This is a genomic window from Winogradskyella sp. SYSU M77433 (genome assembly GCF_029911945.1).
Lineage (GTDB): Bacteria > Bacteroidota > Bacteroidia > Flavobacteriales > Flavobacteriaceae > Winogradskyella.
Genome location: NZ_JARYTG010000010.1, coordinates 1 through 115,343, shown reverse-complemented (window position 1 = coordinate 115,343; position 115,343 = coordinate 1). Strand labels below are relative to the sequence as shown.

Here is a 115,343-nt window from a genome sequence, read left to right as displayed (position 1 = left end):
GAAAAAGAAGCCCCTTCTAACTTCCCCAAAGGGGAAGAACTGAGCAAGTTTGCGGATATATCTTCGCCAGTAATTGAATTGGTTAATATGAGTTGTGCAAATCCAGACAATTCCTTTTCAGTAAGATTAGCAATTTTAGTACTTACAGTTATGACGTCACCTTCTCGTAAAAAGCGTGGTACATTTGGTATCACCATCAACTCTTTTTGAGTTACAGTTTCTAGTTGCTTTACCGAACTTTCTAAAGTTTTGGTATGTGCTAGTAATTGTAATTTCCATTTGGTTAAGGCTTCTGGTGCTTTAAAGTTGAAACTTACATTACCGTCTTCATCAGTTTGTAATTGTGGAAAGAAAAAAGCGGTTTCGTTGAGGTTTTTGCGGATTTGTATATCTTCCTTTTTAGGAACATCATAAATATACATCTGAGACATTCCAGTAATTATTTTTTTATCAGAAGTTATTTTCTTTTTTTTACCTAGAATAGTACCTCCGCTTTGCTCTGTAATACTATTATAAATGAGAGCTTTTTTGTTTGTTGAATCCATTACTACAAATGATTCTAATTCGTCATCATTTTCAAAAGCACTGTTGGTAAGTTCATTTAATTCTATTCCAGATACTCTACCTCTTAAAAGATATTTCGTTCTTCCAAACCCAAAATAAAACCCAAACCAATTCAACTGATCAAAATTCTGATGTGGGTAACTCAGTGTATTATTAAAGCGATTAAACAATCTAAAGTTGCTTGTACCAAAACTTTCAGAAGCATTTTTATTTGTATTACTGTAATAGGTTGGATTTGAGATTGGGTTGAAATTCCAATTATGTGCTCTAAACTCATCTAAAGAGGCATCGTACATACTTGCTAAAAGTTCAGCAGAAACTTTATCTCCTTTTGGACCTTTGATTTTAAAACTCCAGGTTTCATTTTGTCCTGGTTGTAGCTTATCTCTAAAAGTTGTAGTTTCAATTTCTAAATCGGTCTTCGGATATGGTACGTTAATTTTAAGACTTTGAGAAACAAAAGCATTAAAAGCCGCAAAGCTAATATGCACTTCAAAACCACCTAAATCACCATCTAAAACAGGAATAGGAATTACCGTTTTTGAGTTGCTTAGCCTCACCAATTGGGTAGAAATAATTTTATGGTTTTTCTCAATATCAACTGTTATTGTAATGTCTGTTGCAGCCGAGCCTAAGGTTAACTTAGCAATATCTCCAGTTTTATAATTGTTTTTATCTAATGAAGTTTCAAATAATTGGTTATCGGCTACGGTTTTATCGTCGTTACTATATAATGTAGTGTAAACTTCATCTTTAACCTCTTGCCCGAATTTATCCTTGCTTTCAGCAACAATAATATATTTTCCTGAATCCCATTTTTTCAATTTCTTTAATGTGATGATTTTACTGGTTTCGGTATTGAAATCTGTACTAAAAACTTCTTCTCCCTTTTTCCAATTTTGCACAAGTTGCTCATTGGAGTAAGCATCATGAGGAAATAAACTTTTAAATTCTTCTTCAGAAATCACTTGATAATCTGGAGCTTTCCATGGTCTCGCTCTAAGAACATAATCAGGTGCTTCAAGCTTGTAAATTTTTAATGTTCCTTTTGCAGGTACTTCTTCACCGTTCAAATTTTTTGAGTTCAGAGAGATTTCAATCTCTTTTTTAGATTTGTCAATAGTTGAAGGTGAGGCAATTTGCAAAGTCATGGCATGATGACCTACATTAACCACTGTTGTGGCTGTACGTGTTTCTCCATTAATATCTGTAATATCTGCGGTAACTTCATAATTAAAAACAGGAAGGTTGTCTTTTGAAACACTCTCGTCTGGTAGGGCTTTAAAGGTGATTTCAAATTCTCCCTTATCGTTAGTTATACCTTCGCCAAAAGTGATTTCCTGTGCTTCTGAATTGTAATAATTTGGGCGTCTCCAATACCACCAATCAGGATATCGTACTTGACGTTTTACGCGATATACTACTTTGGCATCTGTGATATTGCTACCAGCAAAAGCAATGGCTTTTCCTTTTACGGTAATACTGTCGTTAACTTTATACGTTTCCGTAATGGGTTGAAATTCAGGCTTAAACTTTGGACGTTTATATTCTTCAACAGAAAAATAGGTAGCTGTTACTTTTCCTCTTCCAAATTCAATATAGTATTGTCCTGTAAGTCCATCATTCGGTAAAATAAACTCACCTGCTGCAGAACCAAAATCATTGGTTTGGAGTTGTAATTCTTTTATTAGCTGTCTGTTGTTATTGTATAAGCGAACATCTACTTCTTTATTTGGTGTTACAGTAGTTTTGTTATTTTCTGTTTTTATGGTAATACCTTTAAAGTATACGGTTTGGCCAGGTCTATAAATACTACGGTCTGTAAATAAAAACACGTTGTGTTCGGTGTCGTTATCTTCTGTTCTATCATAATAGCGATAGATGTAATAGTCGCCAAAATAGCCTTCTTCGTTATTGAAATTTGCAATTATTGATACATTTCTTAGTGTGTTATCATCCTTTTGAAAACTAAATTTACCATAGCGATTTGTAGTAAACGTTTTGGTTACAGATTTATCTCTATTGGTAACATAAGTTAGTTTTATATTGGCATCAACAATTGGTTTGCCATTATTTCTATCAATCAATTGAAAGCTTTGAGTATTGTTAGCGCTACTTTCAATCAAAGCGAAATCAGTAATCTGTATTTGAGATACAGCAAAAGCATTCTGCTTTGAGTCGGTTTCTGCTTTTATAAGGTAAAGTCCGTTTTCTAATTTTGGTATGATGATTTCTGTACTGTGATATTGGTAATCACTTTCGTTTTTTAGTGGACTTTCAAAAGTTTTAAAGACTTTGAGTTTATTTAGAATATTTTCTTTTTTGTCAGTATCGTATGTAGTATTGAAATCTCTGAGTTGTTTTTGGGAAACCTTATAAATCTTAAAATTTAGGTTGTTGAGGTTTTTGTAATTCACTTTTAAAAGTGAAGACGAATTGATTGCAATAAAGCGTTCAGCAACCAAATTAATGCTCGGTTTTAAAATCTCTTCTTTTAAAACCTTACACTTTTCAGCACCTTCGCTTTTTGGGAAATCTTGGATAACTTTGTTGCATAATTCTAGAGCATGTTTTAGCTTCCATCGGAAATCTTCTTCTTTTTCATTAGCGTTGGCGTTATACGTGTCACCTTGATTTTTATAAAGAGAAGCAATTTCAAAATTATAAAGTGCAGAAACTGGTGAAGCTTTCAATTCTTCTACTTTCTTTTCTAAAGTTTGAAGAAGCAATGCTTCCTTATTCTGGATTGTAGCATTTTGAAAAACAAAATTTAAACGTTCAATATCAACAGTAGCAAAAGCTTTTGAAGATTTATCTTTCTCATGAAATTTTAATAGATTTTGGTAAACCTTCAAGGCGTTTAGTTGAAGTGAAGTAGAGTCTTTAGAGTTGATCTTAGAGTCGATAAACTTTTCGCTATCTGATAAATATTCAGGTTGGTCTATTTTGAATTGATATGCAGGTTTTGTAATACTGTTTTCATCCGTTTTATAAAATTCAAGAGCATTGTGGCTCAACAGATCAAACAAAGTCGGTCTATAGGTTTTAGACTCCTTAGCTTCATTTAATAGTAAGCTATAATTTTCAAGTGATTCTTGTTGTAATAAAGACCTGTTCTCTAAAGATTTTTGATAATAGATATGGATTTCATTAAACAGTGTTTCTAAGTCCCAAGATCTAAAATCATCACTAAGTTTACTTTCAGTTTTTGTTCTGTTGTAAAATTTATAACGGTTTTGTTGAAAATATTGCCAGTACATTGTAGCTAACATATTTTCTAAAAGACTTTTGGTTATAATAGCTTCAGAGGTTTCAATTTCTTTTTTGAAAAGCGAAACAATATTAAGTTGTGCATCTTCTTCAAGAATAAGCATATACTTGCTTTTATGCAAAAGCGCCTTAATTTGTTGTTGCTTGTTTTTTGCTTTAAGTGCATTTTGGTATATGGTTTCAACCAATTCAGAAGCACTTTTTGTTAAACCTTCTTTCTCAAGTTTTATAACATTCTCCCACTGATTTTCAAAATCATTTTGGGCATTAGAAAAAGAAGCGAAGCATATAAGCATGAATATAGATATGTAGTTTTTCATCAGTTTTATTTTTTCTACAAAGTACCTTCAAAAGGTATTCCAAAAGTAGTGGGAACTCGTTAAGTATCAATTTGAATGAGTGAAGTTAAACAATTTGTTAGGGAACAGGAACGTTATTATGTTGTATTTTTGCTAAATATACAGACCGTTTTTTATGAGGCATTTTTTCTTGTTTTTTTTTATTTCTTCACTTGGATTTTCACAATCATCTATAGAAAAAGCTAAAACCTACATTGACGAAAAAGACTACAGTAAAGCACAACAAGAAATGGTGGTTTATTTGGAGGCCAATAAAAAAGATGATGAAGGTATTGAGCTATTGGGAGATATTTACGGACATCAAAAAAAATGGGATAAGGCTATAGAGCAATATGAAAAATTAAAGAACAGTTACCCTAACAATGCCAATTACCAATACAAATACGGAGGAGCGTTAGGTATGAAAGCTTTAAGTGTAAGTAAATTTAGAGCTTTAGGCTTAATCGGAGATGTAAAAGATGCATTTCATAAAGCTGCGGATTTAGACCCTAATCATATAGATACACGTTGGGCTTTGGTAGAATTATATGTCTCTTTGCCAGGTATCGTTGGTGGCAGTTTTTCTAAGGCTTTAAAATATGCAGAGGAACTAGAAAATTTGTCGAAAGTAGATGGCTATTTAGCTAAAGGTTATGTTTATAAAGCTGATGATGAGTCAGAGCTTGCTGAAAAATATTATAAGCTAGCAGTAAAAATAGGAGGTTCAGTAACTTGTTATGAAAAGTTAATCAACTTTTATGAATCTCAAGAACTACCTGAAAAAGCTATACATACCATAGAGGAGGCTCAAAAAAAACATCAAAACAATGTGTTTTATTATCAATTGGGTAAGGTCTGTGCAGACTACAATATACAATTAGATAAAGGTGAAAAGCATATAAAAACCTTTATTTCAAACTACTCTGTTAAAGACGGAGTACAAAAAAAATGGGCCTATTATAAACTGGCTCAAATCTACAAGCACCGTAAAAACAAAAATGAGGCTTTACAATGGATTAATAAGGCCATCGCTACTTCGTCTGAAGAAGTATTTCAAGAAGAGAAAGCAAAAATTGAGGCACTTTAATTAAAAGGTTATTTTAATGTTAAGTCTTATGCTGTCAAGCTTTTTGATGGCATAATTTTTTGTTAAAAATTTTACCCTGATAGTAATACTATTAAATTTGCAATCAAATGTTTTAAAAATGATAAATCTGCTATCAAATTTAAAAATTTCGGTACCTGAAAAACTGTTTTTAAAAGACCCAGAATCTTCTGACTTGGGGAAAAGAATTATTGAAAACAGTATTCTTTTAATCGATGAAATTGGTTTTGATCATTTTACCTTTAAAAAATTAGGTGCCAAAATCGGATCTAACGAAAGTTCTATATATCGCTATTTTGAAAGTAAGCATAAACTGTTGTTATATCTAACTTCTTGGTATTGGGCTTGGGTAGAGTACCAATTGGTTTTTGCAACTCATAGTATATCTGATGACGAAGAAAAATTACTTAGGGCTATTGAAATAGTTACACAAACTATAGAAGAGGATATGACCTATTCGCACGTTAACGAAGTAGTTTTAAATAGAATTGTAATTAATGAGTATTCAAAATCGTACCTAACAAAGGAGGTGGATAATGAAAATAAAGATGGCTATTTTGTAGTGTACAAAAGTTTGGTGACTAGAATTAAGGAAATGATTTTAAATATCAATCCAGATTATGAATATCCTTCAAGTTTAGCTAGTACTATAGTAGGTGGATCGTTACACCAGCATTTTTTGAAAGCACATTTTGAATCTATTACAGATTGCCATACGGACAATTGTCCTACCCAATTTTTCAAAGATTTAGTTATTAAAACTATTAATAAAAGTATATGACCGAACAAAAATCAGGAATGTCTCCATGGGAGAGACTTATTGGACTATTAAAACTTGAAAAGAGAGACATTTTTCAAGTTGTATATTATGCCATTTTTTCGGGACTATTGGGCTTAACTCTCCCTTTAGGAGTACAGGCAATAATAAACTTAATTCAAGGAGCTCAAGTTAGTACCTCATGGATTGTCCTTGTTGTTTTGGTTACAACAGGTGTAGCGTTTGTAGGTGTTTTACAGGTTATGCAGTTGAGAATGATTGAAACCATTCAGCAGCGAATTTTTACCAGAGCATCTTTTGAATTCACATACCGTTTTCCAAAGATTAAGATGAACGAGTTGCGTAATTACTATCCACCAGAATTAGCTAACCGTTTTTTCGATACATTAACAATTCAAAAAGGTTTGGCTAAGTTGTTAATCGATATTCCTGCAGCTGTGCTTCAAATTATATTTGCATTAATTCTATTATCGTTTTATCATCCATTTTTTATAGCCTTTGGAATTCTTCTACTACTTCTAATTTATATAGTTTTCAAGTTCACAGCAAGGAAAGGATTAGAAACAAGTATAAAAGAGTCTAAGCACAAATACAGAGTAGCACACTGGATAGAGGAGATTGCTAGAACAGTAGTGAGTTTTAAACTATCGGGTAAAACCAACTTAGGTATGAAAAAAAGTGACGATATCGTAAATAGTTATCTAGAAGCTAGAGAAGGGCACTTTAAAATACTAGTGCTGCAGTTTATTCAAATGATTGGCTTTAAAGTTATCGTAACGGCCAGTTTACTATTGATAGGTGGTTTACTTGTATTGAATCAAGAAATGAATATTGGTCAGTTTGTCGCAGCAGAAATTATCATTTTATTAGTCATAGCTTCGGTTGAAAAATTAATCCTTGGTCTAGAGTCTTTTTATGATGTACTAACATCTCTAGAGAAAATGGGAGAGGTGGTAGATAAAGAATTAGAATCTCAGGAAGGTGATAAACCAGAGTTTAAAGATGATTTTGTATTGGAGCTAGATAAGGCAAGTTATAGTGTGCCGAATAGACAACAACCAATTCTAAAAAACATCTCTTTAAAAATAAAGCCAAAGAGTAGAATGCTTATTAAAGGAGAGAGTGGTTCCGGAAAATCTACTTTACTTATGCTATTGGGTGGAGTTGTTGAGCCTACAAAAGGAAATATTTATTTGGACAAATTTATGTTAAGTAACATAAATCTTAATCATTACAGATCACATCTTGGATTGGCACTTTCAGAAGAAACGACTTTTGAAGCTACAATTAGAGAAAATATCACATTTGCAAATTCTGAGGTGTCTGACGAAGAATTAATGTGGGCTGTAGAGAAAGTAGGACTATATCAATTTGTAAAAGAAAGTCCAAAAGGTTTAAACACGATTCTTCATCCAGCGGGAAATCAGATTCCATATACCATCACTAGAAAAATTGTTTTAGCGAGAGCAATTGTAGGGAAACCAAAGATTTTAATTCTTGAAGATCCGCTAGAGCAGTTAGAAAAGTCAGAAGCAGATAGAATCATTAAATTTTTATTAGACAAATCTAATCCTTGGGCTTTAGTTGTTGTTAGTAAAAGTAATGACTGGTCTTCAGGTTGTTCAGAGATTATCACGTTAAAAGATGGTGAAATAATTTAAAGAAAGTAAAGGATGCTAAATATATCACAAAACCAACTTAATAAAACTGTTGACATAAAGTCCTCAAAATCGGGTCAACGTGTTTTTCATGGGAGGTATTATAAATACTTTAACCGCTTTTTGGGAGCCTTCGCCATTGTCGGGATTATTATACTTTTTCTTCCTTGGACTCAAAATATAACAGGAAGAGGTAATGTTACCACATTAACACCAGATGAACGACCACAAACCATTCAATCACCAATTCCAGGTAGAATAGAAAAATGGTTCGTTAGGGAAGGAGATTTTGTATCTAAAGGAGATACTATTCTTCAAATTTCTGAGGTGAAAAGTGAATATTTTGACCCTAATCTTGTTGAAAGAACAGAACAACAACGAAATGCAAAAGCGCAATCTGTAGGGTCTTATGCGGAAAAAGTAAAAGCGCTAGATCGTCAAATAAGTGCTTTAATAAATGAACGTTCTTTAAAATTAGAGCAAGCCCAAAATAAATTAACTCAAGCTAGACTAAAAGTAAAGAGTGATAGTATTGATTTAGAGGCAGCAAAAACTAATATTAGCATTGCTCAAAGACAGTACGATCGTACTGTAACCTTACAGCAGGAAGGATTTAAGGCTGTAAAAGATGTAGAGGAAAAACGTTTAAAACTTCAAGAAACACAAGCGAAATTAATTTCTCAGGAAAACAAACTGCTTGCAAGTAAAAATGAAGTGATAAATGCACAGGTAGAATTATCACGATTGGGCGCAGAGTATGCAGATAAAATTTCAAAAGCGCAAAGTGAAAAGTTTACGGCACAATCTACTCAGTTTGATACGGAAGCTCAGGTATCTAAATTGGATAATCAATATTCCAATTATCAAATCAGGAATGATTTACGTTTTGTCAGAGCACCTTACGATGGTTATATTAATAAAGCATTGAGAGTTGGTATAGGGCAAACCTTTAAGGAAGGTGAAGCATTGGTAGGTATTATGCCTGCAAGAGCGAGCTTAGCTGTAGAAACTTATGTGGAACCAATAGATTTACCACTAATTCATATAGGTGAAAAAGTAAGAGTTCAGTTTGATGGTTGGCCAGTAATTGTTTTTAGCGGTTGGCCTAATGTATCTTATGGAACTTATGGTGCCAAGGTTGTTGCCGTTGAGAATTTTATTAGTCCAAATGGAAAGTTTAGAGTGCTTTTAGCACCTGATGAAGAAGATCATAAATGGCCAGAAGAGATTAGAGCAGGTTCTGGTGCTTATACGATGGCATTGTTAGAAGATGTTCCGATTTGGTTCGAATTATGGAGGCAGCTCAACGGATTCCCGCCAAATTATTATCAGCCAGATACAGCCAATACAGCTAAAACAACTACAGAAAAGAAATGATAAGACCTTTAGCCATAATTATATTTTTTGGTAATTTCTTAATTGGGTTTTCTCAGAATAGTCCATTAGATGATAATGTGCTTCGGTTTGATGAATACTTAGGTTATGTCAAAAAATTTCATCCAGTAGTGAAACAAGCGCAATTGGTGATAGATGAAAGCCAAGCAAAACTCATGAAATCTCGTGGAGCATTCGATCCAAAGGTTGAAGTCGATTATAGCCGAAAGAAGTTTGGGAATACTGAGTACTATGATAAGCTAAACGGAATGTTCAAAATACCCACTTGGTTTGGTGTAGAACTTAAAGCAAAATTTGAAGACAATTCGGGTTATTATTTAAATCCAGAATCTACAGTTCCAGAAGATGGTTTGTTTAGTGCTGGCTTTTCAGTACCTATAGGTCAAGGTTTATTTATTAATAACCGAATGGCCTCGTTAAAGCAAGCCAAATTATATAGAGAGCAGGCCAAAGCCGATAGAGATATCTATGTCAATAACATATTATATGAAGCTTCTCTTGTTTATTTTAAATGGCTTCAAGCGTATAATGAACTGCTGTTGTTTCAAAATTTCTTAGCTAATGCCGAATTGCGTTATGAAGGTATTGCTAAAGGTGTTGAAGTTGGTGAAAATGCTGAAATTGAAGCCACAGAAGCGCGAATAGCCGTTAGCAATAGAAAGCTTGGATTAGAGCAATCTAGAGTGAAATTGATGAAGGCCGCTTTAGAATTATCTAACTTTTTATGGTTAGAAAATAACATTCCTGTAGAGTTGCAACCAGAAGTTATTCCAGATATCAATGCAGAAGCAACTATTGATGCTACTTTTGATATTAATACATTACAGACAGAAGAGCAAGAATTGGCTGCACATCCAAAAATGCAATCTTTAGATTATAAACTTCAGGGTTTGGAAGTTGATAGAAGGCTTAAAGCAAATAAATTATTGCCAAAAATAAGTTTAGAATACAATTTCCTAACAGAAACTCCAGATGAGGTTAATACCTTAAATACTGAAGATTATAAAAGCGGTTTAAACATTAGTTTGCCTTTATTCCTTAGAAAAGAACGTGGAGATTTAAAATTGGCAAAAATAAAACAACAAGATGCAGAGTTTGAAATTGATGCTACACGTGTTACTCTTCGAAATAAAATTAATGCTATAAAACAAGAGTTAGAATCCTACGTTACCCAAACTGAAATAACAACAGAAATGGTATCAGATTACCAAATGATGCTACAAGCAGAGGAGCGTAAGTTTCAATTGGGTGAAAGTTCTCTGTTTTTAGTAAATTCTCGTGAGTCTAAACTTATTGACGGACAGTTAAAGGCTATTGAACTTCAGAACAAATTCTTTAGTACAAAAGCAAAGTTGTTTAATAGTTTGGCGGTAAATCCAGATCTTTAGTCTCCAGTCTCCAGTCTCCAGTCTCCAGTCTCTAGTTCGTCAGTTCGAGTGATTTGTGAAGAATGAGCAAATTGTATCGAGAACTTTTAATCATATTCACGATGTAAATTCTATTCATTTAAATCATAGAATTCACTTGAATTGATGCTTTATGTTAAATTATTTTTTTCAGTTAAAGATTTGACTTTTGTTGAAAATAGTATGTTCTTGATTTTTCTCATCGCTCTACTCTAATATCTCTTTTCTATAATTTATATTTGTTGTATGAACGTACATTTTATAGCTATAGGTGGTGCTGCTATGCACAATTTGGCGTTAGCGCTACACAACAAAGGATATAACGTTACAGGGAGTGACGATGAGATTTTTAATCCTTCAAAATCTAGACTTGAAGCCAAAGGTCTTTTGCCTGAAACTTTTGGTTGGTTTCCAGAAAAAATCACTTCAGATTTAGATGCTGTAGTTTTGGGTATGCATGCTAAAGCAGACAATCCAGAGCTATTAAAAGCGCAAGATTTAAGTTTGAAAATTTATAGCTATCCAGAGTTTTTGTACGAACAATCCAAAGACAAAACCAGAGTAGTTATTGGTGGAAGTCATGGTAAAACCACCATTACGTCTATGATTTTGCACGTTATGCATTATCACGATAGAGATGTGGATTATATGGTTGGGGCTCAGCTTGAAGGTTTTGATGTGATGGTAAAACTTACCGAAGACAATGATTTTATCGTTTTAGAAGGTGATGAGTATTTGAGTTCGCCAATAGACAGACGACCAAAGTTCCATCTTTATAAACCTAATATTGCGTTGTTAAGTGGTATTGCTTGGGATCATATTAATGTTTTTCCGACCTATGAAAACTATGTGGAGCAATTCAAAATCTTTGTAGATTCAATTGTTAGAGGTGGAAGTATTAATTACAATGAAGAAGATGCAGAAGTAAAGCGCGTCGTTGAAGCTTCAGAAAATCAAATCCGTAAAATTCCGTATTACACACCAGAATATACTGTTGAAGATGGAGAAACTTTATTGGAAACTCCTGAAGGTCCTATGCCAATTGAAATTTTCGGTGCTCATAATTTAAATAACCTTGCTGGTGCTAAATGGATTTGTCAGCATATGGGTATTGATGAAGACGATTTTTATGAAGCTATTTCTACATTCAAAGGTGCAAGCAAACGTTTAGAAAAAATTGCAGAAACTTCAAAAAGCGTGGCTTATAAAGATTTTGCACATTCACCAAGTAAAGTAGAAGCCACAACAAAAGCGGTAAAAGCACAATATAGTGACAGAACTTTAGTAGCGTGTTTAGAATTACACACTTATAGCAGTCTCAATGCTGAATTTTTAAAAGAATACAAAGGTGCGTTAGACGCTGCTGATGTAGCCGTAGTTTTCTACTCTCCACATGCCGTAGAAATTAAAAAATTAGATGAAGTCACGCATGATCAAATCGCCAATGCTTTTGAACGTGATGATTTAATTATTTATACCAATCCAGATGACTTTAAGGAGTTTTTGTTTTCTCAAAACTTTGATGACAAATCCTTGCTCTTAATGAGTTCAGGTAATTATGGTGGTTTAGATTTTGATGAAGTAAAGGGATTGTTTTAAAACTAATTTCACACAGCGCATAGCCGAAGTGTTATTTTAGAATCTTGAAATTATTCTTTATTCAGAATCTTTTTTATAAAGCTAGTTACTTGCTGTTTGGTTTCATTGGTTTTAGAAATAAATACTACAAATCCCATACTTGCAAGCAAAGCAATAAAAGCCATAGTTCCCAAAGCTCCACCATAGCCTTCAAAAACTTCATTTTTGTTGATATAGATAATAGTGAACAAAATGCCAGCAAGTGCAATAGTTTTTTGGTTAGCCACTGTTTTTGAAGATACCATACCAATGAATGATGTACCAACAAAAACAATAGGAATATGCTTTGTTAAATATGGATTAAGTAATTCAGGAAAACAATAAAAAAACAAACCAACAATTAATGAAAGTAGAGCAGAGGCTCTAACGGCTCCTTGCTTTTTGTTCTCGCTAATGTAGAAGGTTAAGACGGCTCCTAAAATACCTGTAATTATAAGGATAAAAGTATTCATGCAACGAGCCAATAAATTAAGGATGATAAAATAACACCACCAAAAGCCATTGTGCCGAGTTTACCACCAACACCTAAGTAAAGATTTTTGGAAACCATCAATAACAAACCAGCTAAACATCCAGCTGCAAAAACAAATAGTATAGATGGTGAGGTTTCAACACTAGACATCCCAACAAAAGCACCACAATATATACTTACAGGTATCTGTTTTAGATATAGGGAATCTTTATTTATGACTGGTAAAAATGAAGCGCTAGTACCAACTATACCAGCTGCGAGTATGCTACCTAAACCACAGGTTACATTTAGAATGTAACACAGCACAGCACCAACAGGAACCCAAAGTACATAAGATAACTTCTCGTAAGCAAAATCTTCATGATGAAGATCTAAGTATTTGTAGCCAAATACCATTATTAGAATAATTAAAACAGCTGTGATAACAAATGCTAGGTTGGTCTCTAGATGAGTTCTAATGATCATGGTTAAGAGTGTTATTTTAATAAACAACACTGTGATAATCATAAACAATCGAAGCGCTTTATGTTTTTTCAATAGATTTTTTAATGCTTTAATAATTCATCTGTGTATAATACAAATGAAAGCGCAAAGTTCTGAGAAATAATTTAAGAACCCAAGATATTATTAGTAATAACTAGCTCTGGTCTGATTTTTATTGAGTTATGAGTTAAATAACATGTTTGATATACTGAAGCAATTTTGAAATATTCTTTTGTATAAGTAACAAAGTATTAATTCCAAAGACTTATTTTTAGAGGTATGTCAATAATGAAGTTCAATCATCTTTTTTACGATTCCAATATAAATTTTAGATCAATTTCTATTAAGAAAATTGTATTGTCAATTTTACTTGGTTTAGTTTCAGCGGTGTTGCTTTATAGTTTCTTTTATGGCTTGAGAGAGACAGAACGAATAATGTTTCTAGATTTTGAGGGGAGACCAATGGTTTTATCCGAAAATGATCGTCAACTGTTTAATCTTTTTTTTGCTGCGATTTCAGTCATTTTAGGTAATTCTTTAGCTATTAATTTATTATTCTCTAGACCACAAAGTGTCTTCTCTAGACACAATAATAAGCGCAGTAGAATATTAAATGATAATACATTTTTGGGTTTTAATTTTATCCATTGGTTTGCAAAAGTTTGGTTTTTGTTTGCTACATTTTCTTCTTCATTTATAGGTTCTAAATTCATAACCAATTTTTTGTGGCCATCAATTTTTTTGATCATTGTACTCTATTTAGATGCTTGGAAAACACTTAGCTTAGTCATAAAAAATAATAGACTAAAAATTATAGTCATTCATTTCTGCTCATTTGTTTTATTATCATTTTGTTTGAGTAGACTTAATGTAATTGACTATAAATCTTTAGATAAAGCTGCTTATAGAACACGCCCAAATATCGATGTACCACGCAGTGACTTTAGTGATGAACCATACGAAAGGCGATATTATAATTATCTCGTTTTTAAAATAGACTTTGACTCACATGGTAATATTCAGTTGCTTAATGAGCAATACGAACCAATAGAGTTAAGCGATGCATATAATTATGTAAATAATATGAAAAACGAATTAACAGAAGCGGTGAGTTATAGGGCTGCAACAAGATTGAGAGCAAATAAATCTATTCCGATACGTTATGTAAAGGAGTTTGAGTTTGAGCTATTTAAATATGGGCAAACTAAAATTATTTATGAAGTTCAAAATGATGACGATTTAACAAAGCGATTTTATAACAATCAGATAAAGAATTATATTTCACCATCACTTCATGAGACTTTCCCGAGAAAACCTTACGATCCTTCTAGTGTGCCTTTTTTTGATAGCTATAAAAAGCGTGTATTCTCAGATACTATACGTGTTGATGTCGGAAAGAATATTATGATTAATGGAAATATAGTAGCCTTGAAGGATTTAGTGGATAAATTTAAAGACTTTGTTAATTCATCTACGATTTTTGAGTATGTACACACAGATAAGACATCATATCAAAATTATATTGACGTGTTATCTGCTCATAAAAAAGCAATTAAGCAATTAAAGGTTAGAGATTCAAAATATGATTATGATGAAATGATGTTTCAAATTCATCGTAATCAATTTAGTAGAGATACAATTCTTAATAATGAAAGAGATCGTTTAAGAAAAAAATATCCCATTCTTATTGTAGAAAAGTTTGAGTAAATCTTAAATGTCATCAACAAAATCCAAAAACACAGATTTATGCTTTTCCAAATCTAAATCTGGAGATACTGAAACACGAGCAATATAGTCTTTGTCACCTTCTTTTGTAGTACCCTGGGTTGAGGTCGCAGGAACTGTCCAATAACAACCTTTAAGTTGTCCGTAACTTACGCAGTATTTGCTTTCATTAGGTATTTCAGTTATCATTTGGTTGATAAGCTTAAGATTTAAAGCACGTTTATAAGCTTCACGTTCTTCGCTAGTGTTTCCTTTTGTTGGTAGATCTAATGAGAATACAGAAGGTGTAAATCCTTGATTGGCTAAGTCTTCCGAAACAAAATTTATTTTAGCTTCTGGCAATACCTCATGAATATAGTTTACAAAATCTCTAGTGTTTTTATAAGCTTCAGCAATACGAGTAAGCATAGAAGGCAACTGTTCTGCTAAAATTTGGTACTGTAAGCCTGTCGCTTCATTATCGGAAATTTCTAGATGTGTTGCAATTGGCTGAATTAAATATTCGGCTTTAGCATTAGCTACACAATAGCCAGCGGTACATTTTCCACCACTTGGAAATTTTGAACCACTCACATAAGCAATAGTTTTTACATCAGACAAAATACCGTCGTTAGCTAAAAATTGCACATTAGGACAAAATGTTTGATCTAAAATAAATACTGGTGCTATGGCATCTTGATTGTTTTTGGTCTTCCTCTTTTTTGTTAAAGCAGCTTTAAGCTGTTCTAAATTAGGAACTTCTACTCGTGGATTTGTTGGGATTTCGGCAATAATGTATGGTACGGCATCTTCATTAGCGATTTGGGTTAAAACACGCTCAACGCTATTTACCATATCATTGTCACCATCTACAGGTAAATCTACAATATCAACATTATCTGAACATGCGGCTACACGTCTAGCTTGGTCGTTAGTTCCACCATAACAGTTTGGTGGCACTACAAATTTTATAGCTTTTCCTGGATGTTGTTTTTGGGCATTATCCACTAATCCCATCATAATAGCGTATTGCATAGACAAACCGCTAGATGCTACTAGAGCTTCACCAGATGTAGCATTGATATTATTAATAATTGAAGTCACTTCGGTTTTGTGATTTTTGACTTCATTAGTTGTCATTGAAATAGCTTTTTGCTCAGTGAAAGCTTCTAAGGCTACAAGACAATTGGCAGGTGTCATAGCAATAGTTTCACGACGTCTTACATGTTGTATATCTGAAATAAAGCTATTTTTTGTTTCAGCCGAAACCAAAAGAACACTACCTAAGCCTTCAAAAAGATTTACATAAAAATCGATATGTTTATGTTGGAGGTTAGTTTCAATGCTTTTCTGTTTTGAGATAAGAATTGTAGTGCCTTCAAAAGCTTCAACAGTCTCTAAATTTTCAATTTGTTCAACTTCAAAGTTGTAGTTGTAAACCGATTTTAAAAGATCAGAATTAAATCCTTTTGGTAAAGTATCAGTATATAAAATTTTGGTAGCTCTGTTTTCCAAAAGATTGGTACGTAAAATTGCCAACAAAGGCATAGTTTCTGAAGAGAAGCTAATAACATTTTCGGCATTTAAGTTATTGAGTTTACCAATAGTCCATTCTAGGATTGAAGATAACGGATGACCTAACCTGATATAATCGTAAGCTGTTGGTAATTCACTTAGTGATTTGTTGCTAGAATCGTTGGATTCGTAAAGACTTTCAAACTGTGTTATAAACTGCGTTTTAGCTAATTTTTCATTATAAATATCCAAACGATGAGTAGTTAATTTTAACCAATCGTTAGGCATATTTTGGATAGTATCTTTTATGTAATTCAGCATTTGAAAATCGTGCATGTGTTCAATAATTTTAGGCTTGCAAAGATACATTAGTTGATAGTTCTTTGAAACCTTACAACTTGTTTTATTGGTATTGGTTTGTAATAAAGGGGTTGTGTTTTAGGTAAGAATAATATTAGCTTATTGAATGCTTTCAAAGTTTAAAAAACAATTAAAGAATAAAAAAGTAAGTACTCATGAAATTATAATTCACCACCAACTATTGGGTTTGTATTTGATATAATAAAGATTTTGTCGAAATTTAAGTCAAAATCGATACTATTTCTTAATTGTTTTAATTCCGATTTACTCAATCCATTTCCAATGTTATCAATTAGGGCTAACCACCAAATATCGTAATCAGATCTAAATGGTTGAACTTTTTCTTTCTTTTCTTTAACTATTAGTTTTAAGCTATTATAGATATTATTTAAAACAAAACCACCTTCATTAAAATCAGTAGATGAACCAAAATGATACTGAACATCTAATTTTTTCTCAGATGGAAAAATATCTATTTCTAAATTATCAGTGATTTTATATGCTTTAGGTATTCCCATATTTAATGAGTGAGATTTCAAAATTGAATTTATTTTTTCTTTTATTTCCTTATTATATTTTATTGGTCTCAAGTATGTGATACCTATGAATGCAGAGCTTTTATGAGAACCGTCACCATAAGACTCTATTTGATTAATTATTCTAGGAATCAAATTATATGTTACTTTTTCTAAAGGTATATCATAATGAAATTGATTAAGTCTACGTACTTCTACTGCAATTTGATTATTAATTAAAAAGTCAGGTGTTCGATTGCCGTTAGGTTCAAATTTAATTTTTTCAAAACCTATAGATTTAAAATAAGTTTCAGCATTTTTTTCTTCTCTGTTCAAGCTTTGTTTGATTTTATTTAATAGGCTATATGTGAGTTGATTAAAATGAGCTCTTAATGAATAATAATTATATCAGGCTTAGATCAAAACACCTTATCTAAAAACACTCTAATACTATCTTGGTTGGCTTTAATCAATTCCTCACGAGCCGCTAAAATATCCTTGGGCTTTTTGTCTTGTGAGAGTTTAAACTTTCCTTCCCATTCGCTTATGGTAATTTCAAACATCTCAATGTAGTTAAGATTAGCATCTAGTCTTGGGTTGTCAGGCTCTAATGTGTACTTTGGATTTGGAGCTTCTAGAAACTCTGTCATAGTAATTAGAGATTGCTTTAAGGCTTGCTTGTCTTCAATAGCTTTTACTTTGCCTTTGAGGTGTACTCTAATATAGTTCCAAGTGGGTAATTGCGTAGTGGAGTAGATGCTTGGAGAAATATAACATTGTGGTCCATAGAAGAGGATTGTAATGTTAGTATTGTCTTTTAGCAATTTAGCTTGTGGGTTGTAAATGTCAATATGCCCAATAAGTTTTCCATCTTCAAAAATCAAAGGTAAATGTGTAACCAGAGGTTCGTTATCCTTTACGGAAATAATAGTTGCTAAAGGGTAAGTTTTAATCACGTCTATGATGTGATTTTTATCCGAATCTTGATGATGTGTTGGTGGATATTTCATGTCTTGTCATGCTGAACTTGTTTCAGCATCTCATTTATAAAAGTTTATTAAATTCAGAAACTTCACTTAGATAAACTTAGTGATGATGTTAAGTTTAAACACCAAACTGTCTAAAATGATGATCTAAATGTTTATAGGCACTTTTTCCCCATTGTTCAGCAGTAAACGTACCGAAGTAAGGATGGTCTTTAGTGGGTTCAAAATAATCTTTAGACTGACTCATTTGCTCAATCTTAGTTTTCAATTTTTCTTTTTGCGTATTGAAGTTGAAGCTATCAGTAATAATATATTCTTTTGCAGTTGGTAAGCCTTGTTTCCAAGGTTTATCGTTATAAAGACTTGGTGCAACCAGCTTAAATATACTTCTCTTTAACCAGTTTGGTTTCTCTATTTGAGATTCGCCCAATGATAATTCTATAGGTTTTGTACAGTGCTCTAGCATTTGTTCAACATTCATTTTTCCCCAGTTTGCTTTGGCATTGTCATTAAGGTTTTCTAGGCGTGACATAATTTCGTTACAAGCACTTTCTTCGAAAATAGATTTCATTTTTGATTGATTTTTAATGCATTAAATTAGATGCTTCAATGTACAATTTTTTATCTTTAGTGCATGTCGGAAAATTCAGGTTCATTCTCCATAAAAAATTGGTCACAAGATGATCAGCCAAGAGAAAAGTTAAGAGATAAAGGAAAAGCGGTTTTGAGCGATGCCGAACTCGTAGCAATTCTTATAGGTTCTGGTAGCAGAAATGAGAGTGCTGTAGATTTGTGCAAGCGTATTTTGGCGAGTGTAGATCATAACCTAAATGCACTTGGGAAGCTATCCATAAAGCAATTAATGGAATTCAAGGGTATTGGTGAAGCCAAAGCAATCACTATTGTAGCAGCTATGGAGTTGGGACGTAGACGACGACTCGAAGATGTGGTACAATTAGATAAAATTACATCTAGCCGTTCGGTTTTTGATGTAATGCAACCCATTCTTGGAGAGTTACCTCATGAAGAATTCTGGATTCTTTATCTCAATAATTCCAATAAAGTCATTCAGAAAAATCAATTAAGCAAAGGAGGAATTACCGGAACTTTGGTAGATGTTCGTTTGGTACTAAAAACGGCTTTAGAAGTTGGATCAACAGCATTGATTTTATGTCATAATCATCCTTCAGGAACTTTAAAACCAAGCGAAGCTGATAAGAATTTAACTCATAAATTAAAATTAGCAGCAGAAAGTTTAGATATTAAAGTCCTAGATCATTTAATAATTACAGAGAAAGCGTATTTTAGTTTCGCAGATGAAAATATTCTGTGATATTAAAACTTTCAACCGCTGCCAAACACCGCAAACTTAAAAGATGTTATTAGTTTACACTCATAAGATTACACCTCGTTTAACCTATACGTTTAAGCATATTTGTAAACGGATTTTGGGTATTGAAGTGAGTTTTACATCTAAAGTAGAGGATTTTATTGCGCACAATAGTCTTAAAATGTCATACGCTAAACAACCATTGAGTAATGAGTTGTTTGTAAGAAGTAATGACTTGTTGTTTGAGCAAGGTTTATCCGATTTAGATATTCACGTACAAAAATGGGGTAATACCAAAGGCTTTTTTGCTACAGGAGAGCGTAGCGATTTACCCTTTGATATTTTTGCAGCATCCTTTTATTTATTGAGCCGTTACGAAGAATATTTACCACATGTCAATGATGCTTATGGCAGGTTTATGGCTAAAGATAGTTTGGCATATAACAATAAGTTTTTAAACCAACCTGTAGTAGATATTTGGGCATATAAGCTAAGAGATGTCCTTAAGAAACGATTTCCGGATTTTGTTTTTCCAGAACGAAGCTATCAAGTAAAGCCGGTTATAGATGTGCCATCGGCTTACTATTTTAGAAAAAAAGGGTTATTGAGAACCATAGGTGGAATTTTTGGTGACTTAGGGCGTTTAAAGTTGAAACAGGTTTATCAACGTTTTTCTGTTTTAATGGGTTTTAAGCGCGATCCTTATGATACTTTCAAATGGATTATTACAAAGCAAAAACAATATGATTTTAAGTTTATAGTACTGTTTTTAATTGGAGATTATTCCACTTACGATAAAAATGTAAGTACTAACAAGAAGGAATTTGTATCGCTTATTAAGTCTGTGGCAGACTATTGTGATGTAGGTATTAAAGCATCTTATTTTTCATTAGATGACATTTCTATTTTAAAGAAAGAAAAACAAAAAATGGAATCTATTGTTAATACGGACTTAAAAGCGGTTAGACATTCATTTTCAAAACTCAATTTACCCATTTCATATAGAAATTTAATTGAGCTTGAAATTAATCAGGATTTTACAATGGGTTATGTTAATGTGCTAGGTTTTAGAGCTGGTACATGTACTCCATTTCAGTTTTACGATTTAGATTACGAAGTGCAAACACCGTTACAAATAAATCCTTATCATTGTATGGATTTTGGTTTGTTGAAATACCAATCCAAATTAGATAAAACGGAACATTTACAAAAACTCATCAATCAGGTAAAAGCTGTTGATGGCACCTTTACTCCAATTTTCCATAACTATTCTTTTAGTGATTTAGACCGTTGGAAAGGGTTTAGGTCTTTGTTTAATATGATTTTGCAGTCGGCGGAATGAGTACAAGAATAAAGCATGTTTTTTTTGATTTAGATCACACCCTTTGGGACTTTGATAAAAATTCGGGTTTAACGTTTGAAAAGATTTTTAAGTTGAATGCTATAGATGTAGAGCTCAATAGTTTTTTAAATGTTTATGAGCCAATTAATCTAAATTATTGGAAACTTTATAGGGAAGAGCGTGTTACTAAACCTCAGTTACGTTATGGTAGGTTGAAGGATGCTTTCGATCAGTTAGAGCTTGTCGTTGAAGATGATATGATTCACCATTTATCCGAAGCTTATATAGAACATTTGTCGAGTTTTAATTATTTATTTGAAGGTACTCACGAACTACTTAAATATTTAGAAGGAAAGTATGAGTTACACATCATTACAAATGGTTTTTCAGAAGCTCAAGAAAAAAAAATGATTACATCTAATATTAGAACCTATTTTAAAACCGTTACTAATTCTGAGATGGTAGGTGTAAAAAAGCCTAATCCAAAAATATTTAATTTTGCATTAGAGGTTGCTAAAGCGAAGGCTAACGAAAGTATTATGATTGGTGATAGTCTTGAGGCAGATATTGAAGGTGCTCATAAAGTAGGGATGGATACAATTCATTTCGACTATAATAATGCAAATAGCAATCACAATTACAAAAAAGTATCACATTTAAAAGCTATAGAATATCATCTATAAAAAAGAAGTTATGTTAAAAAAAATAATATTTATTGGTTCGTTTATTTTATGCTCATTATTTGCTCAGGCACAAAAAAGCATTAATGATTATAAATATATCATCGTGCCGAAATCTTTTGAGTTTTCTAAAAGTGAGGATCAATATCAGTTAAACTCTATCTTAAAATTTTTATTTAATAAATATGGTTATCAGGCTTATTTTTTAGATGAAGAATTGCCGGAAGATTTAAAGGAGGATAGGTGCTTAGCGCTAACTTCTGAGGCATCTAATGATAAAGGAGGTATGTTTACTTCTAAAATAGAGATTATTCTAAAAGATTGTTTTGGAAATAAGGTGATGACCTCCAAAGTTGGTGAGTCTCGCTTGAAAAGTTTTGATAGAGCATATAGCGAAGCGATGAGAGATGCTTTTGAGACATTCCAGGAAATAGATTATGCTTATAAACCCAAAGAAGTCAAATCTGAAATTAGTAAAACAACTGTTGTAAAAGTAGAAGAGGAGAAACAACCAGTGAAGGATGTAGAGTCCGAAGTAAAAGAAGTAAAGGTTGAAGTTGTAAAGGAGTCTAAATCTATTGTTGTTGAAAAAGGTATAGAAAATAAAAATGAAGAAATTTTTTATGCTCAGCCTAAAAATAATGGTTATCAACTAGTGGATTCTGAACCAAAAGTAGTTATGTTTTTATTGAGTACTACTGCTGAAAATGTATTTATTGTAAAAGGAAAAAGTGCTATTGTTTATAAAAGAGATGGGTTTTGGTATTATTCAGAAAACAATGGCGAGCTTCAAGAAACAAAGGTTATGAATATTAAATTTTAGTTTCCAAAACACCCAACACCCAACACCAAACACAAATATTAGTATCCATACTTGTTTTTCCAAAGTGCTTTTAGATAACTACGCTGAGCTTGTTCTCTGGAATTATTTCCTGGGTTGTATAATCTTGTGTTTTTAATCTCTTCTGGTAAAAACTCATGTTCTGCAAAGTTGTTTTCATAACTATGCGCATATTTATAATCATCTCCGTAGCCAAGTTCTTTCATTAACTTGGTAGGAGCATTTCTAATAGACATAGGAACAGGTAAATCACCAGTTTCTCTTACAATTTGTAACGCTCTGTCTATTGCTTCATAAGCTGCGTTACTTTTTGGTGAACTAGCTAAATAGGTTGCGCATTGGCTTAATATTATTCTGGACTCTGGATTACCGATGACAGATACCGCCTGAAAAGTATTGTTAGCAATGACCAAGGCGGTAGGGTTTGCGTTACCAATGTCTTCACTGGCTAAAATAAGTAGCCGTCTTGCAATGAATTTTACGTCTTCACCACCATCAATCATACGTGCTAAATAATACACTGCAGCATTTGGATCACTTCCTCTTATTGATTTTATAAAAGCAGAAATAATGTCGTAATGTTGCTCACCTGTTTTATCGTATCTAGCAGCTTTAGTTTGGACTTGTTTAGTAACCAAATCGTTAGTTATGGTAACTTTTGGGCCTTCAAACGACGTAACTAACAGTTCAAAAATATTAAGTAATTTTCTGGCATCACCACCAGAAAGTCTCAGTAAAGCTTGGGTTTCTTTTAATTCGATGTCTAATTTACTCAATACTTCATCTTCAGAAATAGCTCTTTGCAAAAGTGCTTCTAAATCATCCTTGCTAAAAGGATTTAATGTGTAAACTTGACATCTTGAAAGTAATGCCGAAATGACTTCAAAACTAGGGTTTTCCGTAGTGGCACCAATCAATGTTACCCAACCTTTCTCAACAGCTTCCAATAAAGAGTCTTGTTGCGATTTACTAAATCTATGGATCTCATCAATAAACAAAATCGGGTTTTTAGCTGTAAATAACCCTCCGCTTTTTTTTGCTTTATCAATAATGTCCCTAATATCTTTTACTCCAGAATTAATGGCACTCAACTTAAAAAATGGTCGCCCAGATTCGTTGGCAATAATATTAGCTAAAGTTGTTTTCCCTATTCCAGGTGGTCCCCAAAGAATTAATGAAGGAATAACACCACTCTTAATTTGCTGATAAAGCATACCGTTTTTTCCAACCAAATGTTGTTGGCTTAAATAATCATTGAGTGTCTTAGGACGGAGTCTTTCAGCTAGTGGAGTGTTCATAGTAGTTTGCCTTGGCGCAAAATTACGAAATGCGAATATAAAGAGCTCACTTATGACAATATTTCATAAAATTCTATTTTGGTTATAGATTTGAAGTAATGTGAAACAATATGTCGTCAGAGCAATTTAAATATTCAACAAGTGTTATTTTATACCCTGTACTTATACTGTTTACAGTTTGGTTAGTCTTTTGGTATCAAGTACGTATAGATTATGGTATTAAATCTTTCGGAATTAGACCACAAGAATTAGAAGGGTTGCTTGGCATCTTCACGAGTCCTTTTTTGCATGGTGATATTAATCATTTGTACAACAATTCTATTCCACTGTTTATACTATCCATGGCCTTATTTTATTTCTATAATAAGATAGCATGGAAAGTTATAATTTATGGTATCCTATTGTCTGGTTCATTAACATGGCTCATTGCTAACAGAGGAAATCATATAGGTGCAAGTGGATTAATCTATGTTTTGGTAAGTTTTATATTTTTCAAAGGAATTTTCGCAAAACATTATCGATTAATAGCCTTGTCTTTAATGGTGATTTTTTTATATGGAAGCATGATTTGGTATGTGTTTCCTATAAGAGATGGAATGTCTTGGGAAGGTCATTTAGGAGGTTTAATTACAGGACTAATATTTGCGTTAATTTTTAGAAAGCAAATAGCCAAACCACAACGTTATAAATGGGAAGAACCAGATTATAATGAAGAAGAAGATCCGTTTATGAAACATTTTGATGAAAACGGAAATTTTATTGAGATTTTACCTGAAGAAGATAATATAGAGGAAAATGAGTTTGACAATAATCCGCAAACAACAATCAATTATATCTTCAAAAAGTCTGAAGATAAAAGCTGATTTTTATTAGTTATGAGCGTTGTCTCACAGCTTCATAGAGAAAAGCACCGCAAGCAACAGATACATTAAGAGATTCTATTTCTCCTAAAATAGGAAGTTTGGCTTGTTCATCTACGACCTTTAATACAGAAGGATTAATACCTCTACCTTCAGAACCCATGATAATAGCACAAGGTTCTTTAAACGATACATCGTAAATAAAATCATTAGCTTTTTCGGTTGCTGCAATAACTTTAATTCCTGATGATTGCATATGAAAAACGGCATCTTTGATGTGGTCTACTTTACAAATAGGAATTTTAAAAATTGCCCCTGCACTTGTTTTTATAGTATCTCCATTAATAGGAGCTCCTCCTTTTTTCTGAATAATGATTCCTGAGACTCCAGTACATTCTGCTGTTCTAACTATAGCACCAAAATTTCTGACGTCACTTAACTGATCGAGTAATAAAAATAAAGGTGCTTTTTCAGATTCTATAGCTTCTAAAACTAAATCATCTAAGTTATGAAATGCTACAGGAGATATTTGAGCTACTGCACCTTGATGATTCCCTCCTTTGCTAAGACGGTTAAGTTTTTCAACAGGCACATAAGAAGAGTTTATACTTTCTGAACGTAATAGTTGTTCTAGCTCTTGAAATAAATCGCCTTTCAATCCTTTCTGAATAAAAACCTTATCTAGAGTTTCGTCAGATTTAATAGCTTCTATAATAGCTCTTATACCAAAAATTGTAGTTTCGTTTTTCATGAGCACAAAGGTATGTAATCCCAATCAAAAAGTTGCTGTTAAACTTATATGGACTTTAGAATCTGATAATCTAAATTGACGATTTTCAGTTTTTCCGCTAGAATAGTTTAATCGAAATAATCCAGAATTGGTTAAGAGTCCAAATCCAAAGCCAAACCCAAATAATTTTTCTTTAGCATCCGTTAAACTATTTTCAAAATATGCAGCATCTAGTACAGAATGCACATACAGTCCGTTACTGAGTCGGTACCTGTACTCGGTATTTATAACTCCGAATAAATTAGCAACCAAGCTATTTTCTTCAAAACCTCGAATGGAATTAATACCACCAAAGCGAAATAATTCGTTATCTAAATAATTGTCAGAGGAGAGTAGTGAGCCATTAAATCTTGTGTAGATACTATTCTTTGGATTGAGATTAAATATTTTATACGTTTCTAGATTAAGCATTGTTTGTGTTTCCTTCCCAAAGTCGTTACTTCTGTTTCCAAAACCAGATGAAATATCAAACCAAAAATTAACTGGAAACAATCTATCATAGTACTGGGTCTTGGTGAAGTTGTAATTGGCAGTAAAATAGTTTTTAGAATAATCATTGAGTATATCAGTATCGTTGTCTAATAGATTTGTTGAATTAATATTTGTAATACCAAAGCCTACTTTATGTTGTGCATTGATCTGATAATTTAGCTTTGCGGATTGATCTACGGTTATAAAGGTTGAATCTTTTCTAAATATTTTCAAACCAACTTGCAGTCCAACTGGTGAGGCGAATAAATATGGTAAATCGGCATCAACTTTAAATGTTTGTTGATCTATTTCGTCGCTTTTATAATATAGGTTTAGCGATTCTCCAAAATTTAAGTTGTTAATAAGCCTCAAATCTAAGTAGCCATCAAATTCAAGTTTGTTAGTGTTTTCATTTGTGCCAAATCCTAAAAAACCATCAAAGTTATTAGACTTTACTTTTTCAATATATAAATATAAAGTTGTAGAGTCTTTGGTGAATAAGACTTCGGATTCCCGAATTTTATTAGCAAATCTTAAGTTGTCAATTAAATCAACTTTTTGCTTTATTGAACTTAGATTAAACGATTTTCCTTTTCTTATCTTAAGAAACCTTTTTAAAAATGACTTTGGAAATTGTTCATAGCCTTTTACTATGATATGATCTATTTGTCGTTTTTGATTAGTGACAATTTTTAGTTTAGCTGAAATCATTTCTGAATTCATCTTAGAAATTTCTGTAAGCTGAAGTGTTGAGAAAGGATCACCTTCTTCGGCAATTTCAATATTTAGTTGGTTTAAAGTGTTTTCGAGTTCGTTTATATTCAGTTCAAAGAAATTATCGTTTGTTTTATTATTAAGGACACGGAGTAAATTTTCATCAAAATTATTGTCATAATAAATTCTAATACGTTCAATTTTCTTTCCTAAGAAAAACTGAGCGACAAATAGGGTGTCGTTCTCTTTAGAGATATCTTCAATTGTTGTGTCTATATATCCTAACCTTGTCAGGTTCTTTTTAACAAGGTTGATTTCCTTTTCAATATTTTGATAATTTTTAAAAGACTTTGCATAGCCAATAGAATCTATAACAGCAGAGGTTTTTTTATTTTCGCCTTCAATTTTTAACAAAACGGACTGTCCGCTCATCAGGCTTGTAAAAGCTAAAGCGATTATGTTTATTATTAAATGAAAATGTTTGAGCTTATTCAATGCAATTTCTATTCTAAAAATATGAATGAGAAGTAACGATTTGTTTTGTTTAATTACAACGTAAAAATAGACCTTTCTATATATGTGAAAATCAAAACTAAAGATTCTTTGTAAATTTAATCTGCTACTATTTGAATTATTCATTTTAATTTCTACCTTTGCAGCCCTCAAAAGTGAGGGTTAACAAATTTTTATATAGAAATATATGCCAACAATTTCACAATTAGTACGAAAAGGAAGAGCCAAAATAACCAAGAAGAGTAAATCGGCTGCTTTAGATTCGTGTCCTCAGAGACGTGGTGTATGTACTCGTGTTTATACAACGACACCTAAAAAACCAAACTCAGCAATGCGTAAGGTAGCAAGGGTTCGTTTAACAAACGGAAACGAGGTTAACGCATACATCGGTGGAGAAGGTCACAACCTACAAGAGCACTCGATAGTATTGGTTAGAGGTGGAAGGGTAAAAGATTTACCAGGTGTTAGATATCACATCGTTCGTGGAGCTTTAGACACAGCAGGTGTTGCGGGTAGAACACAACGTAGATCTAAGTATGGTGCAAAACGCCCTAAAAAGTAATTAAAAAACTTTAAGAAGAAGACATGAGAAAAAGAGCAGCGAAAAAAAGACCGCTTTTACCAGATCCAAGATTCAACGATCAGTTAGTAACTCGTTTTGTTAACATGATGATGTGGGATGGTAAGAAGTCTGTAGCTTTTAAAGTATTCTACGATGCAATTGATATTGTTGAGGAGAAAAAAAATGATGACGAAAAAACAGCTTTAGAAATTTGGAAAGAAGCTTTATCTAATGTGATGCCTCACGTAGAAGTGCGTAGCCGTCGTGTTGGTGGTGCTACATTTCAGATTCCAATGCAAATTCGTCCAGACCGTAAAGTTTCAACTGCAATGAAGTGGTTAATTGGCTATGCGCGTAAAAGAAACGAAAAATCTATGGCACAACGTTTAGCTGCAGAAGTATTAGCTGCAGCTAAAGAAGAAGGTGCGGCCGTTAAGAAAAGGGTTGATACTCATAAAATGGCTGAAGCAAATAAAGCATTCTCACATTTTAGATTTTAATAAAAGATGGCACAAAGAGATTTAAAATATACAAGAAATATAGGTATTGCTGCACATATTGATGCAGGTAAAACAACAACTACAGAGCGTATCCTTTATTATACAGGTGTATCTCACAAAATTGGTGAGGTTCATGATGGTGCTGCTACTATGGACTGGATGGAGCAAGAGCAAGAAAGAGGTATTACAATTACTTCTGCTGCTACTACTTGTACATGGAAGTTCCCTATGGAAAATGCACAGCCATTACCTGAAACTAAGGATTACAATTTTAACATTATCGATACTCCTGGTCACGTTGACTTTACAGTTGAGGTGAACCGTTCTTTACGTGTGTTAGATGGTTTAGTTTTCTTATTTAGTGCTGTTGATGGTGTTGAGCCACAATCTGAAACTAACTGGAGACTTGCTGATAATTATAAAGTACCACGTATTGGTTTCGTAAATAAAATGGACCGTCAAGGATCTAACTTTATGGCAGTTTGTCAACAGGTTAAAGATATGTTAGGTTCTAACGCAGTTCCAATCGTAATGAATATTGGTGATGAAGCTGATTTCAAAGGAATTGTAGATTTAGTTAAGAACCGTGCTATTGTTTGGCATGACGAAACTCAAGGGGCAACTTTTGATGTTATTGATATCCCTGAAGAATTAAAAGAAGAAGCTGCTGTATTAAGAGGTCAGTTGATCGAAGAAGTTGCTGCTTACGATGAAAATCTTTTAGAAAAATTCATGGAAGATGAAGATTCTATTACAGAAGAAGAAGTGCACGCTGCACTAAGAGCTGCTGTAATGGATATGTCTATCATTCCTATGATATGTGGTTCTGCATTTAAGAACAAAGGTGTTCAGTTCTTGTTAGACGCTGTTTGTCGTTACTTGCCTTCTCCAGTAGATAAGGAAGGTATTACAGGAATTAACCCTGAAACTGAAAAAGAAGAGCTTAGAAGACCAGATGTAAAAGAGCCATTCGCGGCTTTAGCTTTTAAAATCGCTACAGATCCTTTCGTAGGTCGTTTAGCTTTCTTTAGAGCGTATTCAGGTCGTTTAGATGCTGGTTCTTATATCTTAAATAACCGTTCAGGTAAAAAAGAGCGTATCTCTCGTATTTACCAAATGCACTCTAATAAGCAAAACGCTATCGATTTTATTGAAGCTGGTGATATTGGTGCTGCTGTAGGTTTTAAAGATATTAAGACAGGTGATACTATGTCTGATGAAAAACACCCTATAGTTTTAGAATCTATGGACTTTCCAGATCCAGTAATCGGTATCGCTGTTGAGCCAAAGACTAAAGCAGATGTTGATAAATTAGGTATGGCTTTAGCTAAGTTAGCTGAAGAGGATCCAACTTTTACAGCAAGAACAGATGAGGCTTCTGGTCAAACAATTATATCTGGTATGGGTGAGCTTCATTTAGATATTATTGTAGATCGTTTAAAGCGTGAATTTAAAGTAGAAGTTACTCAAGGTCAACCACAAGTTGAGTACAAAGAGGCTATTACTAGACGTGCAGAACACAGAGAAGTTTATAAGAAACAATCTGGTGGACGTGGTAAATTCGCAGATATCGTATTTACTCTAGAGCCTGCTGAAGAAGGAAAAGAAGGATTAGAATTTGTTTCTGAAATTAAAGGTGGTAACGTTCCTAAAGAATTTATCCCTTCAATTGAGAAAGGATTCAAAATGGCAATGGTAAATGGTCCATTAGCTGGATATGAAGTAGACGCTATGAAAGTTACTTTAACTGATGGTTCTTACCACGATGTGGATTCTGATCAGTTATCGTTCGAATTAGCTGCTAAACTTGGATTTAAAGCTGCTGCAAAAGCTGCAAAAGCTGTAATCATGGAACCAATTATGAAACTTGAAGTTATTACTCCAGAAGAAAATATGGGTGATATCGTAGGTGACTTAAACCGTCGTCGTGGTCAAGTAAGTAATATGGGTGATAGAGCAGGTGCAAAAACTGTAAAAGCTACTGTACCGTTATCTGAAATGTTTGGTTATGTAACTACATTAAGAACATTATCTTCAGGTAGAGCAACATCAACAATGGAATTTTCACACTATGCTGAAACTCCTCAAAATATTGCAGAAGAAGTAATCAAAGCAGCAAAAGGCGTAGAAGCTTAAAACTAAAAGAAAATGAGTCAGAAAATTAGAATAAAATTAAAATCTTACGATCATAATTTAGTTGATAAGTCTGCTGATAAGATTGTAAAGACTGTAAAGAATACAGGTGCTGTTGTTACAGGTCCAATTCCTTTACCAACTCACAAAAAGATTTTCACTGTATTACGTTCACCACACGTTAATAAGAAGTCTAGAGAACAATTTCAATTAAGTTCTTACAAGAGATTATTAGATATTTACTCTTCGTCTTCTAAGACTATCGATGCTTTGATGAAGCTTGAATTACCAAGTGGAGTTGAAGTTGAGATCAAAGTGTAATTTGAACAGGGTTTTTTCAATAAAAGCCAAATACATGTCCTAAGCTGCGAGCGAGGGAAAAACGGAAAAAATACAATTCAAGGCTGAAACGTATTTTCAGCCTTGAGTTTTAAATAACAAATAGTAATAATTAATAATTAATAAATATGTCTGGGTTAATTGGAAAAAAAATCGGTATGACCAGCATCTTTGATGAAAATGGAAAAAACATTCCATGTACAGTAATCGAAGCAGGTCCATGTATCGTTACCCAAGTCAGAACTGAAGAAGTAGATGGTTATTCAGCACTTCAATTAGGTTTCGATGACGCGACAGAAAAAAACGCTACTAAAGCTGAGTTAGGTCATGCTAAGAAAGCGGGTACTTCTGTAAAACGCAAAGTTGTTGAATTCAAAGGTTTTGATGAGGAGTACAAATTAGGTGATGCTATCACTGTTCAACAGTTTATCGAAGGTGAATTCGTTGATATTTCAGGAATCTCTAAAGGTAAAGGTTTTCAAGGTGTAGTAAAGCGCCATGGTTTTGGTGGTGTAGGTCAGTCTACTCACGGTCAGCATAACCGTTTAAGAGCTCCTGGTTCTATCGGTGCTGCTTCTTATCCTGCGAGAGTATTCAAAGGAATGAAAATGGCCGGAAGAATGGGTGGCCAAACAGTTAAAGTAGAAAATTTAAGAGTTTATAAAGTAGTTCCTGAAAAGAACTTACTAGTTGTAAAGGGTTGTGTACCTGGTCACAAAAACTCTTACGTAATCATTGAGAAGTAATGAAGGTAGCAGTTTTAGATATTAAAGGAAAAGACACTGGTAGAAAAGCTGAGCTTTCTAAAGAAGTGTTTGCTATTGAGCCAAATAATCATGCAGTTTACTTAGATGTTAAGCAATACTTAGCTAATCAAAGACAAGGAACGCATAAGGCAAAAGAAAGAGGAGAGATTGCTGGAAGTACACGTAAGATTAAAAAACAAAAAGGAACTGGTACAGCTCGTGCAGGTTCTATTAAGTCTGGTGTATTTAAAGGTGGTGGTCGTATGTTTGGTCCTAGACCAAGAAACTATGGTTTTAAATTAAACAAAAACCTAAAACGATTAGCACGTAAATCAGCATTAAGTATCAAAGCAAATGATAAGTCAATTGTAGTATTAGAAAATTTCGATTTCGATGCTCCAAAGACAAAAAATTTCACTGATATTTTGAAGGCATTAGAGATTGAAAACAAAAAGTCTCTGTTTGTGTTGGGTGAGTCAAATAATAATGTATATTTGTCGTCACGCAATTTGAAAGGGTCTGAAGTTGTAACAAGCTCAGAATTAAGCACTTATAAAATCATGAACGCTAATAAAGTTGTTCTTTTAGAAGGTGCATTAGAAGGAATTGAATCGAATTTAAGTAAATAGAACAAGATGAGTATCTTAATAAAACCTATTATCACGGAAAAAGCAACCATGCAAAGTGAGTTGTTAAATGCTTATGCATTTGAAGTGAATACAAAGGCGAACAAGGTAGAAATCAAAAAAGCGGTGGAAGCTGCTTATGGTGTTTCTGTTGAAAAAGTTCGTACTATAAATGTCCGTCCAGAAAGAAGAACTCGTTATACAAAAACGGGTATTCAACATGGTAAAACAAATGCTGTTAAAAAAGCAATTGTACAACTGGCGGAAGGTGAGACAATAGATTTATACGCTAACATGTAATTAGACTTATGTCAGTAAGAAAATTAAAACCGATCACATCAGCTCAGCGATTTAGAGTAGTAAATGGATTTGACGCCATCACTACTGATAAGCCGGAGAAAAGCTTGCTTGCTCCGAAAAAAAGATCTGGTGGTAGAAACAGTCAAGGAAAAATGACTATGCGCCATGTAGGTGGTGGTCATAAGAAAAAGTATCGTATTATAGACTTTAAACGTAACAAAGCTGGTATTCCGGCTGAAGTTAAGTCTATAGAGTATGATCCAAACAGAACAGCATTTATTGCTTTACTAAATTACCAAGATGGTGAAAAACGTTACGTTATCGCTCAAAATGGTTTACAAGTAGGGCAAAATATTGTATCTGGTGAAAGTGGTATCGCACCTGAAATAGGAAATGCAATGCCATTAAGTGAAATACCATTAGGAACAATTATTTCTTGTATAGAGTTACGTCCTGGTCAAGGTGCTGTTATGGCACGTAGTGCTGGTGCTTTTGCTCAGTTAATGGCAAGAGATGGAAAGTTTGCTACTATTAAATTACCTTCTGGTGAGACTAGAATGGTGCTAGTAACTTGTATGGCTACAATTGGAGTAGTGTCTAACTCAGATCACCAATTATTAGTTTCAGGTAAAGCTGGTAGAAGCAGATGGTTAGGAAGACGTCCAAGAGTAAGACCAGTAGTAATGAACCCGGTAGATCACCCAATGGGTGGTGGTGAAGGAAGATCATCAGGTGGTCATCCAAGATCTAAAAACGGTATTCCTGCTAAAGGTTATAGAACACGTTCTAAGACGAAAGCGAGTAATAAGTATATTGTAGAACGTAGAAAGAAATAATTAAGATAGTATGGCACGTTCATTAAAAAAAGGACCTTATATCCATTATAAATTAGAGAAGAAAGTTGCTGAAAATGTAGCTTCAAACAAGAAGACGGTTATTAAGACTTGGTCTAGAGCTTCAATGATTTCTCCGGATTTCGTTGGGCAAACAATAGCAGTTCACAATGGTCGTCAGTTTGTTCCAGTATATGTTACTGAAAATATGGTAGGTCATAAATTAGGAGAATTTTCACCAACAAGATCATTTAGAGGTCACGCTGGTGCTAAAAATAAAGGTAAAAAATAAGAATCATGGGAAGTCGTAAAAAACAAATGGCTGAAGCTATTAAGGCAGAGAAGAAGCAAGTTGCTTTTGCTAAGCTTAATAACTGTCCTACTTCACCTAGAAAGATGCGTTTAGTAGCAGATTTAGTTAGAGGTGAGAAGGCAGAAAAAGCTCTTCAGATTCTTAGATTTAGCCAAAAGGAAGCATCTCGTCGTTTAGAAAAACTTGTAATGTCTGCAATTGCAAATTGGCAAGCAAAAAATGAAGATGCTGATGTAGAGGAAGCTAATTTATTTATTAAAGAAATTAGAGTAGACGGAGGATCTATGTTAAAGAGATTGCGTCCAGCTCCTCAAGGTAGAGCACATAGAATTAGAAAAAGATCTAACCATGTAACAGTGGTAGTAGATGCATTAAATAAAACACAAAGCTAAGATAGAGATATGGGACAAAAGACAAATCCAATCGGAAATCGCTTAGGAATTATCAGAGGATGGGAATCTAACTGGTATGGCGGAAATGATTATGGAGATAAACTTGCTGAGGACGATAAAATCCGTAAGTATATCCATGCTCGTTTATCTAAAGCTAGTGTTAGTAGAGTAATTATTGAGCGCACGCTTAAACTTGTAACCGTTACTATCACAACTGCTAGACCTGGTATTATTATCGGTAAAGGTGGTCAAGAGGTAGATAAGTTAAAAGAAGAGCTTAAGAAAATTACAGGAAAAGAAGTTCAATTGAACATCTTTGAGATTAAGAGACCTGAACTAGATGCACATTTAGTAGCAGCAAGTATTGCTCGTCAAATAGAAAGCCGAATTTCTTACAGACGTGCAATAAAAATGGCTATCGCTGCTGCAATGCGTATGAATGCTGAAGGAATCAAAGTTCAAATTAGTGGTCGTTTAAACGGTGCTGAAATGGCACGTTCAGAGCACTATAAAGAAGGAAGGATTCCATTATCTACATTTAGAGCAGATATAGATTATGCTCTTGTTGAAGCTCATACTACTTATGGTAGATTGGGTGTAAAAGTGTGGATTATGAAAGGTGAAGTATATGGTAAGAGAGAACTCTCTCCATTAGTTGGTCTTTCTAAAAAGCAAGGAAAAGGTGGAGGACGAGGAAATAATAATAAATCTCGTCGTAGAAAGTAATTTTTTAAAGAACAGAAAAAATGTTACAGCCTAAAAGAACAAAATTTCGTAAGCAGCAAAAAGGTCGTATGAAAGGAAACTCTGGAAGAGGACATTTGTTATCAAATGGAACTTTCGGTATTAAATCCTTAGACTCTGCTTTTATAACTTCTCGTCAAATTGAAGCTGCACGTATTGCCGCAACTCGTTATATGAAAAGAGAAGGTTCGTTATGGATTAAAATATTTCCAGACAAGCCTATCACAAAGAAACCTCTTGAAGTACGTATGGGTAAAGGTAAAGGTGCTGTAGAATACTGGGCAGCTGTTGTAAAACCAGGACGTATCTTATTTGAAATAAGTGGAGTGCCATTAGATACAGCTCAAGAAGCTTTACGTTTGGCAGCACAAAAACTTCCAGTTAAAACTAAGTTTATCATAGCTAGAGATTACGAAGCTTAATAAAAGAAATTATGAAGCAATCAGAAATTAAACAGCTTTCTACAGCTGAGTTACAAGAAAAACTTAGTGAGACACAAAAGAGTTACGCAGACCTTAAAATGGCTCACACAGTTTCTCCTTTAGAAAATCCAATCCAATTACGTACTATAAGACGTACTGTAGCAAGATTGGCAACAGAGTTAACTAAAAGAGACGAACAATAATTGTATTCTGCTGAAAGATGGAAAAAAGAAATTTAAGAAAAGAACGTATAGGAGTGGTTACAAGCAACAAAATGGAGAAATCTATTGTTGTGTCTGAAGTAAAGAAAGTAAAGCACCCTATGTATGGAAAGTTCGTGTTAAAAACAAAGAAATATGTTGCGCACGATGAGAAAAATGACTGCAACGAAGGTGATACTGTAAAGATCATGGAAACAAGACCTTTAAGTAAATCTAAGTGTTGGAGATTAGTAGAAATAATTGAAAGAGCGAAGTAATTATGGTACAACAAGAATCAAGATTAAAAGTAGCTGATAACACTGGCGCAAAGGAAGTATTAACAATCCGTGTGTTAGGTGGTACAAAAAAGAGATACGCTTCTGTCGGTGACAAAATCGTAGTATCTGTTAAAGATGCAACTCCAAACGGAAACATTAAAAAAGGAGCTGTATCTACAGCTGTTGTTGTCCGTACTGCTAAAGAAGTAAGACGTCCAGATGGATCTTACATCAGATTTGATGACAATGCATGTGTATTATTAAACCCACAAGGTGAAATGAGAGGTACTCGTGTATTTGGTCCTGTAGCTAGAGAACTTCGTGATAAACAATTCATGAAAATTGTATCATTAGCACCAGAAGTGCTTTAATTGATAAATAAGATGACAAAGCTTAAAATAAAATCAGGAGATACTGTAAAAGTAATAGCTGGAGATCATAAAGGATCAGAAGGTAAAGTACTTAAAGTATTTAAAGATAAAAACAAAGCCATCGTAGAAGGCGTGAACATGGTGAAGAAACACACTAAACCAAGTGCACAAAATCCTCAAGGTGGTATTGTAGAAAAGGAAGCATCTATTCATATCTCAAACTTATCACTTTTAACAGGTAAGGGTGAAACTACAAGAGTAGGCTATAGAATGGATGGAGATAACAAAGTAAGATTTTCTAAAAAATCTAATGAAGTAATTTAATTATGGCTTACGTTGCAAGATTAAAAAAAGAGTATTTGGAAAAAGTTGTTCCAGCTCTTACAGAAGAATTTGGATATAATAATGTGATGCAAGTGCCTAAACTTCAAAAGATAGTTTTATCTAGAGGTGTGGGAGCAGCTGTAGCAGATAAAAAGTTAATTGACCACGCTGTTGATGAACTTACAAAAATATCTGGTCAGAAAGCTGTAGCTACAATATCTAAGAAAGACGTTGCATCTTTCAAGTTACGTAAAGGTATGCCAATTGGTGCTAAAGTAACTTTGAGAGGAGAGCAAATGTATGAATTCTTAGATCGTTTGGTTACTTCTGCTTTACCACGTGTTAGAGATTTCAACGGAATCAAAGCTAATGGTTTTGATGGTAGAGGAAACTATAACTTAGGTATTACAGAACAGATTATTTTTCCAGAGATTGATATCGATAAAATAAATAAGATTTCTGGTATGGATATTACATTCGTGACTTCAGCTGAAACAGACAAGGAAGCTAAGTCATTATTATCAGAACTAGGATTACCATTTAAAAAGAATTAATTATGGCTAAAGAATCAATGAAAGCTCGCGAGGTGAAGCGTGCAAAAATGGTTGCTAAATATGCTGAAAAAAGAAAAGCTTTAAAAGAAGCTGGAGATTACGAAGCATTACAAAAGTTACCAAAAAACGCATCACCAATACGTAAGCACAACCGTTGTAAACTTACAGGAAGACCAAAAGGTTATATGAGACAATTTGGTATCTCTCGTGTTATGTTTAGAGAAATGGCTAACAAAGGGTTAATTCCTGGGGTTAAAAAAGCAAGTTGGTAACATTGAGGAAGCGAATTAGCTTCTGTACAATTATCAATATAACTATTGTATAATCGGAATTTAGGTTCGAGAGTTTCGAAAACCATTTTCCAAAATTTAAAATTATGTACACAGATCCAATAGCGGATTATTTAACGCGAGTTAGAAATGCTGTGAATGCAAACCACAGAGTGGTAGAGATTCCTGCTTCTAACTTAAAAAAAGAGATAACTAAGATCTTATTCGAGCAAGGATATATCTTAAGTTACAAGTTTGACGATTCTACTGCTCAAGGCACTATCAAAATAGCTTTGAAGTACAGTAAAGAAACTAAAGAATCTGTCATCAAAAAAATTCAAAGAATCAGTAAACCAGGTTTACGTAAGTACGCTGGTGCTAACGAAATGCCAAGAATCTTAAATGGTCTTGGTATCGCAATTGTTTCTACTTCTCATGGAGTTATGACAGGTAAACAAGCGCAAAGAGAAAACGTTGGTGGCGAAGTATTATGTTACGTATACTAAAAACAGGAAATTATGTCAAGAATAGGTAAAAACCCAATAACAGTTCCTGAAGGCGTTACAGTTGAGATTAAAGACAACGTAATTACCGCTAAAGGTAAATTAGGTGAATTAACTCAAGAGTATTCAGATGTTGAAATAAAATTAGAAGACGGTACTATTACATTAGAGCGTCCTTCTGATAAGAAAGATCACAGAGCAAAACACGGTCTATACAGAGCGCTAATTGCTAATATGATAGAAGGTGTATCTAACGGATTTACTAAACAATTAGAATTAGTAGGTGTAGGTTATAGAGCATCTAATCAAGGAAATAAATTAGATTTAGCAATAGGATTTTCTCACAATATCGTTATGGACATTGCTCCAGAGGTAAAGGTAGAGACAGTTACTGAAAAAGGTAAAAATCCAATCGTTAAATTAACATCTCATGACAAGCAATTGGTTGGTCAAGTAGCTGCGAAAATCCGTGGTTTCCGTAAGCCAGAACCTTACAAAGGAAAAGGTATTAAGTTTGTTGGTGAAGAAATTAGAAGAAAAGCAGGTAAATCAGCTTAATAAGTAAGTTATGGCATTGACAAAGAACGAAAGAAGATTAAGAATTAAAAGCAGAATCCGTAAGGTAGTTTCTGGTACAGAAGCTAGACCTAGATTAACTGTTTTTAGAAGTAATAAAGAAATTTATGCTCAAGTCGTGAATGATGTAACTGGTGAAACTATTGCTGCTGCATCATCAAGAGACAAAGACATAGCGTCATCTAAAGGAAACAAAACTGAAATTGCTGCTTTAGTAGGTAAATCAGTTGCAGAAAAAGCTATGAAAGCTGGTATTGAAACGATCTCTTTTGATAGAGGTGGTTACTTATATCACGGAAGAGTAAAATCATTAGCAGAAGGTGCTAGAGAAGCAGGACTTAAATTTTAAGACATTATGTATCAAAAATATAAAAACGCAGAATTAGTAAAACCAGGCGGATTAGATTTAAAAGACCGTTTAGTAGGTGTACAGCGTGTGACTAAAGTAACAAAAGGTGGTAGAGCTTTTGGTTTTTCTGCTATTGTTGTTGTAGGTGACGAAGCTGGTGTTGTTGGCCATGGTTTAGGAAAGTCTAAAGATGTAGCTACTGCAATCGCTAAAGCTGTTGAGGACGCTAAGAAAAACTTAGTAAAAATTCCTATTTTAAAAGGAACTTTACCTCACGAGCAAAAAGGTAAGTACGGTGGAGCTAGAGTAAACATCATCCCAGCTGCACCTGGTACAGGAGTTATTGCTGGTGGAGCTGTTAGAACTGTTCTTGAAGCTGTAGGTGTACACGATGTATTATCTAAGTCTCAAGGTTCATCTAACCCTCACAACGTAGTAAAAGCTACTTTTGATGCATTGTTACAATTAAGAGATGCTAAATCTGTAGCTAGAGAACGTGGAATTTCACTTGAAAAAGTATTTAACGGATAATCGATAGGATAAGATGGCAAAAATTAAAGTAACTAAAGTAAAAAGTGCTATCAATCGCACAAAGAACCAAAAGCTAACATTAGAAGCTTTAGGTCTTAGAAAGATTGGTCAAGTTGTAGAGCACGATGCCACACCAAATATCCTTGGTATGGTTAAGAAAGTTGAACATTTAGTTTCTGTAGAAGAAGCTTAAAAATATAAACTTAACAATGGATTTAAGTAATTTAAAACCTGCAGAAGGTTCAGTAAAAAATCAAGGTAAACGAGTTGGTCGTGGTCAAGGATCTGGTAAAGGTGGTACCGCTACAAGAGGACACAAAGGTGCTAAGTCTCGTTCTGGATATTCTAAGAAAATAGGATTTGAAGGTGGACAGATGCCAATACAAAGACGTGTTCCTAAATTTGGTTTTACCAATATTAACCGTGTAGAATATCAAGGTGTAAACATTGACACGTTACAACAGTTAGTAGATGATAAGAAAATAAAGGACACTGTTGATTTTGAAACTCTTGTATCTTTAGGTTTAGCTGGAAAAAATGATCTAGTTAAAGTATTAGGTAGAGGTGAGTTAAAAGCAAAATTAACTGTAACAGCTCATAAATTTACTGCTACGGCAAAAGCTGCTATTGAAGCTGCTGGTGGTGAAGCTGTAACTTTATAAGACGTATAAGGATGAAAATAATAGATACATTAAAGAACGTTTGGAAAATCACAGAACTTAAGGATAGAATTATTCTAACCTTAGGTTTGTTATTGGTTTACCGTTTTGGTGCACAGGTAATATTACCTGGTATCGATCCTGATAAACTAGGTGGTTTACAACAAGGAACTGCAGACGGGTTATTAGGCCTTTTAAATGCCTTTACAGGTGGTGCTTTTGCTAATGCATCAGTATTTGCTTTAGGTATTATGCCATACATTTCTGCGTCTATCGTAGTTCAATTAATGGGTATTGCTATTCCTTATTTACAAAAACTCCAAAAAGAAGGAGCTAGTGGTCAAAAGAAAATCACTCAGATAACACGTTGGTTAACTATTGGTATTTGTTTAGTACAAGCACCAGGTTATTTAGCAAGTGTACCAGCTTTATCTGGTGTACAATCTATGAGTGCCTTATTAGCGCCAGGATTTAGTGAAAATATATTTTACTTTTCTTCAGTAATTATCTTAGTAACAGGTTGTGTTTTCGCAATGTGGTTAGGAGAGAAAATTACAGATAAAGGAATTGGAAACGGTATTTCATTATTAATTATGGTAGGTATCATTGCTACATTACCTCAGTCATTTGTTCAAAATGCACTTTCTAGATTAGAAGGTGGTAACGGTGGTTTCATGATGATTTTAATAGAATTAGTAATTTGGTTCGTAATCATATTAGCGGCAATATTCTTAGTAATGGCAGTACGTAAAGTAGCTGTTCAGTACGCAAGAAGAACGGCTTCTGGTGGTTATGAGAAAAATGTTTTCGGATCACGTCAATTCTTACCATTAAAATTAAACGCTTCTGGTGTAATGCCAATTATTTTTGCACAAGCAATTATGTTTGTACCAGGTTTAATAGGTAAATCATCATTTTTGGAGAATACAGATGCTGGTCAATGGATGCAGGCTAATTTTCAAGACATATTCGGTTTTTGGTATAATTTCGTTTTTGCTTTATTAATTATAATATTTACGTATTTCTATACAGCAATTACAGTTCCAACAAACAAGATGGCAGACGATCTTAAGCGTAGTGGTGGATTTATTCCAGGCATACGTCCAGGATCAGAAACGTCTGAGTATTTAGATAAAATCATGTCGCAGATTACCTTACCAGGTTCTATATTCTTAGCACTGATTGCAATTTTCCCTGCAATTATCGTTAAGCTTATGAACGTTCAGCAAGGATGGGCTTTGTTTTTTGGCGGTACGTCACTATTAATTATGGTAGGTGTGGCAATAGACACAATGCAACAGATTAATTCTTATTTATTGAATAAGCATTATGATGGCTTAATGAAAACTGGTAAGAATAGAAAAGCCGTTGCGTAATTAATAAATAGTATGGCAAAACAAGCAGCAATAGAACAAGACGGAACAATTATAGAAGCATTATCTAATGCGATGTTCCGAGTAGAATTAGAAAATGGTCACATTGTGACAGCACACATTTCTGGTAAGATGCGTATGCACTACATTAAATTATTACCAGGAGATAAAGTTAAATTAGAAATGAGTCCTTATGATTTAACTAAGGCTCGTATAACATATAGATACTAATACTATGAAAGTAAGAGCATCAGTAAAAAAGAGAAGCGCAGACTGTAAGTTAGTGCGCAGAAAAGGTAGACTTTACGTCATTAACAAAAAGAATCCTAGATTCAAACAAAGACAAGGATAATTATGGCAAGAATCGCAGGTGTAGACATACCAAAGCAAAAAAGAGGAGTTATCTCTCTAACTTATATCTATGGTATAGGTAGAAGTAGAGCTAAAGAAATTTTAGCAGCAGCTAAAGTTGATGAAAGTACAAAAGTTCAAGATTGGACTGACGATGAAATCGGTGCAATCCGTGAAGCAGTAGGTAGTTTTACCATTGAAGGTGAATTACGTTCTGAAACTCAATTAAACATTAAGCGTTTAATGGATATCGGATGTTACAGAGGTATTCGTCACAGAGCTGGTCTTCCTTTAAGAGGACAACGTACTAAGAACAATTCTCGTACTAGAAAAGGTAGAAGAAAAACAGTTGCTAACAAGAAAAAAGTAACTAAATAATAATTAAAGACATTAGTCATTAGTAATTAGAAGTTAGATGAATCTGCTTGAAATCGCAAGGTTTAGGATTCTAACAACTAAAAGCTAACAACTAGAAACTAAAAAACATGGCAAAGTCAAGTACAAAAAAACGTAAAGTAATTGTTGATGCGATAGGTGAAGCGCACGTAACTGCATCTTTCAACAACATCATCATTTCTTTAACAAACAAAAAAGGTGACGTTATTTCTTGGTCATCAGCTGGAAAAATGGGCTTCAGAGGTTCTAAGAAGAACACTCCTTATGCTGCTCAACTAGCTGCTGAAGATGCTGCAGGTGTAGCAAAAGAAGCGGGACTTAAGAAAGTGAAAGTTTATGTAAAAGGTCCTGGTAACGGTAGAGAATCTGCTATCAGATCAATACACAATGCTGGTATAGAAGTATCAGAAATCATAGACGTTACTCCACTACCTCACAACGGTTGTCGTCCACCAAAAAGACGTAGAGTTTAACAAATTATACATACCTAAGTTAATATCAATCGATTATTCGGTTGATATTAACTTTTTTATGTACATTTGCAAACTGAAAAATTTAAAAATTAACAAGTATCACCGAGAGGTTAACGATTGTAGAAGGATAAGCTTAAGACCTTAATTTTATAATCAACTCTCATAATCAATTAGAAATGGCAAGATATACTGGTCCTAAAACTAAAATAGCTCGTAAATTCGGTCAAGCTATCTTCGGAGACGATAAAGCCTTCGAAAAAAGAAATTATCCTCCAGGACAACACGGTCCTAACAAAAGAAGAGGTAAGAAATCTGAATATGCTATCCAATTAATGGAGAAGCAAAAAGCTAAATACACTTATGGTATTTTAGAAAAGCAATTCAGAAACATGTTCAAAAGAGCAACTGCTGCTCAAGGTATCACTGGTGAAGTATTATTACAATTATGTGAATCTCGTTTAGACAACGTGGTTTTCAGAATGGGAATTTCTCCAACTAGAAGTGGTGCTAGACAATTAGTATCTCACAGACATATTACTGTAAACGGTGAAAAGGTAAACATTCCTTCTTACCAATTAAAAGCTGGTGATGTTGTGGCTGTAAGAGAAAAATCTAAATCTTTAGAAACTATTCAAAACTCATTGGCTAACTCTAGCAATGTATACGAATGGATTACTTGGAATAACGATACTATGCAAGGTACTTATGTTTCTGTTCCTGCAAGAATTCAAATTCCTGAGCAAATCAACGAGCAGTTCATCGTCGAACTTTACTCTAAATAATAAATTAATAATCACATTGGTATTTGGCCAAAGGGTTTATAAGTTCTCTTCAAGCTTTTAAACCGCGCAACCAAATAACAATTAAAACGAAGAAAAATGGCAATATTAAATTTTCAGAAACCAGATAAAGTAATCATGATTGATTCTACTGATTTTGAAGGTAAGTTTGAATTCAGACCTTTAGAACCAGGATACGGATTAACAGTAGGTAATGCTTTAAGAAGAGTATTATTATCTTCTTTAGAAGGTTTCGCAATAACTTCAGTTAGAATAGAAGGAGTAGATCATGAGTTTTCTACAATTTCTGGTGTAGTTGAAGACGTTACTGAAATGATTTTGAACTTAAAGCAAGTTAACTTTAAGCGTCAAATCGATGAAATAGATAACGAAACTGTTACTATTTCTATTTCAGGACAAGATCAAATCACTGCTGGAGATTTCCAAAAGTTTATTTCTGGTTTCCAAGTATTAAATACGGATTTAGTAATCTGTAACTTAGATCCTAAAGTAAACATTAATATGGAGTTAACAATTGAAAAGGGTAGAGGTTATGTGCCTGCTGAAGAAAACAAAAAAGCTTCTGCACCAATAGGAACAATCTTTACAGATTCTATCTACACTCCAATTAAGAATGTAAAGTATAGTATCGAAAACTTTCGTGTTGAGCAAAAAACGGATTACGAAAAATTAGTTTTCGAAATTATTACTGATGGATCTATTCATCCTAAAGATGCTTTAACAGAAGCAGCTAAGATTTTAATCCACCACTTCATGTTATTCTCTGATGAGCGTATTACACTTGAAGCTGATGAGATTGCACAAACAGAAACTTATGATGAAGAATCACTTCACATGAGACAATTATTGAAAACTAAATTAGTTGATATGGATCTTTCTGTACGTGCGCTTAACTGTTTAAAAGCTGCTGAAGTAGATACTTTAGGTGACTTAGTATCATTCAACAAAAATGATTTAATGAAGTTCAGAAACTTTGGTAAGAAATCTTTAACAGAGCTTGAAGAGCTTGTAAATGTTAAAGGCCTTAATTTCGGAATGGATTTAAGCAAATATAAATTAGACAAAGATTAATAAATTCTAACTCTTCTATAATTTGCCCCTCAAAAAGAGTTGATGCAAGATAGAAGTTTAAAACAAAAGTCATGAGACACGGAAAAAAAATCAATCATTTAGGAAGACAGTCTTCGCACAGAAAAGCAATGTTGGCTAATATGGCATGTTCTTTAATAGAGCACAAACGTATTAACACTACTACTGCTAAAGCTAAAGCGTTAAAGTTATTTGTTGAGCCTTTGATTACTAAATCTAAAGAAGACACTACACACAACAGACGTTTAGTAATGTCTAGGTTAAAACAAAAGGAAGCTGTTGCGGAATTGTTTAGAGATGTAGCTGCTAAAGTTGCAGATCGTCCAGGTGGTTATACTCGTATCATCAAGTTAGGAAACAGATTAGGTGATAATGCTGATATGGCAATGATAGAGTTAGTTGATTACAACGAACTTTACACTGCTGGTAAGCCAGAGAAGAAAACTCGTAGAAGTAGAAGAGGAGGTAAGAAAGCTTCAACAACTACTCCACCAGTTGAAACTAAAGCTTCTAACGAAGAAGAATAAATGTTGATAATCATTTATAAATATAAAGGATAAGCTATTTTAGTTTATCCTTTTTTTTTGGAATTTTGTAAAACCTTATTCTCGTACAAGCGAGATCTTTTTGAAAAGACTACAAATGAAATATAAACAAAGAAAAAAAGCCTTAATTCTTTTAGCTGACGGAACAATTTTTTATGGTAAATCCATAGGAAAAGAAGGTTCTGCATTTGGTGAAGTGTGTTTTAATACTGGTACAACTGGTTATCAAGAAATATTTACTGATCCGTCATATTACGGACAGTTAATGGTAACAACCAATGCACATATTGGTAATTATGGTACAAAAGAAGCCGATGTTGAATCTGATAGTGTAAAAATAGCAGGTTTAATATGTAAGAATTTCAGTTTTGAATATTCTAGACCTGGAGCAGATATGTCTCTTGAGGATTTTTTTGAGAAGCATAATACTTTAGCTATATCAGATGTAGATACACGAGCTTTAGTCAGCTATATTAGAGATAATGGAGCAATGAATGCTGTTATATCTACAGAAGTTGATAAAATAGATGAACTAAAAGCGCAATTAGCCGAAGTACCTTCAATGGTAGGCTTAGAGTTATCATCAAAAGTATCTACAAAAGAACCGTATTATTTTGGTGATGAAAATGCTACTTATAAAATAGCAGCACTAGATTTAGGAATCAAAAAGAACATTCTTAGAAATCTAGCTGCACGTGATGCTTACATAAAAGTATTTCCGTACAATTCAAAGTTTGAAGATTTAGAAGCCTTTAATCCTGATGGATATTTCTTATCTAATGGACCTGGTGACCCAGAACCTCTATCAGATGCAATCGCATTAGCCAAAGAAATTATCTCTAGAGATAAGCCTTTATTTGGTATTTGTTTAGGTCATCAAGTTATTGCTTTAGCAAATGGTATTTCAACTTATAAAATGCATCATGGTCACAGAGGAATTAACCATCCAGTTATGAACCTTGTAACTGGTAAAGGTGAAATTACATCTCAAAACCATGGCTTTGCTATCAATAGAGAAGAGACTGAAGCGCATAATGATATTGAAATTACTCATGTTCATCTCAATGATGATACTGTAGCAGGTATTAAAATGAAAAACAAAAATTGTTTTTCAGTACAATATCATCCAGAGGCTGGTCCAGGCCCAAATGATGCAGTCTATTTATTTGATCAATTTATAGAAAATATTCAAAAATAAATGATAAAAAAAACGCAATGAAACTTAAGTTTTATTGCGTTTTTTTAGTTACGAAAACATTTTAGTAAAGATTAATCATAAATATGATTTTTCGTTAACATTTAAGCTATAGATTTTCGTAAATTTGAATAAACTGAAAGGTGCTGTAATACTTGACTTGTTTAGAAATTAAACACCTTTCGATTAATAAATTAAAGTTAACTAAAACCAAAGAATAATGAGCATTATAATTAATGTACACGCAAGGCAAATTTTAGATTCCAGAGGGAATCCAACTGTAGAAGTAGATGTAGTAACAGAAAATGGAATAATGGGTAGAGCTGCAGTGCCTTCTGGTGCTTCTACTGGTGAGCACGAAGCTGTAGAGTTAAGAGATGGTGGTGATACCTACATGGGAAAAGGTGTTTTAAAAGCGGTGGATAATGTTAATTCAATAATTGCTCAAGAGTTAATGGGAATTTCTGTTTTTGAACAAAATGCCATTGATAAATTAATGATAGAATTAGATGGTACACCAAACAAATCAAAGTTGGGTGCTAATGCGATTTTAGGTGTGTCTTTAGCGGTTGCTAAGGCAGCAGCAAATGAGTTAGGAATGCCTTTATATCGTTATGTTGGTGGTGTATCAGCAAACACTTTACCTTTACCAATGATGAATATTATAAATGGTGGTTCTCATAGTGATGCTCCTATAGCATTTCAAGAGTTTATGGTTATGCCAGTAAAAGCTAAAAACTTTACGCATGCTATGCAAATGGGAACTGAGATTTTCCATAACCTAAAAAAGGTTTTACACGATAGAGGTTTAAGTACTGCTGTTGGCGATGAAGGCGGCTTTGCTCCAACTTTAGATGGTACAGAAGACGCTATTGATACTATTGCAAAAGCAGTTGAAAAAGCAGGTTACAAATTTGGTGAGGAAGTTATGATTGCATTGGATTGTGCTTCAGCTGAATTTTATGTAGATGGAAAATATGATTACTCTAAGTTTGAAGGTGAAACAGGAGTTATTAGAACAAGTAAAGAGCAAGCCGATTATTTAGCAGAATTAGTAGAAAAATATCCAATTATTTCTATTGAAGATGGAATGGATGAAAATGACTGGGATGGTTGGAAATATTTAACCGAAAAAATAGGTGATAAAGTACAGTTAGTTGGTGACGACCTATATGTAACAAATGTAGAGCGTTTATCTCGTGGTATTGAAAATGGTATTGCAAATTCAATTTTAATCAAAGTAAACCAGATTGGTACATTAACAGAAACTATTGCAGCTGTAAACATGGCGCACAATGCAGGTTATACATCGGTAATGTCTCATAGATCTGGTGAAACAGAAGATAATACTATCGCTGATTTGGCTGTAGCTTTAAATACAGGACAGATTAAAACAGGTTCTGCTTCTCGTAGTGATCGTATGGCAAAATACAATCAACTATTACGTATAGAAGAAGAATTAGGAGATGTGGCTTATTTTCCGCAAGAAAAAGCTTTCAAAGTAAAGTAAGACTCAAGTAAAATAAATGATTGAAAAAGCGATTACCCATTAAAAAGTAATCGCTTTTCTATTTAATAGAAAATAACAATACTGATATTGTTAAAACGCTTATAAATCCCCTTTAAAAATCGTAGGATATTTTGTAAATTTACCATCCTAAAATTCAAATAAAACAATATAAAAACATGTCAGATAAAGCTACCCTAGAAATCAATGGTAAAAAGTATGATTTCCCAATTGTAGTAGGTTCAGAAAATGAAGTTGCTATCGATATTAAATCCTTAAGAAGTTCAACAGGTGGAGTAATAACTATAGATCCAGGTTACAAGAATACTGGAAGCTGTGAAAGTGCTATTACTTTCTTAGATGGTGAAAAGGGAATTTTAAGGTATAGAGGGTATTCTATTGAAGAACTAGCTGAAAAAGCTGATTTCTTAGAGGTTGCATATTTGTTGATTTTTGGAGAATTACCAACTAAAGAACAACACGACAAGTTTCATGATGACATCAAGAGCCATTCTGTGGTTGACGATGATGTAAAGAAAATTTTAGAGGCCTTTCCTAAATCTGCCCATCCTATGGGTGTGCTTTCTTCTCTTACAAGTGCTTTAACAGCATTTAACCCATCTTCTGTAGATATTAATTCAGAAGAGGCAATGTATAATGCTATCGTAAGAATATTAGGTAAGTTTCCAGTAATTGTTGCGTGGACAATGCGTAAAAAACAAGGGCTGCCATTAGAATATGGTGATGATAGCTTAAGCTACGTAGAAAACGTCTTAAAAATGATGTTTAAGAGTCCAAACCGTGAGTATGAACAAAACCCAATCTTAGTTAACGCTTTAGATAAGTTATTGATCCTTCACGCAGATCACGAGCAAAACTGTTCGGCTTCTACAGTAAGAATTGCAGGTTCATCTCATGCTGGTTTATTCGTGTCTTTGGCATCTGGTATTTCTGCACTTTGGGGACCACTTCACGGTGGTGCTAACCAAGCGGTTTTAGAAATGCTTGAAGCTATTAAAGAAGATGGTGGTGATACTAAAAAGTATATGGCAAAAGCTAAGGATAAAGATGATCCTTTCCGTTTAATGGGCTTCGGTCACCGTGTTTATAAAAACTTTGACCCTAGAGCTAAAATCATCAAAAAAGCAGCTGATGAAGTATTAGGAGATTTAGGTGTGGAAGATCCTATTTTAGATATAGCTAAAGGTTTAGAAAAAGAAGCCTTAGAAGATTCTTATTTTGTGGATAGAAAATTATATCCTAATGTAGATTTCTATTCTGGGATTATTTACAGAGCTATGGGTATACCAGTAGAAATGTTTACTGTAATGTTTGCTTTAGGTCGTCTACCAGGTTGGATAGCACAATGGAGAGAAATGCGCATGCGTAAAGAACCTATAGGAAGACCAAGACAATTATACATTGGTGAAACTCACAGAGCATTTGTGCCTATCGAAAAAAGATAATTTCTCAATATAAATTATTAAAAAGCTTCATAAATTTTATGAAGCTTTTTGTATTTTACCCTCAATGAAACTACATATAAAAAACGAAACGTCTCGGTTAAGAGCTGTAATACTTGGAACAGCAGTAAGTAATGGTCCAACTCCTTCAATAGAGGATGCTTATGATCCTAAATCTTTAGAACATATAAAAGCAGGTACATATCCAGTAGAAGAAGATATGGTGTCGGAAATGGAAGCAGTTGCTAAAGTTTTTCAGAAATATGATGTGCAAGTTTACCGACCAGAGATTATAAAAGACTGTAATCAGATTTTTTCAAGAGATATTGGCTTTGTAATTGACGATATTTTTATAAAGGCCAATATTCTTCCAAATCGCGAAGAAGAGCTTGAAGCCATTCAATATGTAATTGATAAAATGGATCCTAACAAAGTAATTCGTCCTCCAGAGGAAGCACATATAGAAGGTGGTGATGTTATCGTTTGGAATGATCATATTTTTATAGGAACATATAGAGGTGAAGATTACCCAGATTATATTGTAGCGCGTACCAATAAAGCAGGTGTAGATTACATCATTGAAAAGTTTCCAAATAAAAAAATCAAAAGTTTTAACCTTAGAAAGTCACAAACCAATGCTATGGAAAACGCTTTACACCTTGATTGTTGTTTTCAACCCATAGGAAAGGATAAAGCTATTCTTCATAAAAATGGATTTTTAGAAGAAGAAGAATATCAGTGGCTGGTAGATTACTTTGGAAAAGACAATATTTTTGAAATTACCAAAGAAGAAATGTATCATATGAATAGTAATATTTTCAGTATTTCTGAAGACGTTATTATTTCAGAACAGAACTTTACTAGGCTTAATACATGGTTAAGAGAAAACGGGTTTACTGTTGAAGAAGTGCCATATGCTGAAATAGCAAAGCAGGAAGGTTTATTACGTTGCTCTACTTTACCTTTAATAAGAGATTAGAAACTTTTACTTTCTGTAAAGAAAATAATTGTTCACTAAGTCTATATACTCTCTTTTAGCTTCATCTTGACTAATCTTCTGCACTTGAAAAAGTGCATTAGTTTTGAAAGCATTTATAATGGGCTTTCTACTACTAGGTCTACCATAATCGTTGGTGGCCTTTTTGTAATAGGCATACAAGCGTAAAAGAAAATCTGCAGGAAAGGGTTCTGTGTACGCATTTACGCGCTCTACAGCATCTAAAAATTCAGTATCTAAATCTTCTTTTGAGGTCATTTTATTTCATTTCAGCAATGATACTTTCTCCTCCTCGAACCTTTTGGTTTAGTTCTACTTTGATATCGGCATCTAAGGGTAAAAATAAATCAACCCTAGACCCAAATTTTATAAATCCAGAATCAGCACCTTGAATAGCATTTGAATTCACTGTAGCATAGTTAACGATGCGTTTTGCAAGTGCACCAGCAATTTGTCGGTATAAGACTTTTCCAAAACCTTTATTCTCCACAACTACAGTAGTACGTTCATTTTCTTCACTAGCTTTAGGATGCCAAGCCACTAAATATTTACCAGGATGATATTTGCTATAGCTTACATTACCACTTATAGGATATCGAGTAACATGAACGTTTATAGGCGACATAAATACAGAAACCTGAATACGTTTATCATTAAAAACTTCTTTTTCAAAAACCTCTTCTATAACAACAACCTTGCCGTCAACCGGAGATAATGCTTGTTTTTCGTTAGGATGCGTATTGCGTTTAGGATTCCTAAAAAACTGAAGTATTAATAAAAAGAATATTAAAAAGGCTAGCATTAAGCCTTTTCGCAACCATTCGTTAGTAGCAAATTCATCAATTAAGAAAATAGCTCCAACCACTATCACTAATGTAACGAATATAATTTTATGACCTTCTTTATGAAACATAGGTTATAATTCTTAAAAATAAATAAATAAATGGTGCTGCAAAGATAACAGAATCTAACCGGTCTAGTAAACCTCCATGACCTGGCATTATCACTCCACTATCCTTAACACCAGCTTGTCTTTTAAATTTAGATTCTATTAAATCCCCAAATGTACCCAAAACACTCACAATTATTGCTAAAATTAGCCAACTATTAAACTCTAAACCTTCAAAATATAAAGAGATAAAATAACTGGATACACAGGCAAAAAATAAACCACCTAAAAAACCTTCAACTGTTTTTTTTGGTGAAATACTCGGAAATAGCTTCTGTTTACCAAAATTTTTCCCAACCAAATAAGCCGAACTATCATTTACCCATACCAATATAAAACTACCTAAAAGTAATAATGGCGTAAACGTACTTCTGTAATTTGCTATTAGTAGCATAAAAACAAAACCACTAGAAAGATAAAATGTTGTAGCTATATAGCGTTTAGATTCAAATAGAGGAATCTTTTTTTCCGTGAATAAATCTTTAATGAGAATGAGATTTACAAAAATGGTTATTACCAATAAAATTTGAATAGCTTCATTACTACCTCTAGCATCATTGTGATAAATGCAGAGATACCAAAATATTGAATATAGCAGTACAAAAATAACGTACTGGATATAAGATTTTAGTTTAATAAGCTTACTGAACTCAGCAAGACACAAAACACCAAAAAATCCAATAATAGCAATAGATGTATTTTGTAGGTATAATGAACCAACAAGTAATAAAACATAGATAGCACCAGAAACTGCTCTTATGGCTAACTCTTTCATTATAGGTCTTCTAATAGTAGTAGGTAAAGGTTTTTTGCACTACTTCCGTAGGTTAAAAAATCCTTATCATCATCTGTTTTAAAATTCTTTATGGTAGTGATGTTGGTAGGTATGGCTGTCTTGCTTTTTTCTTTTATTCCTTTAAGTCCTTCACCAATATTTTCTACAAATTGACTTGTAGTAGCATAGATTATAAAATGATCAGGTAATTCAATCAATTTTTTCTCTGCTATTTGATTTGAAGAAATTAAAAGTGATCCATCATCAGAAATTAAATATTCACATGTAGACAAGAAATAAGCACTTTCACTAGCATTCTTTGTACTATTAAGATTAAAATCTTTGAACAAATCAGAGAGACGATTATCTACAAGAAAGACTTTATCATTATGCCAATTGTTTTCATCTAGGATAGCATTAAAGCTTTCTTTTATTTCTTCCATATTTTCGCAATACAAAAATTTGCCACCGTTGGCTTTGAAGTTTATAGTAAAGCGTTCATCAGCAGGCAACTTGATTTCAGGCATATATTTGCCACGCTCTTGATTTGGTATGTTTTCTTCTGGCTCATTAGTTTTTTTGCCAAAGAATTTACGAAATAAGCTCATTCAATAGTTGCTATTAATCTCTAAATATGGTGTAATTCTCAAATATAAAAAAACTTAAACTAACATAAGATTAATTTAAGTTTTTTATAAGGTTTTATAAAGGTCTATTCCTCTTCTTCAGTAGCTTCTACTGTAATAGTATCTCCATTTTCAAACGCGCGTTTTCCGAATATTTTTTCTAAATTATCTTTGAAAATCACTTCTTTATCTAGTAAAACTTCAGCTAGTTCGGTAAGCTTGTCTTTGTTCTTTTCTAATAAATCTATAGCACGTTGATATTGTGCTTCAATGATATCAGAAATTTCTTTATCGATAAGTTCAGCAGTCTGCTCACTGTAAGGTTTGGTGAAACCATATTCTGATTGACCAGATGAATCATAATAAGTTAGGTTACCTACTTTGTCACTAAGACCGTAAATAGTTACCATAGCACGTGCTTGTTTTGTAACCTTTTCTAAGTCGCTTAAAGCTCCTGTTGAAATCTTATTGAAGATTACTTTTTCAGCAGCTCTACCACCTAAAGCGGCACACATTTCATCTAACATTTGCTCTGGTCTAACAATTAGGCGTTCTTCAGGTAAATACCAAGCAGCTCCAAGAGAACGACCTCTAGGAACGATAGTAACTTTTACCAAAGGAGCAGCATGCTCTAACATCCAACTTATTGTAGCGTGACCAGCTTCGTGGAAGGCTACAGCACGTTTTTCATCAGGAGTAATAATTTTATTTTTCTTTTCTAGACCACCAATGATTCTATCTACGGCATCTAAGAAATCTTGTTTGTTTACAGCTTTCTTACCTTTTCTTGCAGCAATTAAGGCCGCTTCATTACAAACATTAGCTATGTCAGCTCCAGAGAAACCTGGTGTTTGTTTTGCTAAGAAATCAATGTCTAAAGTTTCTTCTTTTTTAAGCGGACGAAGATGAACTTCAAAGATTTCTTTACGTTCTCTAACGTCTGGAAGGTCTACGTAAATCTGACGGTCAAAACGACCAGCACGCATTAATGCACTATCTAAAACGTCTGCTCTGTTAGTTGCAGCTAGTACAATAACGTTTGTATTTGTACCAAAACCATCCATTTCTGTTAAGAGTTGATTCAATGTGTTTTCACGTTCATCATTAGAGCCAGAGAAATTATTTTTTCCTCTTGCTCTACCGATAGCATCAATCTCATCAATAAAAATGATTGAAGGAGATTTCTCTTTAGCTTGTTTAAATAAGTCTCTTACACGAGAAGCTCCAACACCTACAAACATCTCTACGAAATCAGAACCAGAAAGTGAAAAGAACGGTACTTTTGCTTCACCAGCAACTGCTTTTGCTAATAAGGTTTTACCTGTTCCAGGAGGTCCTACAAGCAATGCACCTTTAGGAATTTTACCACCTAAAGAGGTGTATTTTTCTGGAAACTTCAAGAAATCTACAATTTCTTGTACTTCTTCTTTTGCCCCTTCTAAACCAGCAACATCTTTAAAAGAAGTTTTAGTATCTGATTTTTCATCAAAGAGTTTTGCTTTAGATTTTCCAATATTGAAAATCTGTCCACCAGCACCTCCGCCACCACCAGATGACATTCTACGCATGATGAAAATCCACACTCCGATAATTAAAATGAAAGGAAGTAATGTTAACAAGAAGTCGCCCCAAACATTGTGTTCGGTTTTAAAAGCTACAGTAACATTTAAGTTGTTTTCAGCTTTTATTTTGTTAATTTCTTCTTGAAATAAGGTTAAATCACCGAATTCAAATTTATAATTTGGAGATGCCGTTACGGAAGGAAATATACTATTCGGTTTAGAACTTTTATGGATTTCTTTGTCCTGAGCTTCTGATGTTAAGTAAACTCTCGCTTCACGATTGTTTATAATCTCTACCTTTTTTACATCACCACTTTGTAGGTAAGTAAAAAATTCATTAGGTGTCGTTTGTTTACCTGTAGATTCACCAAAACCTCCAGAGAAAAATTGAATTCCTAGAAATATTGCAATGATAACTCCATATATCCAATACGGATTAAGCTTAGGTTTTTTATTTAGGTTTTTATTGTCTTTTGCCATTAGTAGCTTTTGTCTATTTAGTAACTTGTTTCTATTTGTGTGGTTTTAGCATCTCCCCATAGACTCTCTATGTCGTAGTAATCTCTGATGTGTTTTTGAAAAACATGAACTACAACATTTACATAATCTATAAGTACCCATTCAGCATTGTCGGTGCCTTCAACATGCCAAGGTTTGTCTTTGAGGGTTTTGCTAACTAGTTTTTGGATGGAATTGACGATTGCGTTAACTTGTGTATTAGAAGTACCTTCACAAACTATAAAATAATCACAAACCGTATTTTCTATTTCTCTTAAATCTAAAATTGTTATCTCTTTACCTTTTACCTCTTCAATACCAGCTATGATAGTTGTAATGAGTTGGTCTGCACTAGCTTTTTCTTTCGTCATTAAATTGAATTAAATTTATGCAAAGTTATTATTTTTTTAGTACTTGTAAGCCTTATTTTGTCTTAACAAATCTATAAAATAAAACTACTGTTTTAATGTACATTATCAAACTTAATGCCATTGACTCTACAAACACGTATCTTAAAGAGATGGTGTCTGCAGGAATACCTGATGATTACACGGTTGTAGTAACTGAATCTCAGGAAGAAGGACGTGGGCAAATGGGTACGATGTGGCAAGCAGAAAAGGGCAAAAACCTTACTGTTAGTGTGTTTAAGAGATTGCCGAATCTAAAAATTGAACAGCAGTTTTATATAAGTATGGTTATGGCTTTAGCAATTTTAAAGACTTTAGAAGCATTAGAAATTCCGAAATTAAGTATTAAATGGCCTAACGACATTTTGTCAGCAGATCAAAAAATATGTGGGATTTTAATTGAGAATGTCATAAAAAATAATGCTTTAAAAGGCACTGTTTTAGGTTTTGGACTTAATGTTAACCAGAAGTTTTTTGACAATTTACCTCAAGCGTCTTCACTGACTTTGCTCACAGGAGTGACTTATGATAAGGACGAAATTTTATCTAAAATCCTAAAAAACCTGCAATTTTATTTTGAAAAACTAGAGTCTAGAAAGTTTAGTGAAATAAAAGAGGAATACGAAACTTTACTTTTTAGAAAAGAAAAACCTTCAACATTTCAATTGTTAGATAATGAAATGTTTTCTGGAATAATAAAAGGGGTTTCAGAAGATGGAAAGCTTAATGTTTGGACGGAAAAGGATATAATAAAAAGCTTTAATCTTAAAGAAGTAAAACTGCTGTATTAAACAGCAGTTTTCATATTTGTAGCTAAAGTTTCTATAAATTTACTAATAGGCCCTTTAATCATCATAGCCATCATAGCATTAAATTCGCCATTAAAAGTTAATTGTACTTCACTTTTTTTGTTAGCATCTACTTCAGTGATATGACCAGTTAAGGCAAAATCTAATTTGCCACCAGCTGCACCTAAAACAATTTTGCTATGTGGAATTGTTTCTTTTTTCTTAAGTACGATTTCAGGCATACCTTTCAGAGCAAAAAGAAATTTATCATCGTCTAAAACTTCAAATTTGCTAATGTTTTCTGGCATTAAAGCTTCGAAGTTTTTGACATCAGATAGAAAATTGAATGTTTCTTCTGCTGATTTATCTAAAGTAACCTTTGGAGATTCTAAATTCATTTTTTTGTTGTTTAATAGTTTAATCGCTTAGCTGTTAATCAAAAGTTCGTTTTAAAAACATTTCAACAATTAAACGATTCTACATATTATTATCAATTAGCGTTCCATTCGCTAGGATTGGCATTCCATTGTGCTAAAATGTCTTGTTGCTTTTCTGTAATGTAGTTGGTTTCAAGAGCTTGTTCAAGCAAATTTTCGTAATTGCTTAGTGTGTTCAATTCAATATTAGCTTCTTTGAAATTTTCACTAGCCACATTAAATCCGTAAGAGAAAATTGCCACCATGCCTTTTACGTGTAAATCAGCTTCTTTCAATGCAGCAACAGCGTTAAGACTACTTTTTCCGGTGCTGATTAAGTCTTCCACAACTACAACAGTCTGACCTTTTTCAATAAAACCTTCAACCTGGTTTTGACGACCATGCTTTTTAGCTTCGGGTCTAACATAGATAAAAGGAAGGTTAAGGTATTCTGCCACCAAAGCTCCAATACCAATGGCACCTGTAGCGACACCTGCAATAACATCAGGTTTGCCGTAGTGGTGCTCGATGTGTCTTGCCATGGTTTCCCTAATGTAATTTCTAATGAGAGGGAAGGAAAGGACTATTCTATTGTCACAATAAATTGGCGATTTCCAGCCAGAAGCCCAAGTAAACGGATTGTCGGGCTGTAATTTTATAGCGTTAACTTGCAATAAAACCTCTGCGGTTTTCTTTGCGGTTTCTTTGTTAAAAATCATGATGCAAAAATAGTGAATTTTAAAAGTTGGGAAATTTTAATTTAAATTAATTTTCATTTGAAAAGCTTTCCAATAAAAAATAATACTTTTACATAAGTAATGCGATAAAAAATCTTTTATGCACACTATATATGTTGGAGATAAACCAATAATCTTAACTACAAAAATTGAAAAAGAAACAGATTTTAAATCATATCTTCTAAAATCTGTAAACATCGGAAAGGTAATTAAGACACTTAATAAAACAGATTTACAAGCTGTACATCTCATTCATGATGATCCAGATAAACTTTTAAAAAAGTTTTTGAAACTGTTACCAAACGTTGTAGCAGGTGGTGGTAAGGTTTTTAATGCTAAAGGTGAAGTTCTATTCATTTACCGAAATGATAAATGGGATTTGCCTAAAGGGAAAGCCGAGCGTAAAGAAACCATTGAAGAAACTGCCATACGTGAAGTAGAGGAGGAGACGCAAGTAAGTGGTCTTAAAATCACGAAACCGCTACCGACAACCTATCATATCTTTAAACGTAATGGAAAGCATAAAATAAAAATCACCTATTGGTTTGAAATGAAAACAGATTTTGATGGTGAACTGCTGCCTCAAGAAAAGGAAGGTATTACTAAAGTGAAATGGTTAGACAGTAAAGCGTCTCAAAAAGCATTGGAAAATAGCTATGCCAATATTAAGATTTTAGTTTAAAATTTATTGATAAAAGATAAAATGAAAGCCCTAAAAGGATATTAACTTTTAGGGCTTTTTTGTTCAATTATTAACTTGATGTTCCCAACTTGCGCCACTGACATCAGTGATTTTTAGGGTATGGATGTTATTATCCAGATTTTTAATTTTGGAATCCTGGATAGAAAGTTTAGCCTTTGCTCCAAGAGGAATTATTAAACTATGTTTTCCAGGTTTAACTTTGGTAACATAATAGTTATCAATTGTCAATGTGTTGGATATAGCAAAATCATTATGAGATAGTTCTAAAACGGTTTCATTATTTGAATTTTTAAGTTCAATACTAATTATCCAAGCACCATAAACATCAACACCTTCAGTTCTGTAAACTTCAAAGGATAAATTGTCATTCTCAATTTTTCCGTTAGAAATTTCAACATGAGGTTTTACCGATTTATTATGAAGTGTTCCCCAAAGCCCACCATGAAAAACTTGATTGGTGTATAATGAAATTCCTAAAATTAGAAAGGAACCAACAATCACGATTTTAGAAAAAAGTTGATCTTTTATAGGTAAAATACCTGAAGCTAACCATTGAAACGATTTTTTCTGGGTGATTTTAAAATCCTTTTTAATCAGATAATTATCAATCGAAAGTTTTCCGCCTCCAGAAAGGAAGAGCAGAAATCCTGTAGCAATGCCTAAGATACCGATTTGCCATTCGTCTAGGCAAGTTGTGCCAATCCAACCAGAACCTAATAAAATTCCCAAAGCCAGCATGAATACTCCAATACTCATCAGTCTGGTGAAAAACCCAAACATTATTAATAGACCGACAATACCTTCTATAATAGTGAAAATTACCATATGCCACCACAAGGCTTCAGGATGGGTGACCAAATATTCTATCATGGGTTTTATACCAAGGGCATGAGGCAAAAAATGATTAAATTTTTCACCAATATAACCTGCGGTATCAGGATCTAATTTATCTGCTAAAAACAGTCGCCTCCAAAAGGCTGAAAAGTAAGTCCAGCCAACCACTAATCTTAATGCTAAGGCTAAAAAACCAGCATCATTTTTTATACTTGTAGTTTTCATAAAAGACTGAATTTAAATAGTAAGTGTTATAAATCCTTGCTTTGCTAATTGAAAACCATAGAGTATACCATTTTCGGTCAATTCCATGGTGTTCGGAATTTTATTGGGATCGATATTGAACTTTTTTAAGGAAATTCCACATACAAAAACTCTTATATTTTGAGCTTTTGTTTTTTGTAAAAGGTGTTTTAAGTCTTCATTATTCGGAATGTTTTGTACTGTTTTTCCACAAATAATGACAAAGAATTCTCCGAAGTTTGCGCCATCTTCATCTGCTAAAGCTGTTGCGGTTAGTAGTACTGGATTTAATTGCTTTATATTTTTTGAAAGCACTACATAATTGTGCTTTTCTGAGCTGAACTCTTGTGCTTCAACTGTTCCTAAAACCATCAGGAACAATGAAGTTATTAAAAATAGTTTTTTCATTTTTTTTAAGGTTTAATGCGTGCTGAAAAACAGGGAGTATAAAGTGTAACTAAGGTGTATTATAGAATAGCTTTATTCCTTTTTTTCAGAATTGTAATTGATAAAATAGCAGTTGTGACTGCTTCCGTTTTATAAAATTTTAAGGGAAATCAATTACGAATAAACCTTTAGGTTTTGGTATAAAATATAGAGTGGAACCTCAGACTCAGTTTGAGTTTTGGCCGTGTAAGTTTTAAAACTATGTTTTTCAGAATTATCGAAAAACAGAAAACTATAAAACTCTAAAGTAGATAGTTTATAAAGTTTTATAGTCGGTTTAGAAGTGGACTGAACAACTTGCGAAAGTTCAACATCCTGACAATTGGATTGAGAAACCGTTGTTTGGCTTTTGTTAGAAACTTCAGTTTTAGGAATGCCAATTTCAGCCTGAATAAAATTTCTGACTTTACAAGGGGAAACTAATAATAGAACGGCTAATCCTATTATTGAAAACATTCGATTTGTACTGACTTTTGCTTTCACGATACTAAAATAGAGCTTAGTTGATGAAATTTTGTTGCAGGAATGTTAAAAAAGAAACTAAGTACCAATAGCAACAGTTATGTTTTTATTAGGAATTCTCCTATTTAAGAATATCAACATCTGCTATTAATATTGCTATATTTCTGTTAACTTAATTGTCTGGATATATTTTAGCTCTTATTAAAATAATTATGGTGTTCTTTTTTTTGAGACTAAAAAAAAGCTATTGAAACAAGTTGGATTACGAAACTTTTATTTTTATTATTAGCTATTTACAGAAACTGATATTCAATTTATTATGTAACCATTTTATCTGACGCGACATTTCAACAATAGTAGCATATTTTCTCTTGAAGGAATTATCATTTTTTTCTATTTCTTTTATAATTGAAAGATATTTTAGATAAGTGCCATAATCTAAAGTGTCATCTGTGTAACATATTATGACCTTATTTGACTCTAGTATTTTTTTTAAATTTATCAAGTTAAGGTCCATCACATTTTCCCCTCCTAATTTAAATCCTTTATTCGTTAAAGTTATACATCTATAAGTTGTTTTCTCTAAAACCTCATTAATGACCTTAGGACGAATAGAATATAAAACGTCTTCTATTAGATATGGTAATTTTTTATATTTCCATTCATTTGGAACATCAGGGAACATTTTACTCTCGTTAACACGTCTTTCATTTTCGATTTTTTCAATACTATCTTTTCTAATTAGTTGTTTTCTTGTTAATAACTTTTCTTTTGGTTTTAGATTAAAAAATGAAGGGTGTAATTTATGGTCTAGACCACGTTGATTGAACTTTTTATCAAAATTAGTACGGTATATAATATGTTTCATATCTTCTACACCAGCAATTTCCGTTTTTACTGAATCAACAATTTTATAGGGTGTTTTGGCATCAGCAAAAATCTGTACAAATCTATTAGAATAAACGGTTAAATCTGTAAAAGGTGCACTTTGATAAGGTGTGACATACAACTTGTATTTTAACTCGGAGTATTGTATAGTGTCTTTTTCAAAAATAAGTATACCGTCTTTAGTTATATATATTGATTGTGTTGAGCCATAATTTAATTTATGGTCATTTTCTATATTAGGCAGATCTATATTTAGATTTTGACTATTAATAAAGTTAAAGATGAAGAAAAATGATAATGTAATTTTTACTCTAGTCATTTATAATTAAATTTTTAGGGTAGTACATGTTGTCTCTAAAACAACTATCGTCTATACCTTTAATTTTCACTATAGCTGCAACTTCAAAAGCCCAATAACCAAAGAAATCTAATCTTTCTTCTGGTAATAAATGAGAATTATAAAAACCAGCATTTTTATAACTTTTATACCATTCTTTTTCTAAATAAACTTTTACCATTTTAGAGCAAACGTTATCATCTTTCTCAAAAATGATATCCATTATTTTTGTTTTGGGTTTTTCTGGATAAATGTTTTCTGATATTATTCTGTCAGGGAATTTATAAGACAACAAGTAGTCATATAATCCATCTTTAACTTTGTCATTGTCTATTATATCTCTCAGTGTTTCAAAATAAACTTCATCAACATCAAACAAAACTAAGAAAGACAATAACTTTCTCATAAAAAAATTATACTCCAACCAATACATGGCATAATATATAGGTTTTCTTCCTTTACTAACCTTAACTAGTTCTGGTTGCCAATGATCTTTTATTAAATTAATAATTTTAGGTAAGTCTTTTAAAAGTTCACTTTTTTCTTCGTCTAATGAATATTTAATATGAATAACGTTAGTTAAGTTTATTGCAAGAGCAACTTTAAATTTATCATAGAGACTAACATCAAAACTCTTAAATTTTTCTGGAAATGATGATATTACTTTTAGTCTCTGTTTTAACACAAGTTTATAATATTGTTCTGTTTTTTTATTACAAATCATATTTTATTGTGAATTAAAAATATCTCAAATTCCATTTAGAATAAATTAATAAATCTCTCTTCTTCGTTAATATTCAAAATTGCCATACTATTCTAATCTATAAACAGGATACTGCAAATGCACTTTTTCATAATTAGCACTTTGCTTATGTAACCAATCTAATTGTGCATACCAATTATTAGCAAATTTTTCATCATAACTAACTTTAACATCAAATTCCATTTTTAGTTTTTGATTAGATGCAAGAAGTTCTTCAGCTTTATCTTCCCAAACATAAGGAGAGAAATGTTCCTTTTGTTGTAGAATGGTATCGAAGAAATTCCAGTTAAAAAAGGAATCAGGAGCGGTAGGTTCTAAAGTTTCTAATAAATAGCGTAAGCCTTTTTGATTGGTTGAAACCATATAATCACCTTCTTTAAAATGTACTTTTTCATGAGATGATGTCACTTTGGTATCGTAATGCTGATAGTGACCTTCGTATGGTGAATTTCGAGTTTCGTAAGTAGAAATTTTATAAGACTCTACGGTTAAAGTAGTGTCTTTTTTTAATTGCTTCATTTCAATAGCATTCAATTTCAATAAATCAATAACGTTGTGCCAACCTTGTGGTATAATGTAAGCTTTAGGAATGGTAACTTCTGAAGTTGATTTAAAATAATTCTGGTAAACTACTTCTTTAGTAAAAGGTTTAGTTCTGTCATATTTTAGTCGTTGTGCTCCTGTAATATTACTTGGCAACATTTCTCCTTCATAACCTTTAAAGGTCAGGGTTGAGGTTTTCGTCGTATCAACTTCCCAAGTCAAAGCATATGTTTTTCCTACTTCCCAATTTTTGGACTGTTTTTTTCGTAATGCTGTAATTTTATCACCTTGTTCTTCGGTGATTTCTATCATGCTTTTCATTAACTCATAAGTGCCTTCAACACGTTGTTTGTAAGGTTTTAGCATGTGCGTTTCTACCATCATTCCGAGTGTATTAAACAATGTTGTGTAACCCGTTGAATATCTTGGTGAATCCATAAATTGCGAAAATCCAGTTTCCGGCACACGATTAAAAACATTAACGTAGGGTGTAATATCCCAAGATTTTGAAGCTAGTTTTTCCTCAAGTTTAGGCATAATTTCGGTATGAAGATAGTCGCCCAATTCACCTCCTAGTTTATTATGTTGTGTAAATAAGTGTGTTAGTGTGTATTGATAATCGGCACCATTACTTACATGATTGTCAATAAATACATCAGGTTGTACTAAGTGAAATATTTCGGCAAAAGTTCTTGCATTTTTAGTGTCAGCTTTAATGAAATCTCTGTTCAAGTCATAATTGCGTGCATTTCCTCTAAAGCCATAAGCTTCAGGTCCGTTTTGATTAGTTCTAGAAGTAGAATTTCTATTAAGACTTCCTCCAACATTATATACAGGAATGGTAACCAAAACCGTTTTTTTAGGCGCTTCAATTTTCCCTTGAACAATATCTCTGTATAACATCATAGTGGCATCAATTCCATCAGGTTCTCCAGGGTGTATGCCGTTATTTATCAATAAAATTCGTTGGGTTTGTCTGATGCTTTCAAAATCATCACCAGAGCCGCTTGTGTTTAAGGTTACAATATGCAGTGGTTTGCCAGAATCAGTTTCACCTATAGCTTTAATTGAAATTTCTGGGTAAGCTTCAGCTAAGTTTGAATAATACGCAATTGTTTCTTCGTAAGTAGCAGTTTTTGAGCCTTCACTTTTTTCAAAAACCGTAGTAAAATCATAATCAGATTCTTGATTTTCAGTTTGAGTTTCTTTGGTTTTTTCGTTGCAGGATAAAACAATAAAAAATAACAATAGAAGTTTTTTCATGGTAGATGTGATTATACTTCAAACTTAACGATTTTAACTAAATAATGATGTTTAGATTAATTTCAAAAGCTTAAAAAAATAGTAATTTTGCAGTCCTAAAACTAAGTATATGCAACAAACAACTAATACTATTTTAATGATTCGTCCCGTAAATTTTAGGATGAACGAGCAAACGGCTGTCAATAATTATTTTCAGGAAGATTTAAAATTAAAGAATGCTGAAATTAATGCAAAAGCACAAGAAGAGTTTGACGCTTTTGTTGAAAAATTACAAGCTGTAGGTATTAATGTTGTTGTAGAAAATGATGATAAATCGCTAGATACTCCAGATTCTATTTTTCCTAATAACTGGGTAAGTTTTCATGCCAATGGTGATGTGGCGCTCTATCCTATGTTTGCTGAAAATAGACGTAGAGAACGTAGAGAAGAGGTATTAATGAGGCTAGAGGAAGAAGGTTTTAAGATCGAAAACATTATTGATTATACTTCTGCTGAAGATGAAGGTTTTTTTCTAGAGGGAACAGGAAGCATTGTGCTTGATAGAGCCAATAGAAAAGCGTATTGTGCTTTATCTCCAAGAGCAGATGAGGATTTATTTATTGAATTTTGTGAAGATTTTGAATATTCTCCTGTGATTTTTACCGCTTACCAAACAGTAGAAGGGAAGCGATTACCTATTTACCATACCAATGTTATGATGTGCATTGCTGAAAGTTTCGCGGTGATTTGCCTAGATGCTATTGATGATAAGAAAGAACGTAAGAACGTAGTAAAGCATCTTAAACAAGATGGCAAAGAAATTATCTCTATCACAGAAGCGCAGATGCATCAATTTGCAGGAAATATGTTGCAGCTTAGAGGAAAAGATAAGCGTTATTTGATTATGAGCGCATCTGCTCATAGCAGTTTAACAATAGCTCAAACCAATGCCATTGAAAAACATTGTGAGATTTTATCAAGTTGTTTAGAAACTATCGAAACTTGTGGTGGAGGTAGTGCTCGTTGTATGATGGCAGAGGTGTTTTTGCCAAAAGAAAATTAAACCTGAGGCGAAGCTTTTGGCAGCTCAATAAAGAATTTACTACCAACATTCACGGTACTTTCAACCCAAATTCTACCATTGTTAAGTTCAACTAAATCTTTAGCAATGGTGAGTCCAAGACCTGTGCCTTTTTCGTTTTTTGTACCGATGGTGGTGAAGTTTTTATTAGCATTAAATAGCTTGTCAATATTTTCTTTAGATATACCAACACCAGTATCTTCAACACAGATTAATGCTTTGCCATTTACGTCTTGGTTAGACACTGTGATGACGTCGCCAGTTCTACTGAATTTTACCGCATTAGTAATTAAATTCTGAATCACAATTTCTAACATACTCTTGTCAGCGTAAGCAAAATCACGCTGAGATTCATCAATTAATACAATGCGTTTGTCTTCCACTTTTTGCTCAACTAAAGCAATCTTATTATGGAAAACTTCCTGAATATTAAACAGCTCAGGTTTTGGTTCTAAATTCTGCATTTGAGATTTAGACCAGTTTAATAAGTTGAATAACAATGCAGAAGCGTTATTGGCGTTTTCACTTAATTCAGGTACTAAATCATAAAATTCATCCCTAGAGATACTATCTTCTTTAAGTAAATCTAAAAATGCTTTTATTGACGAAATTGAATCTTTTAAGTCGTGAGAGACAATTGAGAAAAGCTTATCTTTTACTTGATTAACCTCTTCTAGGTTTTCAATTTGTTCAGCAATACCTTCGTTTTTCTTACGTTCGTCAGCAAGTATTTTTTTCTGTTTTACAAGTTGACTTTTGTATTGCTTCGTTTTCGAAAAATTGAAGATGGTTAATCCTAGCAAAATAGCAATCAAACCTAAGGCTACATATAAAAAAATCGGATTAACCAACTTTGAAGTTTGGCTATCCTGATCTAACTTTTCATTTTCAGATTTAATATCTTCCTTTATAATATTATCAATAGGAAGTGTTTCAATTTCTGTTGGGAATTTAGGTTCTTTCTCTTTTGCTAAAGAATCCTTTAAGTCATAAAATTTATTCTGCCAGTAAAATGCATTTTGATAATAACCACGTGTAGAATCTAATACAATATGAAGTCTGTAGTTTTCTAAAAGCTCAGCTTTATTGTCTATTTTTTGAGCGATTTTATAAGCTTCACCGAGTTGGTTTTCGGCTAATTTTATCTTTTTTCTCTGAAGGTTTAATTGCCCAATAGCGTTCAAAGATCTTAAAAGTCCTTCTTTATTATCTTGTTTTCTGTTGAACTTTAAGCCTTCAACTAAATATTCAGAAGCTTTATCAAACTCATTAAAACGCAAATATTCACTACCTAATTTTGGTAATATCTCACCTCTTAAGGCTTTGTCTTTTTCAGGATCTAGGATTTGAAGTACTTTTTCGTAATACTCAATAGCTTTTCTGTGTTCTTTTGAAATTGAATAAAGTTCTGCGATGTTTTTAGTAGAAGCTATAATGCCATCACTGTCATTAATAATACGCCTTATTTCAAGGGCTTTAAAATTGTAATCTAAAGCCTTATCGGTTTGGTGTGTTTTGTAGTAAGCTTCAGCAAGATTATTATAAGCCGTACTTAACTCTTCTTTTAAGTTTTGTTCTTCAAAAATCTCTATAGCAGATAAAGAGTTTTGAAGTCCAATACCATAATTACCTCTTTTTATTTCTAACAAACCTATACTATTACTCACTTTAGCTACTCCAAGAGTATCTTTTATCTGGGCATAGTATTTTTTAGATTTATTATAATTGTCAATGGCATTATAGTAATCATTGCGTTTTGCGAAAATTAAGGCTCTGTAATAACTGCTTTCTGCAAGACCTTTAGTATAGTTAATGTCTTCAGACAATTTTGAGGTTTGGTTAACGTATAATAAAGCTTTGTCGTAGTTCCCTATTTTTAAAAGTTCATCAATAAGTAATACAGATATATCCACCTTAGTTGAGTCCTGTTCTTGGTACGCCAACTGAACGGTAAGATTATCTATCTTTTCGTTTTGGGAAAAAACAAAAAGGGATAGAAAACAAGCAATTATTATAGCAAACCGCTTCATCTTCGTATAGCAATGTATCGAATTGAAATGTTTTGGTGTAAAAAACTTTTAAAGAGGGATTTAAAAAGTAAGTCAACACTAAACAATAACAACAGGGTTAATGTTTGATATTTAGGCCTCATTAATGTTTGGGACATTGAGTTAATAGCAATCCAAAAGTGCTATTATGTCGACAAATATGCTAATAATTAGGTTTTAATACCGATAAATTAGATGAAGTGACAGCTGAAATGTATGAGTAAAACCAATGTATCGACAAACGGCAGAAATCTTGGAAAAAATACATGTTTGTCGATGAAATGCACGTCTTATTTAAGGTGTTGTTTTTTAGTTGTTTACATAAATTGTTTTAAGTTGAATAAAGCCTTTTGTTATTGAAATCGATTTGACTTTTTAGAGGGAATGACAGTAATTATTTATAAGCTTTAGATAAGCATAAGAAAACATAATAAAACTTCTATCTTTGCAGACGTTTTAATAATACCAAGTACTAGCAATAATGAATCTTCAAGAGACTTTAGAATTACATGTTAAAGCCGCAGTAAAAGCGTTATTTCAAGCCGAATTAGAATCTGTAGAATTTCAAGCTACTCGTAAGGAGTTTGCAGGAGATGTTACAGTTGTTGTGTTTCCGATGCTACGTGTGGTAAAAGGAAACCCAGTTGTAATTGGTGAGCAAATTGGTCAATATCTGCAAGATAATGTGGATTTGGTAAAAGGTTTCAATGTGGTTAAAGGCTTCTTGAATATTGAAATTAGTGATACTTATTACCTAAGTTTCTTCGAATCTATAAAGCAAAATGAAAATTATGGTTTTGTCACCGATAAGGACGATAAAGCCATTATGGTAGAATATTCTTCTCCTAACACCAACAAGCCTTTGCATTTAGGACATGTTAGAAACGTGCTTTTAGGTTATAGTGTTTCTGAGATTTTAAAAGCCTCAGGAAAAAAGGTTTACAAAACCCAAATCATTAACGATAGAGGTATTCATATTTGTAAAAGTATGTTGGCTTGGCAACGTTTTGGAAATGGAGAAACTCCAGAGTCTACAGGCTTAAAAGGCGATAAACTTGTTGGTAATTATTATGTAGAGTTCGATAAGGCTTACAAAAGAGAATTAAATGAAATTTATAAATCTGCCTCTAATGAATATAAAAAGTTATTAGAAGATATTAATTCTAATAAAAGAGCGATACCTGTATTAAATAATGAAAAAGAACCAAATTTAGTTGTTATTCAAAATGCTTTTCAAGAGGCCTTAAATGAATATTTAAAAGATTCTTTTTCTGAAGAACAATTGTTCGCTATTCCTCTTCTTAAAAGTTCACTTATATCTGATTTCTCTTTAGATAAAAATGACGCTTTAGATGTTGAAATACTGACAAAAAAAGATAAATTTAGAAAAATTCAGACAAATTTTAATTTTTTATCAGATCAAATCTCGGATATAAAAGATTTAGAAGAAAAGAAAATAATTGCTTTATGTATAAAGCATTTTCAGTCAAGAGTACCTATTCTCAATGAAGCTCAAGAAATGCTCCGTCAATGGGAAGCTGGTGATGAAGAAATTGTTGCACTTTGGAAGACAATGAACGGTTGGGTATATGATGGTTTTGAGGAAACCTATAAAGCCATAGGAGTCGATTTTGATAAATACTATTACGAAAGTGATACTTATCTTTTAGGAAAGGAGTTTGTTGCGGAAGGTTTAAAAACAGGTGTATTCTTTAAAAAGGAAGATGGTTCGGTTTGGTGTGATTTAACCGAAGATGGGTTAGACGAAAAAATAGTATTGCGTAGTGATGGTACTGCGGTTTACATGACGCAAGATATAGGTACAGCGATTCAGCGTATTAAAGATTTTCCAGATGTAGGTGGTATGGTTTATACCGTAGGGAATGAGCAAGATTATCATTTTAAGGTGCTGTTCTTAATTCTAAAAAAACTTGGTTTTGATTGGGCAAAGAACTTATACCATTTAAGTTATGGTATGGTAGATTTACCAAGTGGAAAAATGAAAAGTAGAGAAGGAACCGTTGTAGATGCTGATGATCTCATTCAAGAAATGGCAGATACTGCGGAAGAAATATCCAAAGAGTTAGGAAAGCTAGATGAGTATAATGAAGAAGAGAAGAAAGCTCTATATAAAACCATTGGTTTAGGTGCTTTAAAATATTACATCCTAAAAGTAGACCCTAAAAAACGCATTTTATTCGATCCAAAAGAATCTATTGATTTTCAAGGTAACACAGGGCCTTTTATTCAATATACTTATGCAAGAATTCAGTCTATATTAAGAAAGTCAGAAGACGCAATAAATTCTACAGTAGTAAGTGAACTGTCTTTACATGAAAAGGAGAAGCAACTTTTAAAACAGTTAGAACAATTTCCTGAAGTCATTCAGAATGCAGCGGAGCAACATAGTCCTGCTTTGATAGCAAACTATACCTACGATTTGGTGAAGGATTTTAATTCGTTCTATCAAAATGTTTCAATTCTAGGAGCTGATAAAGAAGAGGAGAAAATTTTTAGAGTTCAATTATCTAAAACAGTTGGGCAAACTATTAAAAATGCATTTAACGTACTAGGTATTAATGTACCAGAGCGTATGTAAATTAACTTTTTTCTTTACTATTAAAGCGATAAACATAGCCTAAACTCAATTCAGTAAAATCCGCTTGGCCAAGATTGGCATTGATATGTGCGCCAATAAAAATGTTATGTTTAGGCGCAGTATTGGTTGACCATAGGTAGTATTTTAAGCCCATTCTAGCAGAAACGGTTCGTTTTATTTCGTAGTACCAATCGAGCTCACCTAAGACTTCGATGGTTTCGCCATTGGCATTTTCGTAATCATAGCCTTGATTAAGTCTCCAATCAATTTTATAGAAGGGTTTGTAGACATTTAAGCCTAATTCAAATTCAAAACCTATATGGCTCATTAATAGTTCTGCAGTAGCAAAAAGCCCAAAATTGGTAGCATAGCCATATGCATTGTCTCTAAAATGTGGATAATCTTCTTCAACCAAAACTTCATTATTATTGATGTAATCATAATAATGCTCGTAAAATCTATAGTAAAAACCACCGCCAAATTTAAAGGTATTGTTTATGATTTTTCCTGCTGAAGCAGCATAAGTAAAAACCTCTTTTTTAGTATTAAATTTTTCCGACAGTACATTTTGTCCGATGCCAATTCTTGTAGAAAAGTAGGATTGAGATTTTGAGCTGAACTTAGGTTTTTCGAAATCTAGGTGCTGTTTTTTTGTGTCAATCTTTGTAGAAATACTAGCTGCTAAAGAATTTAATCCTTGATTTGGTAAACTTGTATGACCATTGGAATGGTGCAAATAGCCTAAACCAAATCTCCAAGATAATGTTTCGGATTTAAAGACATTATAGTATAAAAAAGACCGAAATGACCAGTTAATTTTAGTGGTTATTGCCTTGTTGAAAGGGTTAGTTGTTGCGTCGTACTGTGTGTCCATATAAGAACCACCAATGCCTACTTGTAGATTTAAGCCTTCAACTGTTTTTTTTAAAATTGAAAATTCTATAAAAGGCATTAGGGTATAAGCGTGCCCAACCTTTTCACTATTACCAAAGTCTGTATAACCTAAGGTAATACCTGTTTTAGGATAATTTAACCTTGCAGCCCATTCTTTATTTTTGTCAAAATTGTATTTTCCTAAACTAAGAAAAAGGTCTTTTTGAAGTTTAGTTTCTGGAAAAAATGTATTGGCTTCTAAGGTTTTTCCGACTACGATTTCAGGAATGATAAATATAGAATTATCTTTGTTTTGTGCCGTTGAAATTTGATAAAAAAGACCAAAAAAAAAGGTTAGTAGTAGCTTACAGTGATTCTTTATTTGCATTTATAATGTTGATTGGTACTACAATAAACAATTAAAAATTGACTCTCAAACTTAAATTTGGTGTAAATTTTAAAGACCTATTATTAACCTCTACAATATTATCATCAGGATTTAAGATGTAGTAACGATTGATGATATTGGTTTGATTAAAAATATTCCATATTGAAGCACCAACTTGGGTTTTTATTCCTTTTGAAAGTTTAAAATCATAGATAGCAGAAATGTCAGTTCTAAAATAATCGTCTAACCTTGAACTGTTAGGTGAATTGTATTCTATGCTAGAATTAGCATCATTTTGTGTTTCTGATGGTAATGTAAATGGTCGTCCGGAATGCCAATTCAAACCTAAACCCACCTTAAAATTATCTATACTGTAAGTAACCGAGGCATTTGCGACATGTCTTAAATCTAATGAGTTTGGAAAAGTGAGGCCTTCATTTAAATTTTCGAATTTATAGTTGTTGTTACTATAGGTATAACTAAGCCATGTACTAAAGTTGTTGAATTGCTTATTAACTAAAAAATCGAAGCCTGTGATGGTGTACGAGCCAATATCATTTGTAAACTGAAATTGATTTTGAAATCCTTGACTTCGAGAAGAAATATCCGAAACGTTTTTATAATAACCTTCAGATGAAATTAAAAGACCATTAAAATTATAACTTAGACCAGCGGAAACTTGTTGACTTTTAGTTAAAGGAACGTTATCGTTATTAGCTAATTGCCATCGTCTTTTTTCTATTCCAAAAAAATCTTGTTGTAAATCGACTATTTGAGTTATGGATTGGCTTTTTAGTTCAGCTAAAATTTCGAGTCTGATATGGTCAGATATCTTCTGGTTAAATGCTAACCTTGGCTCCATTAAAAATTCTGAGAGTTTTTCAAAATAATTGATTCTGGCACCAAACCTCATATAGGTATTTCTAGATTCGGATTTCCATTGTAATTCGCCAAAAAGCGCATGGGTTCTTATGATTTCTTTTTTATAGCTTGTGAAAACAGGATTTGTAACATCCTCTAAATCCTCTACGCTAACTTCATTAAATTGGTAACCACTACTAAATTTTGTGAGTTTGTCTATGGTTTTTGAAACATCAAACCTTAAGCCTAAATCAGTGACTTCATTTTCTTGAATAAGTCTTTGGTTACTAGTAATGTCATTATTCTCTGCAGCCAAATCATAATTAGAGTAGTAGACTTGAACGGATGTGTTTGTTTCCTTGTTCCAATCTTTAGAATATTTGGCTGTAGCTCCATAACTAACTTGATTTAGAGCACTTCGAGTTTCTTGAAAATTATTATTTGATGTTGTAAATACCTGATTATAATCTAGATTATTATAAATGTTCAACAGGTTAACACTCAGATTTGAAGACTTATCAATAGCATATGAAAATTTAGCATTGAAATCATAAAATAGAAAACGTTCATCTAAAGATAATAATGTGTTTACATCATTAGAAGTGTTTAATTCTGAATCATTGAAAATACGATCAAAGTACGAGTCGTATGTCGTAGAAGCTATAAGGTCGGTAAAAGATCGCCTAGCCGAAAGCTGCAATTCAGTCTTTTTAGATAAAGGTATTTTTGCAAAACCATCAACGCTCAATAAATTTCCACCTAAGCCAGCACTTGATTTTTCGTTAATATCATCAGAGTTGTCAATGGCTATTGTGCTAGAAACACCATTGCCAAATTTGGCACTTGTACCATTTTTTGAAATGCTTATTTCTTCGGATAAATAAGGATTAAACGCAGATATTAATCCAAAAAAATGACCCGATTGATACATGCGCATGCCTTCATATAATATTAAGTTTTGATCATTTGTACCACCTCTGACGTTAAGGTTAGAAATACGTTCGTCTACACTAATAACACCTGGAAGTTTTTGTACTATCTGTAATACATCGGGTTCAATAAGACCTGGTAGAATATTAAAAGAAGTATTGTCTACTTCAATGGTTCCATTATTGGTTTTAGAAATCCCTTTAGTTAGGTAGTTATTAATGACAACTTCTTCTAAATGTTGAATTGTTTTATTTTGTTCAGATTGAAGCGTCGGTGTTATAGCTATAAAACGACTACTTAATATTTCAAAATTAAGGTTAGTATAAGTTTTGAGCTGTGCAAGAGCCTCCTCTAATGAAAGCTCAGGATTTAAAGGTTCTACTAAAATGTCTTCAATTGTTGAGGTCTCGTAAGAAAATTTAATACTGTATCGAGATTCTAATTGAGTAATGATTTGAGCGAGAGGTAGCTTATCCTTTTGATTCTGACCATAAGAAAGATTACAAAAGGCAATAATTAGGAAATAAAAAACTATAGCTTGTAATAGTTTATTCACGCTTTATTGTAATAGATTTACCCGACTTGCTATAGCTTAAATGTAATGGTATTGTTATAGATTTCAAGGCTAAATCTAAATTTTTATGCGTAAAGCTTCCTGCGAATAAGCGAGAAGTATCAATAGTAGAGGCATCAACTTTTAAATCATATTGGTTTTCAAGTTCTAAAAACACATATTTTAAAGGAACATTGGTGAAGTTAGTTTCACCACGCAACCAGCTAGGCTGCGTGGCAACTTCTTTTTCTTCTGCAAATTGTTTCCCATCTATGACTTTAAAAGTGTAACCTGGTTTTAATTTTTGAGATGTATTATCGTAGGTTACCTGTACTAAACCTTCGTAGCATGTTACTTCAAAATAAGATCCGCGTTGTTTTACATTAAACTGAGTTCCTAATACTGTAACGATACCATCTTCGGTAATAACATCAAATTTTTTGCCTTTGGCAACTTTAAAAAATGCTTCGCCATCTAATTTTACTTCTCTATTGGTTTTCCAATCACTTTTATTAAATGAAAGTGTAGAATTAGAATTTAAGTCTACGGTTGAAGCATCTGGTAACTCTACAACTGTTTGTTGCGCAATGGTGGTTTCAAAATTAGAATCTAATGTTGTTGAATAATAATAAACACTAAAACTGATAGCTAAAACGGCAGCAATTCTCATTAACGGTTTTATCCAATTTCTGCTATTCTTTTCTTTAGGTTTTAGATTAGATTTTAAATTGTTGAAAGTATTTTCCACAGAGAATTCAGGTGCTTTAAATGACTTTATAGCACTGCTCATTTTTGTTAATTGATCGTAATCCTCTAAACGCTCAAAAGCCTTTTGCTCTTCAGGGTTGAGGTTATGATCTAACCATTTTTTTATGAGTTCTTCTCTTTCCATTTCACTTATATAACAATTTAGGTTTCAAAACTCCTACCCTTTAAATTCCATCAATATCTTCACGTAGTTTTTTTAGGGCTCCATATATACGTTTTTCAACCGCTTTAGTAGAAATATTTAAGATTTCTGCTATTTCCTTGAAACGTTTTCCTTCAATCCTATTTAATAAAAAAGCAGTTCTTTGGGCTTCGGTAAGATTAGCAAGTGCCTTTTGTATTTTTTCGTGGTACTCTTTTTCTTGTAATACAAACTCGGGAGACTCATTAGTAAAGCTCTTATGTGGTTTAGAATTGTATTTTAAAACTACTTTTTGATGTGATACAGCATTGAGCATTAAATTATTCGCTGTAGTAAATAGATAGCTTTTTGCTTTAGCTGGAGCAACCTTACCGCAATTCTGCCATAATTTCACAAAAGCTTCTTGAACTTTGTCTTGTGGATTTAAATGGTCACCAAATTTGTAATATAAAAAGTCATGAAGGTTCTTAGAATGTTTTTTGTAAAAACGCTCAAAGAGAGATTCATCACAAATATTATCGTGTAGAGGTTGGCTCATAACCGGTTTTTGCGGGTCGCAAATTATAAATAATTTTTTTTAAAACCTTAAGGTAGGAGATTCAGATTGTTAGCTGTTTTATAATAAACTAAGCAAAAAGGCAATGAAAATAAAAATCAATCATATCTTCCTCTTATTCATGATGGCGCTTCTAGGGTTTTTTTCATGTCAAGAAGAAGAAACGAACATCGATAATCCTTCAGAGCAAGAAACCATTTTAGCTAATTCATCTCTTTCAAGTTTAATGACAATGACATCATCAAACGATGGATCAGCGGATGATATCTTAGATGGATCCAGTTGTTTTTCTGTAGAACTTCCTGTTACAATTGTAGTAGGTGATGCTACTTATGTTATAGAAACTTTAGAGGATTTGGAAGAATTAGAAACGCTTTATAATAACATCAGTAATAGCGATGTTATGGATTTTGTGTTTCCTATTACAATTATTTTTAGTGATTACTCGGAGGTTACAATTGAAAATGAAGACCAATTAACAAACTACATTACGAATTGTAATGCTGAGGAAAATGATATTATAGAATGTGTAGATTTTGTATACCCAATATCTTTTTCAGTCTTTGATTCTGCCTTTAGTTTAACGGAAACAGTAGTGATTAATAACGATGAAGAACTTTATGTTTTTCTTGAAGATTTAGAAGATGATGACAATGCTTTAATTGTAAGTCTTAACTTTCCTGTTTCTTTAGAATATGCTAATGGAGATGTTGTTGAGGTAAATTCAAACCAAGAGTTGGCAGAAGCTATTGAATTAGCAGATGATGATTGTAATGAGGAAGAAAACAATTGTACAGAAGTACAAATAAGTCCTATTCTACAAGAATGTCCTTGGAATTTTACAGATGGTAATAATGCATATGCTAATCTTCAAATGGTGTTTTATGAAAATGGAGAGTTACAAATTACCGAAGGAGATACAACATCATTTATTGGGGGTTTTTATAACTTATCGTCTACAGATAATGGTTTGATGCTCACAATTTCAGAATTAACGTCTTTTCAAGACGATTTAGGCGGTGAATGGCTAATTGTAGATTGTGGTGAAAGTAGTGATGACAATCCAGAACTTACAATAACACGAGGCGATACGACTTTACAGTTACAACAAGACTGTTATGAAGCGCCTAGCTGTAACCAGTCAGAAGTAAGTGATTATTTAATGTCTTGTTACATAGAGCCTACAATTAATGGTTATACGTCACCGATGACATATTTTCAATTTTCAGAAAACAATAGTCTCTTTACAATGTATCAAGGCGACATGCCGTATAGTGGTACTTGGGATATCAGTACAGATGATGACGGTGTGTTTATTGTCATCAATTTTGATCCATCATTAGGCGATTATAATGGTTTCTGGTACTTACAAGAATGCAATGAAGATGAATTGGTGTTTAATCAAGGTGATGATGTGTTAATTCTAACGTGTGGTGAAGAAAATCCTTTTGAGTGCTTTGGTAACTATGACCTAACAGTGTGTGACCAAGATGATGGCAATGTAGATGGTGTCGCACTATTTGATCTAAACCTAATTTTTGCTAATTGTACTAATGACGATGTTGAATATACATTTTACTTAACATTACAGGATGCAGAAACTGAAGTTGGTGCTTTACCAAATCCATTTACAAATTCTACAACACCTATTCAGACAATTTATTCAAGAGTATCTTTAGCTGGTGATCCAAGTGTTTTTGAGATACTATCCCATAATTTAATTGTAGAAGATTGTTCAAATACCTGTAGTGAAGAAGAGGTAGATACATTTTTAACCACCTGTATTTGGAATGCTGTAAACTATAATGGAAGTGACAACCTAATGACATGGAATTTCGATTTTGAAGCTAATAGTCAAAACGTTATAATTTATAATAACGATACTACAATAGATGCTACTTGGACAACTTCACAATCTGCAGATGGAGTTATTGTTGAGTTTTCAAATGTTACTGGAACAAACATACAGGTCGTAACTGGGCAATGGCTTGTGGTAGAATGTCAAGAAGATCATTTAGAATTACATAGCGGAGACAATATTCTTGTCTTAGAAAGAGGCTGTGATTAAATAAAACCGCTAGATTAGTTAGTAAATTTAGTATGTTTAAGTTGGTAGAAAGAGTTGTCCAGTGCTAGGCAACTCTTTTCTTTTACATACAAGTTAGGGCATTAGGCTATATTTGTACATTTCACATTCGTATATCTCTTGTAAATTCTTAAATTTGCAACTTCCAAAAAGAGATAAAGATTATGTTTAATAATTTAAGTGAAAAGTTAGATAAAGCGCTACACGTACTCAAAGGTCATGGTAGTATTACGGAAGTCAATGTTGCAGAGACTTTAAAAGAAGTAAGACGTGCGCTTTTAGATGCCGATGTTAACTTTAAAATAGCAAAGGAATTTACCAATAAAGTAAAGGAAAAAGCGCTTGGACAAGATGTATTAACGACACTTCAGCCAGGTCAATTAATGGTTAAAATCGTTAAGGACGAATTAACCGAACTTATGGGAGGTGATGCTGAAGGGATTAATCTTTCAGGCAATCCTAGTGTAATCTTAATGTCGGGTTTACAAGGTTCTGGTAAAACAACCTTTTCTGGTAAACTGGCTAATTATCTTAAAAACAAAAAAACAAAGAAACCTTTATTGGTAGCCTGTGATGTTTACCGTCCTGCTGCGATAGATCAGTTACACGTTGTTGGTGAGCAAATCAATGTTGAGGTTTATAGTGATAAAGGTAATAATGATCCTGTAGCTATTGCGCAAGCAGGTATTACGCATGCAAAAGCAAATGGTCATAATGTTGTAATCATAGATACCGCTGGTCGTTTGGCAGTAGATGAAGCCATGATGACCGAGATTTCTAATATTCATAAAGCCATTCAACCGCAAGAGACATTGTTTGTTGTAGATTCTATGACAGGTCAAGATGCTGTAAATACAGCTAAGGCCTTTAACGATGTTCTTAATTTTGATGGTGTTATTCTTACTAAATTAGATGGTGATACTAGAGGTGGTGCAGCAATTTCTATTAAGTCTGTTGTAAACAAACCAATTAAATTTATTGGTACAGGTGAAAAGATGGAAGCGATTGATGTGTTCTATCCATCACGTATGGCAGATCGTATTTTAGGAATGGGTGATGTGGTGTCTCTTGTGGAGCGTGCTCAAGAACAATATGATGAGGAGGAGGCACGAAAACTTCAAAAGAAAATTGCCAAAAACCAATTCGGGTTTGATGATTTCTTAAAACAAATTCAGCAAATCAAGAAAATGGGTAACATGAAGGACTTGATTGGTATGATACCAGGAGCTGGTAAAATGATGAAAGATATTGACATCGATGATGATGCTTTCAAAGGTATTGAAGCTATTATTCATTCTATGACACCAGATGAGCGTGCTAACCCGTCAATCATAAATGCAAGTAGAAAGAAGCGAATAGGTAAGGGGTCAGGAACTTCAGTTCAAGAGGTAAACCAATTGTTAAAACAATTTACTCAAATGAGTAAAATGATGAAGATGATGCAAGGCGGTGGCGGAAAACGTATGATGCAGATGATGAAAAACATGCCGAGATAATTTTCTCAATTAATATCTAAATGAATTACAAAACAGACAAACCAAAGTTTCACGAAGAAGTATTTAAAGCTGTTAGTGAGATAGTGGAAATATGTTTTGACTATTTAAGCGATGAGGAAGTTAGGGATTTAGAAGTAATTTATGCAATGGGTATTGCTGAAGAGGATTGGTTGACTTTTAAACCTTTTTATCACATTAAGGATGAGTTGCTTAGTTATGGTGAAATTAAAGATAAGGACGATCATGATTCTCAAATAGGAATACAGATGAGTGGTACTGAATTTTTAATAGAATTAATTGATGTTTTTAAATCCTATGATCAAGAAACTCCTAAGTTGATTAAAATACAGTATTATTCAAAAATAGAAAAAGTAGAATATCAATTTGAATATGATTTAAAGTGGTCTAATAGTGAGCATAAATTGCCTGCTAATTTACATGAGGATTATTTTGAGGAAATTAAGAATAGCTTAGAATCTAAATAGTTAATACTTTCAAAATTATATTCAAATCAAAACAATTGAAAACCATAAAACATGACAATTCTAGACGGTAAAAAAGTTAGCAACGACATTAAAAATGAAATTGCAGAAGAGGTAAAACAAATGAAAGCCAATGGTGAAAAAGTACCTCACCTTGCTGCAGTTATTGTTGGTAATGATGGTGCAAGTTTAACTTACGTTGGCAGCAAAGTAAGAGCTTGTGAGCGTATAGGTTTTGAATCTACTTTGGTAAAACTATCTAATACTACAAGTGAAATTGAATTATTAGATAAAATTGAAGAATTAAACAATAATGATGATATCGATGGTTTCATCATTCAGTTACCGTTGCCACCTCAAATTAATACACAAAAGGTATTGATGGCTGTTAATCCAGATAAAGATGTTGATGGATTCCACCCAATGAACTTCGGAAAAATGGCTTTGGATATGTCAACATTTATTCCTGCTACGCCATTCGGTATTTTAGAATTGATAGATCGTTATGGAGTTGAAACCAAAGGAAAACACACTGTTGTTATCGGTCGTTCTCACATTGTTGGTCGTCCAATGAGTATCTTAATGGGACGTAAAGGTTTTCCAGGAAACTCTACTGTAACTTTAACCCATAGCCATACCAAAAATATTACTCAGATTACATCTCAGGCAGACATTATTATTTCAGCATTAGGAATTCCTAAGTTCTTAAAAGCAGAAATGGTAAAAGATGATGCTGTAATTATAGATGTTGGTATTACAAGAGTACCAGACGATTCTGAAAAAGGTTACTACATTACAGGTGATGTGGATTTTGAAAACGTTAGTAAAAAAGCAAGTTTTATTACTCCGGTTCCAGGTGGAGTTGGTCCAATGACTATTGCTATGCTACTTAAAAATACACTTATCGCTAGAGAACAGCACAAGAAGAATAAAAAGTAAGATTAATTATTTAGCGAATAGCTGATTTAAATCTTTAAAGGCTTTAAATTCTAAAGCATTTCCGGAAGGATCTTTAAAGAACATTGTTGCTTGCTCACCAACTTGTCCTTCAAAACGAATGTAAGGTTCTATGATGAATTTTATGTTTTTGCTTTTTAACATGTCAGCAAAACCATGAAAATCTTCCCAAGGTAAAACAACACCAAAATGTGGAACAGGTACATCTTTTCCATCAACGGAATTGGTATGGGTGTCTTCTTCAGTTTTTGGTTTGTAATGAATCACTAACTGATGACCAAAAAAGTTGTAATCGACCCAGTGATCACTACTTCTCCCTTCTTCAAAATTTAAAGTATTGGTATAAAAATCTCTACATTCCGAAAGATTATGTACAGGTATTGCCAAATGAAAGGGAGATAAAGCCATAGTTAACTAGTTTTTTTGGTTTCGTCTTCGGTTGGGTTGAAACGTCTTTTTTGAATCGCTAATAAGCTCGCTTAACGTATCGAATTCTGTTTTTGTAAGCTCTCGGTAATTACCAATAGGCGTATCGAGTTTAATATTCATAATTCGAATACGCTTTAAGGTCAGAACTTCGTAATTAAGGTATTCGCACATACGACGAATTTGACGATTCAATCCTTGAGTTAAAATGATACTAAAGGTGAATTTGTCAATCTTTTTAACAACACATTTTTTGGTGCGTTGCTTAAGTTCTTCAATATAAATACCACCAGTCATTCGCTGAATGAATGTTTGTGAAATCGGTTTGTCTACAGTAACGACATATTCTTTTTCATGATTATTACTGGCACGAAGTATCTTGTTCACGATATCACCATCATCTGTAAGAAGAATTAAGCCTTCACTTGGCTTATCTAAACGGCCAATAGGAAAAATACGTTTTGGATAATTTATAAAGTCAATTATATTATCTTTTTCAACTCTAGTATCTGTAGTGCAAACAATTCCAACAGGTTTGTTAAAGGCTAGGTAAACAAAATCTTTTTTGCGCTCACCTATAATTTCTCCATCAACTTTTACAACATCGTCTGGTGCAACTTTGGTTCCCATTTCAGGAACAATATCGTTAATCGTAACTCGACCAGCATCAATAAGCCGATCAGCTTCGCGACGTGAGCAATATCCAGCTTCACTGAGGTATTTGTTTAGGCGTTTTAGTTCTTCTGACATATTGCAAAAGTACTACAAAGAAATCTATTTGAAATACTTAAGATTTAGGTAAAAATAGAGTGGCATTTTCAAGCTGTACATTATCAAGATGTCCCATTTTCTTTTCATCTTTTGTAATAAGATGCATGTGAAGAAAGGAATCGTGATGTGTAAAAATACCTTGATGTTTGGTAGAGTAGAAGCCAATGATATCTACAGCTTCATAATCTAACATATAATTTATCTGACCTTGATGCGCTTCTTTAGGTGAGGATACTTTTGTGCCTTTAGGTAAATTTTGAATATGGATTTCAGCGGAATTCACCGTTCCACTGAGTTTAAAAACAAAAGGTGCGTCAGAATTTTTGCTTTTGGAAGTAATAAAAGTTTCTAGATCACTAATACTCTTAATGGTTTTGGGTAGCATCATAGTTTTCCAATCGGTAGAATTGGCATAAACAAAAAATGGTGCACTGGTTTTAGCGCTCTTTTCTACAATCATAGTGGAATCGCTAAGCACTTTAGAAGTATAAGTTGTACCGTTATTAATAAGGATTTCACCCGTTAAAAACGACTCAGGTCCCAAACCGTAAAGTCCTTTTTTGTTAGAAATCGTATCCAATAAAATCTTACCATCAAGTTTGCCCTTCCACATTACGTCTTTCATAGCTCCAACAATCTTTACTTCATTTTTAGAAGCTGAAGTTTCAGAGTTTTTCTTGTTAGAATTACAACTAAAAACTATTAAGGAAAGAACTATGACTAATAGGTTCTTGTATTTCATCAGTTTTGAATAATTACTGGTTAATAAAATCAATAATCTTAGGAGTTAAAGATTTATCCTTTAGTCCATGACCAAATCCCGAAGTTGTAATAAGTTCTGAATATTTATAACGATTAGCAAAAAGCTGACCATCTTCATAAGGAATAATTTTATCCTTTTTATCATGTATTATTAAGCCTTCAGCTTCAATAGCTTTAGTGAAGTTTGCGGCAGAGAAATAATCTACAGGATTTCCAAATCTATTAAGGACAATATTGTCTAAGCCGTTTGAGATTCTTTTGTTATAGCCCATCATAGATTTGTATCTGGAAAACACTCCTGTAAAATGAGCAGGAGCACCCAATAGCACCATTTTTTTTACGAATGGCAAATTGTGGTTATACATACAAAACACGCTTGCCATACCACCGACAGAGTGCCCAATGACTACTTCAGGTTGAAATTTTTTAGCCACAACATTTATAAATTCAGAATATAATATGGCGTTAAACTGTTTTCCTCCTGATTTTCCATGTGCAGGTCCATCAAGAGCGATGATGTTGTAATCTTGAGCTTTTAAAGCTTCTAGTATATAACTCCAGCGAGAGCTATTGCTTTCCCAACCATGAGCTAATAAAACAGTTTTGTTTTTGCCTTCCCAGTGGTAGGTGGCGATATTCAAATTATCATAGCTCAATTCTTCGAAAGAGGCTGAATTTATAACCTTCAGTTGATGTTCAGAATAGCGTCCTTTTCTAGGAGATGTGAATAGATTTAAAGCTTTTTTTGAAGCATATTTTGGCGAAATTAAACTTGTAAAGTTTAAAGCGTTACCTATAGATTTTATAACAAAACTACTCATATTATGCTTCTTCTCTGTTAACGGATTCAATCGAAAAAGCGGGTAAGCAAATGGCTAAATATTCACAAGGTTCTGTAAAGGGATTAGAATATTGAATTCTGGTGTTTTTCTCGATTTTAATAGATTGTCCAGCTTCAAGAATTATAGTTTCATCTTCAATAATGAACTGTTTTTTCCCTTTGATGATGAAGGTGTATTCATCAAATTCTGGAGTTTGAAATGGTTCACTCCAACCAGGTGGAGCAACCATATGAGCAATACTTATGTCAGAATTACCATCAGAAGCTTTTCCAAAATGTTCTTTTATAATTTTTCCATCATCAGTTGGGACGATGAAAGGTGAAGTTTGTATTTTATATTTCTTATTTTCTTCCAAATTAGGAACTATTAAATTTGATAATTGTAATATGAAGCTTAATCAGATATTACCAATGAATCATAAAGTACTTAATCTTTGCTTTTTCAGGAATTTGAATAGGATCAATAGTCATATTCATATCAAAACGCATACTAGCAGGAAGCTCTTTTTTATCAATTGTAAAAGAAGCGTTTAATTCATTTACTGAAACCACAATAACGTTGATAAGATTATCAATTTTTGAAATTTTATAAGCATCTTGTATGTCCTTGAATGTACTTAGGGTTGAAATCTTCTTTGCAGTTTTGTAACGTTCATCAATGATTCTAACACTTGAAATTACTGAAGTAGAATCTAACGCTTCCTCTGGTGAGAGATCTAATAATTTAGCGCCTCCTTTTTCAAAGATTTCAATAGTGTTTACTGAACCAATAAATTCATCTCCTGCAATATATCTTACAACCGAGTCATTGCTAAAAATGGTTTCTAAGTCTTTAACTTGGGTGGAGTCGGTTAGTAAACCAATTTGGTTTTTCTGAACTAAGAAAGGATCTACCGATTTATCTTTAGTACAACTTGTTATCAAAATAGCACAGATAACTATGGCAAAAAATATGTTTTTCATGTTTTAGATTATGGGTTTGTTATTTAAGCATTTTAGTTAGTATTCCTAACACACTTCGTATCACAGTTGGGCTGGATAAAACTTTTACAAGTGGGTTTTGTCGTGTACTTCGTCTGCTAGAAGTACTACGTCTTTTGCTTTCGGCTTTTTTAAGCGCTTCTTTTTCTTCTTCAGCTTTTCTTTTGGCTTCTTCAGCTTCAGCAAGTTCAATTTTTTTGTTCAACATTTCATAAGCACTTTCTCTATCAATCTCTTGATTGTATTTTCGTGCTAATTTTGATTGTGCAAGTAAATTGCTAAGTTCACTTTCTGTTAAGATATCCATGCGGCTCATTGGTGCGCGCATCATGGTCGCTGCTAGTGGAGTAGGCTTTCCTTTTTCATCTAGAGCAGAAACTAAAGCTTCACCAATTCCTAAAGAGGTTAATACTTCTGCAGTATCATAATATTCTGTGTCTGGATAGTTCTGTGCGGTAAGTTTTATAGCTTTTCTATCTTTTGCAGTAAAAGCACGTAAAGCATGTTGAACCTTTAGTCCTAATTGTCCAAGTACAGCTTCTGGTACATCAGTTGGGTTTTGCGTTACAAAATATAAACCAACACCTTTACTTCGAATAAGCTTAACAATACTTTCAATTTGGTTTAATAAAGCGTCAGAAGCTTCATTAAAAATCAAATGAGCTTCATCAATGAACATTATAAGTTCTGGTCTGCCACTATCTCCTTGTTCAGGAAATGTTGAATAAATTTCAGCCAAAAGACTCAACATAAAAGTTGAAAACAACTTCGGTTTGTCTTGAATGTCAGTAAGTCTGATAATGTTGATGTAACCACGACCATTTTCATCAATACGAAGTAAATCTTGCGTATCAAAAGAGGTTTCTCCAAAAAACAAGTCGCCACCTTGTTGCTCAATTTCAATAATTTTTCTTAAGATAGCTCCTGTTGAAGCTGTTGAGATTCTGCCGTAAGCTTCTTGAAATTCATCTTTACCTTCATTGGTAGCATACTGTAAAATCTTTTTGAAATCTTTGAGGTCTAGAAGAGGTAATTTGTTGTCGTCACAATATTTAAAAATCACTGAAATAATACCAGCTTGAGTCTCTGTGACGTCTAATATTCTCGAAATGAGAACTGGTCCAAACTCGCTAATAGTAGCTCTTAGTCTAACTCCATCCTGCTCAGACAACGTTAAAACTTCAACCGGAAAAGATTTGGCTTCAAAAGGCAGTCCGATTTTTTCCATGCGCTCATCAATTTTAGCATGGCCAGGACTAGGTTTTGCCAATCCACTTAAATCTCCTTTAATATCCATTAATAATACAGGAACTCCTTTTTCAGAAAGATTTTCGGCTAAAACTTGTAACGTTTTTGTTTTTCCTGTTCCCGTAGCACCTGCAATTAAGCCATGTCTGTTCATGGTTTTGAGGGGTACATTTACAAAGGCATTTGTTAGGGTTTCACCATTGAGCATTGCAGAACCTAAAGTAATGTAATCACCTTTAAATGTGTTACCTTCAGTTATATCTTTAAAGAAAGTTTCAGAATTCGTCATGGTCGGAAAATTTGTATAAAAATAGTGTAATTTCATTAAGTATAAAACAGTTTTTGACTTCGAATAAAGTTACTTTCCAATATACAGTAATGGTTTACTGCTTACTTATTAATATCTTTGCAAACTATGACAAGACGAGAACGACAAGAATTAATTGATAAAGGTTTATTACTGCCTTTAATGGAGGAATTTTATACTATACAAGGTGAAGGTTATCATAAAGGAACCGCAGCTTACTTTGTTAGAATTGGAGGTTGTGATGTAGGGTGTCATTGGTGCGATGTTAAAGAAAGCTGGTTAGCAGAATTACACCCACCAACTGAAACCAATAAAATTGTCGATAATGCTGTAAAATATAGTAACACAATTGTGGTTACAGGAGGTGAGCCATTAACTTGGGATATGGGACCGTTGACTGAAAAACTAAAAGCAAAAGGAGTGCAGACTCATATTGAGACTTCTGGAGCTTATAAGTTAACAGGACAATGGGACTGGATTTGTTTGTCACCAAAGAAGATGAAATTGCCAACAGATGAAATTTATAGTAAGGCTCACGAGTTAAAATGTATTGTTTATAATACGGACGATTTTAGGTTTGCTGAAGAGCAAGCTGAAAAAGTAAATAAAAATTGTATCTTGTATTTGCAACCAGAATGGAGCAAACGTGAAAAAATGATGCCCAAGATTGTTGACTATGTAATGGCAAATCCAAAATGGAAAGTATCATTACAAACCCATAAATATTTGAATATCCCTTAAATGTTCTTTAAAGAAATTAAAAATTACAGAGGTGAAATTTGGAAAGCTTTGGAATCCCCTAAAGAAGACAAAATTTCACCAAAAGAAAAATTTTTCGTTTCAAATTATGGTAGACTTATAAAGCTTGAAGGCGAGACACCAAGATTAGTAGACCCTTATCTATTAAATGGTTATCCGCATATCAAGATAAAGACCACCGAAACAAAAATTTACAGAGGCTACACAAAGCATAAATACAAAGGTTTTTATGTGCACAAACTTGTAGCGCAGTATTTTTTAGAAAATACTTATGGAGTTTACGTGATTCATTTAGATTATGACAAGGAAAATAACCAAGTCAGTAATTTAAAGTGGGTTACTAAAAGAGAAAAAGAACTGCATCAATGGAAAAACCCAAGGTTTATTGAAGCTAAAAAAAATGCAGATCCTCCCTATTCTAAACTTACTGAAAATAAAGTTAGGCTAATAAAAAAGATGCTTAACAATCCTGAGCGTAAAACACGATTAAAGATGATAGCCAAGCAATTTGGTGTGTCTACAACACAATTAAAAAGGATTCAAACTGGAGAAAATTGGGGGCATGTTCCTTCACTCTAGTAAATGTTATAAAAAAAACCTGATAAACTTTAGTTATCAGGTTTTTTTAATTTAAAGTAAATGAAAATTGTATCTTATACTTGCAGCCAGAGTGGAGTAAGAGAGAAAAGGTAATACCTATGATTGTTGATTATGTAATGGTGAATCCAAAATGGAAAGTGTCATTGCAAACCCATAAATATTTGAATATCCCTTAGTTTCACTGATTTTATAAAACAAAGGCAATTACTACTTTTTAATAAACTTTAATGAGGTTCTGCCAGAATTATTGTGAAAATCCAAAATGTATGTTCCAGAGGCTAATTCTGAAAGATCAAAACTATAATTATTTAAGGTTTGTTGTAAAATTATTTCTCGAGAAAGCTGCTTTATAAACTTACCTTTTATGTCATAAAGCTCAATTAGTAAATTATCATCTGCAGGAAAATCAATTGTAAAATTTAGATAGTTTTCAATAGGATTTTTTAGCATCTCTACTATAAGCTCGTCTTTGATAAACGGTTCTTCTTGAGTACTTAAAGTTGCGTCAGTAAACTTATATATAGTAGTTCCTGAGGCATAAGCAGTTGTAGAATTGATAATAAAAATTCGATTTAAATTGTTACCAATATTCAAACTATTCCATGTTTGTCCACCGTCAAGTGTTTCATAGAACCCTGTTGTGTGGCCACCCATCCAACCTTGGTTTTCGTTTATGAATCCCACAGCTTGTATATTTGTTTCAACTGAATCTAAGCTTATCCAATTGGTTCCACCATCGGTAGATTTTATCAGTTTGCCATTGTTAGGAGAAACAGAACTTACTGCTCCAAACATCAAATTACTATCACTCTCTAATACTTGTAGTTTCCATACATACTCACCCACTATGTTTGTGTTGTAAATTTCAGTCCATGTGTTACCACCGTCTATGGTCTTTAAGATACATCCTCCATTATCATTTCTGCCAGAAACAAAACCAATATCTTCATCTAAAAATAATACTTCTACTAAAGCACTAGCATAACTAGACATGTCTACATAAGTCCATGTCTCACCACTATCTGATGACTTAATAATGTGAGCAGGGCTGAAATAAGCACCACAGCCATAGACTGTTGAACTACCAGCGGTTTCAATACCGCAAATGGCGTTAGGATTGGTTGGGAAATTAGTTACTTCAGCCCAATTTGTACCTCCATCGGTAGTTCTAAAAAAAGTTCCATTTAGTGTACCAAGAAAACCAATATCTTCGTTTAAAAATTCAATATTTCTGAAATAATAATTTCCAGGAATATTATTTTCATTGAGTTGTTCTACCCAATCTAAGCCTCCATTAGTAGTTTTGTATATCCTAGCATAATAGCCATTAGCAGCCCATCCAAGGTTTTCGTTGAGGAAGAACACATCATCAAAGCGCTGTCCATTAGGATTTGAGAAAATATTAGGCATAGTTTGCCACATAGGTTGTGCACCTAAGGTTATTGATATTAAAAAAATGAATAGCTGTTGTAATCGCATGTATTAATCTTATAAGTTAATGTAAAGTTATAAATATGTTTTTTATAATTAATCTTTACATTGTAAACCTAGCACTAAATAAAAAAACATCTTGAGTTATCAAGATGTTTTTATTTAATTGTTTAAGCTGTTAGGACTTAGAAAATGGCACGGCAACTCTAACCGTTCCCCAGCCAATGTGCATGTCTGTACCACCTTCAGCCTCATCAAAAGCAATTGAGAATGCCTCAAGAGATTCTTCGCTTTTAGTTGTTGGCACTGTAATTCTAGCGACATCATTTTTCTCATCATAAAAATAACTTCCCCAAACATTTAAGTCTGTGCTAATAATGATGGTCCATTCGTTTTCACCTGGTATAGCATACATAGTGTAAGTTCCTTTTTTTATGTCTTTTCCGTCTAGTGTCATATCTGAATAGACTTGAAGTTCTGCAGCTTCATTAGCACCAAGTCTCCAAACTTCTCCTGGTTTTGCCAAATCGTAAACTTCTCTGCCTTTTAATTGAGGTCTGCTGTAAACAATCTTAATCAACTTATTTGATTCTTTGTAGCTACTTGGGTAAGACGCGGCATCCATTGGGCTTTTGTCTAATCCAGAAAATTTTTGAGCTTCAGCGTTGAATGATAAAAGCATTAAAAATGCGAAAGTGATGGTGGTGATTAGTCGTGTTGTTTTCATAATTTTTTTGATTTGTTGTTTTTTTAAAATTAAGTGATAATATTTTAAGAGGTCGTAATTAAATTCCAAAGTTTACAGATTAAAAGTTAAATACAGATTTTAATCTATTAATCTTTTAGAATTTATTTAAATACGCGTTTAATATTTTAAATTATAATTGATTTGTGTTTTATTGTTTAAAATATGAAAGTTTAATTTCATATTTGTTTCGTAATTAATAATAAAATATAAAGTTATGTGCGGAATAGTATGTGCGTTCGATATAAAACAAAAATCTGAAGATTTAAGATCTCAAGTCTTAGAGATGTCTAAAACAATTCGTCATCGCGGACCAGACTGGAGCGGGATTTATAGTGATGAAAAAACTATTATGGCTCACGAGCGCTTGGCAATTGTAGATCCAAGTTCTGGAAAACAACCATTATTTAGTGAAGATAAAAAGCTTATTCTAGCTGCAAATGGAGAAATCTATAACCACAGAAGTTTACGCAAGCAATTTCCAGATTATAAGTTTCAAACTGAAAGCGACTGTGAGGTTATCTTAGCATTGTATAAGGAAAAAGGTCATGATTTTGTAGATGAGATGAACGGAATCTTCGGTTTTGCTATTTATGATGTAGAAAAAGACGAGTATTTCATTGCAAGAGATCATATGGGAATTATTCCATTGTACATGGGTTGGGATAAGCATGGAACCTTCTACGTGGCTTCAGAGCTAAAGGCTTTAGAAGGAGTTTGTACAAAAATTGAATTGTTTCCTCCTGGGCATTATATGAGTAGCTCTGATGGTGAATTAGTACAGTGGTACAAAAGAGATTGGCAAGATTACGATGCTGTAAAAGATAATGAAACCAGTATTGCAGAAGTGAAAAAAGCTTTAGAAGATGCAGTACATAGACAATTAATGAGTGATGTACCTTATGGTGTGCTTTTGTCTGGCGGATTAGATTCTTCTGTAACGTCTGCTATCGCCAAAAAATATTCACAAATGCGTATTGAGGCTGATGACCAAGAGCAAGCTTGGTGGCCACAATTACATAGCTTTTCTGTTGGGCTTGAAGGTTCACCAGATTTAGCAGCTGCAAAAAAGGTAGCTGATCATATTGGTACGGTTCACCACGAAATTAAATTCACGATTCAAGAAGGTTTAGATGCTATAAAAGATGTGGTGTATCAACTAGAAACTTACGATATCACTACTATTAGAGCAAGTACTCCAATGTATTTAATGGCAAGAGTTATTAAATCTATGGGTATAAAAATGGTATTGTCTGGTGAAGGTGCAGACGAGTTGTTCGGAGGTTACTTGTATTTCCATAAAGCACCAAATGCTAGAGAATTTCATGAAGAAACCGTTCGTAAACTGAGCAAGTTACACATGTATGATTGTCTAAGAGCAAACAAGAGTTTAGCGGCTTGGGGAATTGAAGGACGTGTGCCATTCTTAGATAAAGAATTTATGGATGTAGCTATGCGAATTAACCCGCAAGACAAAATGATTACAGAAGATCGTATGGAAAAATGGGTGGTACGTAAAGCGTTTGAAGATATGTTACCAGAAAGTGTGGCGTGGAGACAAAAGGAACAGTTTAGTGATGGTGTAGGTTACAGTTGGATTGATACCTTAAAAGAATTAGTAAATGAAGAAGTGTCGGATGAACAAATGGCAAATGCACACTTTAGATTTCCAATTCAAACTCCTCAAAACAAAGAAGAGTATTACTACAGAACCATTTTTGAAGGGCATTTCCCAAGTGATGCAGCGGCACTGAGTGTGCCACAAGAACCGAGTGTAGCTTGTAGTACTAAGATAGCTTTAGAATGGGATGAGGCATTCAAAAACATGAATGATCCTTCAGGTAGAGCAGTCGCAAAAGTACATGCCGATGCATACTAAATTATATAACAAAATGTAATAAATAATTGAAAGCCAGTTTTTAAGCTGGCTTTTTTTGTACGGTAATTTGTAACAATTCATTACATTTATAAACATATAAGCATAACCAACCATCTCTACTTAAGTATTGCCTACTTACAATTAGATGTAAGTAATGATAAATTTTTTTCGTAAAACTCGACAGAAATTCCTTCGAGAGAATCGCTTTACAAAATATCTGCTTTATGCTATAGGTGAAATTATTCTTGTAGTCATAGGGATCTTAATTGCACTACAGGTTAATAATTGGAATATAAATAGACAGATTCAAAATAAGGAACAAGCCTATTTGCTAGAAATCCGAAATAACCTTCAACAAGATTCATTGAAATTACAATTAGTATTGGATTTTAATAGAAATAAGGTGAAAATAGTTGAAGACATGCTACAGATTTTTATAGACACACTTACAAACCAAGAACGTTATGCTATTTTGAATAAAAACGCCAATAACTTTACCTATTATGAAGTTTTCGATCCTGTACGTATTGCATTCAATAATATGCTGTCAGCTGAAAGTATTGGTCTCATTAGAAATAATGAGTTTAGGAAATCCTTGTCGGAGTATTACAACTATCCCTATTTAGATGGAGTTCAGAATCGTATATCAGTATTAAATAGGAGAGTTGTAGATGAGCATTATCCTAAGTTTTTCACAAAAGAATTTGTGCAAAATTGGATTGGTTTTTCATCAAAGATGCCTCCATTGAGCGATTTGGAAATTGAAAAGGACAATAAATTGATGTCTGATCTTTTTGGTATTAAAATGATTATTAATGTTCAAAATGAATTAATCAAAAATACTCAGAAACAAAATCAAGAATTGATGGCTTTATTGAATTCAAACCTAAAAAACTAATCAAAACCTGATGATAAAATTTTTCCGAAAAACACGTCAAAAATTACTTCAAGAAAATCGTTTTTCAAAGTATATGCTCTATGCTATAGGCGAAATAATACTTGTGGTTATTGGTATTTTGATTGCACTTCAAATCAATAATTGGAAAGATTACAAAAAGAATAGAGTAGAAGAGCAGCAAATTTTAAAGAACTTTAAGGAAGATTTAGAAACGGATAAGAAATTGCTTGATGAATTTAAGGGAAAGGCTTTATCCTATTCAAAATCTGCAGATACAATCTTGCTGTCAATAAATGAAGCTGTGCCTTTTGATCCTAATAAATTTATAGGTCATGCTTCAGCAATAATTTCAAATATCTATTTTGAGTCTAGTAGCTCAACTTTTGATCAGTCTTTGAGCACGGGTAAAATTGATTTGGTAGAAAATGCAGAACTTAGAAAAGAGCTTTTGGAGTACTACAAACTGACCAAACTTAATTTTGAAGACAAGCGTATTTCAGAAACCAACCAAAATTTTGTTTTTCCTGAAGTTTTTTCTCAAATCGTTGCCACAAAAGAAGTGAGTGAACAATTAACAGGTATTGCAACCAAACTTCCTCAATTTGATTTGCATAGTCTCGCCACAAATAGAGCATTTAGTACATGGGTTATACTGAAAAAACTGGCTTTTAGGGAGCAGTCTATAAACTACACCGAACTATCTGAGAAAGTTATGGACTTAATAAGTAAAATAGATGAAGAAATAGAAGGTAACAACTAAAGTTCAATGATAAGATTTTTCCGAAAAATGCGTCAGAATTTAGTAGCTAAAAATCGTTTTAGTAAGTACTTGCTTTATGCTATTGGCGAAATTATTTTAGTGGTCATTGGCATTCTTTTAGCACTTCAGATTAACAGTTGGAATCAACAGCGCATTGAGGATAAAAAGGAAGAGGAATTGCTTTCAGATCTGAAAAGTGAATTTCAATATAATTTAACAGAGTTAGAGGAGTCTATCAAAATCAATAAAAAAGTGAGTCAATCTTGTATTGAGCTTACCGTAATAATTAGGTCTAACACCATTGGCAAAAACTCTCAAAAGGTTGATGAGTTATTGATAGCTATAGGTAACTTTAATTCTTTTGATGCTAGAACAGGGGTTTCTAATGAGATCGTTAATTCCGATAAATTAAGCTATTTAAAGAATGAGGAACTGCGCAGGCAATTGAGTAATTGGTTAACTACAATTGTAGATTGTGAAGAGGATATTCTTTTTAGGTCAGATAATTACACTATAAACCTTATCCCTTTTTTAATGAAGCGATTTCCTTTGGCAAATGGTGAGTTAACCAAAAAATTAGCATTTGACAAGAATAACTATTTGGAAGCCTACAAGGAAAGTTCACCATTCAAATATAATTTACCTCAAGAAGATTTAATGGAATTTGAGAACCAAATATGGCACCATAAACATAATCAAGATTATGTAGCGGTTAATGAATTAAACTTGAAAGATTTCATTCTAACCACCATAGATATGATTGAAAAACAACTAAAAGAAAACGAATGATTAAATTCTTTAGAAGCATCCGAAAATCACTTCTTAGTGAAGGCAAAACAAGCAAGTATTTTAAATATGCTATTGGTGAAATCATACTCGTTGTTATTGGTATTCTCATAGCGCTTCAAATTAATAACTGGAATGAGAATAGGAAATCTCAAGAAAAAATCGACAACTATTTCAATAAAATGCTTGTGGAGATGAGGCAAAAGAAAGATTGGCTCAAAAATTATCAAAAAGGTAATCGAAAGTTCAATCAAGACGTTGAGCGCATCGCACATATAACTGCTTATAAGAACGCGGATTCCATACCTGTTTTAAAATCCTTATTGGGAAGCCTTACAGTTGCAGGAGATCCAAATATTTCTTTTCCTGTGCTAGATGAGTTTTATAATCAGGATCTACAAGTAGCCATAAAGAACGATTCCTTAAAAATATACCTGGAGCGATTGCTGGATCTGAGATTGGTTAGAAATCAAGTGTCAAGCTTTGCTTTAGATCAATATATAACCAATGTTGAACCTTTTTACATTAAGCATATAAACTATAGCCAAACCGCTACCAATAATTACTACTATGATGGATTTCTTGATAAAGGTCCAGATACCAACTATGAGAACCTCCTTTATAGTATGGAATTTTGGAATATTATTAACTTAAAACTCGATACTAATAGTACTGCTTCAAGAATTTTAGAAGGTTTGATAATTACCATTGATCATATTATCGAGTTACTAGAAAAAGAAATAAAAATGCAAAAGTGACCTATGATAAAATTCTTTAGAAACATTCGTAAAAAACTTTTAAATGAGGGTAAAACCTCAAAATACTTTAAATATGCCATTGGCGAAATCATACTCGTTGTTATTGGTATTCTCATAGCGCTTCAAATTAATAACTGGAATGAAAAGCGCAAACAAACCGAATTAGGCTATCAATATTTAACCGAAATGCGCTATGAGCTACAGGATGATGTTGTTTTGCTCGACTTCTATATAAACGGATTAAAAAAAAGCATTGAAAACCATGAAGCTGCTTTAAAAACTAAAAACATAAACACCTTACCATTAGATAGTCTTTATATGCTTGTATCACCTCAAAATTTAGATTTTAAGGTAAGTGAATTAACTTATAATAAAATGACCAATTTAGGTATTTCTAAATTATCCAATAACGACCAGTTAAATACAATGGTTACCAATTATTATAATAAGCAGGTAGTAAACTTAAAACTATCACTATCCTTTTTAATTGAAGAATTAAAAAAATATGCGGACTATTTCCAGTATCAACAAGACTATTTTGATTGGTATCCTGTTGATGAATATCCGTCACTTATAAATGAAACTCAAGAAGAATATTATGGTTTAAACAGGCTAGGGCTTATAAAATTTGCAACGTCTGCTAGAGGAAGAAATCTCATCATTAATGATTTAGAAAGTAAGCAGTATGCATTAAATCATCTAGAAGAATTTCAAGCTGCTACGGTTGGCTTATTAAATGCTGTTTATAATGAGCTAAAACAGCAAGACCCTACTACAGACCCGTTACCAGAATTACCCGAAGAGTACAACTTTAAAGCTATTGAGCTACCCCAAGATGTTCTCAAACAATACGTTGGACGATATGAGTTAACACAAGAAACCTTTGTAATGATAAAATTTGAAAATAAAAAACTCTTGTTAAGTTACTATGACAAGGATGGCGCAAACATACCTAATAATGAAATTTTACCTTACGAAACGGATAAATTTTATATTAAAAAATATTTTCAGCGCGTGTATTTTAATAGAGATGAAGGCAACATAAAAAGTCTTGCCTTTGATCAAAATGGAGTAAGAGAGTTTAAAAAAATAGACTGATGCTATGATAAAATTCTTTAGAAATATTAGAAAATCACTTCTTAATGAAGGTAAAACAAGTAAGTATCTAAAATATGCTATTGGCGAAATTGTGCTTGTTGTTATTGGTATTCTGATAGCCCTACAGATTAATAATTGGAATGAAAACAGAAAAGGTTTAAATAAAAGAAGTGCTTACACCAAGTCCCTTTTAAAAGAACTAAAACAAGACACTACAGATTTTAGAAAGAACACAGAATTTCTTAAGAAACAAATGGATATCTTGAAAGGTTTTCATGAAAGACTAAAATCAGAAAGCGCAACCATAGACACCATGAAACAGATTGCCCGATATGAGTTTGATATGGTAATAGATAACAAAAAAAACTACAACGACAAGACAATGCGGTCTTTACAAACTTCGGGGGAAATACAATTATATCCTAAATATGTACAAGAGTTAATGCTCGAACTCACAGCGATTCAGGAAGAATATAATGATCTTATAGAGCTATACCTTGCGGATTATCTACATGCAGTCCAAGTGCAAAATCTTTTGGTCACAAAACCCGAAAAGTATAATTTTTTTGGAATCAATGATAAATTCAAATCTAAAACTTGGAATGCTATGGATGATGTTGATTTTATCACGGTTTTTGACAATTTACTAAATTCAAAGTTAGACTTTACTAACTCAAGAATCATGATTTATGATATGGTTTCCAAAAAAACGGAAGCGCTTATAGAAACCCTTCAAACTCTAGATGAAAATGATTAAACTCTTTAGAAACATCCGTAAAAAATTTCTTAGCGAAGGCAAAACTAATAATTACCTAAAGTATGCCATTGGAGAAATTATTCTGGTAGTGATTGGGATATTAATTGCGTTACAAATTAATAATTGGAACCAAAACCGAATAGAAAATAATAGAGCTCGTAAGTTATTAAAAAACATGGTAGAAGATTTGGCTACCGATACACTAATGCTAAACCAAAGTATTACAAATTATGAGTTTCAGAGTAATAATTGCGTAAAGCTTTTGAATGATTCTCTTTTTGCTAATACAAAGGCAGACTCTATATTTTTTATGCTTCCATTAAATCAAGCAGGACTACTTTTAACCACTCAAGCTTTTGATAAAATTAATAACGCAAGTCTCACCTCTTTACTGGGTTCATCTGAGTTAGATCAAGCTATTAGTGAATATTACATTACGTCAGCCGAGTATGCGGAAAAACAGTTTACATGGGAAGAACAAAGGACCAATAAAGATGAGGACTTTTGGCTTGATGCGCTACAAATGGAAATTCCGCAATATTTTAAGGTCAAAAACAACCCGAGTTATAAACAATCTGAATCTGAGAGAAAACAAGAGTTGTTACGAGTTATTGCTTCCACCGAAGGCAGACAAAGAATTCGATTTGCTTTAGATAGAAAACAAATGATATTGTATTCAATAAAAATTAGAAAGGAAATGGCAATAGATTTAATTTCTCAAATTAAAAAGTACTTATAAAATGACCAAACCAGTATGATAAAATTCTTTAGACATATTAGGAGGTCACTTCTAAATGAAGGCAAAACTACCCAATACTTTAAATACGCTATTGGGGAAATTGTACTTGTGGTTATTGGTATTTTAATGGCATTGCAGATTAATAACTGGAATGATAATCGTAAAACTCGAAATTATGAAAAAGAAATACTGTCTTTAATCAATCAAAATCTACAAAAAGATTCTTTAGCGCTATCAATTGAGTTAGATAAAGCAAAGGAAGGTATCTTATTAACGGATCGTGTATTAAAGGAGATTGCTAAGGGAAATTATATAGATAGTCTCTATTTCTGGATGGGAAAAATAATAACATTTGAAAGGTTCAAGTCACAATCTAGTGCATTTGAGATATTAAAAGCTAGAGGTATTGAAACAATATCTGATAAAACACTTCAACTGGCATTAATATCGTATTACGATGATAATTTATTTAAAGTATATCAGTCTTTAGATGATGTGGAGCAGTCTTTTAAAAAAGATTGGCAACCAATATTAAAGAATGATTTTCTTGATTTTAGGTGGCGTGAATATTGTGAACCTAATAATCCAAAAGAGTTCTTTGAAAATCCATCAACCATAACTTTTTTTAAAATTTATCAAGACAATAGAAAAGGGATTGTGAGGAACACGCAATTAGCAATAGACAAAATATCTGAAATAAGAATAATTACACAAAAGCATATTTATGATTAAATAAAACAGTTAAAATAAAACGAACCAAAACCACCAACCAAGATGCAAAATGATACAGTTAAACCCATTCAAAAAAGTGAGCGCATTCACTATCTTGATATTTTAAGAGGCATTGCCATATTCTTTATTTATTCTGCTAATATTTTATTCTTTTCTGGAATTTGGTTTTTTCCAAAAGAAAAGATAGCCTATACATTACCAACCGATGAAATCTTTGCTTTCGTAAACTATGTTCTTGTCGATGGTAAGTTCTATTCCATATTTTCCATATTATTTGGTATCGGTTGTTACATACAGTATAATAACCTTACGTCTAATAATAAAGCCTTTGCACCTTTTTTTAGGAAACGCATGTTTTGGCTTCTACTATTTGGTTTAATTCACATGTTTTTGTTTTGGCCAGGAGATATTTTGACCTTATATGCATTTCTAGGGTTTTTCCTCATTTGGTTTGTGAAGAAGTCAAACAAAACACTTCTTGTCACGGCCTCTATACTTATTTTATTTCCTTTGGTGAATTGGGCGTTTATGCATTTTTCAGGAATTTATTATCCAGGAATAGCTTTTCAAAAAAGTACTGAAGTCTATCAACACTTTGAAATGCCAGTAATTAAATTTGGTGAATATTTACAACCAAATATATTAGCCTTTCTTGAAAATGACAATATTGGTGATTTCTTCAAAATGAGCCTTGGAAACGGTTTTGTAAGGATAGGCATGATATTGGATGAAGCACGAATTTTTAAAGTTTTTGGTATTTTTTTGATTGGCCTTTGGGCAGGTAGAAAAATTTTAAATAATAATCTTCTTGAAGATACAAGTTTCCTAAAGAAAGTATTTGTAATTGGATTGATTGTTGGCTTACCAATAAATATTGTTAGAGGCTACATAGAAATTTATACTGAAAATTCAGATACCTTACATCTTTTTCATATTCTAGCTTATGCCTTAGGTACTGTGCCTTTAGCTTTGAGTTATGCGGCAGGAATTGCGTTGTGGACTAAAAAAGGGACAAAGTATTTAAATTGGTTTGCTCCCGTTGGTAAAACAGCATTGTCAAATTATCTTTTTCAGACCTTTATATCTATAATAATCTTTTACGGTGTTGGATTTAATTTAACAGGTAAGTTCGGTTTTACTTATGTTATGATTATCGGTTTAGTGATTTTTGCTATGCAAATCCTACTTAGCAAAATATGGTTATCCTATTTTAAATTCGGTCCTATGGAGTGGCTCTGGCGAAAACTAACTTATGGTATTAATCTCAAATTGAAGAAATAATCACCTATGCTTAAATTCTTTAGAAATATTAGAAAATCCCTTCTCAATGAAGGTAAGACTGGAAAGTACCTTAAATATGCTATTGGAGAAATTGTACTTGTTGTTATTGGTATTTTAATAGCGCTTCAAATTAACAATTGGAACGAAAATAGAAAATTAGAAAATAGTAAGGAAAAACTAATGTTGGCGCTAAAAAAAGAATTATTAATCAATCAGGAGACATTAGAACGCTATACTTTAGAGTTGTATGATAGCAACAGTAAGTTTAATAAAGTACTTAATGTTTCTGCAGGTAAAATTACTTTGCCTCCAGATAGCTTAAAGCAATATTTGTCTGAGGCGATGTATGCAACAACATTGTCATTTTTGAATACGGTTCAAGAGGAAGCTGTTTCCACTGGTAAATTTGAGCTTTTAAGTGATACTTTAAAACAAAAATTGTCCCTCTTAAAGGACTATACCAAGTCAAGAACTTCAATATATGAGGAAAGAAGTAAAAATTACTACAATAGTGATCTTAAACTTGAAAAACTAAAGATTAAACTGGGAATGAATCCTGATGTGCCAGAACGTATTTCATCACATCCGCCTATTCCTACACATCCAGAATTTTTGTTAAATGAATCGGAATTATTAGAAGTAATTAAGGATCCTGAGACCTATATAGCTCTTGGGAATATTTATAAAAATTATATGAATGATGAAATCTGGATAAAATTTGGTTTACTCAGGTTAACCAAGGAGTCTGTAGCTTTAATCGATAAAGAATTAAGTGAATTATGATTAAAATCTTTAGAAATATTAGAAAGTCACTTCTTAACGAAGGTAAAACTGGTAAGTATTTTAGATATGCTATTGGCGAAATCATTCTTGTTGTAGTTGGAATTCTAATTGCACTTCAGATTAATAACTGGAATGAAGAAAGAAAGGATAAAGTCAAGGAAACAAAAATGCTAATGTCACTTCAGGAAGACTTTCAATCTACAAGAAGTAATTTAAAAGCTTCGCTAGACTATTATCCTGTGCTCAGACGTCGTCTAGAGAGACAAATAAAATATCTGGGTTTCACTAAGGAAGAAATCAACGATTCGGTAATTAGTTATTTATCGGGTACTTTTTTTCCTAATACCGAAATCATAGAAGGAAGTTTAAATGTTATTTTAAGTTCAGATAATCTTCAGCTTATTTCTAACGATAGTTTAAAAAAACACCTTACAGCTTATCCATCTTACTTATCGAGCTTTAAAGAACAGGAATTTGAGACAAAAAATCTTGTTTTAAAAGAACATAGGCCTATTGTAGAACGTCATATTTCTTTAACAGATTGGTTTCTTGATGATGAAAAATATCCAGATTTAAGAGATAGGGCTATTCCTTCTGATTTTGTATCATTGGTCAATGATCATGATTTTCAAAACGTCTTAGTTAAAGAAATATATCATATATGGTACACTACTGATAGAGCAAAATTCCTTCTCGAAAAAACCGAGAAAATTCTCGAAAGTATCAACGAAGAACTAAAGTCTGATTAATGACTAAGTTTTGATTGTTTTAGAAAAATATCTTATCGTATTATGAAGCTTTTTAATAGTGGTGTGCTTCAAAACCCTTATATTTACTAATAATGACAGATAGGTGACATTTAAATGTCGTGCTAAAAACCAGGTGTTAGCTGTAAGTTTGTATCAGCAAAACAATAGCAATGAAAAATAATTCTATCAGTGACAACTTAGTTTATCAGAGAAAACTAAAAGGCTTTACACAAGAGCAGCTTTCAGAAGAATCATCAGTTACAATTCGTACAATACAACGAATAGAAAAGGGTGATGTGCAACCGCATTTGCAAACCGTAAAATTACTAGCTGTAGGTTTGGGAATAGAAGTAGAGGACTTAATAGTTTTAGACGACCCGAAAACAGAAACCGTACAACGCAAATGGATGCTGTTGCTACATGGCTCACCATTTTTTGGTTTAGTAATCCCTTTTGCAAATGTTTTATTTCCACTTTTTATATGGATAAGTAAAGCAGAAGACAATAAAATATATGATGAACATGGTCGTGCAATTATTAATTTTCATTGTACTATAAACCTCTTGCTGATTATATCTTTATTGTTGTTTTTTCCATTTCCAGGTTTCAATTATTTTCTAACGGCAGCAGTATTTCTTTTCGGTATTATTTTTAGCCTGAAAAATTTAATGTCTGCACTAAGTTCAGGAACTTGCTATTATCCGTTATCCATCCCTTTCCTTAAATCAAAAAAGATTTAGTTCATTTTTTAACATTTTAAAATTTATATGACATGAAAACAAAATTCATGCAGATATCTTCTGCACTTATGTTACCTATTGCTTTTATAGTAATTTTAATTCTTTTGAATATTGTGCCCTTTGCTTCACTGAGTAAGTATGGCTTTGGTGGAATACTCGTTACTGCAATTGCTTTGTTGCTTACCTATGGTTTTGTAAAAAAAGATGGGAAAACATTAAGGGATATAGGGTTTTCTTTTAGTAAGAATACTCCAATCAACTTTTTAAAAGGGCTAATGATTGGATGTTTGGTAGCAATAACAATGTTTGCGATAATTCTAACCCTTTCAGAATTGCAAATTTCTTTTAATGAAGAAGCAAATATTCCGAGTGTTTTGATATGGTTATTGGCTTTTTTTCCACTTGCATATATGGAAGAAGTGATTTTTAGAGGTTATGCATTTACAAAGCTCATTGAACTTGGTGGAATTTGGCCTGCCCAAATTTTAATGGCATTACTTTTTACTTGGTATCATGATTTTACAGGTGCTACATTTTTTGTTCAGTTGTTAGGTCCTGGTGTTTGGGCGCTAATTTATGGTGTTGCATTAATCTGGTCTAAAGGAATAGCGTTACCTACAGGATTGCACATGGGTTTAAATATTATTTTAGCTTTGGTAAGTCAAAAAGATAATAGAGAGGGTTTATGGTATTTAGACTATAAAACAGAAAATACTCAAGATTTAATTTTAGACAGTGAGACTGTTAGTTTGATTATGCAGATTTGTGTTTTAGTAACCGGAATAGTTTTGACAGAATATTTTAGAAGAAAGTATAGAAATAAAGGTAAAATGTTGAACCAATTAAAAGCAAAATAACGGTCGATAAAACACTTTTGTAAAATTCAATTGTCGGTAAGTAGAAAAAAACACTAAGATCCAATTTAAAGTACTTTTTAGGCGTTTTAAGCAACTTTTTCTTAATTAACAATTGTTAATAATTATCCCTTTCAATCGATTAAAAGCTTTTAAAAAGCCATCTAAATTCGTATATTTGTTTGTACTCAAAAGAGACGCCAAAACAGCGTCTTTTTTTGTGTTGAAATAGCAATAAAATTATAAGTTTATATGAGCGAAGAAAACAAAAAGCAATATGGCGCAGATAGTATCCAAGCCCTCGAAGGGATGGAGCACGTGCGCATGCGTCCATCAATGTATATTGGTGATGTTGGAGTAAGAGGATTACATCACTTAGTGTATGAGGTTGTAGACAACTCTATTGATGAGGCACTTGCTGGTCATTGTAATAATATTTCGGTAACTATCAATGAGGATAATTCCATAACTACAGAAGATGATGGTCGTGGTATTCCGGTAGATTTACATAAAAAAGAAGGTGTATCTGCATTAGAGGTTGTAATGACTAAAATTGGAGCAGGTGGTAAGTTCGATAAGGATTCTTATAAGGTTTCTGGTGGACTTCATGGTGTAGGTGTTAGTTGTGTGAACGCATTGTCAGAGCACTTAAAAGCTACAGTTTACAGAAGTGGACAAATTTGGGAACAAGAATACGAAAGAGGAAAAACACTTTACCCAGTTAAGGCTGTTGGTGAGTCTGATAAAACAGGTACTATTGTAACTTTTAAACCAGATCCTCAAATATTCCAACAAACATTAGAATACAATTACGATACTTTAGCAAGTCGTATGCGAGAATTGGCATACCTTAATAAAGGGATTACAATTCATTTAATAGACAAAAGAAGCAAAAAAGAGGATGGTTCTTTTGAAGGAGAAACGTTTCATTCGGAAGAAGGTCTTACTGAGTTTGTAAAGTTCTTAGACGGAAACAGAGAGCCTTTAATGCAAAGTGCTATAGCTTTTGAAGGGGAAAAGAATGGTATTCCTGTAGAGGTGGCTATGATTTATAATACGTCTTATGCGGAAAATCTTCACTCTTATGTAAATAACATTAATACGCACGAAGGTGGTACGCACTTATCAGGATTTAGACGTGGTTTAACGCATACATTGAAAAAATATGCGGATGAATCAGGAATGTTAGATAAGTTAAAGTTCGATATTGCAGGTGATGATTTCCGTGAAGGTTTAACAGCTATCGTTTCGGTAAAAGTTGCAGAACCACAGTTCGAAGGTCAGACAAAAACTAAGTTGGGTAATCGTGAAGTTTCAGCGTCTGTGTCTCAAGCAGTTTCAGAAATGTTAACAGATTACTTAGAAGAACACCCAGATGATGCTAAAACTATCGTTCAGAAAGTAATACTTGCAGCTCAAGCACGTCATGCAGCTCAGAAAGCACGTGAAATGGTGCAGCGTAAAACTGTAATGAGTATTGGTGGACTTCCTGGGAAATTATCAGATTGTTCAGAACAAGATCCTGAAAAGTGTGAAGTATTCTTGGTTGAGGGTGATTCCGCAGGTGGAACAGCTAAACAAGGTAGAGATAGAGCGTTTCAAGCAATTCTACCATTAAGAGGTAAAATTCTTAATGTTGAAAAAGCAATGACACACAAGGTTTTTGAAAATGAAGAGATCAAAAATATCTTTACAGCATTAGGTGTTACAATTGGTACAGAAGAAGATAGTAAAGCGCTAAACCTTTCAAAATTACGTTACCACAAAATCGTAATTATGTGTGATGCCGATATTGATGGGTCTCACATTGCGACTCTAATTCTTACCTTCTTCTTCCGTTATATGAAAGAATTGATAGAACAAGGACATGTTTATATTGCAACTCCACCATTATACTTGGTGAAGAAAGGCTCTAAGAAACAATATGCTTGGTCAGACAAAGAGCGTGATACTATAGCCGAATCTTTTGGTGGTAGTGTAGGTATACAACGTTATAAAGGTCTTGGTGAGATGAATGCAGAGCAACTTTGGGATACCACTATGAATCCTGAGTTTAGAACATTACGTCAAGTTAATATTGATAATGGAACTGAGGCAGACCGTATCTTCTCAATGTTAATGGGAGATGAGGTACCACCACGTAGAGAATTTATAGAAAAGAATGCTATCTATGCTAATATTGACGCGTAAATAATATTTTTTAAAACTAAACTTAAAGCAATTACGTTAATAATGTAGTTGCTTTTTTTATACACTTGAATGTCGATAAAATACAAATTATGTCGGTAAAGTGTTTAATTAAGGTTGTTTTAATATATTTGTCCCAGATTTAAACCCAATTCAAATGAAAAAAAGAATTTTATTTTCAATAGTTTTTTTAATCAGCTTATTAACTCGTGCGCAAAATGATATAGATGTTCTTCTTGCTGCAGGTATAGATGATGCGCAACGCTTCGCAAAAGATTATTTGGCTCCTGGTACTAATGGAATCATGCACAGTATGAATGCTAACTGGTTTAATTCGGCAAAAGTAAAGCCCTTAGGAGGCTTTGAGATTTCAGTAATAGCAAATGCTTCTTTGGTAAAAGATGAAGATAAAACCTTTTACTTGAACACGGCAGATTATAATAATGTGCAATTTGTAACTGGTCCAAGCGCACAGAATGTAGCTTCTGTTTTAGGAGAGAATAATCCTGATATTTTTGTTGAGATTCAATATGATGATCCGATTTTTGGAACACAAACAGCTCAGATTGAGCTTCCACAAGGTATAGGTGATCAAAGTGCTAATATGCTTCCGACAGCCTTTATACAGGGTGCCGTTGGTATAAGTAGTGGTTTAGAGTTAAAAGCACGTTTTGTTCCTAAGGTAGAAACTGATGAAGTTGATATAAGTATGTATGGTGCAGGTTTACAAGTGGAATTTACAGATTGGTTGCCAGCAGATAAAATTTGGCCAGTGGCAATTTCTGGTTTGGTAGCTTACAATCACTTAGATGGTTCTTATGATATTACCGATTCGTCAGGAATTGATGGTGAAAATCAGAAATTGGAAAATAGTACTAATACATGGTTGTTTCAGCTTATAGCTTCAACCAAAATGCCTGTAATTAATTTTTATGGTGGTTTAGGATATATTAGCGGAAAAGCAGAGTCTGATTTAAAAGGTAACTATAGAGTAACAAATGGATTTTTAACAACAGATACTATTACAGATCCATTTTCAGTTTCCAGTGAGGTTTCAGCTGTCAGAGGAACTATCGGGACAAAATTAAAACTAGGTTTTTTCAGATTGAATGCAGAATATCATCTTTCAGAATTTGATGCCTTTTCTGTAGGTATTAATTTTGGATTTAGATAGTCAGAAAAAATATTTTTTTAAATATTGAAAAGCACAAGATATACTCTTGTGCTTTCTTCTTTTACAGGGATTTTATTTGTAAATTTGTTGCTATTAATACATTTAGTTTCACAATAAAAAATTATATAAAAACATGAAAGTAACAGTAGTTGGAGCTGGAGCAGTTGGTGCAAGTTGTGCCGAGTATATTGCTATTAAAAATTTCGCTTCAGAAGTTGTAATTTTAGACATTAAAGAAGGATACGCAGAAGGTAAAGCAATGGACCTAATGCAATGTGCTTCACTTAACGGATTTGATACAAAAATTACAGGTAGTACAAACGATTATTCTAAAACTGCAGATAGTGACATCTGTGTAATTACTTCTGGTATTCCTCGTAAACCAGGAATGACTCGTGAAGAATTAATAGGTATCAACGCAGGTATCGTAAAAACTGTTTCTGCTAATTTAGTAGAGCACTCTCCAAATACTATTATCATTGTAGTAAGTAATCCGATGGATACAATGACTTACTTAGTTCATAAAACTACAGACCTTCCTAAAAATAGAATCATAGGAATGGGTGGAGCTTTAGATTCTGCACGTTTCAAATACAGATTAGCTGAAGCTTTAGAAGCACCAATTAGTGATGTTGACGGAATGGTTATCGGTGGTCACAGTGATGTTGGTATGGTACCATTAACATCTCACGCGACTAGAAACAGTATAAAAGTTACTGAATTTTTATCAGAAGAACGTCTTGAGCAAGTAAAAGAAGATACTAAAGTTGGTGGTGCTACACTAACTAAATTATTAGGTACTTCTGCTTGGTATGCTCCAGGTGCTGCTGTTAGTGGTTTAGTACAAGCGATTGCTTGCGACCAAAAGAAAATTTACCCTTGTTCTACGTTATTAGATGGGGAATACGGATTAAGTGATCTTTGTATTGGTGTTCCAGTTGTTTTAGGTAAAAACGGTATTGAAAGCATTGTAGATGTACCATTAAGCGATGCTGAAAAAGAGCATATGGCTGCAAGTGCAGAAGGAGTTAAAAAGACAAATGGTCTTTTAGAATTATAAAATTCATTCTTAACAGAATATATTTAATAAAGACTGTAGAAATACAGTCTTTATTTTTTTCTATATTTGGCGCGTGAAAATTAGATTGCAATTTGGAATCCTTATCGTTTTACTAGCGTTTTTTGGAACGTTAGTAGAGCAGCCTATTGTTCCAAATCAGCAGATTGTAGTTCATTTTTCTGATCAAAATATTTCTGATCAAGATACAGAAAAGACGATTCTGAACATTCAGGAAGAATTACAACGTATTGGCGCAAAGCATGTGCAAATTGGTTATGATGCACAAGGTCAATTGAAGATTACTTACTACAGTGAATCAGATGTTGAACTTATTCAAAATTTACTTCTTCAAGAAAACTTCAAAGTAAGTTTTAATTCAAACCAAGACAAGTCTAGTAACCCTTCAGAACAAAAGGATGTAAAGGATTATGAACTTAATATTTCTGAAATTCAGAAAGATACTCATAATAATGATTGGGGTTTTGAAGGTACAGAAGTTGTTGAGTTTAATCAAAAAACAGATCATCCTCATAACGATTTTAAAGTAAAAGCCTTTGCGAAATATATTAATACTTCGCATACTATATTTGAAAATACTACGGAAACAGAAATGTACGCTGTAGTCATTATTTCAAACAACAATACTCATAAAATACCTGAAGTTAGGGCAGGACCCAACGCTGCTAGAATTATATAATCTACAATAATTCTATAATCAACTTTTCAAAGCTTTTATCAATCAAAAAGCTATAAAAATCATATCAATAAAAACAATTGTCGAGTTTGGATGTAAAGTATATATTTGCGCCCAGAAAAATTTTATATAAGATTCGACACTAAATAATTACAAAATGCAAAACAAAGGAATAATTAAACTTTTTGCCATTTTATTTGGGTTGGTAAGTATTTACCAATTGTCTTTTACATTTAAAGCCAATCAAATAGATGAGCAAGCAGAGCAAGCCGCAATTAGTAAGTATCCTGACACGGTTGAGGATTACCAAACTAAGCGAAATGTAGCAGAAATTAACTACTTAGATTCTTTAAAAACAACTAAAGTTAAAGTAGGAGATAAGTTTGAGCCTATTGAGGTTTACAACTTAGGAGTAGCACAGTTTACGTACCCAGAAGTACAAAACAATGCCATGAACCTTGGTTTAGACCTTAAAGGTGGTATTAACGTAATTCTTCAAATTTCAGTAAGAGACATCTTAAAAGGTTTAGCAGGAAACAGTAAAGATCCTGTGTTTAACAAAGCTTTAGATGATGCTGATGAACTTCAAAAAGATTCACAAGATTCTTACTTGCAATCGTTCTTCGCAGCTTTCGATGCTATTAAAGGAGATACAAAATTAGCGTCGCCAGATATTTTCGCTAATCGTGATATGATGGGTACCATCGACAGAAACATGTCTGATGATGAAGTAAAAGGTATTCTTGAAACTAAAATAGATGAGTCTATTGTTTCTGCTTTTGAGGTATTACGTAAGCGTATCGATAAGTTTGGTGTTACATCTCCAAACATTCAACGTTTAGGAAACTCTGGTCGTATTTTATTAGAACTTCCAGGTGCTAAAGATATAGAGCGTGTTAAAGATTTAGTTACTAAAACAGCACAATTACAATTCTGGGAAACTTATAAAGTAGATGAGGTTGCACCTTATTTATTACAAGTTAATCAAGCTTTAGTAGAAGCAGCTGAAAAAGAAAAACCAGCAAATGAAGAAGAAGTTGCAGAAGCAGAAGTAGAGCAAGATTCAACCGCTAATGCTATTGATGAATTAACTGGTCAGATAGAGTCTGCAGATTCAACAAACGTTGCAGATGTAAACCCATTAGGTATTCAAGGTTTTGGAAACGGTCCTGTAATAGGGATGTTCCTAGCTAAGGATAAGGAAAGAGTAATGGCTAAGCTTAATGACCCTAAAAACAGAGCGCAGTTACCAGCAGAAATGCGTTACTTAAAATTTGTTTGGGGATTACAAGAAGAAGATTCTGAGTATTCTCAATTATATGCAATAAAAAATAATAGAGATGGTGAGCCAGAATTAAGTGGTGCTGTTATTACAGATGCAAGACAAGATTATGATCAGTTAAGCAGACCAGCAGTTAGTATGCAAATGAATGCTCAAGGTGCAAAGACTTGGGAGGAAATGACTAAAGTGGCTTATGAAACTCAAGGTTATATTGCCATAGTTTTAGATGATATTGTTTACTCTGCACCAAGTGTTTCTACAGGTCCTATTTCTGGAGGTAATTCTCAAATTTCTGGAGCGTTTTCTTTAACAGAGGCGGTGGATTTAGCAAACGTTTTAAGAGCTGGTAAATTACCTGCTTCGGCTACAATTGTTCAAGCAGATGAAGTTGGTCCATCTTTAGGACAAGAAGCTATTGATAGTGGAATGAAATCATTTATAATAGCATTGGTGTTTGTATTATTATGGATGGTGTTTTATTACGGTAAGTCAGGAATTTTTGCTGATATCGCTTTGTTATTAAACATCTTATTAATTTTTGGTGTCTTAGCAAGTTTAGGCGCAGTATTAACTTTACCTGGTATTGCAGGTATTGTATTAACAATAGGTATTTCGGTAGATGCCAACGTACTTATATTCGAACGCATTAGGGAAGAGTTAGCTAAAGGAAAATCGCAAAAAGAATCTATTAAAGATGGTTTCTCTAATGCATTATCTTCAATTTTAGATGCTAACATTACTACTGGTTTAACAGCGATTATCTTATTTGTATTCGGAACTGGACCTATCAAAGGTTTCGCAACCACATTAATCATAGGTATTTTAACATCATTATTTACAGCAATCTTTATCACAAGATTATTGATAGACTGGTATGTAAATAGAGGTGGTAACTTAGACTTCTCAACAGGTTTAACAAAGAACTTATTTAAGAATGTAAATATCGATTTCTTAAAGAAGCGTAAGATTGCTTATATTCTTTCAGGTGTTTTATTATTAGCAAGTTTAGGGTCTTTAGTCACTACAGGATTAGATCAAGGTATTGACTTTGTTGGTGGTAGAACATACCAAGTACGTTTCGACCAAGAAGTGAGTGTAGAGGAAGTAAAATCTGACTTAAATGCTGTTTTTGAAAGTGCTGAAGTTAAGACAATTGGTGGTCCTAACCAGTTAAAAATTTCAACAAAATATAAAGTTGAAGACAGTACAATAGAAGCAGATGAAGAAGTTCAGTCTATGCTTTTCGGTGCTTTACAAAAGTATTTGCCATCAGGAATGACATATGAAGAATTTTTAGATGGTTCTGGTGAGGCAAAAATTGGTAAAATGTTGTCTAGTAAGGTGAGTCCAACAATTGCAGATGATATTAAAAAATCTTCAGTATGGGCAATTCTGGGATCTTTGGTTGTGGTATTCCTTTACATCTTATTTAGATTTAAAAGATGGCAATTCTCTCTTGGTGCTGTTGCTGCAGTATTCCATGATGTTATAATTGTATTAGGTATCTATTCTATAACATGGAGATTTATGCCATTTAGTATGGAGATTGATCAAACGTTTATTGCTGCGATATTAACCGTTATTGGTTACTCATTAAACGATACCGTGGTTGTATTTGATAGAATTAGAGAATTCTTAAATGAGCATACAAGCTGGAACTTTAAGAGAACTATAAACGAATCTATAAACAGTACAATTAGTAGAACATTAAATACATCTTTAACAACTTTAGTGGTGTTATTAGCAATGTTCATCTTTGGTGCAGATTCACTTAAAGACTTATTATTCGCATTAATAATAGGTGTTATTGTAGGTACATATTCATCTGTATTTATTGCTACACCATTAATGTATGATACAGCTAAAAAAGGTGATGCAGCAGAATCACTTAAGAACAAAGTAAAAGAAGAAGAGGAAGCGTAATTGCTGAGTTTTCTATCATTGATACAAAAAAAGAGCCTTTCTGAAAAGAAGGGCTTTTTTTTTATTATCGTTTCTGTAAGACAGCAGTCTTGATCTTTATTTCAAAATTTTAAAATCAATTTTATCACCTTCTTCCAATTGCCATTCATCAAATAAACCACCATTTATTTCTAAAACATATTTAGCAGGTGTTCCTGAAGGTAAAGAGGCTTCATTAAAAGGCTTAGCGTTCTTTTGCACACTCACTATAGAACTATCTGCAGCGATATAAATAATGTCTAATGGAATTTTTGTATTCTTCATATAAAAACTTCTGTAGTCTTCATAAGGGAATACAAACAACATACCGTGATTAGTTTCTAATTTTGATCTGTACATCAAACCCGTTTGCGTTTCGTATTCGTTGTCAGCGACCTCAATATCTAAAGTTTTTATAATAGAGTCAGACTTAGTCCTTCTAATTTTTAAAACACCTTCTTTTTTAAAACTAACTTCAACTTTGTCCTCAGTTTTAGTAGGTTTATCGGTTTCTTTACATTGTGTAAATGCCAATAATCCTAATAGTACAAAAGGGTATTTAGAAACTTTAAAAGTCATTAGTTCAATTCTTTTTTAGGCTTATAGGCAAACATAAAATAAAGACCAATGAGTACAAATGGTATGCTTAACCATTGCCCAGTATTTAAGAACCAGTCTTCACGTGCATCTACTTGTGCTTTTTTTACAAATTCTACAAAGAATCGTATGGTCCAAAGTAGTACTAAAAATAGGCCGAATAAAAAGCCCTGTTGTTCTGATTTTTTAGTTTTCCAGTAGAAATAAAACAGAATTAAAAACACAAAAATATAGCAAAATGCTTCGTAAAGTTGTGCTGGATGTCTTGGCTCAGTTTCACTTAGCTGTTTAAAAACCACACCGAAATCACTATTGGTGAATTTTCCAACGATTTCAGAGTTGATGAAATTTCCAATTCTAACAAACACAGCGCCTAGTGCAACAGGAACAACAACTCGATCTAAAATCCATAAAACTGATTTTTTTAAGATTTTCTTATTGTATAAATACATTGATATAATCATCGCAATGGCAGCGCCATGACTAGCCAAACCTTGGAAACCAGTAAATTCAAATCCACCTTTAAATTTAAATGGAAGAAATATGCTAAAAAAGTCTTCTGTTATTAACTCTGGTTGATAAAATATAACATGCCCAAGCCTTGCACCCAACATTATACCTAAAACAGAATAAATAAATAATGAATCTAAAGATTCTTCAGATTGACCTTCGTTTTTGTAGATACGCTTCATAATGTAAAAGCCTAGGATAAAGGCTACAATCCACATAACGCTATAAAAATGAAGTTTAAAAAATCCTAAATCAAGATACTTTACAGGATCCCATACAATGTATAATAAATGCATATAATATCACTTTGAGCTGTAAATATACTATTTTGAAAGGTATTGAAAATGAGATTAACGTAATATTAATCTTCTTTTGGTGGAACAGGGTCGTAACCTTTTCCTCCCCAAGGATGACAACTAAAAATCCGTTTTATAGCTAACCATCCGCCTTTAAAAATTCCATGAACTTCCAAAGCTTCTTTAGCATAATGCGAGCAAGTAGGTTGATATCTACATGTTGCAGGTGTAAGAGGCGAAATAAAAGTCTGATAGATCTTTATTATAAATAAAAAGGGAGCAATCAGAATTTTTTTCATAATGAATGATATAAACTAATAAGTTCGTTCCTTTAAAGAATATTTAAAAGTGACTTTTAGTTGGTCGTAAAAGTTGTGCCATCCTTGCCATCTTGCAATTGTATGCCAGCTTCAGCGAGTTCATCTCTAATCTTATCAGAAAGTGCAAAGTCTTTATTTAATCTTGCTTCTTTTCTAAGATTGATTAAAATTTCAACAGCACTAGTTAATTTAACGGTAGTGTTGTCTGTTTTTGAAGCATCTTGTAAGCCTAAAATTTCAAATGAAAATAATTCTAGAGTTTCTTTTAGTAGCTCTAAATCGTCTTTAGAAATTGTAGCATTACCTTCCTTAACTTGGTTGATGAATTTTACAGCATCAAAAAGCTTAGCGATTAATATTGGTGTATTAAAATCGTCATTCATAGCATCATAACATTGCTGTTTCCATTCAGAAATGTTAATAGAAGAAGAATCATTTGTTTTTAAAGTACCAACAATTTTTAGAGCTTCCATTAGGCGATTGAAGCCTTTTTCAGCCGCAAGAAGTCCGTCGTCAGTTAAGTCTAGAACACTTTTGTAAGAGGCTTGCATCATAAAGAAACGCACAACACTTGGACTGTAACCTTTGGACATAATGTCGTTTTTACCAGAAAGTAATTCGGCAGGATTAATATAGTTTCCGGTAGATTTACTCATTCTAGCTCCATTTAACTCAAGCATGTTAGCGTGCATCCAGTATTTTACAGGATCTTGGCCTTTGGCAGCTTTATTTTGTGCTATCTCACATTCGTGATGTGGGAATTTTAAGTCCATTCCACCACCATGAATATCAAATTGTTCTCCAAGATATTTAGTGCTCATTGCTGTACACTCAAGGTGCCAGCCAGGAAAACCATCGCTCCAAGGAGATGGCCAACGCATAATGTGAGTAGGCTCAGCCTTTTTCCAAAGTGCAAAATCTTGTGGATTCTTTTTATCACTTTGTCCATCAAGCGTACGTGTATTATGAATAAGATCTTCAAGCTTACGTTTGCTCAAAATTCCATACTCGTTAGACTCATTATATTTGTGAACATCAAAATAAACAGAACCATTTACAATATAGGCAAAGCCATTGTCTATGATAGTTTGGATCAATTCTATTTGCTCAATAATATGACCTGTAGCAGTTGGCTCTATGCTTGGTGGCAAAAAGTTGAAGGTGTTTAAAACGTTATGAAAATCTACAGTATAACGCTGTACAATTTCCATTGGTTCTATAGCTTCTAAACGTGCTTTTTTGGTGATTTTGTCTTCACCACGATCGGCATCATTTTCTAAATGTCCTGCATCTGTAATATTTCTTACATACCTAACTTTATAACCAAGGTGCTTAAAGTATCTAAAAATCATGTCAAAAGACATGAAAGTTCTTACATTACCCAAATGTACATTACTATAGACCGTTGGTCCACAAACGTACATGCCTATGTGTCCTTTAGTTATAGGTTCAAAAGGTTCTTTTTCTCCCGTTAGAGAGTTGTAAATCTTTATATTTTGGGTATCGTAAAGTGGCATGTTTTGAGTTTGAAAAAATGTTTAGCAAAACTAAACAACTAACTCAGAGAAAACAAGCTAAAATTGCGTATCTAATTGAATATAATCCAAAAATTCTCTTCGAGTTTCCTTTTCTTTGAATTTTCCACCAAATTCAGAAGTTACAGTACTGCTTTCAATATCTCTTATACCTCTAGAATTTACACATAAATGTTTGGCGTCAATAACACAAGCGACATCTTCAGTCCCTAGTACGTTCTGAAGTTCTTTTACTATTTGAATAGTTAAACGCTCTTGTACTTGTGGTCGCTTAGCATAGTAATCAACAATTCTGTTCATTTTAGATAAACCAACAACAGTACCGTTAGAGATATAAGCAACATGAGCTCTACCAACTATAGGAAGTAAATGGTGCTCGCAAGTAGAGTAAACCGTAATGTTTTTTTCTACTAGCATTTCACCATATTTATATTTGTTGTCAAAAGTGGAAGCACTTGGCTTTTTTTCAGGGTCTAAACCACCAAAAATTTCATTGACAAACATTTTTGCAACACGGTTTGGAGTGCCTTTAAGGCTATCATCAGTAAGATCTAGTCCTAAGGTTTCCATAATATGGCGTACATCGTCCTTAATAATATCTATTTTCTCTTTACCAGAAAGTTTAAATGCATCAGCTCTCATAGGTGTATCACTTGAAGTTCCTACGTGGTCATCGCCTAAAGCATCAATATCATTAAAATCACTTTCAATTTTCATATACAAAATATTAGTCCATCATTAAAAGAAGATGCAAAGATAAGCAATAAAATAGTTTAGATAAGGTAGGAGTTTTTTAATTCTAACTGTTATATAAGTAAAACCGTTAAAATACCAATTAACACTGGTGAATTAACAGTTGTTTCTATAAAATTTTCTTATTTTTCGCAATTCTAAAATTCAGGTTAAGCTATGACAAAATTTTTTACAATTTTAATTTTTTTACTTTTACCCTTTTGTTTGTCTGGGCAGCAAACAGTTAAAAAAATCCCTCTTAAAGTTATTCAATTTGATGATAACGTAGATTTACCTCTAACTATTAAAGAGAGACAACAAATAGATGAAGTTTATGGTGATCAGGCTGAAAAGTATGTTTACAGTAATGCTTTTCGTTTAAAAAACATTAAAGACATTTTAAGAAATAGAGTGGTTATAAAATTAATCACAAAGGAAGCTGATAAAAAGCAGTGTAAAAACTTATCAGAAATTCCGCTATTGAACAGTTTTGTTTCAAACATTGAAAGAGATAAAACTTTCGATCCTAAAAAATTCAATCCTTTGAAATATAATTTTGCATTTAACTCTCAGGGTTCTAGTATTTATCATGTTGATAATACTAATTATTACATCATCATAAAATCTCAATATCAATGAAAAATTTCACAAAAATGAAGTGCTTTTTAGCTTTAATTTCAGTAATGTTTTCATCGGTATTGTTTGCGCAAGATGTTGACATGTTTAACGGAGTAGTCAATCAATGTGGAGGTGTTTTATATGACTCAGGAGGAGAGTTCGGTAATTACGGAAATGACGAAAATATTGTAATGACTATCTGTCCAGAAGATCCAGGTCAAAGAATAGAACTAAATTTCACAGAGTTCAGTACTCAACTTAATACTGATATTATAACTATTTATAACGGTGATACTAACGATCCTGACCTAGCTTTTGGTCAATTTTCTGGTGCACTATCCCCTGGTTTAGTAGTGGCGACAGAGGAAAATACTAGTGGTTGTATTACAATAGAGTTTGTTTCTAATGATTCAGGAAATACTAGTGGTTGGGCAGCAGCTATTTCATGTATTACACCTTGTCAAGTAATTACTTCACAGATAGATGTAGCCACTCCTGCACCAAATAGTGATGGATATATAAGAGTTTGTACTGGAGAAGAGATTACACTTGAAGGAAGTGGCAATTTTGAATTTGATGGTACTGGTGCTATTTATGAATGGGACTTAGGTGATGGTAATACTGTAGAGGGAGAAACTGCTGTGTTTTCTTATTCAGAACCCGGTGTGTATATAGTAAATCTAAATATTAGAGATGCTAATACATCTATTAATCCTGATGGTTGTCCTAATACGAATCTTATAAATCAGGTTATTCAGGTTGCCACAGATCCAGATTTTACAGGAACAGCTGCAGTCGAAAGTGTTATATGTTATGGTGAAAGTACAGATATTACAGGCTATGTAGAGGCTGTTCCTTTTGTTAATGATTGTACACCACCAGTCAGTGGAACAACATTTTTACCTGATGGATCGGGTGCACAATATGAAACCTGTATAACAGTAGATTGTTTTGATTCATCACAAACGTTAACAGATCCTAATCAATTAGTTGAGGTTTGTGTTAATATGGAGCATTCTTATTCTGGTGATTTAGATATATTTATTCAGAGTCCAAATGGGCAAGAAATTAGATTATTCGATCAAGCTGGTGGAGGAACCTATTTTGGTGGTGCAAATGATGATGGTTCTAACACACCAGGTACAGGTGAGACCTATTGTTTTACTATGAGTGCTTCAGTATTATTGGCTAATGCACCGACAGAAATTAATGGAACCAATCCACCAAACAATTCTTGGGTTCCAGGATCTTATTTGCCTTATGAAGATTTTAATGGTTTGGTAGGTAGTCCTTTAAATGGTGATTGGTGTATTAGAATTGTAGATAACTTATCAATAGATAATGGTTATATATTTGAGTGGTTCTTAAACTTTGATCCTAATATTCAACCACCAGAGTTATCATTTACACCTGTTATTACTGATGAAGGATGGTTAGATGACCCAACTATCACAAATACCAGTGGTAGTACAATTACTGTTTCTCCTCCTGATGCAGGTGTTTATACCTACACCTATGCAGCTACTGATGATTTTGGATGTGAGTACTTACAAAGTGTTCAGGTAGAGGTTTTACCAGAAATAATTACTGATGTTCCAAACAATTTATATTTATGTGACCAAGGTGCGCCACCTTACATTTTTGAATTAAGTTCAAATACTTCTGTAGTTACAGCTAATGCAACTAATCCATCAGATTTGGAGGTTACTTATCACAACTCATTAGCTGATGCTGAAAATGATGTAAGTGAAATACCTAATCCAGATAATTACTCGGGAACTGATGGTGAAATTATTTATGTTAGAGTAGAGTACTTGGAATCTGATTGTTATGAGATTCTAACATTTACGCTGAATGTCACAGACCAACCAACGATTAATCCAGTAGCTAATTTGGAGTTATGTGATGACGATAGTAATGATGGGGTAGAGGA

123 protein-coding genes and 1 pseudogene (1 of these 124 running past the window's edge) are annotated in these 115,343 nt (G+C 33.0%); 80 read left to right on the top strand and 44 right to left on the bottom strand.

Going from position 1 to position 115,343, the window contains the following annotated elements:
* A protein-coding gene (locus QGM60_RS17475; protein WP_281141542.1) for an MG2 domain-containing protein crosses the window boundary here: on the bottom strand, nt 1-4,154 show its 5' portion. The gene continues 1,981 nt to the left of window position 1, outside the view; only the first 4,154 of its 6,135 coding nucleotides appear in the window; the start codon lies at nt 4,152-4,154; the stop codon falls past the left edge of the window.
* 154 nt (nt 4,155-4,308) lie between these two features.
* Here QGM60_RS17475 and QGM60_RS17470 point away from each other — a divergent pair, with 154 nt between their 5' ends.
* From QGM60_RS17470 to QGM60_RS17445, 6 genes are all read left to right on the top strand, one after another.
* Nucleotides 4,309-5,259 carry a tetratricopeptide repeat protein gene (locus QGM60_RS17470; protein WP_281141541.1) on the top strand — a complete coding sequence of 317 codons (951 nt, stop codon included), beginning with the start codon at nt 4,309-4,311 and terminating at the stop codon, nt 5,257-5,259.
* A gap of 118 nt (nt 5,260-5,377) precedes the next feature.
* Nucleotides 5,378-6,058, top strand: a complete 681-nt coding sequence (locus QGM60_RS17465) for a TetR/AcrR family transcriptional regulator (RefSeq protein WP_281141540.1) — start codon at nt 5,378-5,380, stop codon at nt 6,056-6,058.
* Nucleotides 6,055-7,716 (top strand): ATP-binding cassette domain-containing protein, encoded by a 1,662-nt coding sequence (locus QGM60_RS17460; RefSeq protein WP_281141539.1) that lies wholly within the window; start codon nt 6,055-6,057, stop codon nt 7,714-7,716. Before QGM60_RS17465 ends, QGM60_RS17460 begins: the two co-directional genes overlap by 4 nt.
* Nucleotides 7,717-7,728: 12 nt before the next feature.
* Nucleotides 7,729-9,090: an HlyD family efflux transporter periplasmic adaptor subunit gene (locus tag QGM60_RS17455; protein WP_281141538.1), complete on the top strand. Its 1,362-nt coding sequence runs from the start codon at nt 7,729-7,731 to the stop codon at nt 9,088-9,090.
* Entirely contained in the window at nt 9,087-10,496 is a 1,410-nt protein-coding gene (locus tag QGM60_RS17450) for a TolC family protein (RefSeq protein WP_281141537.1), read from the top strand. Before QGM60_RS17455 ends, QGM60_RS17450 begins: the two co-directional genes overlap by 4 nt.
* 264 nt (nt 10,497-10,760) lie before the next feature.
* Complete coding sequence (locus QGM60_RS17445; protein ID WP_281141536.1) at nt 10,761-12,113, top strand: Mur ligase family protein; 1,353 nt, start codon at nt 10,761-10,763, stop codon at nt 12,111-12,113.
* A 50-nt stretch (nt 12,114-12,163) separates the two neighbouring features.
* Here the strand turns inward: QGM60_RS17445 and QGM60_RS17440 are convergent, their stop codons facing one another.
* The 3 genes from QGM60_RS17440 to QGM60_RS17430 all read right to left on the bottom strand — a co-directional run bounded on the left by QGM60_RS17440 (nt 12,164) and on the right by QGM60_RS17430 (nt 13,856).
* Entirely contained in the window at nt 12,164-12,604 is a 441-nt protein-coding gene (locus QGM60_RS17440) for a hypothetical protein (RefSeq protein WP_281141535.1), read from the bottom strand.
* Nucleotides 12,601-13,161 carry a hypothetical protein gene (locus QGM60_RS17435; protein ID WP_281141534.1) on the bottom strand — a complete coding sequence of 187 codons (561 nt, stop codon included), beginning with the start codon at nt 13,159-13,161 and terminating at the stop codon, nt 12,601-12,603. Before QGM60_RS17435 ends, QGM60_RS17440 begins: the two co-directional genes overlap by 4 nt.
* Nucleotides 13,162-13,592: 431 nt before the next feature.
* Nucleotides 13,593-13,856 (bottom strand): hypothetical protein, encoded by a 264-nt coding sequence (locus tag QGM60_RS17430; RefSeq protein ID WP_281141533.1) that lies wholly within the window; start codon nt 13,854-13,856, stop codon nt 13,593-13,595.
* Nucleotides 13,857-13,962: 106 nt separating this feature from the next.
* On the opposite strand from QGM60_RS17430, the gene QGM60_RS17425 reads away from it, so the two are divergent.
* Entirely contained in the window at nt 13,963-14,814 is an 852-nt protein-coding gene (locus QGM60_RS17425) for a hypothetical protein (protein WP_281141532.1), read from the top strand.
* A gap of 3 nt (nt 14,815-14,817) precedes the next feature.
* Here the strand turns inward: QGM60_RS17425 and QGM60_RS17420 are convergent, their stop codons facing one another.
* The 4 genes from QGM60_RS17420 to QGM60_RS17405 all read right to left on the bottom strand — a co-directional run bounded on the left by QGM60_RS17420 (nt 14,818) and on the right by QGM60_RS17405 (nt 18,758).
* Complete coding sequence (locus QGM60_RS17420; protein ID WP_281141531.1) at nt 14,818-16,662, bottom strand: PLP-dependent transferase; 1,845 nt, start codon at nt 16,660-16,662, stop codon at nt 14,818-14,820.
* A 185-nt stretch (nt 16,663-16,847) separates the two neighbouring features.
* On the bottom strand, nt 16,848-17,537 hold the full coding sequence (locus tag QGM60_RS17415) for a hypothetical protein (RefSeq protein ID WP_281141530.1): 690 nt from the start codon (nt 17,535-17,537) through the stop codon (nt 16,848-16,850).
* Between the two features lie 83 nt (nt 17,538-17,620).
* Nucleotides 17,621-18,211, bottom strand: a complete 591-nt coding sequence (locus tag QGM60_RS17410) for an FMN-binding negative transcriptional regulator (RefSeq protein WP_281141529.1) — start codon at nt 18,209-18,211, stop codon at nt 17,621-17,623.
* A 94-nt stretch (nt 18,212-18,305) separates the two neighbouring features.
* On the bottom strand, nt 18,306-18,758 hold the full coding sequence (locus QGM60_RS17405; protein WP_281141528.1) for a DUF1569 domain-containing protein: 453 nt from the start codon (nt 18,756-18,758) through the stop codon (nt 18,306-18,308).
* A 63-nt stretch (nt 18,759-18,821) separates the two neighbouring features.
* Between QGM60_RS17405 and radC the strand changes: the two genes are divergently transcribed.
* The 4 genes from radC to QGM60_RS17385 are packed head-to-tail and all read left to right on the top strand — an operon-like array spanning nt 18,822 to nt 22,362.
* On the top strand, nt 18,822-19,520 hold the full coding sequence (gene radC / locus QGM60_RS17400) for a DNA repair protein RadC (RefSeq protein ID WP_281141527.1): 699 nt from the start codon (nt 18,822-18,824) through the stop codon (nt 19,518-19,520).
* Nucleotides 19,521-19,563: 43 nt separating this feature from the next.
* Nucleotides 19,564-20,859: a polysaccharide deacetylase family protein gene (locus QGM60_RS17395; RefSeq protein ID WP_281141526.1), complete on the top strand. Its 1,296-nt coding sequence runs from the start codon at nt 19,564-19,566 to the stop codon at nt 20,857-20,859.
* Nucleotides 20,856-21,542: a YjjG family noncanonical pyrimidine nucleotidase gene (locus tag QGM60_RS17390; protein WP_281141525.1), complete on the top strand. Its 687-nt coding sequence runs from the start codon at nt 20,856-20,858 to the stop codon at nt 21,540-21,542. The genes QGM60_RS17395 and QGM60_RS17390 overlap by 4 nt, the downstream gene beginning before the upstream one ends.
* Nucleotides 21,543-21,552: 10 nt before the next feature.
* Nucleotides 21,553-22,362, top strand: coding sequence for a hypothetical protein (locus tag QGM60_RS17385; RefSeq protein WP_281141524.1), 810 nt, complete (start codon nt 21,553-21,555; stop codon nt 22,360-22,362).
* Between the two features lie 38 nt (nt 22,363-22,400).
* On the opposite strand, the gene QGM60_RS17380 is transcribed toward QGM60_RS17385, so the two are convergent.
* Nucleotides 22,401-23,678, bottom strand: coding sequence for a replication-associated recombination protein A (locus tag QGM60_RS17380; RefSeq protein WP_281141523.1), 1,278 nt, complete (start codon nt 23,676-23,678; stop codon nt 22,401-22,403).
* 110 nt (nt 23,679-23,788) lie between these two features.
* Between QGM60_RS17380 and QGM60_RS17375 the strand changes: the two genes are divergently transcribed.
* A complete protein-coding gene (locus tag QGM60_RS17375) occupies nt 23,789-24,541 on the top strand; it encodes a rhomboid family intramembrane serine protease (RefSeq protein WP_281141522.1) in 753 nt (250 codons plus the stop codon).
* Nucleotides 24,542-24,551: 10 nt separating this feature from the next.
* On the opposite strand, the gene rlmB is transcribed toward QGM60_RS17375, so the two are convergent.
* Both rlmB and QGM60_RS17365 read right to left on the bottom strand, forming a co-directional pair.
* The gene (rlmB, locus tag QGM60_RS17370) at nt 24,552-25,289 is read right to left on the bottom strand and encodes a 23S rRNA (guanosine(2251)-2'-O)-methyltransferase RlmB (RefSeq protein ID WP_281141521.1); all 738 of its coding nucleotides are present in this window, start codon (nt 25,287-25,289) and stop codon (nt 24,552-24,554) included.
* 24 nt (nt 25,290-25,313) lie between these two features.
* Nucleotides 25,314-26,945: a hypothetical protein gene (locus QGM60_RS17365; RefSeq protein WP_281141520.1), complete on the bottom strand. Its 1,632-nt coding sequence runs from the start codon at nt 26,943-26,945 to the stop codon at nt 25,314-25,316.
* Between the two features lie 268 nt (nt 26,946-27,213).
* Between QGM60_RS17365 and rpsL the strand changes: the two genes are divergently transcribed.
* The 36 genes from rpsL to QGM60_RS17185 all read left to right on the top strand — a co-directional run bounded on the left by rpsL (nt 27,214) and on the right by QGM60_RS17185 (nt 49,721).
* The gene (gene rpsL, locus QGM60_RS17360) at nt 27,214-27,588 is read left to right on the top strand and encodes a 30S ribosomal protein S12 (protein WP_008269190.1); all 375 of its coding nucleotides are present in this window, start codon (nt 27,214-27,216) and stop codon (nt 27,586-27,588) included.
* A 23-nt stretch (nt 27,589-27,611) separates the two neighbouring features.
* Nucleotides 27,612-28,088: a 30S ribosomal protein S7 gene (rpsG, locus tag QGM60_RS17355; RefSeq protein WP_281141519.1), complete on the top strand. Its 477-nt coding sequence runs from the start codon at nt 27,612-27,614 to the stop codon at nt 28,086-28,088.
* A gap of 6 nt (nt 28,089-28,094) precedes the next feature.
* A complete protein-coding gene (gene fusA, locus QGM60_RS17350; protein WP_281141518.1) occupies nt 28,095-30,224 on the top strand; it encodes an elongation factor G in 2,130 nt (709 codons plus the stop codon).
* 12 nt (nt 30,225-30,236) lie between these two features.
* Nucleotides 30,237-30,542: a 30S ribosomal protein S10 gene (rpsJ, locus tag QGM60_RS17345; RefSeq protein WP_155089970.1), complete on the top strand. Its 306-nt coding sequence runs from the start codon at nt 30,237-30,239 to the stop codon at nt 30,540-30,542.
* A 146-nt stretch (nt 30,543-30,688) separates the two neighbouring features.
* A complete protein-coding gene (gene rplC / locus QGM60_RS17340) occupies nt 30,689-31,306 on the top strand; it encodes a 50S ribosomal protein L3 (RefSeq protein WP_281141517.1) in 618 nt (205 codons plus the stop codon).
* On the top strand, nt 31,306-31,935 hold the full coding sequence (gene rplD / locus QGM60_RS17335) for a 50S ribosomal protein L4 (RefSeq protein ID WP_281141516.1): 630 nt from the start codon (nt 31,306-31,308) through the stop codon (nt 31,933-31,935). Before rplC ends, rplD begins: the two co-directional genes overlap by 1 nt.
* A 6-nt stretch (nt 31,936-31,941) precedes the next feature.
* Complete coding sequence (rplW, locus tag QGM60_RS17330) at nt 31,942-32,232, top strand: 50S ribosomal protein L23 (protein WP_281141515.1); 291 nt, start codon at nt 31,942-31,944, stop codon at nt 32,230-32,232.
* Nucleotides 32,233-32,240: 8 nt separating this feature from the next.
* Complete coding sequence (gene rplB, locus QGM60_RS17325) at nt 32,241-33,068, top strand: 50S ribosomal protein L2 (protein WP_281141514.1); 828 nt, start codon at nt 32,241-32,243, stop codon at nt 33,066-33,068.
* Nucleotides 33,069-33,078: 10 nt separating this feature from the next.
* Nucleotides 33,079-33,357: a 30S ribosomal protein S19 gene (gene rpsS, locus QGM60_RS17320; protein ID WP_008269180.1), complete on the top strand. Its 279-nt coding sequence runs from the start codon at nt 33,079-33,081 to the stop codon at nt 33,355-33,357.
* 5 nt (nt 33,358-33,362) lie between these two features.
* The gene (rplV, locus tag QGM60_RS17315; RefSeq protein WP_281141513.1) at nt 33,363-33,770 is read left to right on the top strand and encodes a 50S ribosomal protein L22; all 408 of its coding nucleotides are present in this window, start codon (nt 33,363-33,365) and stop codon (nt 33,768-33,770) included.
* Between the two features lie 9 nt (nt 33,771-33,779).
* On the top strand, nt 33,780-34,496 hold the full coding sequence (gene rpsC, locus QGM60_RS17310; RefSeq protein WP_281141512.1) for a 30S ribosomal protein S3: 717 nt from the start codon (nt 33,780-33,782) through the stop codon (nt 34,494-34,496).
* A 20-nt stretch (nt 34,497-34,516) separates the two neighbouring features.
* Nucleotides 34,517-34,936 carry a 50S ribosomal protein L16 gene (rplP, locus tag QGM60_RS17305; protein ID WP_281141511.1) on the top strand — a complete coding sequence of 140 codons (420 nt, stop codon included), beginning with the start codon at nt 34,517-34,519 and terminating at the stop codon, nt 34,934-34,936.
* Between the two features lie 11 nt (nt 34,937-34,947).
* Nucleotides 34,948-35,139 carry a 50S ribosomal protein L29 gene (rpmC, locus tag QGM60_RS17300; RefSeq protein WP_281141510.1) on the top strand — a complete coding sequence of 64 codons (192 nt, stop codon included), beginning with the start codon at nt 34,948-34,950 and terminating at the stop codon, nt 35,137-35,139.
* Nucleotides 35,140-35,156: 17 nt separating this feature from the next.
* A complete protein-coding gene (gene rpsQ, locus QGM60_RS17295; RefSeq protein ID WP_111685488.1) occupies nt 35,157-35,414 on the top strand; it encodes a 30S ribosomal protein S17 in 258 nt (85 codons plus the stop codon).
* A 2-nt stretch (nt 35,415-35,416) separates the two neighbouring features.
* Nucleotides 35,417-35,785, top strand: coding sequence for a 50S ribosomal protein L14 (rplN, locus tag QGM60_RS17290; RefSeq protein ID WP_111685487.1), 369 nt, complete (start codon nt 35,417-35,419; stop codon nt 35,783-35,785).
* Nucleotides 35,786-35,797: 12 nt separating this feature from the next.
* Complete coding sequence (gene rplX, locus QGM60_RS17285; protein ID WP_281141509.1) at nt 35,798-36,109, top strand: 50S ribosomal protein L24; 312 nt, start codon at nt 35,798-35,800, stop codon at nt 36,107-36,109.
* Between the two features lie 2 nt (nt 36,110-36,111).
* Complete coding sequence (rplE, locus tag QGM60_RS17280) at nt 36,112-36,663, top strand: 50S ribosomal protein L5 (RefSeq protein WP_281141508.1); 552 nt, start codon at nt 36,112-36,114, stop codon at nt 36,661-36,663.
* 2 nt (nt 36,664-36,665) lie between these two features.
* The gene (gene rpsN / locus QGM60_RS17275; RefSeq protein WP_188375182.1) at nt 36,666-36,935 is read left to right on the top strand and encodes a 30S ribosomal protein S14; all 270 of its coding nucleotides are present in this window, start codon (nt 36,666-36,668) and stop codon (nt 36,933-36,935) included.
* A gap of 104 nt (nt 36,936-37,039) precedes the next feature.
* Nucleotides 37,040-37,438, top strand: coding sequence for a 30S ribosomal protein S8 (gene rpsH, locus QGM60_RS17270; protein ID WP_281141507.1), 399 nt, complete (start codon nt 37,040-37,042; stop codon nt 37,436-37,438).
* A gap of 12 nt (nt 37,439-37,450) precedes the next feature.
* Complete coding sequence (gene rplF / locus QGM60_RS17265; protein ID WP_281141506.1) at nt 37,451-37,993, top strand: 50S ribosomal protein L6; 543 nt, start codon at nt 37,451-37,453, stop codon at nt 37,991-37,993.
* Between the two features lie 10 nt (nt 37,994-38,003).
* Entirely contained in the window at nt 38,004-38,360 is a 357-nt protein-coding gene (gene rplR, locus QGM60_RS17260; RefSeq protein ID WP_281141505.1) for a 50S ribosomal protein L18, read from the top strand.
* Nucleotides 38,361-38,366: 6 nt separating this feature from the next.
* On the top strand, nt 38,367-38,891 hold the full coding sequence (gene rpsE / locus QGM60_RS17255) for a 30S ribosomal protein S5 (protein WP_281141504.1): 525 nt from the start codon (nt 38,367-38,369) through the stop codon (nt 38,889-38,891).
* A gap of 13 nt (nt 38,892-38,904) precedes the next feature.
* Complete coding sequence (gene rpmD, locus QGM60_RS17250) at nt 38,905-39,084, top strand: 50S ribosomal protein L30 (RefSeq protein WP_281141503.1); 180 nt, start codon at nt 38,905-38,907, stop codon at nt 39,082-39,084.
* Between the two features lie 16 nt (nt 39,085-39,100).
* Nucleotides 39,101-39,553 carry a 50S ribosomal protein L15 gene (gene rplO / locus QGM60_RS17245; protein ID WP_281141502.1) on the top strand — a complete coding sequence of 151 codons (453 nt, stop codon included), beginning with the start codon at nt 39,101-39,103 and terminating at the stop codon, nt 39,551-39,553.
* A gap of 11 nt (nt 39,554-39,564) precedes the next feature.
* The gene (gene secY, locus QGM60_RS17240) at nt 39,565-40,926 is read left to right on the top strand and encodes a preprotein translocase subunit SecY (protein ID WP_281141501.1); all 1,362 of its coding nucleotides are present in this window, start codon (nt 39,565-39,567) and stop codon (nt 40,924-40,926) included.
* 12 nt (nt 40,927-40,938) lie between these two features.
* Nucleotides 40,939-41,154 carry a translation initiation factor IF-1 gene (infA, locus tag QGM60_RS17235; protein ID WP_007094967.1) on the top strand — a complete coding sequence of 72 codons (216 nt, stop codon included), beginning with the start codon at nt 40,939-40,941 and terminating at the stop codon, nt 41,152-41,154.
* A 4-nt stretch (nt 41,155-41,158) separates the two neighbouring features.
* Nucleotides 41,159-41,275, top strand: coding sequence for a type B 50S ribosomal protein L36 (gene ykgO, locus QGM60_RS17230; RefSeq protein WP_008269159.1), 117 nt, complete (start codon nt 41,159-41,161; stop codon nt 41,273-41,275).
* 2 nt (nt 41,276-41,277) lie between these two features.
* Nucleotides 41,278-41,652: a 30S ribosomal protein S13 gene (gene rpsM / locus QGM60_RS17225; protein ID WP_281141500.1), complete on the top strand. Its 375-nt coding sequence runs from the start codon at nt 41,278-41,280 to the stop codon at nt 41,650-41,652.
* Nucleotides 41,653-41,759: 107 nt separating this feature from the next.
* On the top strand, nt 41,760-42,143 hold the full coding sequence (rpsK, locus tag QGM60_RS17220; RefSeq protein ID WP_281141499.1) for a 30S ribosomal protein S11: 384 nt from the start codon (nt 41,760-41,762) through the stop codon (nt 42,141-42,143).
* Nucleotides 42,144-42,319: 176 nt separating this feature from the next.
* Nucleotides 42,320-42,925, top strand: a complete 606-nt coding sequence (rpsD, locus tag QGM60_RS17215; RefSeq protein ID WP_281141498.1) for a 30S ribosomal protein S4 — start codon at nt 42,320-42,322, stop codon at nt 42,923-42,925.
* A 96-nt stretch (nt 42,926-43,021) separates the two neighbouring features.
* On the top strand, nt 43,022-44,014 hold the full coding sequence (locus tag QGM60_RS17210) for a DNA-directed RNA polymerase subunit alpha (protein ID WP_281141497.1): 993 nt from the start codon (nt 43,022-43,024) through the stop codon (nt 44,012-44,014).
* A 71-nt stretch (nt 44,015-44,085) separates the two neighbouring features.
* A complete protein-coding gene (rplQ, locus tag QGM60_RS17205; protein ID WP_281141496.1) occupies nt 44,086-44,559 on the top strand; it encodes a 50S ribosomal protein L17 in 474 nt (157 codons plus the stop codon).
* Between the two features lie 115 nt (nt 44,560-44,674).
* Nucleotides 44,675-45,775, top strand: a complete 1,101-nt coding sequence (gene carA / locus QGM60_RS17200) for a glutamine-hydrolyzing carbamoyl-phosphate synthase small subunit (protein ID WP_281141495.1) — start codon at nt 44,675-44,677, stop codon at nt 45,773-45,775.
* Between the two features lie 217 nt (nt 45,776-45,992).
* Nucleotides 45,993-47,282: a phosphopyruvate hydratase gene (gene eno, locus QGM60_RS17195; protein WP_281141494.1), complete on the top strand. Its 1,290-nt coding sequence runs from the start codon at nt 45,993-45,995 to the stop codon at nt 47,280-47,282.
* A 176-nt stretch (nt 47,283-47,458) separates the two neighbouring features.
* Nucleotides 47,459-48,745: a citrate synthase gene (locus QGM60_RS17190; protein WP_281141493.1), complete on the top strand. Its 1,287-nt coding sequence runs from the start codon at nt 47,459-47,461 to the stop codon at nt 48,743-48,745.
* A 64-nt stretch (nt 48,746-48,809) separates the two neighbouring features.
* The gene (locus tag QGM60_RS17185; protein WP_281141492.1) at nt 48,810-49,721 is read left to right on the top strand and encodes an arginine deiminase family protein; all 912 of its coding nucleotides are present in this window, start codon (nt 48,810-48,812) and stop codon (nt 49,719-49,721) included.
* 6 nt (nt 49,722-49,727) lie between these two features.
* Here the strand turns inward: QGM60_RS17185 and QGM60_RS17180 are convergent, their stop codons facing one another.
* The 6 genes from QGM60_RS17180 to rsfS all read right to left on the bottom strand — a co-directional run bounded on the left by QGM60_RS17180 (nt 49,728) and on the right by rsfS (nt 54,520).
* Nucleotides 49,728-49,997, bottom strand: a complete 270-nt coding sequence (locus QGM60_RS17180) for an acyl-CoA-binding protein (RefSeq protein WP_281141491.1) — start codon at nt 49,995-49,997, stop codon at nt 49,728-49,730.
* 1 nt (nt 49,998) lies between these two features.
* The gene (locus tag QGM60_RS17175; protein WP_281141490.1) at nt 49,999-50,652 is read right to left on the bottom strand and encodes a phosphatidylserine decarboxylase family protein; all 654 of its coding nucleotides are present in this window, start codon (nt 50,650-50,652) and stop codon (nt 49,999-50,001) included.
* Nucleotides 50,642-51,463 (bottom strand): phosphatidate cytidylyltransferase, encoded by an 822-nt coding sequence (locus QGM60_RS17170; protein WP_281141489.1) that lies wholly within the window; start codon nt 51,461-51,463, stop codon nt 50,642-50,644. Before QGM60_RS17170 ends, QGM60_RS17175 begins: the two co-directional genes overlap by 11 nt.
* Nucleotides 51,463-52,071 carry an LUD domain-containing protein gene (locus tag QGM60_RS17165; protein WP_281141488.1) on the bottom strand — a complete coding sequence of 203 codons (609 nt, stop codon included), beginning with the start codon at nt 52,069-52,071 and terminating at the stop codon, nt 51,463-51,465. The genes QGM60_RS17170 and QGM60_RS17165 overlap by 1 nt, the downstream gene beginning before the upstream one ends.
* A gap of 104 nt (nt 52,072-52,175) precedes the next feature.
* The gene (gene ftsH, locus QGM60_RS17160; protein ID WP_281141487.1) at nt 52,176-54,131 is read right to left on the bottom strand and encodes an ATP-dependent zinc metalloprotease FtsH; all 1,956 of its coding nucleotides are present in this window, start codon (nt 54,129-54,131) and stop codon (nt 52,176-52,178) included.
* Between the two features lie 17 nt (nt 54,132-54,148).
* Nucleotides 54,149-54,520: a ribosome silencing factor gene (rsfS, locus tag QGM60_RS17155; protein ID WP_281141486.1), complete on the bottom strand. Its 372-nt coding sequence runs from the start codon at nt 54,518-54,520 to the stop codon at nt 54,149-54,151.
* A 95-nt stretch (nt 54,521-54,615) separates the two neighbouring features.
* On the opposite strand from rsfS, the gene QGM60_RS17150 reads away from it, so the two are divergent.
* Nucleotides 54,616-55,347: a biotin--[acetyl-CoA-carboxylase] ligase gene (locus tag QGM60_RS17150; protein ID WP_281141485.1), complete on the top strand. Its 732-nt coding sequence runs from the start codon at nt 54,616-54,618 to the stop codon at nt 55,345-55,347.
* Here the strand turns inward: QGM60_RS17150 and QGM60_RS17145 are convergent.
* Together QGM60_RS17145 and pyrE are read right to left on the bottom strand one after the other, a co-directional pair.
* Complete coding sequence (locus tag QGM60_RS17145; RefSeq protein WP_281141484.1) at nt 55,344-55,742, bottom strand: SRPBCC family protein; 399 nt, start codon at nt 55,740-55,742, stop codon at nt 55,344-55,346. The genes QGM60_RS17150 and QGM60_RS17145 overlap by 4 nt on opposite strands.
* 92 nt (nt 55,743-55,834) lie before the next feature.
* Nucleotides 55,835-56,479, bottom strand: a complete 645-nt coding sequence (gene pyrE, locus QGM60_RS17140) for an orotate phosphoribosyltransferase (protein ID WP_281141483.1) — start codon at nt 56,477-56,479, stop codon at nt 55,835-55,837.
* Nucleotides 56,480-56,597: 118 nt separating this feature from the next.
* On the opposite strand from pyrE, the gene QGM60_RS17135 reads away from it, so the two are divergent.
* Complete coding sequence (locus QGM60_RS17135) at nt 56,598-57,179, top strand: NUDIX domain-containing protein (RefSeq protein ID WP_281141482.1); 582 nt, start codon at nt 56,598-56,600, stop codon at nt 57,177-57,179.
* Nucleotides 57,180-57,242: 63 nt separating this feature from the next.
* On the opposite strand, the gene QGM60_RS17130 is transcribed toward QGM60_RS17135, so the two are convergent.
* From QGM60_RS17130 to QGM60_RS17105, 6 genes are all read right to left on the bottom strand, one after another.
* Nucleotides 57,243-58,259, bottom strand: a complete 1,017-nt coding sequence (locus tag QGM60_RS17130; RefSeq protein WP_281141481.1) for a TQO small subunit DoxD — start codon at nt 58,257-58,259, stop codon at nt 57,243-57,245.
* Nucleotides 58,260-58,271: 12 nt separating this feature from the next.
* Nucleotides 58,272-58,685 carry a DsrE family protein gene (locus QGM60_RS17125; protein ID WP_281141480.1) on the bottom strand — a complete coding sequence of 138 codons (414 nt, stop codon included), beginning with the start codon at nt 58,683-58,685 and terminating at the stop codon, nt 58,272-58,274.
* Nucleotides 58,686-58,838: 153 nt separating this feature from the next.
* Nucleotides 58,839-59,180, bottom strand: a complete 342-nt coding sequence (locus tag QGM60_RS17120) for a hypothetical protein (protein WP_281141479.1) — start codon at nt 59,178-59,180, stop codon at nt 58,839-58,841.
* Between the two features lie 295 nt (nt 59,181-59,475).
* The gene (locus QGM60_RS17115; RefSeq protein ID WP_281141478.1) at nt 59,476-60,393 is read right to left on the bottom strand and encodes a hypothetical protein; all 918 of its coding nucleotides are present in this window, start codon (nt 60,391-60,393) and stop codon (nt 59,476-59,478) included.
* Nucleotides 60,386-61,135 carry a PoNe immunity protein domain-containing protein gene (locus QGM60_RS17110; protein WP_281141477.1) on the bottom strand — a complete coding sequence of 250 codons (750 nt, stop codon included), beginning with the start codon at nt 61,133-61,135 and terminating at the stop codon, nt 60,386-60,388. The genes QGM60_RS17115 and QGM60_RS17110 overlap by 8 nt, the downstream gene beginning before the upstream one ends.
* Before the next feature lie 87 nt (nt 61,136-61,222).
* Nucleotides 61,223-62,980 carry a M14 family metallopeptidase gene (locus tag QGM60_RS17105; RefSeq protein ID WP_281141476.1) on the bottom strand — a complete coding sequence of 586 codons (1,758 nt, stop codon included), beginning with the start codon at nt 62,978-62,980 and terminating at the stop codon, nt 61,223-61,225.
* A 109-nt stretch (nt 62,981-63,089) separates the two neighbouring features.
* On the opposite strand from QGM60_RS17105, the gene QGM60_RS17100 reads away from it, so the two are divergent.
* The gene (locus tag QGM60_RS17100) at nt 63,090-64,022 is read left to right on the top strand and encodes an arginine deiminase-related protein (protein ID WP_281141475.1); all 933 of its coding nucleotides are present in this window, start codon (nt 63,090-63,092) and stop codon (nt 64,020-64,022) included.
* On the opposite strand, the gene QGM60_RS17095 is transcribed toward QGM60_RS17100, so the two are convergent.
* Nucleotides 64,019-66,070, bottom strand: coding sequence for a tetratricopeptide repeat-containing sensor histidine kinase (locus QGM60_RS17095; protein ID WP_281141474.1), 2,052 nt, complete (start codon nt 66,068-66,070; stop codon nt 64,019-64,021). The two genes, QGM60_RS17100 and QGM60_RS17095, sit on opposite strands and share 4 nt — an antisense overlap.
* Nucleotides 66,071-66,569: 499 nt before the next feature.
* On the opposite strand from QGM60_RS17095, the gene argS reads away from it, so the two are divergent.
* Nucleotides 66,570-68,687 (top strand): arginine--tRNA ligase, encoded by a 2,118-nt coding sequence (gene argS, locus QGM60_RS17090; RefSeq protein ID WP_281141473.1) that lies wholly within the window; start codon nt 66,570-66,572, stop codon nt 68,685-68,687.
* 1 nt (nt 68,688) lies between these two features.
* Here the strand turns inward: argS and QGM60_RS17085 are convergent, their stop codons facing one another.
* The 4 genes from QGM60_RS17085 to QGM60_RS17070 are packed head-to-tail and all read right to left on the bottom strand — an operon-like array spanning nt 68,689 to nt 73,740.
* Complete coding sequence (locus QGM60_RS17085; RefSeq protein WP_281141472.1) at nt 68,689-69,948, bottom strand: acyloxyacyl hydrolase; 1,260 nt, start codon at nt 69,946-69,948, stop codon at nt 68,689-68,691.
* Nucleotides 69,949-69,979: 31 nt separating this feature from the next.
* Nucleotides 69,980-72,295 carry a TonB-dependent receptor gene (locus tag QGM60_RS17080; RefSeq protein ID WP_281141471.1) on the bottom strand — a complete coding sequence of 772 codons (2,316 nt, stop codon included), beginning with the start codon at nt 72,293-72,295 and terminating at the stop codon, nt 69,980-69,982.
* Nucleotides 72,288-73,184: a FecR domain-containing protein gene (locus QGM60_RS17075; protein WP_281141470.1), complete on the bottom strand. Its 897-nt coding sequence runs from the start codon at nt 73,182-73,184 to the stop codon at nt 72,288-72,290. The genes QGM60_RS17080 and QGM60_RS17075 overlap by 8 nt, the downstream gene beginning before the upstream one ends.
* Nucleotides 73,185-73,224: 40 nt before the next feature.
* Nucleotides 73,225-73,740: an RNA polymerase sigma factor gene (locus QGM60_RS17070; protein ID WP_281141469.1), complete on the bottom strand. Its 516-nt coding sequence runs from the start codon at nt 73,738-73,740 to the stop codon at nt 73,225-73,227.
* A 103-nt stretch (nt 73,741-73,843) separates the two neighbouring features.
* On the opposite strand from QGM60_RS17070, the gene QGM60_RS17065 reads away from it, so the two are divergent.
* The 4 genes from QGM60_RS17065 to QGM60_RS17050 all read left to right on the top strand — a co-directional run bounded on the left by QGM60_RS17065 (nt 73,844) and on the right by QGM60_RS17050 (nt 78,761).
* Nucleotides 73,844-75,826, top strand: coding sequence for a hypothetical protein (locus QGM60_RS17065; protein ID WP_281141468.1), 1,983 nt, complete (start codon nt 73,844-73,846; stop codon nt 75,824-75,826).
* Between the two features lie 182 nt (nt 75,827-76,008).
* On the top strand, nt 76,009-77,340 hold the full coding sequence (gene ffh / locus QGM60_RS17060; RefSeq protein WP_281141467.1) for a signal recognition particle protein: 1,332 nt from the start codon (nt 76,009-76,011) through the stop codon (nt 77,338-77,340).
* 20 nt (nt 77,341-77,360) lie between these two features.
* On the top strand, nt 77,361-77,825 hold the full coding sequence (locus QGM60_RS17055) for a hypothetical protein (protein ID WP_281141466.1): 465 nt from the start codon (nt 77,361-77,363) through the stop codon (nt 77,823-77,825).
* A 51-nt stretch (nt 77,826-77,876) separates the two neighbouring features.
* Nucleotides 77,877-78,761, top strand: a complete 885-nt coding sequence (locus QGM60_RS17050) for a bifunctional 5,10-methylenetetrahydrofolate dehydrogenase/5,10-methenyltetrahydrofolate cyclohydrolase (protein WP_281141465.1) — start codon at nt 77,877-77,879, stop codon at nt 78,759-78,761.
* Nucleotides 78,762-78,767: 6 nt separating this feature from the next.
* On the opposite strand, the gene QGM60_RS17045 is transcribed toward QGM60_RS17050, so the two are convergent.
* Genes QGM60_RS17045 through QGM60_RS17015 form a run of 7 tightly spaced genes read right to left on the bottom strand, consistent with a single transcriptional unit; the run spans nt 78,768 to nt 84,097 of the window.
* The gene (locus QGM60_RS17045; protein ID WP_281141464.1) at nt 78,768-79,187 is read right to left on the bottom strand and encodes a VOC family protein; all 420 of its coding nucleotides are present in this window, start codon (nt 79,185-79,187) and stop codon (nt 78,768-78,770) included.
* 6 nt (nt 79,188-79,193) lie between these two features.
* A complete protein-coding gene (gene rluF, locus QGM60_RS17040) occupies nt 79,194-79,955 on the bottom strand; it encodes a 23S rRNA pseudouridine(2604) synthase RluF (RefSeq protein ID WP_281141463.1) in 762 nt (253 codons plus the stop codon).
* Nucleotides 79,956-79,992: 37 nt separating this feature from the next.
* Nucleotides 79,993-80,718: an acetolactate decarboxylase gene (locus tag QGM60_RS17035; RefSeq protein WP_281141462.1), complete on the bottom strand. Its 726-nt coding sequence runs from the start codon at nt 80,716-80,718 to the stop codon at nt 79,993-79,995.
* Between the two features lie 13 nt (nt 80,719-80,731).
* Complete coding sequence (locus QGM60_RS17030; RefSeq protein ID WP_281141461.1) at nt 80,732-81,559, bottom strand: alpha/beta hydrolase; 828 nt, start codon at nt 81,557-81,559, stop codon at nt 80,732-80,734.
* 1 nt (nt 81,560) lies between these two features.
* Entirely contained in the window at nt 81,561-81,935 is a 375-nt protein-coding gene (locus QGM60_RS17025) for a cupin domain-containing protein (RefSeq protein ID WP_281141460.1), read from the bottom strand.
* 49 nt (nt 81,936-81,984) lie between these two features.
* A complete protein-coding gene (locus QGM60_RS17020) occupies nt 81,985-82,542 on the bottom strand; it encodes a hypothetical protein (protein ID WP_281141459.1) in 558 nt (185 codons plus the stop codon).
* 19 nt (nt 82,543-82,561) lie between these two features.
* Nucleotides 82,562-84,097 carry a helicase HerA-like domain-containing protein gene (locus QGM60_RS17015; RefSeq protein ID WP_281141458.1) on the bottom strand — a complete coding sequence of 512 codons (1,536 nt, stop codon included), beginning with the start codon at nt 84,095-84,097 and terminating at the stop codon, nt 82,562-82,564.
* 126 nt (nt 84,098-84,223) lie between these two features.
* On the opposite strand from QGM60_RS17015, the gene QGM60_RS17010 reads away from it, so the two are divergent.
* The 3 genes and pseudogenes from QGM60_RS17010 to QGM60_RS17000 all read left to right on the top strand — a co-directional run.
* Nucleotides 84,224-84,856: a 7-carboxy-7-deazaguanine synthase QueE gene (locus QGM60_RS17010; protein WP_281141457.1), complete on the top strand. Its 633-nt coding sequence runs from the start codon at nt 84,224-84,226 to the stop codon at nt 84,854-84,856.
* Nucleotides 84,857-85,453: an HNH endonuclease gene (locus tag QGM60_RS17005; protein WP_281141456.1), complete on the top strand. Its 597-nt coding sequence runs from the start codon at nt 84,857-84,859 to the stop codon at nt 85,451-85,453.
* A 53-nt stretch (nt 85,454-85,506) separates the two neighbouring features.
* Nucleotides 85,507-85,650: pseudogene (locus QGM60_RS17000) on the top strand (7-carboxy-7-deazaguanine synthase QueE); the annotation flags it as partial.
* 31 nt (nt 85,651-85,681) lie between these two features.
* On the opposite strand, the gene QGM60_RS16995 reads toward QGM60_RS17000, so the two are convergent.
* Both QGM60_RS16995 and QGM60_RS16990 read right to left on the bottom strand, forming a co-directional pair.
* Nucleotides 85,682-86,953, bottom strand: a complete 1,272-nt coding sequence (locus QGM60_RS16995; RefSeq protein WP_281141455.1) for a YCF48-related protein — start codon at nt 86,951-86,953, stop codon at nt 85,682-85,684.
* A gap of 130 nt (nt 86,954-87,083) precedes the next feature.
* Nucleotides 87,084-87,632, bottom strand: coding sequence for a DUF2911 domain-containing protein (locus tag QGM60_RS16990; RefSeq protein WP_281141454.1), 549 nt, complete (start codon nt 87,630-87,632; stop codon nt 87,084-87,086).
* 235 nt (nt 87,633-87,867) lie between these two features.
* Here QGM60_RS16990 and asnB point away from each other — a divergent pair, with 235 nt between their 5' ends.
* The 19 genes from asnB to secDF all read left to right on the top strand — a co-directional run bounded on the left by asnB (nt 87,868) and on the right by secDF (nt 108,784).
* Nucleotides 87,868-89,529, top strand: a complete 1,662-nt coding sequence (gene asnB, locus QGM60_RS16985; RefSeq protein ID WP_281141453.1) for an asparagine synthase B — start codon at nt 87,868-87,870, stop codon at nt 89,527-89,529.
* A 154-nt stretch (nt 89,530-89,683) separates the two neighbouring features.
* Entirely contained in the window at nt 89,684-90,427 is a 744-nt protein-coding gene (locus tag QGM60_RS16980) for a DUF6090 family protein (RefSeq protein WP_281141452.1), read from the top strand.
* Nucleotides 90,428-90,437: 10 nt separating this feature from the next.
* Nucleotides 90,438-91,187 (top strand): DUF6090 family protein, encoded by a 750-nt coding sequence (locus tag QGM60_RS16975; protein WP_281141451.1) that lies wholly within the window; start codon nt 90,438-90,440, stop codon nt 91,185-91,187.
* 6 nt (nt 91,188-91,193) lie between these two features.
* Nucleotides 91,194-91,976, top strand: a complete 783-nt coding sequence (locus tag QGM60_RS16970) for a DUF6090 family protein (RefSeq protein WP_281141450.1) — start codon at nt 91,194-91,196, stop codon at nt 91,974-91,976.
* Complete coding sequence (locus QGM60_RS16965) at nt 91,973-92,731, top strand: DUF6090 family protein (RefSeq protein ID WP_281141449.1); 759 nt, start codon at nt 91,973-91,975, stop codon at nt 92,729-92,731. The genes QGM60_RS16970 and QGM60_RS16965 overlap by 4 nt, the downstream gene beginning before the upstream one ends.
* Nucleotides 92,732-92,734: 3 nt before the next feature.
* The gene (locus tag QGM60_RS16960) at nt 92,735-93,829 is read left to right on the top strand and encodes a DUF6090 family protein (RefSeq protein ID WP_281141448.1); all 1,095 of its coding nucleotides are present in this window, start codon (nt 92,735-92,737) and stop codon (nt 93,827-93,829) included.
* Nucleotides 93,830-93,833: 4 nt separating this feature from the next.
* Nucleotides 93,834-94,586, top strand: coding sequence for a DUF6090 family protein (locus QGM60_RS16955; protein WP_281141447.1), 753 nt, complete (start codon nt 93,834-93,836; stop codon nt 94,584-94,586).
* Nucleotides 94,579-95,325 (top strand): DUF6090 family protein, encoded by a 747-nt coding sequence (locus QGM60_RS16950; RefSeq protein ID WP_281141446.1) that lies wholly within the window; start codon nt 94,579-94,581, stop codon nt 95,323-95,325. Before QGM60_RS16955 ends, QGM60_RS16950 begins: the two co-directional genes overlap by 8 nt.
* 15 nt (nt 95,326-95,340) lie before the next feature.
* Nucleotides 95,341-96,057: a DUF6090 family protein gene (locus tag QGM60_RS16945; RefSeq protein ID WP_281141445.1), complete on the top strand. Its 717-nt coding sequence runs from the start codon at nt 95,341-95,343 to the stop codon at nt 96,055-96,057.
* Nucleotides 96,058-96,099: 42 nt separating this feature from the next.
* The gene (locus QGM60_RS16940) at nt 96,100-97,338 is read left to right on the top strand and encodes a DUF418 domain-containing protein (RefSeq protein WP_281141444.1); all 1,239 of its coding nucleotides are present in this window, start codon (nt 96,100-96,102) and stop codon (nt 97,336-97,338) included.
* Between the two features lie 6 nt (nt 97,339-97,344).
* Nucleotides 97,345-98,121 (top strand): DUF6090 family protein, encoded by a 777-nt coding sequence (locus QGM60_RS16935; protein WP_281141443.1) that lies wholly within the window; start codon nt 97,345-97,347, stop codon nt 98,119-98,121.
* Nucleotides 98,118-98,870, top strand: coding sequence for a DUF6090 family protein (locus QGM60_RS16930; protein ID WP_281141442.1), 753 nt, complete (start codon nt 98,118-98,120; stop codon nt 98,868-98,870). Before QGM60_RS16935 ends, QGM60_RS16930 begins: the two co-directional genes overlap by 4 nt.
* Nucleotides 98,871-99,040: 170 nt before the next feature.
* Nucleotides 99,041-99,610, top strand: coding sequence for a helix-turn-helix domain-containing protein (locus QGM60_RS16925; RefSeq protein WP_281141441.1), 570 nt, complete (start codon nt 99,041-99,043; stop codon nt 99,608-99,610).
* Between the two features lie 32 nt (nt 99,611-99,642).
* A complete protein-coding gene (locus QGM60_RS16920; protein ID WP_281141440.1) occupies nt 99,643-100,467 on the top strand; it encodes a CPBP family intramembrane glutamic endopeptidase in 825 nt (274 codons plus the stop codon).
* A gap of 249 nt (nt 100,468-100,716) precedes the next feature.
* Nucleotides 100,717-102,654 (top strand): DNA topoisomerase (ATP-hydrolyzing) subunit B, encoded by a 1,938-nt coding sequence (gyrB, locus tag QGM60_RS16915; protein ID WP_281141439.1) that lies wholly within the window; start codon nt 100,717-100,719, stop codon nt 102,652-102,654.
* Between the two features lie 154 nt (nt 102,655-102,808).
* Nucleotides 102,809-103,825, top strand: coding sequence for a DUF6588 family protein (locus tag QGM60_RS16910; RefSeq protein WP_281141438.1), 1,017 nt, complete (start codon nt 102,809-102,811; stop codon nt 103,823-103,825).
* A gap of 133 nt (nt 103,826-103,958) precedes the next feature.
* On the top strand, nt 103,959-104,885 hold the full coding sequence (locus QGM60_RS16905; RefSeq protein ID WP_281141437.1) for a malate dehydrogenase: 927 nt from the start codon (nt 103,959-103,961) through the stop codon (nt 104,883-104,885).
* Nucleotides 104,886-104,958: 73 nt separating this feature from the next.
* Entirely contained in the window at nt 104,959-105,582 is a 624-nt protein-coding gene (locus QGM60_RS16900; RefSeq protein WP_281141436.1) for a hypothetical protein, read from the top strand.
* A gap of 154 nt (nt 105,583-105,736) precedes the next feature.
* Complete coding sequence (gene secDF, locus QGM60_RS16895) at nt 105,737-108,784, top strand: protein translocase subunit SecDF (RefSeq protein WP_281141435.1); 3,048 nt, start codon at nt 105,737-105,739, stop codon at nt 108,782-108,784.
* A gap of 96 nt (nt 108,785-108,880) precedes the next feature.
* Here the strand turns inward: secDF and QGM60_RS16890 are convergent, their stop codons facing one another.
* From QGM60_RS16890 to folE, 5 genes are all read right to left on the bottom strand, one after another.
* Complete coding sequence (locus tag QGM60_RS16890; RefSeq protein WP_281141434.1) at nt 108,881-109,381, bottom strand: DUF192 domain-containing protein; 501 nt, start codon at nt 109,379-109,381, stop codon at nt 108,881-108,883.
* A complete protein-coding gene (lgt, locus tag QGM60_RS16885) occupies nt 109,381-110,205 on the bottom strand; it encodes a prolipoprotein diacylglyceryl transferase (protein WP_281141433.1) in 825 nt (274 codons plus the stop codon). Before lgt ends, QGM60_RS16890 begins: the two co-directional genes overlap by 1 nt.
* Nucleotides 110,206-110,270: 65 nt before the next feature.
* Entirely contained in the window at nt 110,271-110,504 is a 234-nt protein-coding gene (gene yidD, locus QGM60_RS16880; RefSeq protein WP_281141432.1) for a membrane protein insertion efficiency factor YidD, read from the bottom strand.
* 56 nt (nt 110,505-110,560) lie between these two features.
* The gene (cysS, locus tag QGM60_RS16875) at nt 110,561-112,042 is read right to left on the bottom strand and encodes a cysteine--tRNA ligase (RefSeq protein WP_281141431.1); all 1,482 of its coding nucleotides are present in this window, start codon (nt 112,040-112,042) and stop codon (nt 110,561-110,563) included.
* A gap of 57 nt (nt 112,043-112,099) precedes the next feature.
* Nucleotides 112,100-112,777, bottom strand: a complete 678-nt coding sequence (gene folE, locus QGM60_RS16870) for a GTP cyclohydrolase I FolE (RefSeq protein ID WP_281141430.1) — start codon at nt 112,775-112,777, stop codon at nt 112,100-112,102.
* A 192-nt stretch (nt 112,778-112,969) separates the two neighbouring features.
* Here folE and QGM60_RS16865 point away from each other — a divergent pair, with 192 nt between their 5' ends.
* Together QGM60_RS16865 and QGM60_RS16860 are read left to right on the top strand one after the other, a co-directional pair.
* On the top strand, nt 112,970-113,431 hold the full coding sequence (locus QGM60_RS16865; protein WP_281141429.1) for a hypothetical protein: 462 nt from the start codon (nt 112,970-112,972) through the stop codon (nt 113,429-113,431).
* A partial coding sequence (locus QGM60_RS16860; protein ID WP_281141428.1) for a PKD domain-containing protein occupies nt 113,428-115,343 on the top strand: 1,916 nt, incomplete at its 3' end. The genes QGM60_RS16865 and QGM60_RS16860, both read left to right, overlap by 4 nt.

Coding starts and splice junctions, on each gene's coding strand:
- QGM60_RS17095 (WP_281141474.1), bottom strand. CDS start 66,070: ATGAAGCGGTTTGCTATAATAATTGCTTGTTTTCTATCCCTTTTTGTT.
- QGM60_RS16950 (WP_281141446.1), top strand. CDS start 94,579: ATGATTAAACTCTTTAGAAACATCCGTAAAAAATTTCTTAGCGAAGGC.
- QGM60_RS16940 (WP_281141444.1), top strand. CDS start 96,100: ATGCAAAATGATACAGTTAAACCCATTCAAAAAAGTGAGCGCATTCAC.
- QGM60_RS16960 (WP_281141448.1), top strand. CDS start 92,735: ATGATAAAATTCTTTAGAAACATTCGTAAAAAACTTTTAAATGAGGGT.
- QGM60_RS16890 (WP_281141434.1), bottom strand. CDS start 109,381: ATGACTTTTAAAGTTTCTAAATACCCTTTTGTACTATTAGGATTATTG.
- rpsK (WP_281141499.1), top strand. CDS start 41,760: ATGGCAAAGTCAAGTACAAAAAAACGTAAAGTAATTGTTGATGCGATA.
- rluF (WP_281141463.1), bottom strand. CDS start 79,955: ATGTCAGAAGAACTAAAACGCCTAAACAAATACCTCAGTGAAGCTGGA.
- QGM60_RS17165 (WP_281141488.1), bottom strand. CDS start 52,071: ATGAGCTTATTTCGTAAATTCTTTGGCAAAAAAACTAATGAGCCAGAA.
- rpsE (WP_281141504.1), top strand. CDS start 38,367: ATGTATCAAAAATATAAAAACGCAGAATTAGTAAAACCAGGCGGATTA.
- QGM60_RS17010 (WP_281141457.1), top strand. CDS start 84,224: ATGACAAGACGAGAACGACAAGAATTAATTGATAAAGGTTTATTACTG.
- rplQ (WP_281141496.1), top strand. CDS start 44,086: ATGAGACACGGAAAAAAAATCAATCATTTAGGAAGACAGTCTTCGCAC.
- QGM60_RS16910 (WP_281141438.1), top strand. CDS start 102,809: ATGAAAAAAAGAATTTTATTTTCAATAGTTTTTTTAATCAGCTTATTA.
- QGM60_RS17365 (WP_281141520.1), bottom strand. CDS start 26,945: ATGAGCGGACAGTCCGTTTTGTTAAAAATTGAAGGCGAAAATAAAAAA.
- QGM60_RS17190 (WP_281141493.1), top strand. CDS start 47,459: ATGTCAGATAAAGCTACCCTAGAAATCAATGGTAAAAAGTATGATTTC.
- QGM60_RS17110 (WP_281141477.1), bottom strand. CDS start 61,135: ATGATTTGTAATAAAAAAACAGAACAATATTATAAACTTGTGTTAAAA.
- QGM60_RS16935 (WP_281141443.1), top strand. CDS start 97,345: ATGCTTAAATTCTTTAGAAATATTAGAAAATCCCTTCTCAATGAAGGT.
- gyrB (WP_281141439.1), top strand. CDS start 100,717: ATGAGCGAAGAAAACAAAAAGCAATATGGCGCAGATAGTATCCAAGCC.
- rplN (WP_111685487.1), top strand. CDS start 35,417: ATGGTACAACAAGAATCAAGATTAAAAGTAGCTGATAACACTGGCGCA.
- rplF (WP_281141506.1), top strand. CDS start 37,451: ATGTCAAGAATAGGTAAAAACCCAATAACAGTTCCTGAAGGCGTTACA.
- QGM60_RS17455 (WP_281141538.1), top strand. CDS start 7,729: ATGCTAAATATATCACAAAACCAACTTAATAAAACTGTTGACATAAAG.
- rpsD (WP_281141498.1), top strand. CDS start 42,320: ATGGCAAGATATACTGGTCCTAAAACTAAAATAGCTCGTAAATTCGGT.
- QGM60_RS17100 (WP_281141475.1), top strand. CDS start 63,090: ATGCAACAAACAACTAATACTATTTTAATGATTCGTCCCGTAAATTTT.
- QGM60_RS16865 (WP_281141429.1), top strand. CDS start 112,970: ATGACAAAATTTTTTACAATTTTAATTTTTTTACTTTTACCCTTTTGT.
- QGM60_RS16945 (WP_281141445.1), top strand. CDS start 95,341: ATGATAAAATTCTTTAGACATATTAGGAGGTCACTTCTAAATGAAGGC.
- QGM60_RS16970 (WP_281141450.1), top strand. CDS start 91,194: ATGATAAGATTTTTCCGAAAAATGCGTCAGAATTTAGTAGCTAAAAAT.
- QGM60_RS17050 (WP_281141465.1), top strand. CDS start 77,877: ATGACAATTCTAGACGGTAAAAAAGTTAGCAACGACATTAAAAATGAA.
- radC (WP_281141527.1), top strand. CDS start 18,822: ATGTCGGAAAATTCAGGTTCATTCTCCATAAAAAATTGGTCACAAGAT.
- infA (WP_007094967.1), top strand. CDS start 40,939: ATGGCAAAACAAGCAGCAATAGAACAAGACGGAACAATTATAGAAGCA.
- eno (WP_281141494.1), top strand. CDS start 45,993: ATGAGCATTATAATTAATGTACACGCAAGGCAAATTTTAGATTCCAGA.
- rlmB (WP_281141521.1), bottom strand. CDS start 25,289: ATGAAAAACGAAACTACAATTTTTGGTATAAGAGCTATTATAGAAGCT.
- rplO (WP_281141502.1), top strand. CDS start 39,101: ATGGATTTAAGTAATTTAAAACCTGCAGAAGGTTCAGTAAAAAATCAA.
- folE (WP_281141430.1), bottom strand. CDS start 112,777: ATGAAAATTGAAAGTGATTTTAATGATATTGATGCTTTAGGCGATGAC.
- QGM60_RS17465 (WP_281141540.1), top strand. CDS start 5,378: ATGATAAATCTGCTATCAAATTTAAAAATTTCGGTACCTGAAAAACTG.
- QGM60_RS17145 (WP_281141484.1), bottom strand. CDS start 55,742: ATGAATTTAGAATCTCCAAAGGTTACTTTAGATAAATCAGCAGAAGAA.
- QGM60_RS17115 (WP_281141478.1), bottom strand. CDS start 60,393: ATGACTAGAGTAAAAATTACATTATCATTTTTCTTCATCTTTAACTTT.
- QGM60_RS17125 (WP_281141480.1), bottom strand. CDS start 58,685: ATGAAAAAACTATTTTTAATAACTTCATTGTTCCTGATGGTTTTAGGA.
- rpsM (WP_281141500.1), top strand. CDS start 41,278: ATGGCAAGAATCGCAGGTGTAGACATACCAAAGCAAAAAAGAGGAGTT.
- QGM60_RS17170 (WP_281141489.1), bottom strand. CDS start 51,463: ATGAAAGAGTTAGCCATAAGAGCAGTTTCTGGTGCTATCTATGTTTTA.
- rpsC (WP_281141512.1), top strand. CDS start 33,780: ATGGGACAAAAGACAAATCCAATCGGAAATCGCTTAGGAATTATCAGA.
- QGM60_RS17385 (WP_281141524.1), top strand. CDS start 21,553: ATGTTAAAAAAAATAATATTTATTGGTTCGTTTATTTTATGCTCATTA.
- rplX (WP_281141509.1), top strand. CDS start 35,798: ATGACAAAGCTTAAAATAAAATCAGGAGATACTGTAAAAGTAATAGCT.
- rpsG (WP_281141519.1), top strand. CDS start 27,612: ATGAGAAAAAGAGCAGCGAAAAAAAGACCGCTTTTACCAGATCCAAGA.
- rsfS (WP_281141486.1), bottom strand. CDS start 54,520: ATGACGAAAGAAAAAGCTAGTGCAGACCAACTCATTACAACTATCATA.
- rpsS (WP_008269180.1), top strand. CDS start 33,079: ATGGCACGTTCATTAAAAAAAGGACCTTATATCCATTATAAATTAGAG.
- secDF (WP_281141435.1), top strand. CDS start 105,737: ATGCAAAACAAAGGAATAATTAAACTTTTTGCCATTTTATTTGGGTTG.
- QGM60_RS17420 (WP_281141531.1), bottom strand. CDS start 16,662: ATGCACGATTTTCAAATGCTGAATTACATAAAAGATACTATCCAAAAT.
- asnB (WP_281141453.1), top strand. CDS start 87,868: ATGTGCGGAATAGTATGTGCGTTCGATATAAAACAAAAATCTGAAGAT.
- QGM60_RS17410 (WP_281141529.1), bottom strand. CDS start 18,211: ATGAAATATCCACCAACACATCATCAAGATTCGGATAAAAATCACATC.
- QGM60_RS16925 (WP_281141441.1), top strand. CDS start 99,041: ATGAAAAATAATTCTATCAGTGACAACTTAGTTTATCAGAGAAAACTA.
- rplP (WP_281141511.1), top strand. CDS start 34,517: ATGTTACAGCCTAAAAGAACAAAATTTCGTAAGCAGCAAAAAGGTCGT.
- QGM60_RS17445 (WP_281141536.1), top strand. CDS start 10,761: ATGAACGTACATTTTATAGCTATAGGTGGTGCTGCTATGCACAATTTG.
- QGM60_RS17405 (WP_281141528.1), bottom strand. CDS start 18,758: ATGAAATCTATTTTCGAAGAAAGTGCTTGTAACGAAATTATGTCACGC.
- QGM60_RS17065 (WP_281141468.1), top strand. CDS start 73,844: ATGAAAATAAAAATCAATCATATCTTCCTCTTATTCATGATGGCGCTT.
- QGM60_RS16990 (WP_281141454.1), bottom strand. CDS start 87,632: ATGAAAACAACACGACTAATCACCACCATCACTTTCGCATTTTTAATG.
- rplV (WP_281141513.1), top strand. CDS start 33,363: ATGGGAAGTCGTAAAAAACAAATGGCTGAAGCTATTAAGGCAGAGAAG.
- QGM60_RS17020 (WP_281141459.1), bottom strand. CDS start 82,542: ATGAAAAACATATTTTTTGCCATAGTTATCTGTGCTATTTTGATAACA.
- QGM60_RS16905 (WP_281141437.1), top strand. CDS start 103,959: ATGAAAGTAACAGTAGTTGGAGCTGGAGCAGTTGGTGCAAGTTGTGCC.
- QGM60_RS16980 (WP_281141452.1), top strand. CDS start 89,684: ATGATAAATTTTTTTCGTAAAACTCGACAGAAATTCCTTCGAGAGAAT.
- yidD (WP_281141432.1), bottom strand. CDS start 110,504: ATGAAAAAAATTCTGATTGCTCCCTTTTTATTTATAATAAAGATCTAT.
- ftsH (WP_281141487.1), bottom strand. CDS start 54,131: ATGGCAAAAGACAATAAAAACCTAAATAAAAAACCTAAGCTTAATCCG.
- QGM60_RS17005 (WP_281141456.1), top strand. CDS start 84,857: ATGTTCTTTAAAGAAATTAAAAATTACAGAGGTGAAATTTGGAAAGCT.
- QGM60_RS16955 (WP_281141447.1), top strand. CDS start 93,834: ATGATAAAATTCTTTAGAAATATTAGAAAATCACTTCTTAATGAAGGT.
- QGM60_RS17470 (WP_281141541.1), top strand. CDS start 4,309: ATGAGGCATTTTTTCTTGTTTTTTTTTATTTCTTCACTTGGATTTTCA.
- QGM60_RS17120 (WP_281141479.1), bottom strand. CDS start 59,180: ATGTTTTCAATAATAGGATTAGCCGTTCTATTATTAGTTTCCCCTTGT.
- rplB (WP_281141514.1), top strand. CDS start 32,241: ATGTCAGTAAGAAAATTAAAACCGATCACATCAGCTCAGCGATTTAGA.
- QGM60_RS17180 (WP_281141491.1), bottom strand. CDS start 49,997: ATGACCTCAAAAGAAGATTTAGATACTGAATTTTTAGATGCTGTAGAG.
- QGM60_RS17075 (WP_281141470.1), bottom strand. CDS start 73,184: ATGGAAAGAGAAGAACTCATAAAAAAATGGTTAGATCATAACCTCAAC.
- pyrE (WP_281141483.1), bottom strand. CDS start 56,479: ATGATTTTTAACAAAGAAACCGCAAAGAAAACCGCAGAGGTTTTATTG.
- rplR (WP_281141505.1), top strand. CDS start 38,004: ATGGCATTGACAAAGAACGAAAGAAGATTAAGAATTAAAAGCAGAATC.
- rplW (WP_281141515.1), top strand. CDS start 31,942: ATGAGTATCTTAATAAAACCTATTATCACGGAAAAAGCAACCATGCAA.
- QGM60_RS17045 (WP_281141464.1), bottom strand. CDS start 79,187: ATGGCTTTATCTCCCTTTCATTTGGCAATACCTGTACATAATCTTTCG.
- QGM60_RS17030 (WP_281141461.1), bottom strand. CDS start 81,559: ATGAGTAGTTTTGTTATAAAATCTATAGGTAACGCTTTAAACTTTACA.
- rplE (WP_281141508.1), top strand. CDS start 36,112: ATGGCTTACGTTGCAAGATTAAAAAAAGAGTATTTGGAAAAAGTTGTT.
- QGM60_RS17055 (WP_281141466.1), top strand. CDS start 77,361: ATGAATTACAAAACAGACAAACCAAAGTTTCACGAAGAAGTATTTAAA.
- QGM60_RS17430 (WP_281141533.1), bottom strand. CDS start 13,856: ATGATCAAAAAAATTGATGGCCACAAAAAATTGGTTATGAATTTAGAA.
- QGM60_RS16965 (WP_281141449.1), top strand. CDS start 91,973: ATGATTAAATTCTTTAGAAGCATCCGAAAATCACTTCTTAGTGAAGGC.
- QGM60_RS17375 (WP_281141522.1), top strand. CDS start 23,789: ATGTCGTCAGAGCAATTTAAATATTCAACAAGTGTTATTTTATACCCT.
- QGM60_RS16995 (WP_281141455.1), bottom strand. CDS start 86,953: ATGCGATTACAACAGCTATTCATTTTTTTAATATCAATAACCTTAGGT.
- QGM60_RS17150 (WP_281141485.1), top strand. CDS start 54,616: ATGTACATTATCAAACTTAATGCCATTGACTCTACAAACACGTATCTT.
- rplD (WP_281141516.1), top strand. CDS start 31,306: ATGAAGGTAGCAGTTTTAGATATTAAAGGAAAAGACACTGGTAGAAAA.
- rpmC (WP_281141510.1), top strand. CDS start 34,948: ATGAAGCAATCAGAAATTAAACAGCTTTCTACAGCTGAGTTACAAGAA.
- QGM60_RS17185 (WP_281141492.1), top strand. CDS start 48,810: ATGAAACTACATATAAAAAACGAAACGTCTCGGTTAAGAGCTGTAATA.
- QGM60_RS17035 (WP_281141462.1), bottom strand. CDS start 80,718: ATGAAATACAAGAACCTATTAGTCATAGTTCTTTCCTTAATAGTTTTT.
- QGM60_RS17395 (WP_281141526.1), top strand. CDS start 19,564: ATGTTATTAGTTTACACTCATAAGATTACACCTCGTTTAACCTATACG.
- QGM60_RS17390 (WP_281141525.1), top strand. CDS start 20,856: ATGAGTACAAGAATAAAGCATGTTTTTTTTGATTTAGATCACACCCTT.
- carA (WP_281141495.1), top strand. CDS start 44,675: ATGAAATATAAACAAAGAAAAAAAGCCTTAATTCTTTTAGCTGACGGA.
- argS (WP_281141473.1), top strand. CDS start 66,570: ATGAATCTTCAAGAGACTTTAGAATTACATGTTAAAGCCGCAGTAAAA.
- rpsN (WP_188375182.1), top strand. CDS start 36,666: ATGGCTAAAGAATCAATGAAAGCTCGCGAGGTGAAGCGTGCAAAAATG.
- secY (WP_281141501.1), top strand. CDS start 39,565: ATGAAAATAATAGATACATTAAAGAACGTTTGGAAAATCACAGAACTT.
- QGM60_RS17015 (WP_281141458.1), bottom strand. CDS start 84,097: ATGACGAATTCTGAAACTTTCTTTAAAGATATAACTGAAGGTAACACA.
- ffh (WP_281141467.1), top strand. CDS start 76,009: ATGTTTAATAATTTAAGTGAAAAGTTAGATAAAGCGCTACACGTACTC.
- QGM60_RS17380 (WP_281141523.1), bottom strand. CDS start 23,678: ATGAACACTCCACTAGCTGAAAGACTCCGTCCTAAGACACTCAATGAT.
- QGM60_RS17070 (WP_281141469.1), bottom strand. CDS start 73,740: ATGAGCCAACCTCTACACGATAATATTTGTGATGAATCTCTCTTTGAG.
- fusA (WP_281141518.1), top strand. CDS start 28,095: ATGGCACAAAGAGATTTAAAATATACAAGAAATATAGGTATTGCTGCA.
- QGM60_RS17210 (WP_281141497.1), top strand. CDS start 43,022: ATGGCAATATTAAATTTTCAGAAACCAGATAAAGTAATCATGATTGAT.
- rpsQ (WP_111685488.1), top strand. CDS start 35,157: ATGGAAAAAAGAAATTTAAGAAAAGAACGTATAGGAGTGGTTACAAGC.
- rpsH (WP_281141507.1), top strand. CDS start 37,040: ATGTACACAGATCCAATAGCGGATTATTTAACGCGAGTTAGAAATGCT.
- QGM60_RS17085 (WP_281141472.1), bottom strand. CDS start 69,948: ATGCAAATAAAGAATCACTGTAAGCTACTACTAACCTTTTTTTTTGGT.
- rpmD (WP_281141503.1), top strand. CDS start 38,905: ATGGCAAAAATTAAAGTAACTAAAGTAAAAAGTGCTATCAATCGCACA.
- QGM60_RS17450 (WP_281141537.1), top strand. CDS start 9,087: ATGATAAGACCTTTAGCCATAATTATATTTTTTGGTAATTTCTTAATT.
- QGM60_RS17175 (WP_281141490.1), bottom strand. CDS start 50,652: ATGTTTCATAAAGAAGGTCATAAAATTATATTCGTTACATTAGTGATA.
- QGM60_RS17440 (WP_281141535.1), bottom strand. CDS start 12,604: ATGAATACTTTTATCCTTATAATTACAGGTATTTTAGGAGCCGTCTTA.
- ykgO (WP_008269159.1), top strand. CDS start 41,159: ATGAAAGTAAGAGCATCAGTAAAAAAGAGAAGCGCAGACTGTAAGTTA.
- QGM60_RS17130 (WP_281141481.1), bottom strand. CDS start 58,259: ATGAAAACTACAAGTATAAAAAATGATGCTGGTTTTTTAGCCTTAGCA.
- rplC (WP_281141517.1), top strand. CDS start 30,689: ATGTCTGGGTTAATTGGAAAAAAAATCGGTATGACCAGCATCTTTGAT.
- QGM60_RS16920 (WP_281141440.1), top strand. CDS start 99,643: ATGAAAACAAAATTCATGCAGATATCTTCTGCACTTATGTTACCTATT.
- rpsL (WP_008269190.1), top strand. CDS start 27,214: ATGCCAACAATTTCACAATTAGTACGAAAAGGAAGAGCCAAAATAACC.
- lgt (WP_281141433.1), bottom strand. CDS start 110,205: ATGCATTTATTATACATTGTATGGGATCCTGTAAAGTATCTTGATTTA.
- QGM60_RS16930 (WP_281141442.1), top strand. CDS start 98,118: ATGATTAAAATCTTTAGAAATATTAGAAAGTCACTTCTTAACGAAGGT.
- QGM60_RS16975 (WP_281141451.1), top strand. CDS start 90,438: ATGATAAAATTTTTCCGAAAAACACGTCAAAAATTACTTCAAGAAAAT.
- rpsJ (WP_155089970.1), top strand. CDS start 30,237: ATGAGTCAGAAAATTAGAATAAAATTAAAATCTTACGATCATAATTTA.
- cysS (WP_281141431.1), bottom strand. CDS start 112,042: ATGCCACTTTACGATACCCAAAATATAAAGATTTACAACTCTCTAACG.
- QGM60_RS17105 (WP_281141476.1), bottom strand. CDS start 62,980: ATGAAAAAACTTCTATTGTTATTTTTTATTGTTTTATCCTGCAACGAA.
- QGM60_RS17460 (WP_281141539.1), top strand. CDS start 6,055: ATGACCGAACAAAAATCAGGAATGTCTCCATGGGAGAGACTTATTGGA.
- QGM60_RS17135 (WP_281141482.1), top strand. CDS start 56,598: ATGCACACTATATATGTTGGAGATAAACCAATAATCTTAACTACAAAA.